This window comes from Flavobacterium denitrificans DSM 15936, from assembly GCF_000425445.1.
GTDB lineage: Bacteria > Bacteroidota > Bacteroidia > Flavobacteriales > Flavobacteriaceae > Flavobacterium > Flavobacterium denitrificans.
Genome location: NZ_AUDL01000012.1, coordinates 173,014 through 288,356, shown reverse-complemented (window position 1 = coordinate 288,356; position 115,343 = coordinate 173,014). Strand labels below are relative to the sequence as shown.

Sequence of the window (115,343 nt, the reverse complement as noted above, 5' to 3'; positions counted from 1 at the left end):
AACCGGTGATATTTAATTGCGAATCATCAATTGTAAATGGTGAATTCGTACTTAATTTTAAATTCATTTTTTTAATTGTAAGTTGTGAGTTTTGAATTACGAATGATAGAAACATAATTCAGCCCCGCAATTTACCACTCCCCATTCATAATTCAAAATTCAAAACTCATAATTCAAAACTTATGAGTGATATTTCACAATTATTTCAATTTATCGTTGTTTTTGTGACGATCTTTATCTCTAACCGATTTTAAATCCATTTTTTTGTCAAAAGCGGCTTGCAAATCGATTCCTGTTTGATTCGCCAAACATAAAACTACGAAAACAACATCTGCCAATTCTTCGCCAAGATCTTTGTTTTTATCACTTTCTTTTTCGGATTGTTCTCCGTAACGACGGGCAATAATTCGGGCAACTTCTCCAACTTCTTCTGTAAGTTGCGCCATATTGGTCAATTCGTTAAAATAACGAACACCGTGTTCTTTTATCCAAGTATCAACATCAAGTTGTGCATTTTTCAAATCCATCGCTATATTTTTTTAAGGACAATTTTTTCATTTTGACTGGCAATTACTTTCTGGAAAAGATCTTTTAATCCATTATAATCATCCGCTGCAAAAATACTATTGTTTATTTCTTTGATACAGCTAATCTGAATTTTATTTTCTTGTTTTGAAATATTTAATGTGTAAACGATTGCTTTATTTTCAGACGAGATTCGGATTGGATTTGGCATTGATTCTACTTGATATCCATCTGGAATTTGAAAATTCATGTTTATTTTTTCTTGACTAGGATATCCAAAATAAATTCCCATTTGCCTTTTTTCTTGAGTAAAAGGGTTTTTAGAACTGGTAAAAAACAATAATGGATTAATGAATAACTGTCCTCCAATACGCTCAACAACGTTTTCTGATACAAAATCAAAAGTCTCTGTTACAGGCTCAGAAAAATTAGCTTTTGCATTTTCAATTTTATAATTAGCGATTTTCAAATCTCCCAGTTCTTCCTCATATTTTTCAAGATAATTTTCTTGATTTTGATTGGAGTGTTTTGTTCTGAAACTGTAAGCATCATAATCTGTTCTTTGAATTCTCATTTTACCTTCCATTTTTCCAGTCTCACCTATTTTTCCAAAAACTGTCGAATTTTCCTTTGACAGCGCAGTTGGATCTAAATTGATTTCCTGCGAAGTTCCATCTGCTTTAATCAATCGTCCCTTCCAATTTAAAACATTCAATGGCAAAATGCTTGGACATGTATATTTATGCGTTGCATCCAGCAAAATTAATTTTCCGTCTACAAGTGCGCCTGCAATTACATAATTAAATCCAGTTCGTGTTGGATATACTGGAACTCCATTTTCAATAGTACTCACCAAAACCGGATTTGCATCGATACCTCCTAACTTCAGCATATTGATCAAAATAAAATTAATTTCAGCAACATTACCGATTTGATCACTATATGCTTTTACAATTCCTTTATCGGTATAATAATCATTGACTTCATTCCAATTCATTTTATTCTGAACAAATTTGAAAATAATATTCATTCGATCATTAGGAGATTCAACGCCAGTCAATAATCTTTTAACATCCTCAACAAGAAAATTCTTTTCGTTAAGTTCTTTTCCAAAATGTTCATCTTTGAAAATATTCGTTGCAACACCTTCCCAAGTAATCGCATAATCTTTGACTGGCGTATCAGGATAGCGTAGTCGTTCGATCTCAAACTGCATAGCACCTCTGTAATTATCCACATTATTCACATACGGTTCTTCTGTCAAAGCTGGAACATCTTTTCCCTTGTAAAAAGTATTGATCTGCTTGTACGAAAGGACCCCTGACTGATTATGCTCATTCTCATAACTTTGGCTTTTTGTAACCAATTTGGCTTCCGATTCTATTGGATAATTTCCAATTGAGATTGGTTTATAAATAAAGTATTCCGGAATTTCTGTTTTGTATTCAAAATAATTTACTGGAATGTCATACTGGAATTCAAAATCGGGCAATTTTAGAAGATTCTCCGATTTCAAAACGTATTTGTATTCGATAACAGAACCCACTTTTACATTGGGAAGTGTAATCATTTTTTCGCTCCAAAATTTATTGACTTTTTTCTTGAAAGTTCCTTGGCTCTCTAGTTTGGTTTTTACGATGGCTCCATTTTCCAAATTGTATGTAATGGCATTTGAAAACTCTAAACGATCTTCGTTTAAATTTTCATAACCTATATAAAAGCGCACCTTTTGATCGGCCCATGCAAGGCCTTCTTTTTTGTAGATCTTGATTTTAAATTCGTAGACATGAATTGCTGAAAAGCCTTTTCCATTTGTATAATTGAAAAATGATTTTCCTTTTTTAAATAAAATTGTTGCCGGAGCAGTAGTATCTTTTGGGTTTGCTTTTTCCTGTAGCTCAGCAATTGTAACCTTGCCTAATTCGTAGTTTTGAGATTGTGCTTTTACTGCAAAAACTGTAAATAAAATTATAATTAATAAATTCTTCATTTTTTTATATTCTTTTTAAAACAATTTTTTCAGTTTCTTTTGCAATCATTGTTTTATAGTATTCTTTCAGCATTTCATATTTCCCAATTGGAACAATAGCTTCATTAATTTGATGTATTATCGAAAGCTGAATTCTATCGTCACTCGCCGCTATATCAAATTTAAAAACGCCCAAATTATCCAGCATAACTACCGCAGTTGATTGAGGCAGATTTTCGATGACAAATTTTTCGGGAACTTTAATTGTGATGGTATAGCGTTGTGAAAAAGGAAATCCAAAATCAACTGGATATTCTCTTTTGTCTTGTTTGAAAGGATTTTTTTCGCTTAAGAAAAACAACATCGGATTGAGATAGATTTTTCCTCCAATTACTTCTGTAAGATCTGAACCTTTGAACGAAAATGATTCTGAAATTGGCAATGCCAATTCTTTTTCATTAACTCTTTTATATTCGCTTAGCTCAATATTTCTGTTTTCATTCTCAAATTTTTCGATATAAGCCCCTTCATCATCCTTACTTATTTTGTCTCTAAAATTGAAAGCATTATAATCTGAATATTGTCTTCTTGCTTTTCCTTCAATACTTCCTGATTCCGAAACTTCAAAACTCAATGTAACAATATCTGTTGAATTTTTTTTCGGCATTAAATCAACAATTTTAGAAGCTCCATCTTTACGAATTGATCTTCCAACCCAGTTTAAATCTCTTAAAGGCAAAATATTTACAGCTGAATAATCTTCGGTTGCGTCTAACAAAACCATTCCTTGCGGTGTTTCTACTCCAGCAATCACATAATTGAATCCGCCTACGCTTGGAAAAAATGAAATTCCGTTAGAACGTGTACTTACTAAAATCGGATTTGCATCTAAATCTGCATGACGAAGCATTGCCGTAAGCATTAAATTAATATCGGCACAATTTCCTGATTTTTCTTTGTATGCTTTTCTGACTCCATTTTCACAGCCGTAGCCAAGATGTTTGTTCCATTGTATGTTTGACTTCACATAATCGAATATTGTCGCTATTTTATCTTCGGGCTTTATTTTATTGGCTAATAATAATTTCAGATCATCTTCAAAATATCCTGTTTTTCTTAATTCTGGACCAAAATCTTCAAACTCATAAATTGTTTTGGCAACAGATGGCCAATTTGTCGAAAATGATTTGTAAAGTTGCCCTGGAAAAGCAATCGCTTCGAGTTCATGAGAAATAGAAGCGCGGTAATTATCCATATTATTCACAAAATCTTCTTCTCTCATTGCTGGCACATTTTGAAGAGAATAAATGCTTTCCATTGCGACATACCCATATGAATTTGCCATTTTTGAATTTGATTTCGGAGTAAAAAAACCTTTCATGTTTTTTTTGAACGAAAACACATCTGGAATGATTGTTTTAAATTCTGAAAAGTTCACCGGAATGCTTTTTTGAAAATCCCAATCTGGAATGTTTAATGATCCGCCAATAATTTTAACCTGAAATTCTAAAATTGAACCCTCTTTGACATCTGGAAATGCGAATTTTTTAGCCCAAATATCTTTGGTGATTTTATCTAAAAATTCTCCTTCAGCCTTTAATTTCGATTTCACAATTTTTCCGTCAACCAAATTATAAGTATAAACATCGGTAATACTTATTGCGCTTAATTTTCCTGATGGAAATCTAAATTGCATATTGGACCATTGATAACCCTCTTTTTTATAAATTTTAATTCGCGTTTGGGTTATCCTTTCTGTATATCCTTTATTATCAATTTTGACTAATCCTTTTGTAAACAAAATAGCCGCAGGAGCTGCCGAATCTAAAGGATGCATTTTTTCTTCAAGCTCGGCAATAGTTACTTTTCCCAATGAAAAATTTTGAGCATTGATTTTTGAAAAACTAACGCATAAAAAAAGGACTATTGCCAGGCTTCGGAATTTCATATTAAATTCGTTTTAAAACAACTTTTTCGGTTTCTTTCGCGATCATTCCTTTGTAGTATTCTTTCAGCATTTCATACTTTTCTGCAGAAAAAATTGCATCATTAATTTGGCTTGCAATAGAAAACTGAACAGTGTTGCCGTTTTGAGCCACTACAAATTTAAAAGTTCCTCCATTGTCTTCCATATTTATCACTGCTGAAGCAGGCAGGGTTTCAACTGCAAATCCATCTGGAATTTGGATATTGATATTATATTTATCCATTTGTGGAAATCCAAAATCTACTGGGTATTCACGAACTTCTTGTTTAAAAGGGTTTTTATCATTTGTAAAAAACAGCATTGGACTAATATAGATTTTTCCTCCAATAATTTCACACAAATCATTTCCTGTGAAGGCGTATGATTCTATAGTAGGCAATAAAATGTCTTTTTCGTTTGTTCTGCTGTAATCGCTGATTTCGATTTTTCCGTTTTTATTTTCTAATTTCTCAAGATAATCTTCTTGTTTAACACCGTCAATTCTTTCTCGAGTTATCATTGCCATATGATCTGTGCATTGTCTTCTCGCTTTTCCAGACACTTTTCCATCGGCCTCGACTTTATAATTTAAAAAGACAACGTCATTTGAAAGTTTTTTTGGTGTCAATTCAATTTCTTCAGAAGTTCCATCTTTACGGATTAATCTTCCTGACCAATTCAATGTTCTGAAAGGAAGAATATTTGGCGTTGAAAATTTATCTGAAGCATCTAATAATAAATAACCTGTTGGAGTTTCAACTGCAGCAATTACATAATCAAAAGCCGTTCTGTTAGGAAATAATGCAATTCCGTTTTCACGTGTACTCACCAAAACTGGATTTGCAGTCAAACCAGCATAACGAAGCATTGATGTCAACATTAAATTAATATCACCAATGTTTCCTGTTTTTTCTTTGTAAGCTTTTTTAACTCCGTTGTCACAGTCATAACCCGTATAGCCATTCCATCTTACACTAGCTTTTACATGATTTAAAATAACCCAAATTTTTTCTTCAAGTGTATTTTTCCCGGCAAGAAGCGCCTTTAAATCATCTTCATAATAACCGGTTTTATTTAATTCTGCTCCAAAAGATTCGTAATCGTATATTGTTTTCACTACCGAATTCCAATCTGTAGAATATGTTCTCATTTGCGAATTTGGAAACTTTGTCATCGATAATTCATGTTGAATGCTAGAAACATAGTTATCCATGTTGTTCACAAAAGCTTCCTCTTTCATAGCCGGAAAGTCCTGTGCAGTATACGTTGTTCTTGTTTCTATATAATCAATTTTATCTGTACTAAAGGTTGTCGTAGTAACACGTCCTTCTGATCTTTCCTTGCTTGTAAAAATTATAGATTTTGGACTTTTATCTACAGTCATTTTAGGAAACACATAACCTTTTTGCCTAGAATTAAAAACGTAATATTCAGGAATACAAGTCGTGAATTCTGAATAATTTACAGGAATAGTTTCTTGAAAGTTCCATTCTCTGATCGATCGGTCACTTGGGCTTTTGATTGTATATTTATATTCAATTACAGAACCTTCTTTTACACCAGGCATTGTAATCTTTTTTTGCCCTCTGAACTTATTTACTGTTTCATCAAAAATCCCTTCCGATTTTAGTTTCGATTTTTCGATTTTTCCATTAACTAAATTATAAGTATATGCATCTGAAAAAGATACTTTTTCAACAAAACCAGATGTCTTATAATACCAAACCGCCTGATTTGCCCACTCATAACCTTCTTTTTTGTACACTTTTATTCTAACTTCAACATCAGTCAAAGTCACAAAGTCTCCGTCGCTTTGGTCAAATTCAATTCTTGATTTTCCTTTTTTATACAAAATCGCAGCGGGTGCAGCCGAGTCTTTTGGATGTATCTTTTGCTCCAATTCAGCAACAGATACTTTTCCTAATTTAAATTCTTGTGCTGTTGTTTTGGAAGCAATTAACAATACAAGCGAAATACTGAAGATTTTAATTAATTTCATTTGGTGGGGTTAGTTCTTGGTTTATTATTTGTTAGTTTTTGGTTAAAATGATTTTGGCATTATCGTTTTTTGAAATCTGTTCCATAAACAGACGATATTCATCATATTCTTTATTTGAATATTTTCCTTTATTCAAAAACATGCTTCTTTTGTAAATAAGCTTGTTATTGTCTTTTTTAATGATTTCAGTTTTATATTCACCAAATTTCCCTTTCAGTTCATAATTCTCAGGAAGAAATTCGATTGTAAAACCTGCCGGAAGATTCACTTCGATTTCATCAGAATCTAAATAGCCACGTTGAATTTGGAATGGATTTTTTCTATTTCTGATGCGTTTCACACTATGATTATTTTGATTGAAAACATCAATGGCGAAAATCATTTTATTTGCAGAAATCGAAGCATAATTTATCGCGCTTAACTGTACGTCTTCTGTAAAACGAATATTTTCCTTATCGTTTGCAAAAGCAATTTTTCCTAATTTCAAATTATTGATATTGTCCCAATACTCTTTGTAATGTGATTCTTTTTCTGTTGGCTGATACGCCTCGATTCTAAATTTCTCATTGTATTGAGAACCTTCAGACACAATTGAAATTGAACCAGAAAAATTTCCATTTTCATCAATTGCATAAATCCCTTTATCTTTTTGGGTATTGCCTTTGTCGTCATATACTTTTGTTCGAACAATTTGACCACCTTCTGGTTTTACGACCAAAACATCACGGTCATCCGTAAAAGTTCCTTGATACCCAAACGGATCATCTTGGCTTGTACATTCCAGCCAAGTATAATTATCTCCATTCGGAATTGCTAATATCATATGATTTCCTTGCATCGAAACAAAATCAGATTGAATATTAGATTTGTAACGGTCACCATATAAAATTGTATTATAAGAAGGCACGTCCACTGCCTGCAATAGCGCTTTAGTGTAATTTGACAATGCTTTGCAATCGCCATATCCTAAACGATCAACGTCGCTTGCCTGCATTGGTTTCCAACCGCCAATACCGATTGCAATGTTTACATAACGTGATTTTTTTTGGACATAATCATAAATGATTTTTGCTTTTTTGATTGGATCTTTTTCATCACCTACAAGCGCTTTCATTTTAGCTTTGGTTTCTTCTGGCAAAGTAGTAGTTCCAGTAAGAATTTTATCTCCATACCATTTGCCAAATGCTTCCCAAGTTGTTGCCGTTCCGTCAACACCTTCTAAATGAAATTTTTCTAAACCCATTATAATTTTTGGAAACAAATCACCTGGAGACGGACTCAAATCTTCTGCTTTTTGCGCTAAAATATTCTGTGCTACATAACTTAGTTTCGTAGTAGTTTCTTCTGTCTTTTTTATATTAAATCCTGCAAACTGAAATTCTTTTTTCTTGAAACCTAAATCGCTTGGAAAAGCAACATTCAGAACACATTTTTCGATACTTACATTGTAACCGCCCAAAAAATACCATGTTGGTATAAAAGCAGTATTTGAAGTTTGGGTTTCACAAGTATAAGCAATCGTAAAAGGATATGAGATTGGTGTGTAATTTAAATAAACTACTCTGCTGTCTGAGAAAAGTGTACTGCCGCTTACTGCGCTTTGATCCCTAAAATCTTTTCGCTTTATTTTTTTGATTTCATTACCGGCCGCATCATAAACAATAGCTTCAATGCTGTTTATCAAAGTTGTTTTGTCATAATGTTCAAAAGCCTCAATATCACTAAGACCTTTATCATTTAAAACGGTTATGACTCTTTGTTTCTTGACATTCATGCTTCGTTGTGAAGCAATTGTGATATCCATTTGATCCAACCGAACAACTGCATTTGCATTTTGTTTTAAACTGTCAGGAATTGAAGTAATGGTATAATTCGCCTTTTGGGCAAAAGAATTAAAGGTAATTAAGAATAAAAATAACGCAAAAAAGGTGGTTTTCATTAGTAAGTAATTTCTCCAAATATATATTATTTTCAGAAATTCTTAACATTTGTTTATATTTTTTTACTCTCTGTTTTTGCTGTCCATAACAATTGTTACAGGTCCGTCATTTAATAAGCTGACTTTCATATCGGCGCCAAAAATTCCGGTTTGAATTTTTTTTCCAAATTCTTTTTCTAACGTTTTTACGAAATTTTCATACATCGGAATAGCAAAATCTGGTTTGGCAGCTTTTATGTACGAAGGACGGTTTCCTTTTTTTGTAGAGGCGTGAAGTGTAAACTGGCTGACAGCAATGATATCACCATCAATATCCTGAACCGAGCAGTTCATGACATCATTTTCGTCTCCAAAAATTCTCATTTTTACGATTTTCCCAGATAGCCAGTCAATATCTTCCTGTGTATCTGCATCTTCTATCCCTACTAATATTAATAAACCTTTTTTAATATCTGCAGTTTTTTGACCATCCACAGCTACTGATGCTTCGGAAACTCTTTGAATAACAATTCTCATTTATTTAAGTCTAAAAGTTGAAAGTCAAAAGTCGAAAGTCTCGTAAGTTTCTAAAAACTTTATGACATTCGACTTTTGACTTTTGACTAATTTTTATTTCCTCGTTTCATCACTCGCGGCGCGATCTTCGCCATACGTGTCTGTACGGTAATGTTCTTCATCGCCTTCAAGGATTTTTAGATAACTGTTGTAGCGTGACCAAGCAATTTCATCTTTTTCCAAAGCCGCTTTTATGGCACAATGCGGTTCTTCTTTATGTAAACAGTTGTTAAACTTGCATTGATCTTTTAATTTAAAGAATTCCGGAAAATAACCGCTGATTTCTGTTGGCTCCATATCCACAATTCCAAAACCTTTGATTCCAGGAGTATCAATAATTCGGGCATCAAAAGACAAATCATACATTTCGGCAAAAGTAGTCGTATGCTGACCTTGCTTGCTTTGTTCTGAAATTACGGTAGTTTTTAAATGAAGACTTGGTTCCATCGCATTGACCAAAGTTGATTTTCCAACACCAGAATGTCCAGAAAACATACTGACTTTGCCAATCATCATTTCTTTGAGTTTATCAACTCCTTTATTTTCTGTCGATGAAATTCGGAGACATTTATATCCAATTTCCTGATAAATGTGCTGCAGATAAAGCTGATCATCTAAAGTCTGATCATTCAGCGTATCGATTTTATTAAAAATCAGAATCGCTTCAATTCCGTATGCTTCGGCGGTTACCAAAAAACGGTCAATAAAACTGGTTGTTGTTGGCGGATTATCGATTGTGACCAATAAAAATACCTGATCGATATTTGAAGCAATAATATGAATCTGCTTAGACAAATTAACCGATTTACGAACGATATAGTTTTTTCTTTCGTGAATATTATGAATCATTCCGGTAACAGCATCTGAAGTTTCCTCCAATTCATAATCGACAATATCGCCTACAGCAATAGGGTTGGTACTTTTGATACCTTTAATTCTAAATTTCCCTTTCATACGGCATTCAATAAAATCTCCTTTTTCAGATTTTACGGTATACCAGCTTCCTGTAGATTTGTAAACGGTTCCTGTCATTCTTATACTTTAGATTTCTGATTTTAGATTTTAGATTATTCTAAAAAATAAAAGGCAAAATTACGTTTTTAGAATGGAACAACGCAATTTCGCCTTTTAAATTTGAAATCTAAGCTTTGGAATTCCCGAATATTACCAAATAATTTCAGCTAAAACATCATTTTCTTTTACTTTTCCCAACTGAATTGTTTTCAAAGTTCTGGAAGTTTTTCCAGCCTTTGTTGTATAAATCTCAACCATTAAAGTTGCTGGACCATTTTCAGTTAATTCAGTTTCTCCAAAATAATTGGTTTTAATTTGATATTTCCCTTTCACCGCATTTCGAATTATATATTGCTCTGGTCCATAACCTTCTGTAAAATCTTTAGAAAATCTACCGCCAATTTTTGCCGAAGTATCGGCAACTGTAACTAAAAAAATCTTCTCCGGTTTTTTTTGGGAGAAACTAACTTTTGACGGTTTTAAAATAAGAATGTCATCAAAAAGAACAACTTTAATCTGAATTCAACATATCCATTTATCTTTAGTAACCTGGTAAATCATATCAAATTATTTCATTATATTCAACGAGTAAATAAAAGTAAAATGTTAAATGATGGATTTAAAAATCTGCATCATTTTTCTATTACATCTCAAAAAAAGAATAAAATGATATTGAAAACAAAATGTGCTGTAACAGCTTTATTAGCCATCTTTCTTATTTCTAACGGATTGAAAGCACAGACAAAAGCAATTAATATAGAAAGCAATTATATTGCAGATCCACCTGCGACGACAAACAGCCACGCATCAACTTTAGTAGAATACAAGCCAAATGAGATTTTAGCTGCTTGGTTTGGAGGAAAATATGAAGGTTCAAAAGATGTCGGAATTTATATTTCAGCTTATAAAGATAAAAAATGGTCAGCTCCAAAAGAATTGATTCATCCCCTAATAAAAGGTGCTGATACACTCCCTTGCTGGAATCCGGTTCTTTTTAAAGCTAAAAGCCAGAATTTATATTTGTTTTACAAAGTAGGAAAAAATCCAAGAGAATGGTTTGGCGCTATGATTGTTTCCAAAGATAACGGAACAACTTGGGGAGAACCAAAATACCTTCCAGAAGGAATTTACGGCCCAATTCGCAATAAACCAATTGAAACTACTCCAGGCGTAATTTTATGCGGGAGTAGTACAGAAAGCGTTACTACTGACGAATGGAGAATTCATGTTGAAGAATACACAGAAGCAACTGATTCTTGGAAGAAAATAGCGGTAGAAAACAATCAGAACTTTAATGCTATTCAGCCGACATTTTTAATTCATAATGCGACGGATATTCAGATGTTATCCCGAAGCAAACACAATAAAATAGTTTCAAGCTGGTCTGGAGATAATGGGAAAAGCTGGATTAGAACCAATACAATCAATGTGATCAATTCCAATTCAGGTATAGATGCTTTAACCATAAATAAAAACCTTTTTTTATTGGTGAATAATCCATTACCGCAAGGAAAAGACTGGTTTAACGGAAGAAATATTTTGGACGTAGAATATTCGAAAGATGGTCTGAACTGGAAAAAATTATTTGATCTGGAAAAACAGGAAAAAGGCGAATTCAGTTACCCAGCTATCATTCAGACTACTGATAAAAAAGTACATGTTTTATATACTTATGATAGAAAGTACATCAAACATACTACATTCAATTTAAATTAATCAGCACAATATCAAAGCTCATAAATTGTGTACAGCTTAATACACAGCGTAAAATCTGCGGGCAAAAATTTTCTCGCAGATTTTGCAGATCAGCAGATTTGTTTTCTATCTGAAATTAGCACAAAAAAATCCCCAAAGCCCGAAAGCACTGGGGATTTAATATAAAAAAACAATCTACTTTTAAATTCGTGATATAATAAAACTTAAAAACAACTTTAAGGTCAATCTTAAATTATCTTATATCACTTATGTATTTTAAAGAAAATTATGCGTTGAAAATTTTCTCTTGGTGACCAATACTTTCTTGGTGAATTGCTTTGAACATTCTCAAAACAAACTCTTCAGTAAGACCTTTTTTCTCACCTTCTAAAATCATTTTTCCTAAGATTTCGTTCCAACGGTTGTTTTGAAGAATCGCAACGTTAGCGTCTTTTTTAACTTGACCAATTTCATCAGCTACTTTCATACGTTTTCCTAACAATTCTAATAAGTTAGCGTCAAGAACATCGATGTTAGCTCTTAGCTTTTTCATTTTTTGGCTGTACTCATCTGTAGTATCATCCGTTTTTCTGATCGTCAAATCTTTGATGATTTGTTTCAAAGCATCTGGAGTTACTTGTTGCGCTGCATCAGACCAAGCGTTGTCTGGATCGATGTGCGTTTCGATAATCATACCATCGTAATTCAAGTCTAAAGCTTCTTGCGTTACTTCGAAAATCATTTTACGATCTCCTGTAATATGAGATGGATCAATGATTAATGGTAAATCAGGGAATTTATTTTGCAATTCAATAGCAATTTGCCATTCTGGAATGTTTCTGTATTTTGTTTTTTCGTAAGTAGAGAAACCTCTGTGGATAACTCCTAATTTCTCGATTCCAGCCATGTGTAAACGCTCAACACCACCTAACCATAAAGCTAAATCTGGGTTTACAGGGTTTTTAACCAAAACGATTTTATCAGTTCCTTTCAACGTATCCGCAATTTCTTGAACTGCGAAAGGGTTTGCCGTTGTACGTGCTCCAACCCATAATACGTCGATATCGTGTTCTAAAGCTAGTTTACAGTGAGCCGCAGTTGCAACTTCAGTTCCCATTAATAAACCAGTTTCAGCTTTAGCTTTTTGCAACCATTTTAATCCAATTTCACCAACACCCTCAAATCCTCCCGGACGAGTTCTTGGTTTCCAGATTCCAGCTCTGAATACGCTTACTTTTGAATCTTTTAATTCGTGAGCAATTTTCAAAACCTGATCTTCAGTTTCTGCACTACAAGGTCCAGCTATCACAAGTGGGTGATTTAAATTGAAATCCTCTAACCACTTTCTCATTTCTTTCTTATTTTCCATCGTTTTTATAGTTTACTTTTTTATAGTTATTCCGTTTAATATTTCTCTAATTTTATTTACGCTTTCCATTTCCTCAAAAATGGCGTTGTAATTGTCGTCTGCCAGCAAATCTCTAAACTGAGTTAAATTTGCAATATACCCTTCTAAGGTTTCCAGAACGTATTCTTTGTTTTGTTTAAAAATCGGTGTCCACATTGCAGGTGAACTTTTTGCCAGACGAACGGTACTTTCAAATCCACTTCCCGCCATATCAAAAATATCTTGTTCGTCTTTTTCTTTGATCATTACTGTTTTCCCGAGCATAAACGAACTAATGTGCGATAAATGCGAAACATAAGCAATGTGTTTGTCGTGCGAAACCGGATCCATATATCGAATCCTCATTCCTATTTCGCTGAAAAGTTGTAACGCTTTTTCCTGCAATTTGAAAGCGGTTTTTTCCACTTCACAAATAATGTTTGTTTTTCCGTTAAACAAACCTTTTATTGCTGCCGAAGGCCCAGAAAACTCCGTTCCTGCTATCGGATGAGTGGCAATAAAATTTCTTCTTTTCGGGTGATTGGCTACTACATCACAAATTGGTTTTTTAGTAGATCCAACTTCAAAAACAATTGTTTTATCTCCGACTGCATCCAGAACTTTAGGCAAAACCGTCAGCGCTACATCCACCGGAACCGAAACGATTACAAAATCGGCTTCAGCCAAATCTTCAAAACTTCCTGCTTCGTCGATAACTCCTAAATCAATGGCTTCCTGCAAATGTTTTTCGTTGCTGTCGATTCCAAAAATCGTCGAATCCGGATGTTGGTCTTTGATGTCCAGCACCATCGAACCACCTATTAATCCTATTCCTATTACGTATACTTTCATATTTCTTTTTATTAGAAGCTGTTTCCTGCTATCCGTTTCAATCTTTTCCGCCTCGTTAAAAAACGAGACAAAAAAGGATTTCCACTTCTATCAGGGCTAGGGCTTCTCGTTTTCATAAGAACTTTACATCTCCTGCAAGGTTTCCAAAACCTTGTAGGTTTATATAATTAAGGCCTTTAATCCCATACCTACAAGGTTTTGAAAACCTTGCAGGAAATCTTAATACTTAAAACCTATCGATTGCTTCTTGTACTTTTTCCTCTTTCACACACAATGAGAATCTGATATAACCTTCGCCGTTGCTCCCGAAAATGGTTCCCGGCGTGATGAAAATATGTTTCTCATACAATATTTCGTCAATGAACTTTTCTGCTGATTCGATTCCTTCCGGAAGTTTTGCCCAAACAAAAAGCCCAACTCCTTCTTTATATACTTTACAGTTTAGCTTTTCTGCTAATTTCTCTGTTAATTCTCTACGGCGTCTGTAAACTTTGTTTTGATCTTCGAACCAAGATTTGTCACATTTTAAAGCTGCGATGGCACCTTTTTGAATTCCGTAATACATGCCGCTGTCCATGTTGCTTTTTACTTTTAGGACTGCATCGATAATTTCAGGATTTCCTAAAACCATTCCGACTCTCCAGCCAGCCATATTGAATGTTTTACTTAAAGAATTCAATTCTAAAGCTACATCCTTAGCTCCTTCAACCTGCAACAAACTCATCGGATTATCATTCAAAACAAAACTATACGGATTGTCGTTGATCAATAAGATATTGTGTTTTTTAGCAAATGCTACCAATTTTTCAAATAACGCTAAACTTCCTCTCGCTCCTGTTGGCATGTGCGGATATCCCAGCCACATAATTTTTACTTTCGAAAGGTCTAATTTTTCTAAAGCTTCAAAATCCGGTTCCCATCCTTTTTCTTCTTTCAAATCATAATAAACCGGAACTGCCTGAACCAAATTGGTTACCGAAGTATAAGTTGGATAACCTGGATTCGGAATTAAAACATGATCGCCTTCATTTAAAAATGCTAACGAAATGTGCATAATTCCTTCTTTTGAACCCATAAGAGGTAAAATCTCATTATTCGGATTCACTTCAACACCAAATTGATCACGATAAAAATCGGCCATCGCTTGTCTCATTTCTGGTAATCCCTGATAGCTTTGATAACCATGTCCGTTTTCGTCTTGAATTGCCGCAGCGACTGCTTCAATTACTGCTTTTGACGGACTCAAATCAGGGCTTCCAATTCCCATATTGATGATCGATTTTCCTTCAGACATCAACTGACGAACTTCTCTTAATTTTGATGAGAAGTAGTATTCTTCAACTGTGTCTAATCGTTTTGCTGTTGTAATCATTTTTTTATTGCTTTAGGCCGTAAGCTTTAGGCTTTAGGCTCTTTTAAACTCTTTAATTTATTTTTTTAGACTTTAAGACTTTCGACTTTCCAACTTTATGACTCAGTCAAAGGTTTCGTGTTTTTATATTCTCCCAATACTTTGAAATACTCTGCCATGATGTTTAATAACGATTTGGCTTTTGCAAAATCTTCATATTTCTCGAATGTTACGTCTACGAAAAATGAATATTTCCAAGGTGTTTCAATTTTTGGAAGCGACTGGATTTTTGTCAAATTCAGTTTGCAGTCGCTCATTACATTCAAAACCGCTGCTAAGCTTCCTCTTTTATGATCTAATTCAAATTTTACAGAGGCTCTGTTGATTTCGCTTTCCGGCAAAAATGAATTTTGCTTTTTGATGATTACGAAACGTGTCATATTGTTTTTGATCGTTTGAATCGATGACGCGATAATATCCAAATCATACATTTCAGAAGCTGTTACACTTGCAATTGCTGCAATTCCGGTTAGCTGTTTTTCCTGAATTCTTCTCGCTGTTTCAGCCGTATCTTTATCCTCAACCAATTTGATATTTGGATATTGTTTCAGGAAATCCATACACTGTAAAAGTGCCATTGGGTGTGAATGAACTTCTTTTATATCTTCAATTTTCTGACCTTTTAAAGCCATTAAATTCTGCTGAATGTTTAAATAATGCTCCCCAATAATGTGTAAATTGTTCTTGTCAATCAATGCATAATTCGGAATAATTGGCCCTGCAATTGAATTTTCGATCGCCATAACCGCCTGATCAGATTTTCCGGCAATAAGGCTGTCGATCAATTCTTCAAAAGACAAACATTCATCAATATCCACATTTTCAGAGAAATACTCTTTCACAACCTGATGATGAAATGATCCTTTTATACCTTGTATTGCAATTTTCGTTGTCATATAGTCAAAAAAAAATCCTGATTTGCATCAGGATTGTATATTAGTTTTATTTGTCTTAAATTTTATCTCAAATAACCATAGCACAATCCTGACTTCTACTAAAGAAGAAATAAAAATTGTTGCTAAAATAAAAACGGTTACTTGCCATTTTGTTTGTGTTTTGTTTTAAATTCTCTGCGAATGTATAAATTATTTTTAGCGCACCAAAAAAAAGATTGCATTTTATGAAACAAAAAAGGATTTCTTAACAAATTTAGCAGGTTTTGTATGATAATATAAAAAAATGGGCTTAAAATGAGAATATTAAAATGAGGTTCTAAGGTTTTGAGATGCTATCCCGAAGCCTCGGGACTAAGGTTTTTTCGCCACGAATTCACGAATTAGCGCAAATGATTGTGGTTATTTAATTCAATTTCTCGAATTTCATGTTTTTAATTTTAACATAATCATTGTTCAAATTATTTTAAAATACGAGTAATTTCATTTTTTATTTTAAATAAAACCTCCTTTTGTTTTTCAGGATTCAGTTCATCACAAATAAAACTACATAATTTAGTTTTATCTAACTCTCTTAAAACACTTTCGGCACCATAATTATCAGTCTTTATTCGTTCTTTATAAAAAGCCTTAAAATCAAAATCTTCATTAATCACTAAAAGATTTTCAACCCCAATCTTAAAGATCTTATTATCATCATTGACATTCATCTTCCTTATTAAAAGATTTTGAATATCTTCTTCAGGTTTATTAGTGTCACTATCATAGAACAGAACTACTTTATTTTTTATTTGCTCCATATTTGCTGTAAAAAATACTTTAGCTTGGTTTAACGCCGTATCTCCAGTATTTTCAACATTTCCTTTTTCATTAATTCTCCCAATCCATTTAAATTCTATTGCTAAATCTATTTCATCAAATATTTCAAGGCATTTATTGTAATATTTTTCATCAGTTTCACCTTCTAGAAACACCGTTACCTTATTCTCCGTTACAAACTTGTTAAGATCGAATGCTTCTTGAATTATTTTTTCATTAGACCAACCATAAAATTTAGATTCATTTGGGACAAATACTTGTCCATTTGCATCTTTTTGTAAAATTATTACTTTATCATCATTACGATTTGCATTGTGAATGACAAAAGGTGAATGGGTTGAAATAATTATTTGTGAAGTCTGTCTCCCCGATTCATTTGTGAAGAGTTTTTTAAAAAAGCTTAAAACCTTCAATTGCCAACTGGGATGAAGACTGATTTCTGGCTCGTCAATTAATATTAGCGCTTCCTTAGAGCTCTCCTTATCTTTTAAAAGAAAACTACCTCTAAAAACTATTTGCTTTTCTCCTGAACTTAATTTAGCAATCGACATCTCCTTCCCATCTTCTTCAAATATTATTTCCTTTCTTCCTTCTAAATTCTCAATCCGTTTATATTTCTTTCTAGGAAACATAAAATCAAATGCCGAAGTAAATCTCTTAATCCTAACATCAATTTTTTTTTCATCAATTGGTTGACCAGAATTATTCCTTGCCCATTCTGTAAACTCTAAAGCATCTAAACTTTGTACATCAATTAAAAGTTGAGTTATTTCCGTTGCTAAATTTGAATTACTTCGTTGACTTAAAATATTATTACGATCTATATTCGATGATGTGACAGTTTTAATCTCCTTAGGAGTAAAATTAATCTCTACATCAGAAAAAATTGTTTTTAAAATCTGCCTAGTATCATCTTGAGAAAACAAAGTACCTATTAGACGAGGCATACCTTTTACTCTTACATCGATTTGATCCCAACTATTAATTATACTGTAGTCAATTGAAACTATAAAAATATTTTTTTTATAATCACTTGTAAAATATTGTTTTGAATATTGTCCTTCTTTTAAAATCTCCATCTCTTTATTTGACAATTCGATTTCAAAAATTCGCTTTTCATCCCTCTTATTATTTCTTAAGGTCAAACTAGAAAACTCAAAAATATTATTAAGCAAATAAGATTTACCTACTCCATTTTCTCCCGCAATAATTATTGTATCAACCGTTTTTCCATTACTATCTGTAAAATCAAATTCTAAATCTCCAAACAATGGGTTGTTATGATATTTTATTTTTCTAATTTTCATATTACTTTTTTAAAAATTTGCTACAGCTGACTAAATTCAAATTAAGTCGCCAATTGCAACAAGACATTAATAAAACAAAAGCAGCTATCATTACAATAACTGCTTTCTATAAATTAAGAATAAATCTTTCTTCTTTACTCTATTTTCTTTCTTCTAAAAAAAATTAAGACCCACACATCTCACAATCCTCAGGACCTGCCGCTTGCGCTTTCAAAAGCATCGCTTTGTAATCCTCAACGCTGATTGCTTCACTTTCCTGAACTAAAGATGGAGTTTCCTCTTTTTTATCGTTGTTTAATGTGAATTTAATTGCATCTACAGCCGCTTTTGTTCTTAGGTAATACATTCCTGTTTTCAAACCTGATTGCCAAGCGTAAAAGTGCATTGACGTCAATTTAGAATAGTTTGCATCCTGCATGAACAAGTTTAACGATTGAGATTGGTCAATAAAGTATCCTCTTTGACGAGACATATCGATAATATCTTTCATCGACATTTCCCAAACTGTTTTGTAAAGGTCTTTTAAGTCTTGTGGAATAATATCAATATTTTGAACAGATCCGTTATGACGCATAATTTCTTGTTTCAATGACTCGTTCCATAAACCTAATTTTACTAAATCTTCTAGTAAATGTTTGTTTACTACGATGAACTCTCCAGACAATACACGACGTGTGTAAATATTTGAAGTATATGGCTCGAAAGCTTCGTTGTTTCCAAGAATCTGAGAAGTTGAAGCTGTTGGCATTGGCGCCACTAACAATGAGTTACGAACTCCGTGTTCCATCACTTCTTTTCTTAATGAAGCCCAGTCCCAACGACCTGATAATTCTTCATCTTTCATTCCCCACATATTGTGTTGGAATTCTCCTTGTGACATTGGCGAACCTTCGAAAGTTGAATATGGTCCTTCTTCTTTTGCCATTTCCATAGAAGCGGTCACAGCTGCGAAGTATAATGTTTCGAAAATTTCTTGGTTCAACGCTTTTGCTTCGTCACTTGTAAACGGCATACGCAACATAATGAAAGCATCAGCCAAACCTTGTACACCCAAACCAACCGGACGGTGACGCATATTTGAGTTTTCAGCTTCTTTTACTGGGTAATAGTTTCTGTCGATTACTTTGTTCAAGTTACGCGTTACACGTTTTGTAACATTGTAAAGCGCTTGGTGATCGAATTTTCCGTTTTCGATGAACATTGGCAACGAAATAGAAGCCAAGTTACAAACCGCAATTTCATCTTTAGATGTAAACTCCATAATCTCTGTACACAAGTTTGAAGAACGGATTGTTCCTAAATTCTTGTGGTTCGACTTACGGTTTGCTGCATCTTTGTACAACATATATGGCGTTCCTGTCTCGATTTGTGATTCTAGGATTTTCTCCCATAATTCACGAGCACGGATTGTTTTTCTTCCTTTTCCTCTAAATTCGTAATCTGTATATAATGCTTCGAATTCATCTCCGTAAACATCATATAATCCTGGACATTCATTTGGACACATTAAAGTCCAAGTTGAATCTTCCTGAACACGTTTCATGAATAAATCTGAAGTCCACATTGCGAAGAATAAATCTCTCGCACGCATTTCTTCTTTTCCTGTATTTTTCTTTAAATCCAAGAAATCAAAGATATCAGCATGCCAAGTTTCGATGTAAATCGCAAAACTTCCTTTACGTTTTCCACCGCCTTGATCTACGTAACGAGCGGTATCGTTGAAAACTCTCAACATCGGAACAATTCCGTTTGAAGTTCCGTTTGTACCACGAATGTAAGATCCAGTTGCACGAACGTTATGAATAGAAAGTCCGATTCCTCCCGCAGATTGCGAGATTTTTGCTGTTTGTTTTAATGTATCGTAAATACCATCAATACTATCATCCTGCATAGCCAAAAGGAAACAAGAAGACATTTGAGGTTTTGGAGTTCCTGCATTGAACAACGTTGGCGTTGCATGCGTAAAGAACTTTTTAGACATTAAATCGTAAGTTTCAATTACCGATTTTAAATCATCTAAGTGAATACCAACAGAAACACGCATTAACATGTGCTGCGGACGCTCCACGATTTTTCCGTTTATTTTAAGAAGATAAGAACGCTCTAAAGTTTTGAAACCAAAGTAATCGTAATTAAAATCTCTTGTATAAATGATATGAGAATCTAAAAAAGCAGCATTTTCTTGAATTACTTTGTACACGTCATCAGCAATTAATGGTGCATCTTGACCATTTCTTGGATTTACGTAATTGTACATATCTTTCATCGTTTCAGAGAAAGATTTTTTAGTATTTGAATGTAGATTTGAAATTGCCACACGCGCTGCCAATTGTGCATAATCAGGATGCGCAATAGTCATAGAAGCCGCCGTTTCTGCTGCAAGATTATCTAGTTCAGAAGTAGAAACCCCATCATACAATCCTTCGATAACTCTCATGGCTACCTTTACTGGATCTACGAGCTCATTCAAGCCGTAACACAATTTTTTGATTCGTTCTGTAATCTTATCAAACATTACGGGCTCTCTGTGGCCATCTCTTTTTACTACATACATAAGCTTACCTTTTATAGTTATTGAAAAAATGAAAGTACATAGAGAACGGACTCCAGCACTTAAACATTGCGTGTTTTAAAATTAATTTTAGAGAATTGTCAAATTCTCAATAGTTACCCGTTTCAAATTCGAAAACCGAACTTAAAAACGTCAAAAATTGCTATTGAATCTGCGATTTGGGAAAGAGATTCAACCTTAAAATATTCTGTAATCTTTTTTTAGCACCTCTTGAAGAAGAGCAAACACTAAAAGTATTTTTGTTGTCTAAAAATCTGCATCAAATGAAATTTTCTGAGCATCACTATCAGTGTTCATCACACCAGATTTTTGATACTCTGCAACACGTTTTTCAAAGAAATTGGTTTTTCCTTGAAGAGAGATCATGTCCATGAAATCAAACGGATTCGCAGATCCATAAACACGCTCACAACCTAATTCTACTAATAATCTATCAGCAACAAATTCTAAATATTGCGTCATTAAAGTAGCGTTCATACCTATTAAACTCACCGGAAGCGATTCTGTAACAAATTGTCTTTCGATATCTAAGGCATCAACAATGATTTCTTTAATTCTATCTTTTGGCACTTTGTTAACCAAGTGATGATTATGCAAATGAACTGCAAAATCACAGTGTACGCCTTCGTCACGAGAAATCAACTCATTAGAGAAAGTCAAACCTGGCATCAAACCACGTTTTTTCAACCAATAAATTGAACAGAAAGCTCCTGAGAAGAAAATGCCTTCAACCGCAGCAAAAGCAATAAGTCTTTCAGCAAATGAATCTGACTCGATCCATTTTAAAGCCCATTCTCCTTTTTTAGCAATTGCAGGGAATACCTCTAAAGCATTAAACAATTCTGTTTTTTCTGCTTCGTCTTTAACGTAAGTATCAATTAATAAAGAATATGTTTCACTATGAATGTTTTCCATCATGATCTGGAAACCATAGAAAAATTTAGCTTCAGCGTATTGCACTTCGTTTACAAAGTTCTCAGCCAAATTCTCATTTACGATTCCGTCAGAAGCCGCAAAGAATGCTAAAATATGCTTAATGAAATATCTTTCGTCATCATTAAGTTTATTATTCCAATCTGTCAAGTCTTGGTGCAAATCGATTTCTTCAGCAGTCCAGAAACTAGCTTCCATTTTTTTATACCATTCCCAAATATCATGATGTTTGATAGGAAAAATAACGAAACGATTTTTATTTTCTTGTAAGATTGGCTCTATTTGCGACATGACAATTTTGTTTATTTTTTTACCGATTTTTTTGCTATTTCAGTACACTACAAAGATTGTTAATTGCTACCAAAAAAGAAAGTCAAACTTATTCACAATTCGATGTAGTTTTTAACAACGGGCAAAAAATGAGATATTTTTCAGACAATATTTAATTTATTGCTAATGAACATATTAAACCCTCAAAACACCTTGTTAAAGCCCGTAGAATATAGACTTTTTAATATAAAAAGCAAGAAAATTTAAATAACTTTAAAAAGTTTTTTTTGAGTTAAAACTTAATTTTTATGAGTTAAAAAAAGTCTTTGCAAAAAAGGTATTTTACACACTTTATTTCTTACGAATTTTTAAGTTCTTCAGCAACTTTTTCAAGCTCCAAATACCAGTCTTCGCCAAAGCGGCGAATCAATGCTTCTTTTACGAATTTGTAAACTGGAACTTCTAATTCTTTACCTAAAGAGCAGGCATCATCACAAATATCCCATTTATCATAATTCACAGCAGCAAATTCGGTAAAATCTTTTACACGAATTGGATACAAATGACAAGAAACTGGTTTTTTCCAATCAACGATTCCTTGGTTGTACGCTTGCTCGATGCCGCAAAGCGCAGTTTTTCCATCAAAAATTACGTAAGCGCAATCTTTATTGTCAATAAGCGGCGTTTCAAGATCGCCGTCGGTCCCTTTTACCCAAGTTCCTTGCGCTTCAATAGCAGCAATTCCTTCTTTTCTTAAAAAAGGCTTTACTTTCGGATAAATTTCCTCCAATATTTTAGTTTCAGCTTCATTCAAAGGCGCGCCGGCATCTCCATCGACACAACAAGCCCCTTTGCAAGCTGATAAATTACAAACAAATTCTTTTTCGAGGATATCCTCTGATACTATGGTTTTTCCTAATTGAAACATTTTGCAAAGGTAACTAAAGATTCAGGAAATAAAAACCACACGCCAATATATGTTTACAAACCCAACTTATTTAGAATGTTACCATTTTATCTACATAAATTTATAATCGGATTTATTAAACGTGTATGCACTTTTTTCTAAACTAAGACATTTCATAGTGGTTACTTTTCTGCTTTTTAAATCTTTCATCGTCATATCCATCAGCAAAGTTCTTTCTTCAGGTTTGAAATAAGACGCCAATTCTTCGGGCATTTTCCAGTTTTTTTGATTCTTGAACATATCACCAAAACTCACTTTTGCCTCACTGGTGTAATAACAAATAATATCATATTGTTCATTTGTCATTTGCACGCCCTTGCAGTTATATCCAAGAAAGGTTTTATTTGGCAATGTTTTTATAGTGAATTTAGATTTCTCGCTTTCTTTCTTCGCCAAGTCAGTATAGTCTGGCATTTTTGAAGCGGTGGCCATTTTCTGGTTTCCGTCTCCGAAACACGTTACTGTAATGTTATTTCCAGAATCCATGATCATCAGCATATTTTGCCCTTTTCCTTGCGCCATGTTCATTGCCACATAAGATTTATTGGGCTCTAAAAGATATTCTGCATTCATTGGCTTTCCTTCATTTGCCGTAATTTCCATGATATATTTCCAACTAAATGCATATGAATTCGGCACAACCGAAGGATCAACTTTGTTTTTACCAAAACCCATCATAGCATTTTCCATATTCACATTTTGTCCAGTTGCTTTATCAGCACCAGCCTCATCCTTTTTTGAAAACTTCTCCATTGCTTTTTTCAAAATCTGAGCTTGCGAACTATTGAATGAAAACAACAGAACCAAGAACATCCCCACAAACCAAATCTTTTTCATAGCCTACTTCATTTAAAATCAAATACAAATTTAATAATTGATTTTCAGTAAGTTATAATTTTTAACGTTTGATTTCAAAAGTTCTTTTTCAAAGAAGAAGCAAATAAATTAAGTCTGAAATTAAACGGCACTTTTTTCTCCAAATTGACAATCCAAATCCTTAAATGTTATAAATATCACTTTTTTAACCATGAAAACATATTTTTATAACAAAAATACACTCTAACGAAAAAACACCTAATTTTATTAACTACTTTTGCAGCAATTTTTTAAAACCTAAAAATCAAAGCGATATGCTAGAAATCAATTTCAAAGAAATCATTACCGTTAGTATGGTTCTTTTTGCAGTAATAGATATTGTTGGCTCAATTCCGATTATTGTAAATTTAAGAGCAAAAGTGGGACATATTGATTCTGAAAAAGCTTCTATTGTTGCCGGCGCTATTATGATTGTTTTTCTTTTTGTTGGAGAAGGCTTACTAAACTTAATTGGTATCGACGTGCATTCATTTGCCGTTGCCGGTTCATTCGTGCTATTTTTCCTTGCTTTAGAAATGATTTTAGGAATCCGAATCTATCGTGATGAAGAACCTGGATCAGCTTCTATTGTTCCTTTAGCTTTCCCACTGATTGCCGGAGCAGGAACTATGACTACTTTATTGTCGCTACGATCACAGTTTCATACCATCAATATTATTATCGCTATTCTATTGAATATCATCTTGGTTTACATCGTTTTAAAATCATCTAAGAAAATTGAAAATCTTTTGGGCGAAAACGGTCTTGGAGTAGTCCGCAAGACATTTGGCGTCATACTTTTAGCAATTGCTGTTAAATTATTCGCCGCTAATGTTAAAGGTTTGTTCGTCTAACATTTATTTTTATACTTTTACCCCATAAAATTTCTAAAAGCAAAACTTTAAGCTCTTTTTTAAGGTTTTACTTTGATTATTTTAAACAAAAAACAACCAGATGAAAATTTTTACTTCAATTTTAGTGCTTTTGGCATTAGCTTTAATTGTTTTTAATATTACGCTATTAGACTTTAAAAACCCATTTCAAGGGGATAGTATGGTAGCTTTTATTGGAATTGCAGCTTCTTTCTGCGCCGTATTGATTCTTTTGATTTTTAGAATTTCGAAAAGAATTGAAGAAAAAACAAACGGCAGATAATGTTTGACGTTTTGATCATTGGCGGAGGTGTATCGGGCATATCTTGTGCTTTAGTATTAGGCTCTGCAAAAAATAAAGCTTTTGTCACCGATAAAAAAATCGGGATTTTTACCCATCAAAAGAATTCTTCGTTACAAGAAGCAATTTTCTACAATGCTTATGGCATTACTCCAGGAAAATTAGGCTCAGAATTACTTACAGAAAGTACGCAGGATTTAGAAACGTCTTATCCGCACATTACGCAAATCGCAAATGAAAAAGTAATTAAAGTCGAGGGACAATTTCCCGAATTTACTGTAGTTACAAATAAAAACTCCTATCAAACAAAAAGTATCGTTGTCGGAATTGGTTCTGCCAATACTTTTGACATTGAAGGCTTGATGCAATTTGTTGAACCGCATAAGAAAGCGCTACCAGAAAAACAACGAATTCAACTTAAAAACGATGATCATAAAGTTGCTGACGGCATTTATGTTATTGGAACTTTAGCCGGTTGGAGAAGCCAATTGGCCATTGCTGCCGGAAGCGGCGCCGCTGTTGCTACAGATATTCTTACTTTATGGAATAATGGCGTACAAACACATGCGCACGATAGCATTCGATAAAGCTGAAAAACAACAAGAATAAAATATTTAAACCATATAAGTCATTTAAGTTCACATCAAACTATGCGGAAAGCATTAAATGAACTTAAATGACTTATATGGTTTATTTTTTTTTTAAGTTATTTCACCGAGATAATCTGCGTAACCTTGATATGGTTTTCGTCATCATTTTTCCAGAATTCTCCTTTTACTGAAATGACATCACCAATTTTTACTTGTTTGTAATTTTGAGGCCCGCCCACATTTACAATACTGATTGTCGCAAAATAGACTTCTTTTTGATCAGTATTTATTTTTGCGGTGTAACCATCTTTTCCTCCTTCAATAGACTCGACTTTTCCTGTAACTGTTCTAGCAGTATCTTTCGCGCCAGCGCAAGAAATTATAAACGTCATTAAAAGTACAAGGAAACCTATTTTTTTTAAATTTTTCATATATCAATTTTAACCCGCAAAATACAGGACAATCATGCCAAATTTGCAAGGTTGTATTTTAAATTAGTATTAATTTTCTTTTCAAGATTTATGTCAATTGCACACAACTTCCTGCAATCACCTTCGGCACTCTGTCAAATTGTTTCCAGACTCTGATGTAACGGTAAGCACCGTCAATTGGGAATTCACCAAAAGCCCCTTTTAATGAAACTGTCACAGCAACTACAGCCGAATCGTCAATAATATTAACAATTTGATCTGAAGCTTCTAAAGAATCTATTTTCATCTTTCCGGAACGATAAGAATCTAAATCCACTTCTTTTGTGACCGTGTTTCCATCTGGCAAATTGAAAAGCAAATCGTCGTGGAGCATTTTTTCTAAAGTTAAAATATCCGCTTTTTTAATCGCGGTTAAAAGTTCAATTTCGGCATTTACAACGTCTTGTATTTTCATTTTTTGAAAGTTTAAGATTGTTTCTTTGGGCTCAAAATCGACTTAATCATGGCGTCTTCTTTCAAAACGACATTGTAATAATAAACTTCACCAAATAGCTGTCTTGCAAACTCAGCTGTTATATAACGATTTACCAAAGCTTTAGTTTTATCCAATTTTAAATCTAAACCTGTTATTGCAACATAATTTTTAAACTTTTTGAAATAAACATCGGACGTTTTCATTTCGGCTAAAAACTCGTTAAAATGAAGTCCGGCAAAGGCTTTTCTGTTTTTATCCAATTCTTCAAAAACAAAATGACCTACAATTCCGGTTTGCAACAAATACGCTACATTTTCATTTCCGTGTTCTGCTTCCATCGGAACAAAAACATCAGGAACGATTCCGCCGCCACCGTAAACAATTTTACCTTTTGGCGTTTTAAACTTCAAAGAATCGGCTACTTTAATACTGTCTTTTGCATAAAGTTCCCCAGATTTTATTCTGGCTTCTGATTCTTTAAAATACTCCTCATTACCTTTTTTATAAGGTTTTTGAATCGATCTTCCTGTTGGAGTATAATAGCGCGCAACGGTCAATCTTACCGCCGATCCATCGTTGAAATCCATTTCACGTTGTACCAAACCTTTTCCGAAAGAACGGCGTCCCACAATAATGCCGCGATCGTTATCCTGAATTGCACCAGCGAGAATTTCGCTCGCTGAAGCACTATTTTCATTAATTAAAACATATACTTTTCCTGTTTCAAAACTTCCCGCTTTTGTAGCATATGTTTTTTCAGTTGCACCATTTTTATTTTTTGTAAAAACAATCAATTGCTTGTCTTTCAAAAATTCATCGGCGATTGCTACAGCTTCTTCCATATAACCGCCACCATTATCACGAAGATCAATCACAAGCGATTGAATGCCGTTTTGCTTTAATCTCGCCAGACCGGTTTTAAATTCATTATAAGTTGTTTCGGCAAAACGATTGATTTTGATGTAACCCGTATTGTTTCCAAGCAAAACTGAAGCATCAACACTTTTTATCGGAATAATATCCCTGCGCACCTTAAATTTCAGTTTCTTTTGTTCTGATTTTCTAAAAACTGTCAATTCGATTTCTGAACCTTGAAGCCCTTTGAGTTGTGAAAATAAACTGTCTGATGGCAATTTTCGTCCAAACAATTTTGTTTTTCCTGCAAATAGAATTCGATCGCCCGATTTTAATCCTGCTTTTGCTGAAGGCCCGTTTTCAATTGGTCTTATAATCGCGACTGAATCTTTATACATATAAAAATTAATTCCGATTCCAACGAAATCACCTTTCATGCTTTCGGCAACTTCGGCTTGTTCGCTTGGCGGAATATAAACAGAATGTGGATCTAATTTGGAAAGAATATTATCAACCGTAAGATTTACAATTGAATCTGTATTGATGCTGTCAACATATTCATTATTGATAAAGTCGATCAGTTTATTTAATTTGGTTTTAGAGTAATTTTTAGCCAAAAGCTGATCATCTGCGGGAGCATTCATCAAGCTTCCGAGCACCGTTCCAAGAGCAAAAGTTGCTCCAATGACAATTGGCAAATATTTTGGATTAAATTTCATTTACTCTTCTAAAACAGGAATATGTTCAACTTCAATTCCAGCTTTTAACAAAAACTGAAGTCCAGAATCATCACGATATCCATTTTGATAAACCACTCTTTTTATTCCCGATTGATGTATCAATTTACTACATTCTTTACAAGGAGAAAGTGTAATATACAGCGTTGCACCTTCGCAGGATTGTGTTGACCTTGCTACTTTCAGGATTGCATTTGCTTCAGCATGAAGAACATCCCAGCGGGTTAATCCTTCTTCATCTTCGCAGCAATTTTCAAATCCGGACGGTGTACCATTGTAACCATCAGAAATAATCATTCTATCTTTTACGATAATGGCGCCTACCTGTTTGCGTTTGCAGTAGGAAAGCAAACTCCATTCTTTTGCAATTCGCAAATACGCTTTATCGTATTTGTTTAATTTTTTTATCTCCATTTATTTTATCTGTTCCAAATTGGGCTTTCAATAATCATCGGAATTACAACTCCAACTATAAAAGCCGACATTACAAGTGCCCAATCGCGTTTTGAAAAACGAAATACGGTTTGCACTATATATGATAGTATCAACACTACGAAAACCACAACTAACTGTGCTGCTTCGATACCTAACGCAAATTCCCCTAAAGGTAATAATTTTGACGTTGCAGTACCTCCTAAAATTGTTTTAAAATAATTTGAGAATCCAAGTCCGTGTATTAATCCAAAAAACAGCGTCACAATGAAGATCAAATTGACACCTTCATTTTTGGTGGCTTTTCCTGCCGTGAACAAATGATACAGGGCAGTTATCAAAATGGTAATGGGAATCAGGAATTCTACCAAATTTACTTTTACCGCAATTATACCGTAAACCGAAAGTATCAAGGCTACAGTATGTCCAATTGTGAAAACCGAAACCAACAGCAAAATACGCTTCCAATCTTTAAAAGCATACGGAACTGTTAATGCAATTAAAAAAAGAACGTGATCATAGGCATTGATATCTAAAACGTGTTTTAATCCTATTTGAAAATAAATCCAAAATTCTGACATAAGGGTATTTCTATTAAATGATTAGGGGATGTAAACTTACGACTTATTTTGAAAATTTCGTGAAGCCCATCTGTAAAACAACGTAAAAAGTTGCGTTAAATTTTATGAGAAATTTAAAATCGTTAAATTAAAATAAGGTTTATATTTGTGTTAATAAAACTTTTCAATTATGTCATTTTCAGAATTATTTGATAGCGAATTCAAACAAAGAAACAAAGGGCACTTTTCAGCTATTGTACGTGTAGCGTTAGCAGACGGAGTTGTGTATCCAGAAGAAAAAGAGTTCTTAGATAAGTTGGCTTCTCGTTTAGAAATAACAGAGTCAGAATATGAAGAAATTCTTAGTGATCCTTTAAAATATCCTATTAATCCGCCATACTCTTATGTACAGCGTTTGGAGCGTTTGTATGACCTAACACGTATGGTACATGTTGACCATCATCTAGAAGACAAACAAGAAGTACTTCTAAAAAAGATAAGTGTTGCTCTTGGCTTCACACCAAGCAACGTAGATTATATTATTGCAAAAGCATTATCATTAGTTGACAAAAAAGTTGACGGCGATACTTTTATCTACGAAATGCAACATATGCATAAATAATAGTTTTTCAGCTTTCGGCAGCAGTTTACAGTTACTCTCGATGCCGAAAATTTGAAATGCATTTTAAATTATTAACCCGACAGGTTTTTGAAACCTGTCGGGTTAATTTTTTGTGTTTTATACATTCAACCACAAACCGGACTGAAGTCCGGCCCTACAACATAGGCCGAGCTAAAGCTCTTTTCTAGTTCCGAAGGAACAAATTATATTGTAGAGCTGGACTTCAGTCCAGTTTAAACAAAGTAAATTTTATTTGTCGTCAAAAGCAAACTTGAAACTTGAAACTTGAAACAAAATTATTAATTCACTTCGGCCATAAATTCCTCGGCTTTTTCGACCATATTTTTGCTTCCGCAGAAAAACGGAACTCTTTGATGCAACTCCGTTGGTTGGATTTCCATAATCCTTCCAAAACCATCTGTAGCTTTTCCGCCAGCTTGTTCTGCAATAAACGCGATTGGATTACATTCATACAATAAGCGCAATTTCCCTTTTGGCGCTTTTGAACTTGTCGGATAAATATAAACACCACCTTTAATCATATTTCGATGAAAATCGGCCACTAGACTTCCTATATATCTAGAAGTATACGGTCTGTCATCTTCTTCACGTTGACAATATTTGATGTAGTTTTTTACTCCTTGCGGAAAATGGACATAATTTCCTTCGTTTACCGAATAGATATTTCCGTTTTCAGGAAACTTCATATTTGGGTGTGAAAGATAAAATGTACCAATTGCAGGATTTAGTGTAAATCCGTTTACGCCATGTCCTGTAGTATAAACCAACATAGTCGAAGTTCCATAAATTACGTAGCCTGCTGCAACTTGATTGATTCCCGGTTGTAAAAAATCCTCGCTTGTTACCGGCGTTCCTATTGGGGTAATTCTTCTGAAAACAGAAAAAATAGTTCCCACAGAAACATTCACATCAATGTTTGAAGATCCGTCAAGCGGATCCATTAAGATCACGTACTTATTATTATGACTGTTGTCGCTCCCCTGAACAGTTATAAAATCGTCGTTTTCTTCAGAAGCAATACCACAGACAATCTCACGGTTTATTAACGTCTGGATAAATACTTCGTTTGCATAGACATCTAATTTTTGCTGGTCTTCTCCTTGAACATTCTGTTCGCCTGCGGCGCCGATGATGTCCACTAGTCCGGCTTGATTTACTTTATAGTTGACAACTTTTGCCGCCAAACGTATAGAGTTGATAATACGGGAAAGCTCTCCCGACGAATACTGAAATGCTTTTTGGTTCTCAATAATAAACTCTCCCAGTGTTTTATTGCGTTCTTCCATTACTATATCGTTGTAGTTTTATTTTTAAGTCACAAATATCGTTTATTTTGTGAGAATGACTTAAAAATTATGTTGTTAGTTTACTACTATTGTATATTTGCTAATTATCAGCAAAAAGTAGCTAGTAAAAAAACGCTTTTTTAGCTAATAAACACTTAATAATACGAATATATGAATATTAGAAAAGGAAATCCTGAAGACATGAAATCGGTGTTAGGGCTTATTCAGGAGCTGGCTATATTCGAAAAAGAACCCGAAGCGGTCGTTGTTACAGAAGAAGATTTAATTCGTGACGGTTTTGGCGAAAAACCATTATTTCATGTTTTTGTAGCAGAAATTGAAAACGAAGAAAGACAAAAAGAAATTGTTGGAATCGCGTTGTATTATTATCGTTATTCAACTTGGAAAGGAAAAACAATTCATCTTGAAGATTTGATTGTGAAAGAAAAAATGCGAGGTACAGGATTAGGCTCTGCACTTTACGCTGAAATAATGAAGCAAGGAAAAAGAGATAATGTAAGAAGAATAGAATGGAATGTCCTGGATTGGAATACACCTGCAGTTAAATTTTACGAGAATTCTGGCGCAAGAATTCTTGATGAATGGAGAGTCGTTCAAATGGATGAAGCAGGAATTAATTCGTTCTTAGAAAAATTATAAAAGAAATATTTTGCCACGAATTAGCACGAATTAATTAGTGAAAATTTGCGCAATTCGTGGCAAACCGACACAGATTATAAAATCATTTTAATCCTTATAATCTGTGGCAATATAACAAAATACTAGGTTTCGATTTGAATCTGAAATCTATCCCGATAGCTATCGGGGCTAAAATCTATAAATTAATATAATGAGAGTATTTAAATTTGGTGGAGCATCAGTAAAAGATGCAGATGGAATTAAAAACGTTTATGACGTTTTACAAAAAGTAGGTTATGAAGATGTGATTCTGGTAGTTTCGGCTATGGGAAAAACAACAAATGCTCTTGAAGTGGTAATCAAGAATTATTTTGACAAATCGGCTGAGTTGAATTCTTCGGTACAAGAAATTAAAAAATACCACAATCAAATATTATTGGATTTATTTGAAGATGAAAATCATCAAGTTTTCGCTGCCGTGAACGAGCAATTTGCTGAACTTGAGTATTTTTTAGCGCACAATAAATCCCCAAATTACAACTTTGTTTACGATCAAATTGTAAGTTTTGGAGAATTGATTTCGACAAACATCCTGAGCCACTACATGAATTTCAGAGGAATTCAAACACAATGGCTTGATGTTCGTAATTTCATTAAAACAAATGCCAACTATAGAGATGCCGAAGTAGATTGGGAAACTACACAACAAAACATCAGCAAAAATGTTCCTAGAAAACAACTAAATATCACACAAGGATTTTTAGGTGCAGATGACAATAACTTTACTACAACTCTTGGACGTGAAGGTTCTGATTATACTGCCGGAATTTTTGCTTACTGCTTAAATGCAGAAAGTGTAACAATCTGGAAAGACGTTCCTGGAGTTATGAATGCAGATCCGCGTTATTTTGAAAATGCAAGTCTGTTAAACCAAATTTCATATCGTGAAGCTATCGAATTGGCATTTTACGGAGCAACGGTTATTCACCCAAAAACATTACAGCCTTTACAGAAAAAAGAAATTCCGTTATACGTAAAATCATTTGTAAACCCTTTATTAAAAGGAACTTGCGTTTCTAAGGGAGTTGATTTGGAACCACAATATCCATGTTTTATCGTAAAAAGAGAACAGCTTTTGATTTCACTTTCGTCAATTGATTTTTCTTTCATTATGGAAGAAAACATCAGCGAGATTTTTGGTTTATTCCACGAATTTAAAATCAAAGTAAACTTGATTCAGAATTCGGCGATCAGTTTCTCTGTTTGTGTGGAAGATAAATTTGGAAATTTCCCAGAATTGAATGCTATTCTTTCTAAAAAATTCAAAGTAGAATACAGCGAAAATGTAACACTTTACACCATTCGTCACTTTACCGAACAAGCTGCCGAAACGGTTGAAAAAGATAAAGAAGTTTTATTGAAACAAGTAAGCCGCGAAACAATGCAAATTGTGACAAAAGAGCTAAACTAATATTGCTTTATAAAAGGTAATTATTTCAATTCAAATATATTTCAGAAAGGCTTCGCTTAATTGCGAGGCCTTTTTTATTATAAGAATTTTCTTTTATTTTAAAATTTTACTTACCTTTCATTTTGCTTTTTAAGCCACTATATATTTTGGATTATGAATCACAACGAGCCCTCCGAAAAAGAAAAAGACAAATGGATTAATGACCCGAATAATTGGATTTGGGGAATTTTTTATTATAACCCAAAAGACAAAAGACTTTTTCCGCCCAAGAAAATAAAAGAATTTGGCTATACGACAAATTTTGCAAATCCTAATTCTGTTTTTGCGATCATTATTTTAATATTAATTCTTACTGTACTAGGAAGACATATGCATTAATTATACTTTTTAATAACAAAACAACAAAAATTATGGTCGAAATTTTTAGCGGTACATATCTTGATACAATAAATATTAAAAACTTATTAGAAAACGAAAATATCTCTGTTTTTACTGCAAATGAATATATGTCAAGTATCCAGCCTTGGACAGTTTCTGCTGGTGGCCAAAACTCTAGTATCTTAAAAGTTCAGCAAGCAGATTATGACAGGGCTGAAGAAATAATTAATAAATATATCAGTGGAGAATTTAGCTTAGAATTATAACAATTCAAATCATTGAGAAAGACTTCACTTAATCGTGAGAACTTTTTTAAGTCAAGAAATTTCTTAATTAATTTGACTAAATTTACTTTTGAAGAAAAACATTCTTGTTTAATTCAAGTGCCTTTAAGAAAGCTCCATGTTAAAAAAACATCGTTTACTAATTATTTTTATCCTAACAGAAATTATAATTGCCTTTTTTGGTTCAAACAATTCCATTAAACATAATCCTGATGTAGCATCTCTATTAACAGGTTTATTTCTTATCGCTATACCTTTACTATATTATTTGCTCACAAGAAAAAAACAAACAGAATTCACTTTTTGGTTTGTTTTTTATTCAATATTTAAATTAACGCCTTATATATTTTCGATGGAAAATAATTTTTTCGAAAGATTGTTTCAGTTAAAAATATATTTAAACATCGCTTTTTTACTATTCTTAATTTGGAAAGCCGTTTTGTTTCTAAAAGATTTTAAAAATACCGCAAAGCAGAAAGAAAATCCTGAGCTAGATGCCCATTCAATTATCACAAACTCCTTAAAAAAGTCAGTACGTTTTCAAAAATTGGGAAAGATAATTGCCTTTGAAATTTGCTCCTTTTATTATTGTTTTATAAAATGGCAAGGTGATAAAAAGACTAAAAACGATTTTTCAGGATATCACAACAGCGGTGTTAGCGGACTTTACTTTGGATTAATGCTTGTTTCTGTTTTCGAAGCGTTTGGTTTTCATGCGCTTTTAATTTCCCGAAATAAACCTTTAGCCATTTTGCTTCTTGTACTTCATGTTTATCTGTTAATCAATTTAGTTGGTCATCTCAAAGCCATTTTTTTCAGGACTCATCTTGTACTTTCTCAAAAAATTGTTCTTCGGTATGGACTTTTTGAAACTATAGAAATCCCTATCCATTCCATTCTTTCCATCAATAAATTTGAAGGCGATTATGAAAAAAGCCCAGAACTTTTGAAATGCGCTTTATTAGGCAAACTGGAACCACACAATATTTCTTTAGAATTAAAGAACAACCAAAATTTTAGACTTCCTTTTGGAATAACAAAAAACTCAAAAAAGGTATTATTCTACATTGATAATGCAAATGATTTTATAAATGAAACGAGACTCAAAATTAAAGAAAACCAAAATCTTAAAAATACATAAATACAAAAGCAGTTGTCATTACCTCAAGGCTCATCGGTAACTCCTTATAAACAAAATAAGCAACCAAACATTTCCCAATTATAAATACTATTTTTGGCTTTTTTAGAGTTAAAGTATTTATGCTGAAAAAATTACTGTTTTTAACGGTTTTCATCTGGTTTTCTGGGCTTCATGCGCAGGAAACAGAATCACCGTACAAAACAAAAAAAGTAATTGCAACGCGCGATACCATTCATCTGGAAAAAGTCAGCTTAAATCCGAATTATTTTCAACTTTTGAATACTAAAAATGAAGCTATTGATTCGAGTTTTTATAAAATCGATTTTCAAAAAGGAACGCTTCTTTTAAACGAAAAATTCACTTCAATTTCTGACACTTTAATTGTCAATTATTTAAAATATCCTGATTTTATCACAAAAGAGTACAGTCTTTACAAATCAGATCAAGTGGTTAGCAATGAAGCCGGATCTGAAAAGTTGTATAAAATTGATAATGCCAATACTAAAAAAGTTGTGCCATTTGATGGCTTAAATACCTCCGGAAGTATCACACGTGGTGTTACTGTCGGGAACAATCAAAATACGGTTTTAAACTCCAATTTAGATCTGCAGATTACCGGAAAAATATCTGACAAAGTCAGTCTTCGTGCTTCGCTTCAAGACAATAATATTCCGTTGCAAGATGGTGGTTATTCGCAAAAACTGGATCAGTTTGATAATATTTTCATGGAACTTTTCAGTGACGATTGGAACATTCGCGCAGGCGATGTCTTTCTAGAAAATCATAAAACTCAATTTCTTAATTTCAATAAAAAAGTTCAAGGGCTATCCGCTAGTTTTGATTTCGACACAGAAGAAAGCAAAACCAATATTTTTGCTTCGGTCGCTTTTGTAAAAGGACAATACGCAAAAAGTACTTTTATAGGTCAGGAAGGAAATCAAGGTCCGTATAAATTAAAAGGCCAAAATGGCGAATTGTATGTTTTGGTCATTTCAGGTTCAGAACGTGTTTATGTAAATGGTGTTTTGCTGAAACGTGGCGAAAACAATGATTATGTGATCGATTATAATGCTGGCGAAATTGTGTTTACATCGCTTTTTACGATTACTTCTGAAATGCGTATCAATATCGAATACCAATATTCAGAACGAAATTACAACCGACTTGTGACTTACGCCGGCGGTACACATGAAAACAAAAATTGGAGTTTTGGTGGTTACGTTTATTCTGAAAATGACATGAAAAATCAGCCTTTGCAACAAAATCTTTCTGCCGATCAGGTTCAAATTTTGAAAGATGCGGGAGATAATCCTGATTTAATGAAAGCGCCTTCGGCATATGAAGATAAATATTCGGACAATAAAATTTTGTATAAAAAGACATTGATCAACTCCGTTGAAGTTTATGAATATTCGAATAATCCTGCCGATGTTTTATACAATGTAAAATTCAGTTTGGTTGGAAATAATGCCGGAAATTATATCATTCAGAACAATAATTCAGTTGAAAGAATTTACGAATATGCTCCGCCAGTAAATGGAGTTCTCCAAGGAAATTACGAGCCAATTGTACAATTGGTTCCGCCAATAAAACTTCAGGTGGCCACATTTTTAGGAAAATATAATCCGAATGAAAAAACATTGGCCGATTTTGAACTTGCCGTAAGCAACAATGACAAAAATTTATTCTCGGGAATTGATGATGGAAATAACGAAGGAATTGCGTTTAAAACCAATCTAAAAAAACGACTTTTTACCAAAACTTGGACATTGGATGCATTTGCAAATTATCAATATGTTGCGGAAAATTTTAAATCTGTTGAGCGTTTGTATAATATTGAATTTAATCGAGATTGGAATTTAAACACTACTCTTTTGGGCAATCAGAGTTTGCTGGCGACTGGGTTCAACTTTGATTTATTTGCCAAAAAGAAAACTTCAAATGTTGGATTATTGACCTATCAATTTGAAAAATTAGATTTTAGCGAAAGTTATGCTGGAACGCGTCACACAACTTCAGCTTTTTTCAAAATAAAAAAATGGACTTTTGAGAATCAAGGAAGTTTTTTGAATTCTGATGCAACGACTTCGACATCAAAATTTATCAGAAATCAAACCCGAACAAAATATCATTTTGGCAAAAACTGGATTGGTGCCAGTATGCAGCTTGAAGACAATCAAGAAAAAGACAAAACGACCAATCAATTTTCGGCTTTGAGCCAAAGATTTTCAGAATACGGCGCTTTCATTGGTCGAGGCGACAGCACAAAAGTTTTTGCTGAAATAGGTTTTTTACAGCGCCGAAATGATAGTTTGCAAAACGGATTCTTGCAACATGTAAACAATTCTCAAACCTATTATTTGAAATCAAAATTGATTCAGAATAAAAAGACAAACTTGGCCGTTTACATGAGTTATCGAAATCTGGATTTTACCGATCCAAATCGAAGCAATGAGCCTTCTTTAAATTCGAGAATTTTATACAATGACCGATTTTTTAATCAGTTAATGCAAATAGGAACCACTTATGAAACCAGCTCAGGAACTATTGCACAGCAGGAATACACTTATATTGAAGTTCCAACCGGACAAGGAGTTTATACTTGGAACGATTACAATGGCAATGGAATTCAGGAATTGGAAGAATTTGAAATTGCTCAATTTTCAGATCAAGCACGATTCATTAGAATCTTTTTGCCGAATCAGATTTACATTAAAACCAATCAGAATAAGTTTTCGCAATCGCTGACATTAAATCCTGCGCAATGGCAAAATGAAAAAGGACTTAAAAAATTCGCTTCTTATTTCTACAATCAAACCTCCTTTATTATGGATAGGAAAGTGAAAAGTCAAGGCGAACGCTTGGAATTGAATCCGTTCGATTCTTCAGAAGAAAACATTTTGGGATTGAATTCGAGTTTACGAAACAGTTTGTACTTCAACCGAGGCAAGCAAAAACACTCCGTTATATATTCGTATTTAGCAAATAAAGGGAAAAATCTGCTATCGGTTGGCTCTCAAAATGTCACGAATAATTCGCATCAATTGCAGTATACACATTTGTATAAAAAAACTTGGCTTTTTAATTTTTTCACTAAAACCATAAAAAACAATTTAGTTTCAGAAGATTTTGCGGAGAAAAATTATGATTTGAAAGGCTATCAGCTTGCACCAAAAATCAGTTATTTGTTTTCAAAAAACACAAGTTTAGATTTATTTTATGAATTTCAAAACAAAGAAAATCAGATTGGGAATCTCGAAACTTTGGTTCAAAACAGACTCGGAACTTCGTTTTCATTTGCTGGAGAAAAGAAAGTAACCTTAAACGGCGAATTCTCATTTTATGAAAACAAATTTAGCGGAAATGAGTTTTCATCAGTTGGATATCAAATGCTTGAGGGACTTCAGGCAGGACAAAATTTAGTATGGAAATTACTTTTACAGAAAAACATCACTTCATTTTTAGATATCAATTTGAACTATCAAGGCCGTAAAAGCGAGACAGGAGCAACCGTACACACAGGAAATGTAAACCTTCGCGCTTATTTTTAAAAATTAAGAAAAAACCTACTTAATAGTATAAATAAATTGATTAATTTTAATTGAATTTAAACTCTTGACCTTATGAAAAAATTATTATTACTATGCTTTTTAGTGGTTTTCTCTTCAAATTTTTATGCTCAAGACGCTGTAACAGCAACTAAAGCAACTAAGAGTAAAACCGAAGCTTCTGCTAAAAAAGCAAAATCGGATGCAGACAAAGCAAGTGCTGATGCTAAAAAGCAAGCAGCAAAATCTAAAAAAGCAGCAGATGACGCTACAGCATCTGCTACAAAAGCTAAAAAAGAATCAGCTAGCGATGCTAAAAAAGCCGCAGACAAATCAAAAAAAGCGGCTGACGATGCAACCGCAGCGGCAGCAAAAGCTAAAAAAGAATCAGCTAGCACTGCTAAAAAAAGTGCCGACAATCAAGCTGCAAAAGCAAAAAGCGAAGCTGATAAAGCTAAAAAATCAGCATCAAAAGCGGAGACTGCAAGCAAAACTGCAAAGAAAGACGCTGACGCCGCTAAAAAATCGGCTACTAAAACTTTAAAAGAAACCAATGAAAAAGCGCCAAGAGTTCCGGATAAAGTGACTGGCGAGTACAATGGAAAAAAAGTGTATACTGGCCCAAAAGGTGGCAGATATTACATCAACAAAAATGGAAATAAAACTTATATTCAAGACTAGAGACTGAGACACTAAGGGACTGAGGTTCTAAGTAATTGAAATACGAGATCTAAAAGCCGAACCTACGTTCGGTTTTTTTATTTTTAAAGTATAAGAACCTTAGTCCCTCAGCACCTCAGTCCCGAGGCTTCGGGATAGAACCTCAAAAAAAATATTCCGTTAATAATTTAGTAATATGTCCGAAATATCATAAAAAACATATTTCTTTATCTTCGTTTTTCAAAAAGCGTTAACCTTATGAGCATTGACTATTCTGCGAACAAAACAATTTTAGTTGCTCCATTAAACTGGGGATTAGGCCATGCCACTAGATGTATCCCGATTATTAAAGCGCTTCAAGAGAATAATTTTATTCCGATTATTGCTTCTGATGGAGTTGCGCTTGCTTTACTGCGAAAAGAATTTCCGTATATACAAACTTTAGAATTGCCATCTTATCATATTGAATATGCTAAAAACGGCAAAAATTTCAAATGGAAGTTAATCAAGAATCTTCCAAAAATGATTACTGCTATTTTGGATGAGAAAAAAATCGTGAATTCTTGGATTAAAAAACATGGAATTGACGGCATTATTTCTGACAACCGATTGGGCGTTTTCAGTAGAAGAATCCCATCTGTTTTTATGACGCATCAATTGAATGTGATGACAGGAAACACAACTTGGTTTACAAGCAAATGCCATCAATATATCATAAAAAAATATACGGAATGCTGGGTACCAGATACGAACGGAGAAATTAACCTTACTGGAGATTTAGGACATTTAAAAGACAATAATCTAAACTTAAAATATATTGGCCCTTTGAGCAGAATGAAGAAGAAGGAAACGCCAATAGTTTATGATTTAATGATTATTTTATCAGGCCCTGAACCTCAACGCACCTTTTTAGATCAAAAACTGCAAAAAGAAGTCGCTAATTATAAAGGGAAAGTTGTTTTTGTGCAAGGTATTGTGGAAAAAGTGCAAAATAAATGGCAGGCTGGAAATGTTACCTATTATAATTTCATGAATTCAAAACAGTTGGAACAAACTTTCAACGAAAGTGAATTTGTTCTTTGCCGCTCTGGTTATACGACCGTTATGGATTTGGCAAAATTGGGTAAAAAAGCTTTTTTTATTCCAACTCCTGGGCAGTATGAACAAGAATATTTGGCTATAAAACTTCAAAATGAAAATTTAGTGCCATATGCAATGCAAAACGACTTCACCATTGAAGATCTTTCAAAAGTAAAGTCGTTTAAAGGATTATCCCAATTTAAAAATGATATTGACTGGGACGCTTTATTTTCTGTTTTTGAAGATTAATTTTCACCAATAAAAAAATCCGTATTAATCAACGCTTTTGCAAATGCAAATCCGTTTAATCTGCGTCTACATTGGAACACTGATTAAACGGATTCACTATGGTGAATACGCTGATAATACGGATTTTTTATTTATTTTTTTAGAAATTAAACTGTGCCTGCAAGCGCAATAGATTACCTTGTTGTCTGTTGATTGGGCGGGCACTGTCTACATAATTTCTATCGGCTACAACATATTCTGCTGTCAATTCTAATGCTTTGATTGGTTGCCATTCGATACCAAATTGATAATCTCTTACAACATAACTTCTTGCATCTTTTTCATATTTCTTGCCACCGTCATAATACTGAAATTGTGCATAAGGATAGATATGTTGTTTTTTGATATCCCATTTATAATTCAGCAAAATATATCCACCATTTAAACTTGATTCGTCAACAGTATTTGTTGCAGGATTATAACGTGGTCCCTTACCAATATTGTATTCAGTTTGGATCCCGAAAGGTTTTGGATACAAAACAAAAGTTGCCCCAATTCTTTCATCTTTCACATACTTTGGATCATTAACAATTACGCCTGTAGAAATTTCGTCTGTAAAAGCCCATTTACCATCATAAGCCTGAATTCCTGGTTCAATAATCTGGCTTCCAATTACAAAAGGATATGATACTCTGGCTACAACATTCAAATCTCTGTTTGCATCAATTTTGTTAGCAATTTGACCATTATAAACTCCGAATGCAAATACACCAAAATCTCCTGAGCCTTTGTAGCCATCTTTTACTAACATTTCAAAACGCTTTCTGATTTCGGCAGGCGCCCAATAAAAAATAATCCCTAAATCACGTTCATTTGCTATTGAGCTATTGATTGCATCTGCACGATCCAATGTTAAACGTTGTGAACTTGACTGCATGTTGATAAATCCATACGGGATTTTACTTTGTCCTACACGAACACGGTATTCTCTTTGCTTGTCAAAAGAAAGATCAAAGTACAAGTCGCGAATTTGAACGAAATTTTGAATTCCGGTAACTGGCGAGCTGGCAAAATCAGGTTGGAAATAAAAGAAAACATTTGGATGAACCTGGCCCGAAAATACTAAACGTGCACGACGAATAAAAAGTCCGTTGTTTGCTTTCGCATCAGGTGCTGTTGACGTTGTTCCCCAAGATCTGTCACACTGGTCGCAAGTAACTTTGTCATTTGTAGAAAACAAACCATTGTATCTAATTTGCGCATAACCTCTTAAAGAAATTTTGTCATACCAATGTTCTTCAATTCCTCCTCCAGATTTAGTTTCTGGAAGTTTTGCTTTATTGATCGAATCCAAAATACGAAGTACTTCGTTTTTTACCTCTTGCTTGTTTACATTTTGCTGATTTACATCTTGCGCATTCATTGCTACTGTAAGCAATATTGTCATCACAAGAACTATTTTTTTTATCATTTTTCTTTTACCCTTAGTTTCAGGATGCAAAGATGTATCACCTATGTTAACAAATCATTAACCAGATGTTACTATAATAAAAATTTAATATTAGGCACAGAAGCCTAATGTTTCTTTATTGTTAAAACACTTATTTTACGGCTTTTAGAGAAATCCAACTAACAATTATTTAACTTCAGTTTTAGTCGTTTTATTCGCTTTTTCGAGAGTAAAAGAAAATTCAGACCCTATTCCGAACTCACTTTCTACATAAACTTTCTCTTTATGAGCCTCAATAATATGTTTTACAATTGCCAATCCTAAACCAGAACCGCCTTCAGAACGAGTTCCGCTTTTGTCAACTCTATAAAAACGTTCAAAAAGTCTCGAAATGTTCTGCTTTTCAACTCCTTCCCCATTATCACTGATTCGGATCAAGACTTTTTTCTTGGTTAGATTTACAACGCCAACTTCAGTCAAACCGCCTTCTTTTCCATATTTAATTGAGTTCACAATCAAGTTTTCTAAAACCTGTTGAATTCTGTCTTGATCTCCACGAATAATAACCGATTGAACGTTTTTGCTTTCAAAAGCCAATTTGATTTTCTTTTTATCGGCTTTCATTTCTAATAAATCAAAAACATTTTGAATCAACTCAACAATATCAAAATCGGTCATATTCAAATCCAAATCACCCGATTCTAATTTGGTGATCATATCTAAATCTTCCACTATATAGATAAGACGCTCTACACCTTTTTCGGCTCGCTTTAAGTATTTTTTGCGAATGTGTTTGTCATCCATTGCTCCGTCAAGCAAAGTCGAAACATAACCTTGAACGGTAAATAAAGGCGTTTTTAATTCGTGCGAAACGTTTCCTAGAAACTCTCGTCGATATTGTTCTCGAATTTCGAGCATTTCGATTTCTAGCTTTTTATCAGTTGCAAACTTTTTTACTTCTCGTGAAAGCGTTTCCATATCTGTCGTAATAGGCTGATTGATAAGCGGTGTCGATTCTAATAACGAAACCTCATCGTAAATCTTTTTGACTCTTCTATATATAAAGCGTTCTACGCGATATTGGAGCACTAAAAACGAGAAAATATAAATTGAAATTATGAATACTATTCCAAAAGCAATTTGATGTTTCAGCTGGTTTTTATAAAACAAAGACATCAGCATCAACACAAATCCTGTTGAAAACAGACTTATATACAATGCCGACTTAATTGCAAATTTGTATGTTTTTTTAAAATTGATTTTCATTGAAAATATTAAACCATTAAAATATTATTTTTTTACCATATGAGTTATATAAGTTCATTTAAAGCTAAACTTAATCATATGGATTTACATAAGAACTTAAAAAAGAAATCTTTGTCAAAGTTCGGAACTTTGACAAAGATAAATTTTGATTGATATATTAGGTTACAATTTAAATGAACTTATATCACTTATATGGTTCAAATTTACACTTCGAATTTATAACCAACACCTTTTATGGTTTTAAAAAGGTCTTCACCGATTTTTTCGCGAAGTTTTCTAATGTGTACATCGATTGTTCTTCCGCCAACAACTACTTCGTTACCCCAAACTTTATCAAGGATTTCATCTCTTTTAAAAACTTTTCCAGGCTTAGAAGCCAACAAATAGAACAATTCGAATTCTTTTCTTGGCAAAGCAATTTCGACATTGCCTTTTATGATTTTGTATTCTTCACGGTTAATCTCGATTCCGCCAACATTTATAGTATCTGTAACGATTTCTTGTTCTTTTAACCTTCTTAACAAAGCCTTTACTTTGCTGACCAACAATTTTGGTTTTATTGGTTTTGTAATATAGTCATCAGCACCAGCATCGAAACCAGCTACTTGCGAATAATCTTCACTTCGTGCAGTTAAGAATGTTATGATAACATTATTTAGTTCTGGAATTTTTCTGATGTGTTCACAAGCTTCCATCCCGTCCATTTCGGCCATCATTACGTCCATAATGATTAATTCTGGCAATTCTTTCTGAGCCTTTGCTATAGCTTCTTTTCCATTAGAAGCTGTTACAATTTGATAGCCTTCTTGAGCAAGGTTATAGCCAACGATTTCTAAGATATCTGGTTCATCGTCAACTAATAAAATCTTGGTTTGTGTTTTTTTCATAAATAGCAAAAATTGAGATTTTTAACATCAAATTTCCTTAATATATATTCGATGTTTTTTATTTCACAGCGTAAATATAGTAATAAAACAACCGTTAAAAATTACGGTTAACGGTAATTTAATCTGGTAACAATTTGATAATCTTGACAACACAAAAACATAACAAGTGGCTAACATGAACTTTACAATGCGTGTCTTTCTTTGCACCAAAATAAATTAAACACAACACTGAAAATGAAATTCAATTTAAAATTTCTATTAATCACATTATTTATCTGTTCGATTTCGATCGCGCAAAACAAAGGTACGATTTCTGGTGTATTAACCGACAAAGAATCAAACAATGCTTCGCTTCCTTTTGCAAATGTTTTATTAAAAGGGACAAGTATTAGTGCCAACACTGACATTGACGGAAAATATTCGTTGAGTGTAAATCCTGGAACTTATACAATTATTTTTAGTTTCGTAGGATATGAATCTGTAGAAAAACCTGTAACGGTAAAAGCTGGCGAAACAGTTACTGTAAACCAAATACTTTCATCAGGAAGCTATACTCTTAAAGATGTTGTTGTAAAATCAGCCGCTGTAAACAAACAAAAAGAAACGGCTCTTTTATTGGAACAAAAAAATGCTGTTGATATCAAACAAGCAATTGGAGCACAAGAACTTTCTAAAAAAGGGGTTAGTGATGTTGCTAATGCAGTTGTAAAAACTACTGGTATTACAAAACAAGAAGGAACAAACAACATTTTTGTGAGAGGTTTGGGAGACCGTTACAACTCGACAACTATGAACGGACTTCCGATTCCTTCAAACGATCCTGAAAAGAAAAACATCAATCTAGATATTTTCTCAACGGACATTATTGAGTACGTTTCTATCGACAAAGTATACAACGGAAAATTCTTTGGAGATTTTGCTGGAGGAAATGTTGATATCGTTTCAAAAGACTACAAAGGAAACGGATTTTTGAAAATTGATTTTGAATCAAAAATAAATACGAACGCAATTACCGAAAACAATTTTACTTTGCAAAAAGGACCAAACGCTTTCGGATTCAGTAAAGCTGAAATCCCAAACAATCCTTTGACAGAATACAATTATGGTACTTTGCAATTTGACAAAAAAACACCAATTGGAGGTTCATTCGGAATTTCAGGTGGTGACTCTTACACTGTTGGTGAAGAAGGAAAAATCAACATCTTCGGTACAGCATCTTTCACAAATGAATATGCTTCAAGAACAGAAGGTATTGCAAGAGGAAGCGTTAATGCTGCTGGTGTTGCCGGAAAAGATCTAGACTACAACTATCTTTCATACAACACAAATACTACTGCAATGTTTAATGCTGCATACAAAATCAACAGCAACAACAAAATCAACTTCAACACTTTATTCATCAATACATCTACACAAAGAAAAGAAGAATCAAGAGGTTACATTGTTGACTTAGCAAACGAAGGAAACGGATACATCCGAAGAAATGAATATGAGAAATCTGCTTTATGGGTTAACCAATTATTAGGAGAACATAAATTAAGCGAAAGAAGCACATTCAACTGGGGAGGTTCTTTCAATACTGTAAAACAAGACATTCCAGACAGAACATATAACACTATGAATCTTTTGCCTGAAGGATATGTAATCAACTCTCAGTCAGCACCAAATAACCACCGTTATTTCCAAACTTTAAAGGAAAACGAATTGGCAGCAAATTTATCTGTAAACTACAAATTCAACAAAAACGAAGAAGGAGATTACAAAGGAAAATTCACTGTTGGTTACAATGGAAGATTTAAAAATAGAGATTTCGAGGCAACTCAATTCAACTTTAAAACCACAACATTCCCAGTTTCGCACACAGGTGATATCGTAGATCCAAACAACTTGGATTTATTCTACAACCAACAAAACCTGGACAACAACTTCTTTACGATTTCTACTTTCCGTGGAGGACCAGAAGTACCAAATGCACTTGATCCGCAAACTTACACAGGTGAATTGACAATCAATGGCGGTTACTTAAACACAGAATACAAATTCAATAGCAAATTAACGGCAGTTTTAGGATTAAGAGCTGAAGTTATTACACAAACAGTTGATTGGAGCACGCAGTTAGATCCAGCTGGAGGCAGTGATAATTTAGAAAAAACAGCTTTCTTGCCAAGTTTGGTACTGAAATATGAACTTAACGAAAAACAAAATTTACGTTTTGGATTCAGCAAAACATATACGCTTCCGCAGTTCAAAGAAAGATCTCCTTTTATCTACGAGGAATTTTTACAAGCTAAAATTGGTAACCCATTTTTATATGCTTCAGATGATTACAACTTTGACTTAAAATGGGAAATATTCCCTAACAGCGATGAAGTTCTTTCTATAACAGGTTTCGGAAAATACATCTTAAACCCTATCAACGAGGTGGTTATCAACTCTTCTACAAATGACATCTCTTACGTAAACTCTGGAGATTACGGTTATGTAGCAGGTGCTGAGTTAGAATACAAGAAAACACTTTTTACTTTTGACAGTGAAAATGCTAAAAAATTGACTGGAGGAATCAACGTATCGTATTTATATAGCGAACAAGAATTAAACGATGCTAAAGTTCAAGAAGAAACAGAAGGAACACGCCCAACTACTTTCACTAATACAAAAGGCAAATTTACAGGAGCATCTCCTTTGTTATTAAATGCTGATTTATCTTTCTACAACGAGTGGAATGACAAAAAAAGCAATTTGACTACAACTTTAGCCTACAATTATTTCTCTGACCGAGTAAACGCAATTGGTACATTAGAAAAAGGTGATTTAGTTGACAAAGCAGTTGGTTCATTAGACTTCATTGCAAAATCAAAATTGAACAAAAACTACAGCCTTGGTTTCTTAGTAAAAAACATTCTTGATCCAACTATAGACAGAGTTCAAGAAAACAAAACAGGAGACGTAAGTGTTTTGAGCTACAAAAAAGGATTAAACTTAAGCCTACAATTTAGCTACGAGTTTTAAGCTAAAAATATTTGAATTAGTAAAAAAGAGGCAGCTTTAAGCTGTCTCTTTTTTTTTGCTCTTTTCCCTAAAAATATTCTCTTAACAAGTTAACATTGAATTAATACAAAATATTCATTTTATTAAACTAACAATTACAGTGGCTTAACATCCAGAAAGGATTTCTGATCCATCTTTGCAACAGAAATTAAACACAAAAAAAATTATTAAAACGATTATGAAAAAATCAATTTTAAATTTCGTTACAGTTTTTGCTTTATCTGGAGTTTTGCTTACAAGCTGTTCTTCTAATGATGATGATAAAAAACCAACTTCTTCGTTTACAGCAGACCCTGCTAATTTTCAAGGAAAAATCACTGATGGTGAAGTAATACTTGATGCAACGAAAACATACAAGTTGACTGGAGCTATTAAAGTAGAAAATGGTGCTACTTTGACAATTCCTGCTGGAACAACAATTGAAGGAACAAGCGGAACTGCATCTTATATCGCAGTTGCTCAAGGTGGTAAAATCAACGTAAACGGTACAGCTGCTAAACCAGTTATCATGACTGCTACAACTAAAGCTGCTGGAAAATGGGGTGGATTAGTAATTTGTGGTAAAGCGCCAATCAACCGTGTAAGCGGAGGTGCAAGCACAGCTACATCTGAGGTTGCTGAATTGACTTACGGAGGAACTGTTGCTAATGATAATTCAGGTTCTATTAAATATTTAAGAATTGAGTACGCTGGTGCTGCTTTCAATACTGAAAAAGAATTCAACGGACTTTCATTCTTCGGAGTTGGTTCTGGTACAACTGTTGAAAACGTACAAGCTTATTACGGAGCTGACGACGGATTTGAATTCTTCGGAGGAACTGTAAACACAAGAAACTTGATTTCTATCGGTAACGAAGATGACCAATTTGACTGGACTGAAGGATGGAGCGGAACAAATGAAAACTGGTACGGTAAATTAGATTTCGGAAAAGGAAACAGAGGAATTGAAGCTGATAACTTCGAGTTTGGATACGGATTTACTCCAATCTCTAACCCAACTATCACAAATTTAACTCTTGTTGGTCCTGGAAGTACTGCAGCTGTTGCTAACTTCGCTGAAAACCAAGCTATCAAATTAAGAAGAGGTACTAAAGCAAAAATCACTAACGTAGTAGTAAGTGCTTGGGCAACTGGTGTTGATGTTGAAAACGATGAAACTATTGCTTTCGTTGGTACAGACTTAAAAGTGGCTAACATATTATTTGTTGCTGATGTACCTACAAAAACTAAAGGAAAGAAAACAGACGGAACTTCAACTAGTGTAGCAGGTGTTATTACTGAGTCTGCAACTGCAACTGGAGCTGGAAACGGTATTGCTCAACCAACATGGGCTGCTGGATGGTCAGTAGGTTTCTAATCTGTTAGAAAACATATAATTGTTAAAAACATCCTAAATATTTAGGATGTTTTTTTTTGGCGTAATTTTTGTAATTTTTTTTGTATATTTACTTATCCAAATAAATGCGATGGCAAAAAACTACTTTTATATTACATTCTTATTGGCTTTTTTCTTTACTGTAAGTGTCTCGGCGCAAGATAGTAAGCAATTACCAAAACCTCAAGAATCTACTTCTATTGAGGGTCTAAGCTTGTATCCTAACCCAGTCACTAACGGAAAAGTATATATTTCGACTAAAAATGATTTGGAAAAAGAAATCATCATCTTTGATCTTCTGGGTAAAAAAGTATTACAAACACATTTGACTTCACGAGAACTAAGCGTTGCAGATTTGGTGCCAGGCGTTTATATCATCAAAATAAGTGAAGAAAATGCCTCAGCAACTCGAAAACTCATTATAAGATAAAAAAGCTCCTACGGAGCTTTTTTTAGTTTACAGTCGCAGTCGCAGTCAGTTTGTGAACTTATGGAAATTAGCAACTGAAAACTGTGACCGAAAACTGTGACCGAAAACTGTGACCGAAAACTGTGACTGAAAACTGTGACTGAAAACTGTGACTGAAAACTGTGACTGAAAACTGTGACTGAAAACTAAAAACAATATCTTTGCAAAAAAAAGTTTTGATTACATCCAACGATATATTTACCATTTCGAATCAGAAACAATTTGAAAAAATAGCACTAAAAGTGTTTCGTTTTCAGCACGAAAACAATAAAGTATATCGTGATTTCTGTGACTTTTTGAACGTAAATCCGCAGCAGGTAAAAACCTTGAAACAAATTCCGTTTTTGCCAATCCAGTTTTTCAAAACTCATGAAGTAGTTACTAATTCAGATTTTCCACAAGTTACTTTTACAAGCAGTGGCACAACCGGAATGGTCACAAGCCGACATTTAGTTACCGATGTTTCCCTTTACGAAGAAAGTTATCGCCAAGGATTTTCTCAATTTTATGGCAATATTGAAGATTACGTTGTTTTAGCGCTTTTGCCATCATATTTGGAACGAGATGGATCTTCATTGATTTATATGGTAGAAGACCTTATAAAGCTTTCTAATCAACCTGAAAGTGGGTTTTATTTACACAACCACGAAGAACTTACCCAGAAACTAATCGAATTAGATAATGCCGGACAAAATGTACTCTTGATTGGCGTTACATACGCACTATTAGATTTAATCGAAAAACATCAGTTTCAGCTTCAAAATACCATTATAATGGAAACTGGCGGCATGAAAGGAAAACGCAAAGAAATGATTCGCGAAGAATTACACGAAATTTTATGCAAAGGTTTTGGTGTTTCTTCAATTCATTCTGAATATGGAATGACGGAACTTCTTGCACAAGCTTATTCATTAGGAGATGGTATTTTTGAATGTCCATCGTGGATGAACATTTTAGTTCGTGACCCTGAAGATGCGCTTACTTATGTAAATGACGGAAAAACAGGCGGAATCAATGTTATTGATTTGGCTAATATCAATTCATGTTCCTTTATCGCAACGCAGGATTTAGGCAAAAAATATCCCAACAACTCTTTCGAGGTATTGGGACGTTTTGATAATTCCGATATTCGTGGTTGTAACTTAATGGTTCTTTAAAGGTTTAATCATTGATTTGTTTATTCTTTTATCGGGCTTCAACCTCGATTAAACAATTAACCGATTAAACAGTTAAACAGTTCTAATCACAAAATAATTTTTCTTTCCACTTTGTAATAACACAAATTGATTGTTGATTAAATCATTTGCTGTCAAAACAAAATCTTCTTTGATTTTTTCTCTATTTACCGAAATTGAATTCGCCGTTAAAGCTCTTCTTGCTTCTCCGTTTGATTTAAAGAAACCTGTTTTTTCGTTTAAAACTGTAATTATATCTAATCCATTTTCTAAATCAGCTTTTGCAATTTCAGCTTGAGGAACACCATCAAAAACCTCTAAGAAAGTCGCTTCGTCTAATTTTTTCAAATCTTCAGAAGTCGAGTTTCCAAACAAAATATTTGAAGCCTGAATTGCTTTTTCCAACTCTTCTCTGCTATGAACAAAAACAGTTATTTCTTCAGCTAATTTTTTTTGCAAAACTCTCAAATGCGGTGCTGTTTGGTGCTCAGCAATCAAAGCATCAATGGTTTCTCTATCCAAGAAAGTAAAGATTTTGATGTATTTTTCAGCATCTGCATCTGTAGCATTTACCCAAAATTGGTAAAATTTGTAAACAGACGTTTTATCAGCATCCAACCAAACATTTCCGCCTTCCGATTTGCCAAATTTAGATCCGTCTGCTTTTGTGATTAATGGAGTAGTCAATGCAAAAGCTTTGGCATTTTCGCCTCCCATTCTGCGCACTAATTCCGTACCTGTGGTAATATTTCCCCATTGGTCAGAACCTCCCATTTGCAAAAGGCAGTTGTTGTTTTTATATAAATGATAAAAATCGTATCCTTGAATTAATTGATATGTAAATTCTGTAAAAGACATTCCTTCTCCTTCTCCGCTAAATCTCTTTTTAACAGAATCCTTCGCCATCATGTAATTCACAGTGATTCGTTTTCCAACTTCACGTGCAAAATCAATAAACGAGAATTCTTTCATCCAATCATAGTTATTTACCATAATTGGAGCATTTGGTTCTTTTGAATTAAAGTCTAAGAAGCGAGACAGAACACTTTTTATTCCGGCAACATTTTTGGCCAAAGTTTCCTCGTTCAACAGATTTCTTTCGTCAGATTTTCCAGAAGGATCACCAATCATTCCAGTCGCGCCGCCCACAAGAGCAATTGGCTGATGCCCAAAATTCTTTAAATGAACCAATAAAATAATCTGAACCATACTGCCAATATGCAGCGAATCTGCCGTTGGATCAAAACCAATATAAGCCGATGTAACCTCTTTTAGCAATTGTTCTTCCGTTCCTGGCATGCTATCATGGTACAAACCGCGCCACTTTAATTCTTCAACTAGATTCTTCATTTTTATAATATTTTGCGCAAATGTAATCAATGTCAATGGTAATGGCAAAAAAGTCTGCCACGAAGACACTAAGCCACAAAGTTTTTGTTTTTCACTGTGAAAGTATTGCACAAAATTTATTGAAATAAAAAACTTTGCGCCAGCGCCTTTGTGGCAAAATCCAAAAAACCTTTGCAACTTTGTAACTCTGTAACTTTGCACCTTAAAAGCAAAAACTTATATTTACAAAATGGTATTAGTAACTGGAGGAACAGGTTTAGTAGGCTCGCATTTATTGCTTCATTTAATTGAAAATGGAGAAAATGTTCGGGCAATTTACCGCAGTCAAAGCAATATTCAGAAAACAAAATCGGTTTTTGAATTGTATAAAAAAGGCGATTTATTTGAAAAAATAGAATGGCTTGAAGCCGATATTTTAGACATCCCTTCTCTCGAAATTGCTTTTAACAATATCGATTATGTTTATCATTGTGCCGCATTAATTTCGTTTGATCCAAAAGATGAAGATGCACTTCGAAAAACTAATATTGAAGGAACTGCCAATATGGTTAATTTCTCTATTGCCAGAGAAATTAAAAAATTCTGTTTTGTAAGCTCTATCGCAGCTTTAGGAGATTTGGCTTCACATGAAACGTACATCACCGAAGAAACCGACTGGAATCCTGAGAAACCACACAGCGATTACGCCATTTCAAAATATGGTGCCGAAATGGAAGTTTGGCGTGCTGTTCAAGAAGGCTTGGATATTGTAATCATAAATCCGGGGGTGATTTTAGGCCCAATTCCGAAAACTAAAGAAGCACAACAAGGAAGTGCCGAATTATATGTGAAAGTTGGAAACGGGCTTTCATTTTTCACCTTAGGAAGCACAGGTTTCATCACTGTCGATGATGTTGCAAAAACAGCATATCAATTAATGAAAAGCGAGATCAAAAACGAGCGTTTTACTTTAATTGCTGAAAATGTCATTTTTAAAGATATTCTAGACACTATTGCCTCCGTTTTGAAAGTCAAAAAACCGCACATCCATGCAAAACCGTTTTTAATGAATTTCCTTTGGATGGCCGATGCTGTGTTTTCGACCTTATTTTTCCAAAAAAGACGTCTGACTAGAGCAACAGCAAAATCTTCTTACACCAAAGATTTGTACGCTAACGAAAAAATAAAAACCGCTCTAGGAACGGTTTTTCAAGATGTACATCAGTACATTATAAATATTTCAAAACTTTAATTATTGATCTAAAAGCCTTTCTCGGCTATTCGGATTCGGATTTGCTTTTGCCGGGCTCGATGGACTTTTTATAGAATCTTTAGGCTTCTCAGTTGCTTTCTTTTTAGCATCTTTTGCTGCTTTTTTCTCTTCTAATTTGACAATTGAATCGGTCGCTCTTTGTTGAACAGCCAATCTTTTGCCTAATTCATCAAACATATCTTTATACTTTTCATAGTCAGCAGCATAATAAATATTGCTTTGCGCAAACTGCAAGCTATCTACTTTGTATTTTCTAAAAATAAACTTCTTTGGATCTGAATCAACTGAATCTAGCGATAACGGATTTTGATATTTCATTGCTTCCAAAAGAGACAAATCATACATAATATCAATCATTTTTCCTCTTTCAATAAGTCCTTTTGGCTCTTTCACAAGCTCTTTTTTACAACTTACAGAAAGAAACACAACCAATATTATAAACACAAAATTCTTCATTTCAGCTTTTTATCTGTCAAACAACAACCTCTTTCCTGCGCGCACATCTTTGACTTTGAAATTGTTGTACACCATTTCTCCATTTACAAAAGTATGCGTGATTCTCGATTTGAAAGCCATATTTTCAAAAGGAGACCAACCGCATTTATATAAAATATTACCTGAATTTACACTCCAAGGCAAGCTCGGATTTACAATTACCAAATCGGCATAATAACCTTCTTTGATAAATCCTCTTTTTTCAATTTTGAAAATTTTAGCTGGATTATGGCACATTTTCTCCACAATTTTCTCCACGCTGATTTTCCCTTGATGATGTGCTTCAAACATTGCCACAACAGCATGTTGTACAAGCGGACCTCCAGATGGTGCTTTCAAATATGATTGTTGTTTTTCTTCTTTGGTATGAGGCGCGTGATCTGTTGCAATAACATCAATTCGTCCGTCGTTCAAAGCTTTCCAAAGTTCAGCACGATCTTCAGCCGTTTTTACAGCAGGATTCCATTTTATGTAGTTTCCTTTTGTTTTGTAATCTTCATCGGTAAACCAAAGATGGTGCACACAAACCTCTGCAGTAATTTTTTTCTCTTCTAATGGAATTTTATTCGTAAACAATTCCATTTCTTTTGCAGTCGAAAGATGAAAAATATGAAGTCTTGCCCCTGTCTTTTTTGCCAGAGCAACAGCTTTTGAAGATGAAATATAACAAGCTTCAGCACTTCTAATCAAGTTGTGCGCTGTCACCGGAATATCCTCTCCGTATTGTTCTTTGAACGCAGCAAGATTATTTTGAATGGTAGTTTCGTCTTCGCAGTGAACCGCAATCAACATTGGTGTACTTGAAAAAATTTTCTCTAAAGTCTCTTCTCTGTCAACCAACATATTTCCTGTCGAAGAACCAAGGAAAATCTTAATTCCAGCAACATTCTTTGGATTTGTTTTTAAAACTTCTTCCAAATTATCATTAGTCGCTCCCATCATAAACGAATAATTCGCAAATGATTTTTGAGAAGCAATTTGGTATTTTTCTTCTAAAATTTCCTGAGTAACCGCATTCGGAACCGTGTTTGGTTGTTCAATAAACGAAGTTATTCCTCCCGCAACAGCCGCTCTAGATTCAGATTCGATATCGCCTTTGTGTGTTAATCCTGGCTCTCTAAAATGCACTTGATCATCAATAGCGCCTGGAATTAAATAATTACCTTCTGCATCGATCACTTTGCAGTCAGAAGTTTTTAGGCTGATGCTGTCTGAAACCTCAACAATCAAATCATTTTCGATCAGCACATCGCCTTCAAAAATGGATCCTTCGTTTACAATTTTAGCATTTTTGATTAAAATCCTGTTCATCGCCTTTTTTTTATAATGTATTGAATAATTTTTTTAATCGAAGAGAAATCACCCCAAGAATAGCTTCCTTAATAATGGCGTTGCTCATTTTAGAAACTCCTTTTGTTCTATCTGTAAAAATAATTGGAACTTCTGTTATCTCAAATTTACCACAATAAGTTCGATATTTCATCTCAATTTGAAACGCATATCCAACAAATTTGATTTTGTTCAGATTTATCTTCTCCAAAACCTGCCTTTTATAACAAACAAAACCCGCAGTAGCGTCGTGAATTTTCATTCCCGTAATAAACTTAACATATACCGAAGCAAAATACGACATCAAAACACGACTCAAAGGCCAGTTTACCACATTTACGCCTTTTACATAACGCGAACCAATAGCAAGATCGGCACCTCCAAAATGACAGGCATCGTATAATTTTTCTAAATCATTTGGGTTGTGTGAAAAATCGGCATCCATTTCGAAAATGAAATCATATTTGCGCTCCAACGCCCATTTAAAACCATGTACATACGCAGTTCCCAAACCTGATTTTTTTGCTCTTTTTTCCAAAAACAATCTTTCAGGAAATTCTTCCTGCAATGCAATCACTTTATTTGCGGTATGATCTGGAGAATTATCATCAATAATTAAAAGATGAAAAGACTTGTGTTGCGAAAGAACAGCTCTTACTATACTTTCTACGTTCTCAATTTCGTTATAAGTAGGAATTATGACAATACTATCACTCATTTTTTCTCGGTAATTTCACCGCAAAAGTAAACTTTTTATAGCATTTGCTTCATAATAAATACATAATAAAACTATTGATATAAAAAATTACTAATTTTGTGACGCTATGATTGAACACCTTCATCCACGAATTATTGAAAACAAAGACTGGGCAACTGCTTTATTTGTCCTGACTTTTGCTGTCGTTGCCATTACAAAATCGGCTTATGAAACCCGATTTTCGGAATTCAGCAAGCTAATTTTTTCTGACAAATATGCCAAAATCTACCGTGACAACAGCCACATGAAAAGCAGCTTTACAGTTGGATTATTTTTCGTGCAAATTATCTCGTTTGCCTTTTTTATTCAGCTGGCGATGCATATCTATTCTAAAAATTCAAAAGCCGCAGATATTGTATTAAAAACCGATTGGATTTTGTTTATCCAAATTGCAACATTCCTGCTTTATTTTATTTTGGCGAAATATTTAATCGAAAAAATTGTAGCGACTTCATTTAATATTGAAGAATTTGTCGACCTTTTTAATTTGCAAAAAGTCACTTATCGCACTTATATTGGCGTATTATTGCTTCCAATCAATGCCGTTTTATTTTATTATGACAATATTCCAACGATTGTACCGTTAGCAATCATAGGCATTTCGCTGTGTATTAGTATATACTCCTATTTTATTTCAATTAAAACGTATCAAAATGCAATAATCAGCAAGTTATTTTATTTTATTTTATATCTTTGCGCTCTTGAAATAGCCCCTTATTATTTTCTCTATTATTGGATAACAAAAGGGAGTGCTTAGAAAATATTTATAATATGAAAGTGAAAACAATTTTGGTGTCACAGCCTGAACCTAAAGTGGAGAATTCTCCTTACTTTGAGCTCCAACAAAAACACAAAATAAAAATTGATTTCAGACCATTTATTCATGTAGAAGGGGTTAGCGCAAAAGAGATTCGATTACAAAAAATCGATCTTAATCATTACACTGCGATCATTTTAACAAGTAGAAATGCGGTAGATCATTTTTTTAGAGTGGCTGATGAAATGCGTTACAAAGTTCCTGAAGGATTGAAATATTTTTGTCAATCTGAAGCTGTAGCATTCTATCTTCAAAAGTATGTTGTGTACAGAAAACGTAAAATTTACGTTGGAGCAAAAGATTTTGCAGACTTGTCTCCGCTAATCAAAAAGTACAAAGACGAGAAGTTTTTACTTCCTGCATCTGACCAATTAAATGCAGATGCACCTATCACATTAAACAATCTAAAAGTAGATTGGGCACAAGCTATTTTTTACAGAACTGTAATGAGCGACTTGTCTGATTTAGCCGATGTTTACTATGATGTTTTAGCATTTTTTAGTCCAACAGGAATTAAATCTTTGTTTAAAAACTTCCCTGATTTTAAGCAAAACAACACCAGAATCGCTGTATTTGGAAGCACGACTCAAAAGGAAGCTTTGGATCACGGATTAAGAATTGATATTCTTGCTCCAACTCCTGAAACGCCTTCGATGACAATGGCTTTAGAAAAATACATTGCCGAGGCAAACAAAGCAAAATAAATCGACAAACCGAAAAATATTTAAATTCCAAATTCCAACTTAATCACTTGGGATTTGGAATTTTTCTTTTTTATCATGATCCGTTTCGCAAGATTTCCCTAAATTTCTAAAGGTTGAAATCTTGAGCTATATTCAAAACATCAAAATTTGGGATTTCAGTATCAGAATTTTATTTCCCAAACAATTTAACTACATTTGATTTCTATCCTAAACCCAAATCATAAAAAATAGTTTCAAATTTTAAGTTATGAAAATCAATTCCCTCCTAATTGAAATTGACGGTATCGACAAAGAAATTCTGCGTTATTTAATGGATGATGCCCGAAAACCTATATTACAAATTGCCAACAAAATCGGAATTTCTGGCGCCGCAATTCATCAACGTTTAAAAAAACTGGAACAATCTGGCGTTATTTCAGGATCAAAATTTACTGTAAATCCAAAAGTCTTAGGTTATAACACCATGGCTTTTATTGGTGTTTATCTTGACAAAGCTTCTCGAAACTCAGAAGCCGTAAAAGAATTAAGAAAAATCCCCGAAGTCTTAGAATGTCATTATACCACCGGAAACTGGTCTGTACTGATTAAAATCATTTGTCGTGACAACGAACATTTAATGTCTCTTTTAAATAATAAAATCCAAGCAATTGAAGGTGTTTCAAGAACAGAAACTTTTATTTCGCTAGATCAACAGATTGATAGACAGATTCAGCTTTAGAATGTGCCAATTAGAAAATTTGATAATTAGATAATTTTAAAGCCAATTTTACGATCAATGGTTAACATAGCACGAAAAGAAATTAAAACATTAATTTTTTTTACCATCTACTCTATAATAGGATTCTTGGCAGAAAAGGCAGTTCCAAGCGGTGTATGCACTCCAGGTGCAGGTTTTTTGCTGTTTTTACTTTCAATTCCAACAAGCATTGTTTTGGCTCTTGTACTTCTTGTCAAATACTATAAATCAGAAAACATACAATATGTAAATTCATTTTACATTATACTCGGAATTTGGACAATTCTTTTTTTATTAATGTATTTGAACAATTAGAAATATTATATTCCGAACTTCAATTAACTTAAAAAACAAAACCCGACAGGTTTTAAAAACCTATCGGGTTTTGCTATAAATTATCTAATTGACTAATTATCTCAATTATCAAATTAGTTTCTCCTACTTCCTGAATAAATCGAAATGTAGTACAACAACGTTGCAATAGATCCAATCGCGGCAACCACATAAGTTCTCGCAGCCCATTTTAAGGCATCTTTTGCTCCTGCCTGCTCTTGTTGAGTTAGCATATGTTTGTTTTCAAGCCAAGCTAACGCTCTGTTGCTCGCATCATATTCAACTGGCAATGTAATAATCGAAAATAAAGTTGTTGCAGCAAAAAGAATAATTCCAACTAACAATAATTGCGGAAAAGCTTTTATCATTAAGATTCCAGCAAGCAATATCCATTGCATAAAATTTGAGGCAACGTTTACAATTGGAACTAACTTCGAACGCATTGTTAGCCATTCATATCCTATAGAATGCTGAACAGCGTGACCACATTCGTGCGCAGCAACTGCCGCTGCTGCTGCATTACGATGATTATAAACGGCTTCACTTAAATTTACTGTTTTGTCTGACGGATTATAATGATCGGTTAATTGTCCCGGAGTCGAAATCACACGAACATCTGTAATTCCGTTATCAGCCAACATTTTTTCCGCAATTTCTTTACCACTCATTCCGTTTCGCAATTGCAGTCTTGAATACAACTCGAACTTACTTTTTAGCTTTGAACTTACCAACCAGCTAAACAACATTATAGCTCCGGCAAGAATTAAATATCCACTTCCCATATTATTTTTTTTTGATTGATTTTTAAAGTTACAAAATCAATCACAATTTCTGAACCATTTTAACAAAATGACATTTTGACATTTTTTGGCACAAAAAAAGCTTCACAATACTGCAAAGCTTTCATGTTTAAGATTCTAATTGATGATTTACTGCTTCAAACTTTTCAATCAGACTATTTATTTTCGATTGTTGTTTTTTGATTTGTTTCGGGCGAACGTAGAACCAATTGAACAAAATCCACAACAAAGTAATTCCGTACGTCAAACTTGCACCGAGAATACTCATTCTGCTTGCATATTCATACATATACAAACAGATTCCCGTCGTCAACATCAAAAAATACAAACTCATCATATTTGTCTGCAAAAACTGCTGTTTCTTTTGAATAGAAACCAATTTTTGAAGATATTCATGATTGTCCTGTGTTGCATCAATATCTTTATAATTCCCAAATAATTTATTGGATACAAAAAGATAAACAACCATTCCAAGAACAACCAAAACGATTCCTATTTTAGTTGAAATAAATTGTGGCTGATAATAAATCCATATAAATATGATGAAAGCACTAGTAGCCAAAAGCATAATATTAGTTTTCCACAAACTGCGCAACGATGCTTTTTTAAATTGACTTACACGCTCAAGCAAATCCTCCATATTGGGCTGACTTACGGCTTGCTTTTTCCATAAATCTTTGAAGTCTATATTATTGTTTTCCATTTTCTTTAAATTTTTGAGTCAGTTTTTCTTTGATCCTGTGAATTTTCACTCTTACATTTGCCTCTGAAAGACCAACAATTTTGGCAATTTCAGCTTGCTTTACTTCTTCTAATTCCAGTGAAATTATAATACGATCGGTTTCCGGTAATTCGGCGATGCATTTATAAAGAAACTGAATCTGTGGTTCTATTGACTGTTGTTTTTCTTCAGAAAGATGAATTGGCAAATCAGATTTCGGAAAACGTTTTTGTTTTTCGATTTGTCTTAAACAATTATTAGAAGCAATCCTGAAAATCCAAGTTCCAATAGCCGATTCGTTTCTAAATGTATCGAGCTTTTGCCAGACAATTATAAATGTTTCCTGAGCGAGATCTTGCGCAATGTCATAATCATTGACAAAACCCATACAAAGCCTGAATATTCGATCCCAATACGTCTTGTAGATTTGTTCAAATTCCATTCTTATTATTTTAGAAAAGTGTTTAATTGTTCCAAATACCAAGCTGCATCATCATACATAATAAAATGAAGACCTTTGTTTGCATATTGAAAATTTGCTGTTTTTAAGTTTTTATATTGATCTTCAATTGCTGGTTTTAAATTTATAAAATAAGACTCTAATAAAATTAACGCTGGACATTTTATCTGTGCGATTTTCGTTCTTAAATCGGTATTTGAGAAATCACAATACATTTTCCCGAATGTTTTTCGGTCTGATTTTACACTCCAATCCACTACCATATCCATTTTTGAAGCATCGGCCAAAAGTCTCGGCATTGTTTTTTTCTGCATATCAAGAAACTGAGCATCTGTCATTCCAGTCATCTGATTCACCATTGCTGTACAATCATTATTTTCTTTTGATTTAAAAGTAGGATCACTCAAAGCGGCCAAGCAAGGAAGCGCATCAACCACCACAATTTTCCCAATTAGCTCCGGATAATCAGCTGCAATTGCCAAAGCCAATCCACCGCCCATACTATGCCCAACAAGAATTGGTTTTAAGATTTTATTTTCTTTTATATAATTGGCAATTTCTGTTTTCCAATTTTCGAATGAAGGATTTGGTTGCGGTTTTACTCCAGCAAAACCTGGCATTGTAAGTGTATAACAAGTGAAATCTTTTTCGAAGGCAGTTTTGGTTTCGTTCCAAACTTCTCCAGAAGAAGCAAATCCGGGAATGAAAATTATTGATTGTTTTCCTTTTCCAGTTTTAAGAACTTCAAACGGATATGATTTTGTTTGTGCAAAAACATTTAGACATAATGCTGAGAATAAGAATGCGATAATTAAGATGATATACTTTTTCATTTTTAATAGTTTTAAGTTGTTAATTAAATCGGATCCGTCGTTTGGATACGAGAGCTATTAAAATGTTACAAAAGTTTTTAAAATTTTAATTATTAAATTGCGAATCCCAATGTTGGCGCGGGTTTTTAACCGCAAAGTGCGCGAAGGTTTGCGCAAAGAACGCTATGTTTTCCGCCACGAATTACGCGAATTTTCACTAATTTTTATTTCGAAAACACATAGTTTGTCATTTCGACGAAGGAGAAATCTCCACGAGAAACTCGACAAAGATTGACTTATTGGAACGGAGTTGCTTGCGAAGATTTCTCCTTCGTCGAAATGACAAACTTTACGCAATATCAATCTGAGCGAAGTAGAAGGACATAAAGATTGAAATAAAAATTCGTGTAAATTCGTGTAATTCGTGGCAAAAAAACAAGACATAAAAAAAAATCCCAAACCCCAATCGTAAAATTGGAATTTGGAATTTTTAATATTGGAATTTATTTGGTTAACCAACCAAATTGATGATTTTCCCAGGAACAATAATCACTTTATTTGGCGTTCTGCCATCTAATTGTTTTTGTGTTCTTTCGTCTTTCATTACGATTTCTTCGATTTGTTCTTTGGTTAAATCCAAAGGCAATTCGATTGTGAAACGCATTTTTCCGTTGAAAGAAACTGGATATTCTTTATTCGTTTCAACCAAATGACTTGCCTCAAAAACTGGGAACGCCACTTCAGAAATTGAAGTTGTATGTCCTAACTGTGCCCATAATTCTTCTGCAATGTGAGGCGCATAAGGCGAAACCAAAATCGCTAATGGTTCTAAGATCGCTCTTGAATGACAGTTTTGAGAAGACAATTCGTTTACACAAATCATAAACTGAGAAACCGAAGTATTGAAAGAGAAATTCTCGATATCTTCTGCTACTTTTTTGATCGTTTTATGCAATGATTTTAGGTTGTCTTTTGTTGGTTCGTCGTTGTTTACGATTAAGCCGTTATCGTCAAAATACAATCTCCATAATTTTTTCAAGAAACCAAAAACTCCTGAAATTCCAGCAGTATTCCAAGGTTTTGCTTGCTCTAACGGACCTAAGAACATTTCGTATAAACGCAATGTATCAGCTCCATATTCTGCGCAGATATCATCTGGAGTTACAACATTGTAATATGATTTCGACATTTTTTCGACTTCACGACCAACAATGTATTTTCCGTTTTCATCCAAAATAAATTCTGCTGTATTGAAATCTTCTCTCCAAGCTTTGAATTTTTCGATATTCAATTCATCTGAAGAATTCACAAAATGAACGTCAACTCGAATTGGCTGTACATTTTGACCTTCAATTTTATTTTTAGAAACAAAAGTGTTTGTTCCTTCTAATCTGTAAACATAAGCCGTTGTTCCCAAAATCATCCCCTGATTAATCAGTTTTTTGAATGGTTCTTCAGTTGGAGCAAAACCTTTGTCTTTTAAGAATTTGTTCCAGAAACGAGAATATAATAAGTGACCTGTTGCGTGTTCGCTACCGCCAATATACAAATCTACATTTTCCCAGTAAGCCAAAGCTTCTTTACTTGCAAATTCATTTTCATTGTGCGCATCCATATAACGCATCCAATACCATGAACTTCCCGCCCAACCTGGCATAGTGTTCAATTCTAAAGGAAAAATGGAAACATTATCAACTAAGTCTGTATTGACAACTTTGTTTTGTTTTGTATCCCAAGCCCAAACAGCTGCATTCCCTAATGGTGGTAAACCGTCTTCTGTTGGCAAATATTTCTCTACTTCTGGCAAAATAATTGGCAAATGCTGTGTGTCAATCATTTTTGGCAATCCGTTCACATAATAAACTGGAAACGGCTCTCCCCAATAACGCTGACGAGAGAAAACTGCATCACGCAAACGGTAATTTGTTTTACCTTTTCCTTGACCAATTTCTTCTAATTTTTCAATCGCTTTTTGAGTTCCTTTTTTATAATTTAATCCGTTTAAGAAATCAGAATTTGCGATTTCAACGTTATCTTTTGATCCGTATGCAGCTTCAGAAATATCAACATTTGCGAAGATATTTTTGATTTCCGGCATTCCTACAGTTCCTTTAAAGAAATTAGCAAAAGCGTAATCTCTTTCGTCTCCACAAGGAACCGCCATTACAGCGCCTGTTCCGTAACCCGCCAAAACGTAATCACCAATCCAAACCGGAATAGCTTCTTTTGTAAAAGGATGTTCAGCATAAGCACCTGTAAATACTCCAGAAATCGTTTTTACATCGGCCATACGCTCACGCTCTGAACGTTTTGCTGTTTTTTCGATATAAGCTTCAACAGCTTCTTTTTGTTCTGGAGTTGTAATTTTAGCCACCAAATCATGCTCAGGTGCCAAAGTCATGAAAGTAACTCCAAAAATTGTATCAGGTCTCGTTGTGAAAACGGAAATAGTTTCTGGTTGCTGGTTGTTGGTTGTTGGTATTACGTTGAACGTTACCATCGCGCCAACGCTTTTCCCAATCCAGTTTCTTTGAGATTCTTTGATTGACTCGCTCCAATCGATATCATTTAGACCTTGAAGCAAGCGTTCGGCATAAGCAGAAATTCGCATACTCCATTGTGTCATTTTTTTTCTTATAACAGGAAAGCCTCCACGCTCCGAAACTCCGTTTACAATTTCGTCATTTGCCAAAACAGTTCCTAAGCCTGGACACCAGTTTACTTCGGTTTCTGCCAAATACGTCATTCTGTATTGCAACAAAATTTTCTCTTTTTGATCTTCAGAATAAGAGTTCCATTCTTCAGCAGTAAAAATCGCAACATTGTCGTCGCAAACTGCTTCAACTAATTTATTTCCTTCTTCTTCAAAAACTTTTACAAGCTCAGCAATATCAAATGCTTTTCCTTGTTTTCTGCAATACCAAGAATTGAACAATTGGATAAAAATCCACTGTGTATGTTTGTAATAATCAGGATTTGACGTACGGACTTCACGCGCCCAATCAAATGAAAATCCGATTTTGTCTAATTGTTTTCTGTATCCGGCAATTTGTTTTCCTTCTTTGTCAACACCTCCGTCAATATTTACGCGAGTTGTATCTTCTGGACGCTGTCCTGTCTGAATCGCATATTGCTCTGCCGGCAATCCGAAACTGTCGTAACCCATTGGGTGCAAAACATTGAAACCTTGATGTCTTTTAAAACGAGAATAAACATCTGAAGCTATATAACCCAGCGGGTGCCCAACGTGTAATCCTGCTCCAGATGGATAAGGGAACATATCGAGTACATAATGTTTCGGTTTTTCAGAGTTGTTTTTTGCTGCAAAAGTTTGATTTTCTGCCCAATATTTTTGCCATTTGGCGTCAATTTCGTTTGGATTGTATTTCATTTTTTAAAGGTTCAAAGTTGCAAAGTGACAAAGATTCAAAGTTTTTCTCACTTAATGAATTATCGCGCAAATTTACATTTATTGTGGCTTGTTCCAAAGCTATTTCGTTGACAAACAAATAAAATAACAAAATACTTATTTTTAATTACGTAAAAATACTTATGTTTGCATTTTAATACTTAGAAAATATATGGCGAAGACAGAATATTTTTACCAGAAAAGAATTATTTTTGAGTAGCATTTAAAAAACTAAAATGGCTGACAGTAAAAAATACAGTGTCGAGGTACGTGTTTGGATTGAAGAAACAGAAGGCGCTTTTCTTGGAATTGGCAAAATCTGGCTTTTAGAGAATATTCAGAAAACGGGTTCTATTACAAATGCCGCTAAGGAAATGAAAATGGCATATCGACAAGCTTGGCAATTAGTTGAAGAAATGAATCAACGTGCTGAAAAACCTTTAGTCGAAAAACTTCTTGGCGGAAAAGGCGGCGGCGGTGCAAAATTGACTGAAGCTGGTGAAAAAGCGATTGCTGTTTTTTATGAAGTTGAAAAACGTATAAAAGAGTTTGCTCAGAAAGAAACTCAAAATTTGAAATTTTAATTTAAAGAAAATAATTCGCAAAGCTTATGTTTTTAATCTCGCAATCCCGATAGCTATCGGGATTGCGAGATTAATAAAACCCAGAGTAGATTAAGCATTTTAACCAAAATCTTTTTTTTAACTATCAGTATTCATTTTAAAACATACTGAAACAAAACCAAAAACATGAACCAAAAATTATATCTACTATTTCTTTTTATAAGCCTGAAAAGTTTTTCTCAAACTGACAATTCCAAAACAAAACAAGACAGCATTAAAAAAGAAGAATTGAGTGAAGTGGTCATTACAGCTTCTCGTCGTTCTGAAAATATCATGCGTTCTCCTATAAGTATTGAACAATTAAAATCGGCGGAAGCCAAAAAAATGGGATCGCCAAGTATTTATGAAGCACTCGAAAATGTAAAAGGCGTTCAGATTATTACACCAAGTTTGGGTTTTAAAGTTATTAATACAAGAGGTTTTGCCAATTCTACAAATGTTCGATTTGCACAATTAGTTGACGGAATCGATAATCAGGCACCACATTTGGGCGCGCCAATTGCAAATGCTTTAGGCGCAAATGATCTTGATATTGACAAAATCGAAATTATTCCTGGAACCGCTTCGGCTTTGTACGGAATGAACGCGATTAATGGTTTGGCAAATATTCAGACTAAAAATCCTTTTGAATACCAAGGAGTCAGCATTCAGCAATTAACGGGCGTGAATCATGTGGGGAATATTGACCGATTTTCACCGAAAGTTTATTCGCAGTTTAATTTAAGATTTGCAAAAGCTTTTAATGAAAAATTCGTTTTTAAAGTTAATGCTTCGACAACCGGAGGAACAGATTGGGTTGCAGATGATCGAACAGATTTGGCTCCAAATGCAAATGCTTCGACAGGTTTATTTGGTGCCGATAATCCGGCTTATGATGAAGTAAACGGTTACGGAAATGAATCGGCAAACCGAAAAACTTTAAACCTAAACTGCAAAAATTATGTCGTGGCCAGAACGGGTTATCGCGAAACGGATATTTCAGATTACGGAATCAAAAATTACAAAGCCGATGTGGGATTTTATTTTCGTCCAAAACCAGAAAACGAGCTTTCTGTGACTTACAAAACGGCTTTAATCAATACAATTTACCAACGTTCAAACCGTTTCAGACTTGACAATTATACGCTGAATCAATTTGCGGTTGATTTTCACAATCCCATTTTTCAGGTAAAAGCCTACGCGACAACTGAAAATACTGGAGATTCATACAATATGCGTTCGCTTGCTGAGAATATGGATCGCGCTTATAAATCTGACGACAAATGGTTTGCCGATTATACAACTGCCTACAAAAATGCCGTTACTGGTGGTGCAACAGTTGCAGACGCACACAGAATTGCCAGAACGCAATCGGATCAAGGAAGATTTATTCCCGGAACTGAAGCTTATGAAAAGAAAAAAGAAGAATTAATCGACATTAACAATTGGGATATTGGCGCCGCTTTGCGTGTAAAATCAACTTTGGTTCATGGCGAAGGATTGATTAATTGGGACAAAGCTTTTACTTCTTTCTTCGAAAAAATTGACGCTAAATTATTAAGCGGAGTTGACTATAGAAATTACATTATTGTTCCAGACGGAAACTATTTTATTAATCCTGTTCATGCTGATGAAAATCTGACGTATCAAAAAACTGGCGCTTTCACGCAAGTGACAAAAGATTTTTTCTCTGACAAATTGAGATTAGGCGCAACAATAAGAATGGACAAAGCAGATTATTTTGATGCCAAATTCACGCCTCAATTTACAGCAGTTTATTCACCAAAAGAAAGTCTTAATTTTAGAGCTTCTTATCAAACAGGTTATCGTTTTCCGAGTATTTTTGAAGGTTTTTCAAATGTGAATTCCGGCGGCGTAAAACGTGTTGGCGGATTGCGAATTATGTCGGATGGAATTTTTGAGAATTCGTATACAAAAGCTTCAATTGATAAATTTCAGGCGCAAGTGAATACGGATGTCAATACAAATGGTTTGACCCAGGCACAGGCAATCGAAAAGAATAAAAATACGATTCAGAAAAATCCGTACACCTATTTAGAACCTGAATTTGTAAAATCATTTGAAATTGGTTTTAGAGGAATAACATTAAACCGAAACCTTTTTATTGATGCCGATTTCTATTACAACTCTTATAAAAATTTCATCGCGCAAGTCGAAGCTAGTATTCCAAATACAACAGATCCAAATTTAATTCCGACTTCTTTGTATTCAAGAACAACGCAAAGCCGTTACAGACTCTGGACAAATTCTAAAAGTAAAATCTACAATTACGGCGGAAGTTTAGGTCTGAAATATCGATTTGATGAAATGTTTACTGCTTTAACCAATCTTACTTACACCAAACTCGACAGAACAGATGATAAAGACGGACTTGAAGACGGTTTCAATACTCCGGAATTCAACGTCAACGGAACACTGATTGCTCAAAATATCTGGAAAAATCTTGGCGCAAGTGTGACGGCGCGTTACCAAAATAACTTTGATTATGTATCATTTTTAGTCAGCGGGACCGTTCCAGCTTATTGGTCAATGGATGCTCAGGTTAATTATTACTTCAAAAAATCAGGTATTACAACAAAATTGGGTAGTACAAATATTCTCAATAAACAATACACTTCAATTCTCGGCGGACCATCAATTGGCGGATTGTATTATTTATCATTAGTGTGGGAAACTAACAAAATCTAAACTGCAAATTCTATGAAAACTAAAAACTACATTCTAATTTTCTTCATTGCATTTTCTTGTGCGATGTGCAATTCCTCTAAAAAAGAAGAAAAAGTTTCAACCGAAAAAACTTCAGAAACTAAAAAACATGATCACAATCTACTTTCTGCTGAAGACAGTTTAAAATTAGTAAATCATCAAATTGAAGTGAAAGGCGATGTCGAATTTCAACTTCAATTAACAGTTGATTCTTTGAGAAAAATGAAAGTTGCAACGATTGACAATTTAAAAATAACGGGTAAAAATGGAGAAGTCAAAAGAGAAATTAAAGTTTGCAAAGGTGTTCTTTTAAGAGACATTCTTGAAAAAGCAAAAATCAAACAAAACGGGCACAAAGACAGAAACTTCTATATCGTAGCCCGAGCTTCAGACGATTATAAAGCCACTTTTTCGTGGGCAGAAATTTTCAACAATCCTACTGGAGAAAACACTTATATTCTTTTTGAAGAAAATGGAAAACCGGTAAAAAACGGCGAAATGATCGCGATTTGCAAAAACGATATCAAAACGGGACCACGTCATGTTTATTGGTTAAAAAGCATTGAAGTTTATAAAGTTAAATAAAGATGCTAAGGTTCTGAGATTCTAAGCTACTAAGTTTTTTTAGTTTTTTGAGCGCTAAAGCACTTCGTTACTTTTTTTGCTCGCAAAGTCGCAGAGTCGCAAAGTTTTTCTTCAATCGATTATGAAAACTTTGCGACTCTGCGACTTTGCGAGATTAAATCAACTTTGTTTGGAAACTTTGATAAAAATTTGCGCACTTTACGGTTAAACCAATATTTTATTCAATAGGGAATTGTACATTTATAGTATAAAAGTTCGTTAATAACTTTAAATAAAGAAATTCTTTATTATTTTTACCACATAATTAAGCAAACTATGAGTTCTAACTTTGATAAATTTCAAAAGCGCAGGTTAATTTCCTCTTATTTTTCGGTAGTTTTAAGTGTATTTCTGGTTTTATTCCTTTTGGGAGTACTGGGATTATTCATTATTAATTCTAAAAAACTGGCTAACGATTTTAAAGAAAAAATCGCGATGACTGTTTTCTTCAAAAATGAGGCTAATGATAGTGTTGTCAAAGCATTTGATGCCGAATTAAAAAGAGCGCCTTTTGCAAAATCGTATGCTTATGTTTCGAAAGAAAAAGCAGCAAAAGAACATACCGATATCATTGGAGAAGATTTCTTGACTTTCTTAGGAGAAAACCCATTGTTGAATTCATACGACATTCACCTAAAAGCTGATTATGTTGAAAGAGACAGCATCTCTAAAATTGAAAGCAAATTGCGTCAAAATACTATGATTGAAGATATTGTTTACGACAAACAATTGATAAACCTAGTAAATGACAATATCAAAAAAGTAAGTATGTGGATTTTAATTATCAGCGGTTTCCTTGCTGTAATTGCGGTTTTACTAATCAATAGTTCGCTACGACTTTCTATACATTCAAATCGTTTTATTATCAAAACGATGCAAATGGTTGGGGCTACAAAAGCCTTTATCCGTAAACCTTTTGTAATGCGCAGCGTAAAATTAGGAATGCTTGGCGCAGTTTTAGCAATTATTGCATTGATTGCACTTTTAATTTATGTCGAAACGAACTTCCCTGGATTAGGAATTTTAGAAGACAAAGCTTTGATCGGCTTGGTATTATTAGCCGTTTTCGGATTTGGAGTTTTGATTACTTGGGTAAGTACGCACTTTGCAACACAACGTTTCTTGAATTTAAGAACAGACGATCTTTATTAGTATTCAGTCGCAGCATTAAGTTTTCAGTATTAAATAATTGCCTTCGAGTTTGCTCAGGCTGACAAATAAATAAAACATCTTGGGTTTGCTCAAGACAGCAAAAGAAATAAAATGAAAAACAACAATATTAAAGAAGGAAAACAAGATAATCACGAATTCCTTTTTGACGGAATCAATTACAAAATCTTATTGATTGGAATTGGCGTTATCGCATTAGGATTCATATTGATGTCTGGCGGAGGAAGTACTGATCCAAATGTTTTTAACGAAGACATTTTCAGCTTTAGACGTATTCGTTTGGCTCCAACAACTGTTTTGATCGGTTTTGGAATCACGATCTATTCCATCTTCAAAAAATCAAAATAATTAGACTTACAGATATTGGCTAGCCCTTCGACTAAACTCAGGGTGACAATCTGAAATCAATCCCGAGGCTTCGGGACTAAATCTAAAATTATAAATGAATACATTACAAGCTATCGTTCTTGCCATTATTGAAGGAATTACAGAGTTTTTGCCTGTTTCTTCAACAGGCCATATGATTATTGCTTCTTCTTTTTTCGGAATAGCAAAAGATGATTTTACCAAACTTTTCACCATTGTAATTCAACTTGGCGCGATACTTTCGGTTGTAATTTTATATTTCAAACGTTTCTTTCAAACATTTGACTTTTACTTTAAACTTTTAGTGGCTTTTATTCCTGCTGTGGTTTTAGGACTGCTATTAAGCGATATTATTGATGGCTTATTAGAAAACCCAATAACTGTTGCGATTTCACTTTTATTAGGTGGCATCATTTTGTTGAAAGTTGACGAATGGTTCAACAAGCCAAACGATCCAGAAGTTTCAACTGAAATCACATATGCAAAAGCTTTAAAAATTGGGCTATTCCAATGCCTTGCAATGATTCCAGGCGTTTCACGAAGTGGCGCAAGTATCGTTGGTGGTATGGCTCAAAAACTGACTAGAACTTCGGCTGCTGAATTTTCATTTTTCTTAGCCGTTCCAACAATGTTGGGCGCAACTGCAAAAAAATGCTACGATTATTATAAAGCTGGATTTGAATTATCTCATGACCAAGTAAACATGCTGATTATTGGAAATATTGTTGCTTTTGCCGTAGCGCTTTTGGCAATCAAAACCTTCATCGGATTTTTGACTAAAAACGGATTTAAAGTTTTTGGCTATTACCGAATTGCTGCAGGAATCATTTTATTAGTGATTCACTTTTTTATTCACCCGCTTACGATAATATAATGACACCTGAGGAATATTTAAACGGACAAGTTTTATTGATTGACAAACCATTAAAATGGAGTTCGTTTCAAGCTGTCAATAAATTAAAATATCTTTTGATTAATAAAGTTGGACTGCCAAAAAAGTTCAAAATTGGTCACGCTGGTACTTTAGATCCTTTAGCGACTGGACTCTTATTAATTTGTACTGGAAAATTCACAAAAAAGATTTCTGAACTTCAGGGTCAGGCAAAAGAATATACCGGAACATTTTATATTGGAGCCACTACTCCATCGTACGATTTAGAAACCGAAATCGACCAAACTTTCCCAACCAATCATATCAACGAATCTTTGATTCATGAAACGGTAAAGCAGTTTTTAGGTGAAATTGATCAAAAACCACCTATTTTTTCAGCCATAAAAAAAGACGGCGTCCGCTTGTACGAACACGCTCGTGCTGGAGAATCTATCGAAATTGAAAGCAGAAAAACTACAATTCATGAGTTCGAAATCACTAGAGTTGAATTGCCGGAAGTAGATTTCAGAGTAGTTTGTTCTAAAGGAACATACATTCGTTCGCTAGCTTATGATTTTGGAAAAGCAATGAATTCAGGTTCGCACTTAACTGTTTTACGCCGTACTAAAATTGGTGATTACGACGTAAGAAATGCAATTGATATTACTTTGTTTGAAGAAAGCTTAAAATAAAAAAGCACATTACTTTTTTATTCAGTAATGTGCCAGGCTCTTTTGTAAACAAGTAATCTTATCTCATACTTATTTAAAGTTAATAGTGAGGAACATTCTTCCCTCCAAATAAAAATGTAGAAAAGAAATCATAAAATCTTTCGAATAACTTTTTCATAATAGTGCATTTTTTAATAGTTGAACATTAAATAAACACCAATAAAAAGAGTAAATCAGAAAATTAATAATAGAAGTGGGATAGTTTTACTAAGATACGAAATTTTAAACAATGCGAAAATTTCAAACGCATTATTTAACATCTTATTTAGTTTATTATCAACACGTTATCAACAGCAATTTCATCAATTTATTTCAAAAAAAAGACTACTACAAGCGGTTATATTTGATGTTTTCCATAATCGCTACAAGTTCTTCCTGAACCGAAATTCCTTTATCTGTCAAATACCATAATTGTAAATCAGTTTTGATTTTTTCATCGATTGGGCCAACTTCTCGCTTGTGTTTTGCCATTAATTCGGTTGCGCCTTTTGGTCTTGGACCCCAATCTGCTCTCACAATTCCGGCTTCTTTACAAATTACAATTACTTTTGGAATTGCTCTTCCGCCATTTGTCAAATAATGTTCCATCAAATCATCATTTTCATCACGGAACACAATTCTCAAATCTATTTTTTTATCAGAAATGAGCGCCATTTTATTTAATATTGGAAGAATCTGTGCCGCATCACCACACCAACCTTCAGAAATTACAAGCCAGATATAATGATTGTCTAAATGTTGTAATTTTGATTGTATATCTTCAGAAACTTGAATCGTCTTTTCCAGCCGATTCATTCGGGCTTCATTCAATTTTGAATAATTGGTCAAACTGTCAGATTGCTCATTTCCAGTTGATTTTCCTTCAGACAATAAATCGGTTACTATTTTTCGATATTCAATATAAGAGTGGCTATTGAACAACGCTTTGGCGACAATGCTTTTCATAGATAATTATTTTGCTTAGCATAAAATTACGGATTTTCTCTAGACCGAGATATGACTTTTATCAGATTTGATATAAAAAGCCAATAAAATTCTTTATAAATTTAAATTTACTTCCCAATTATTTTTTTGTAAACATTATTTTTAAAAATCAGAATATGTCTATATTTGCACAAATTAACGCAACACAAACATGAAATATAAAAGAATTCTTCTGAAACTTAGCGGCGAGGCCTTAATGGGTGATTTACAATACGGAATTGACCCGAAAAGATTAGGCGAATATGCAGATGAAATCAAGCAGATTCACGATAAAGGAGTAGAAATTGCTATTGTTATTGGAGGAGGAAATATTTTTAGAGGCGTTGCCGGAGCAAGTTCTGGAATGGACAGAGTGCAAGGTGATTATATGGGAATGCTTGCAACTGTTATTAACGGAATGGCTTTACAAGGCGCACTTGAAGACAAAGGAATGAAAACGCGTTTGCAGACTGCTTTAAAAATGGAATCTATCGCAGAACCATATATCAAAAGAAGAGCAGATCGTCACCTTGAAAAAGGAAGAATCGTAATTTTTGGTGCTGGAACTGGAAACCCATATTTTACAACAGATACTGCAGCAGTTTTAAGAGGAATCGAAATCAATGCTGATGTTATCTTAAAAGGAACACGTGTTGATGGAGTGTACGATTCTGATCCAGAAAAAAATGCTTCAGCTGTAAAATTTGATTTCATTTCGTTTGACGATGTAATCAAAAAAGGATTAAATGTAATGGATACTACTGCTTTTACATTAAGCCAAGAAAACAAATTGCCAATCGTTGTTTTTGATATGAACAAAATTGGAAATCTGTTGAAAATCTGCGAAGGCGAAAATATTGGAACTGTAGTTAATATATAGTCTCAGTCACAGTTTACAGTCACAAGACTAAATTGAAAACTGAGAATAAAACTGAAAATCAAAAAAAATGAGTGAAGAAATAGATTTCATATTAGAAAGTACGGAAGAATCAATGAATGGTTCTATTGCGCATTTAGAAAAAGAATTTCTAAATATTCGTGCAGGAAAAGCTTCTCCAGCAATGCTTGGAGGTGTTTTTGTTGATTACTACGGAGCTGCTACACCACTTTCTCAAGTATCTAAAATCAGTGTTCCAGATGCGAGAACAATTACTTTGCAGCCGTTTGAAAAAAACATGTTGTCAGCAATTGAAAAAGCAATTATGGTTGCCAACATTGGTTTCAACCCAATGAACAACGGAGACGTAATCATCATTAGCGTACCGCCTTTGACAGAAGAACGTCGTCGTGATTTGGCAAAACAAGCAAAATCTGAGGCTGAAGATGCTAAAATTGGTATCCGTAATTCTCGTAAAGATGCCAACACTGACATCAAAAAATTAGAAAAAGAAGGAACTTCTGAAGACATCTGCAAATCTGCTGAAGAAGAAGTTCAAAACTTAACAAATGCTTACACAAAAAAAATTGATGAGTTATTGGCTGCAAAAGAAGCTGAAATCATGAAAGTGTAATTACATTTGGCACAAAATACAAAAATCCGTTTGGTGTAATCTTGCCAAACGGATTTTTTTATTCTTATTTTTGCATACCAAAAGTAAAATCTTTTCGTTTTTGAAACTATAACCCTCTGTATGAAGCTATTTTGTTTATTGACTTTGTTTTTTACGCTTACTATCCAAGCGCAATTTCAAATAAACGGAATTGTTACAGATTCAAACAACAAACCACTCCCTTTTGCGACCATAACCACGACAGACAACAACAATACAATAACCGATGTTGATGGGAAATTTGAGCTTAAAATCAATTCAAAAACGACGACTTTTGCGGTTTCTTATATTGGTTTTCAAACAAAATTAGTTCCTGTTGTAGAGAAGAAAAAATTTTATCCGATTTCGCTTTCTCAAAAAACAGATGACTTAAAAGAGGTTGTTGTTTCAAATGAAAATCCTGCTTTAACAATCATTAAAAAAGTTATTGCAAATAAGAACAAAAACAATCCCCAGAAGAGACTAAGCAGTTTTGAATATAAAACATACAACAAGTTGATTGTTACTGCAAATCCGGACTCTATCGACGGCAGAATTGATACTTCTGCAGCTTATAAAGATTTCAATAAAAAAGAAATTAATATTGATTCTTCTGATTATAAGTTTAAAGAAATTATAACCAAACAACATTTATTTCAAACAGAGAAAGTTTCGCAATATCAATTTGGAAACAAGAAATTAAAAGAAACAATTCTCGGAACAAAAATGGCAGGTTTTAAACAACCTGTTTACGAAATCATTGCCTTCAACTTGCAGTCTATTTCGATTTATGATTCGAAATATGAATTGTTTGAAACCAAACACCAAAGTCCAATTGCTGACAACGCTTTTTCTGATTACAATTACAAGCTTTTAGACACTGTACCAATCAAAGGTCGCAATACCTTTATGATTTACTTTAAAAACAAGAAAAGAAAAACAAATGCATTAGAAGGTGTTTTGTATATCGATCAGGAAAATTTTGCTGTTGCGAAAGCGGTTATGCGAATAAAAGCCGTTTTGGATATTAGTGGCATTCACGAATTTGAATATGTTCCTGAAGAGAAAATTTGGTTCCAAAGCAACACTACTTTCAAAATTGTAAAAGGGAAAAATGATGATGATATTAAGATTTTAGGCGGAACGATTCAATTTGATGGTGATGTTGAAGACAATTACGAACGAAGAAAAAAAGTGGCTTCCGATTTTACGTATTTAATTTCTGAAAGCAATAATTTTGACATTCATTACAACACTAATCCTTCAATAAAAAATCCGTCGCTTTATATTGAAATTAAAGATGATGCAAATAAAAAGCCAGAAGAATTCTGGAATCAATATCGTAAAGAAAGTTTAGATCTTAAAGGCCAAAGAACTTATCAATTAATAGACAGTTTATCGCTTAGCAAAAGAATTGAAAAACGTCTTGGTTTAGGCCGAAAAATCATCAATGGTTATCTTCCGCTTGGTCCAATTGATTTGGATCTGAAAAAAGTCATCAGTTATAACAATTACGAAGGTTTCCGTTTAGGACTTGGAGGTGTTACGAATGATCGTTTTTCTAAACATTTCAGAATTGAAGGTTATGGCGCATACGGAACAAAAGATGGTGTTTTTAAATACAATTTAGGAGCTGGTGTTTTATTAGACAAAAACACCAATACCTGGCTGAACGGATCCTACACAGATGATGTGCGAGAGATTGCGAGTACCGTTTTTGCCGTTGACAAACGTGTTTTCAAGATTTATGATCCAAGGCCAATTAACATTAGTACTTTTTATCATTACACGAGCTGGAAAGCGAATATTCAGACCAAATTTATTCCGAAAACAGAAGCTGTTTTTGAGCTTGCACGAACTTATGTCGAGCCAAAATTTGATTATCTTTTCAACTATAATGGGCAATTGTATTCGAATTATATTATGACTACGGCAATGGCTTCGATTGTTTGGGCGCCTTTCAGTGAATTCATGCAGACTCCGACCGGAAGAACAGAAACAGACAAAAGATTTCCGAGATTTACTTTTCAATATACACAATCGTTACCAAATGTTTTAGAAAACGATTTTACATTCAGCAAAATTGATTTCAAAACCGAATATGAAAAAAAATACCTGAACGGACAAAAAACAAGTTTGCTTTTACAAGGCGGTGTTGCAATGGGCGATGTTCCAATTACGCATTTATACAACACAATGCCAAACAACCTTACTAAAGAAACTATAATTCAGCGTATTACTTTTGCCGGAAGAAACAGCTTTGAGACCATGTTTTTTAATGAGTTTTTCTCCAGCCAATATTTATTCTTTCAAATAAAACATGGTTTTGACCGAATTAAGATCATGAAAAAAGTTCGACCTTCATTGGTTTTAGTAACCCGAATGGCTTGGGGAAATATGGAAAAACCGGAACAACATGTTGGACCTGCATATAAAACTTTAGATAAAGGATATTTCGAGTCTGGAATTGAGTTAAATCGAATTTTCAAAGGTTTTGGTTTAGGGGGATTCTATCGCTACGGACCGAATCAATTGCCAAGGTTTGACGATAATATCGCAGTTAAGATTTCTTATGTTATTGATTTGGGGCTTTAATTTAAAATTCCAAATTTTTCAGCCACGAATTAACGAATTTCACTGCTTAATTTTGTGAAAATTTTTCCGCTTAATTTCACAAATTGTAACAAAATAAATTTGTGAAATTTATGATTAACAAACCGTGCAAAGAAATCCGATAAATTCGTGAATTGGTGGCTATAAAAAAATCCCAAACTCCAATATTAAAATTGGAATTTGAGATTTAACATATTGAAATTTTAAAAACTTTATGGCTTAAGAATCAAAACTGATGGCGTATTATTCAGCCAAGTGCTTTGCGACTCGATAAGTTTTTTCCAGCTGTCTAAACTAATAATCATTAAGTTCTGACTTTCTAAAAACTCTTTCTTAATTGTTCTGTCATGCATAATCATAATGTGATTTGGTGCAATTTGTTCAATTGAGCGAATTGTTTCTTGAATATCTCTTGTATTTTTCACCTCACCGCTGGCATCTAAAACTGTTATTTGAGAACCATTATTATTGATCAGTTTTTTAGCGTATTCAATTAAATAAGCATCTTCTTTGCTAAAAACCGGCATAAAAACCTGATCAACTTCTTCTAAATCCTTATCAATAAAAATTCCGACTGGCATTTTACTTTTTGTAATAATATGACGCGTTCTTTCATCAAAAGGATTATTCTCAAACAAACCTTCTTTTCCGGTAAACTTATCAATCAAACGATCCGGATTTACAATTCTGGTTGTAAATCCAAGTATTTTACCGAGTAAAGTACCGTCAAAAATAGATTGTCCCAAACCAACAAGCAATAAATCATATTCCCCCTGATTCGCTGTATCAATAATATCAGCATCGATATCATTTGTTACTTTAAAAAAGCTGTTAATATTTTGATTCAATTGTTTTGATTCCTCAATAATCGGAACCAGCATTTTTCGCTCGTGATCTTTAACGTCAAATGAATGTATTTCTGTACTTAAAGACAAATGCATTGCCGTTACAACCGAGTTGTCGCCCTGTTTTTTAACTAAGCTATTTGCAATTTTAAGCAGTTTCTTTCCCCTTTCAGGTGTTGCAAACGAAAGCAGAATCTTGTATTTGCTTTTGGTTCCAATTTCCTCCGGAACGGCAGTCGCTTTATCTTTAAAAATAAAATTGATGAAATCTAAAGCCGGTCCAGTCATAAAAGTTGTTATCAAAGCCATGATTACCATCATAGTAAAAATCTCTGTCGATAATACTCCTAGATCATAACCAATATTCAAAACAACCAATTCCATCAATCCACGAGTGTTCATCAAAGCACCAATGGCTAAACTGTCTTTCCAGTTTTGACCTACAAATTTTGCTGCTAAAGCACTTCCAAAGAATTTCCCAACAACTGCTACAACAATAATAATTCCGGTGATTTTCCACAAAGCAGGATCGTTCAATAATCCGATTTGTGTACGTAAACCAGTAAAAACAAAGAACAAAGGCAGAAGTACAATAATTGCAACGTCTTCTACTTTTTCGATAAAAATATTTCTGAATTTATTGTTTTCCGGCATAATTGCTCCAGCTAAAAAAGCGCCAAACAAAGCGTGAATTCCGATTAATTCAGCTGCATATGCTGAGAATAAAAGTGTCAAGAAAAAAATTGCAACAACCGGCTTATTCAAACTTTCGCGAGTTGAATTTAAGTCGCCAACACGTTTTAAGAAAGGACGAACAATTTTGAGCATGATAATTACATACAAAATCGCCAAACCAATTACATAAAGCGAACTTGTTAATGAACCTGCTTTTACGATTGCAATTACAACCGCCAAAATACACCAAGCCGTAATATCATCAGCCGCAGCACAAGTAATCGCAATGGTCCCAAGTTTGGTTTTTTGAAGACCTCGTTCCTGCACTATTCTTGCTAATACCGGAAATGCCGTAATACTCATGGCGATTCCCATAAATAATCCGAAGGAAGAAAAAGCAACTCCATCAGGAGCAAGAGTTCCATAAATAAAATAAGCCAAGACTAATCCTAAAGCAAACGGAATAACGATACTTGCGTGACTAATTACAACGGCATCGTGCGCTTTATTTTTCAATACTTTCAAATCCAATTCCATTCCGATTACGAACATGAAAAGGATTAAACCAATCTGACTTAAAAACTGAAGATTTCCTAAAGATTCCTTTGGAAACAAAGCCGCTGAAAACTCCGGAAAATACATTCCAACTAAAGATGGCCCGAGAACAATTCCCGCAATCATTTCCCCGATTACAGATGGTTGTCCGATTTTTCTAAAAAACCACCCAAACAAACGCGCAACCAAAATAATAGTTACAATTTGTGCTAATAATATGGCAAGAGGATGCTGTAAGTTTTCAACCATTGAATGCAAGAAATCGTTCCAATGATTGCTTTCTATTTTTTTTTCTAAAACATTTCGTCCAGCTTCAAGAGATGCTCCCTGAGAAATTATCCAATAAATTAGAGTAGTAAAACCACCAATAACTGTAATGTAAAATAAGGAGTTTTTAAAGTTATTCATAACTCGTTTTTTAAAATTATGAAACAAATATCAGAAGTCGATTTTATGTACAAAAGCAATTTGAAAGCTAATTTTCAATCTATGTAATAAGTCCGAAAAACTTTGTAATAAGTTCTAAAACGGGCTTCTCCCGAAGCCTCGGGATCGCTCAGCCCGACATGATTTTGACTTATTTCTCCCTTTATATTTTCACCTTTTTCAAAAAGTCTGCGCGATAGGTTTCGCTCAAAATCATGCTTGCATTTTTGTTGTTTTCTTCCAAATGATGCAATACAATTTCGTTATGATTAAAAAATTTCACGGCTTTTACAGCAACAATTTCTTTTTTGTTAACACGACAAAAATCGGCGTCAGGCAATTCATTTAAAAGCGTATCAAATTTAATGTTTTTCAAATTCAAAAAACTGCCATCAGTCAATAAAACTGTTTTATCCCGACTATCACTAAGAGCTGTTTTTATATATTGAATTTGATTAAAATAAAGTAACGTTTTGCCTTTGTCTGTATTGAGCTGAATGAATTTTTTCTTTGTGTCAGGTTTTTCAAAACGTTCAACGGCTTTGGCAATCGCTTTTTGCAAACGCTCCAATTTTACCGGTTTTGTAATATAATCTATAGCATCAATATTAAAAGCATCGGCAGCGTATTCTTTATAAGCGGTGCAAAAAATCACCAACTTATTTTGGAGCATTTCAGCCAAATGAAGTCCGTCGATTCCAGGCATTTCGATATCCGAAATCAGCAAATCAAAATCTAGATCGGCGAAATCAGACAAAAGTTTTTCAGGGTTATTATATGTCTTTACAATTTCCAGTTCTGGAATTTGTTCGCAAAGCATTTTCAGGTACGTTAATCCCGGAAGCTCATCGTCCAGAAGCAAGCATTTCAGTTTTGTATCCAAGTAAATCTATTTTTAGATGCGCAATATAAACATCGTTTTCTACAAACTTATCGAGTTTGAAATTATTCTTGTAAATGATGCGAAGGCGGTGTTCTAAAGTGGCATGTCCAAAACCACTTCGTTCCTTTTTCAATACTTTTTTATCCGAAATTTTATTCGAAACCGTCATAAAAAAGGCATTGTCTTTAAACTCAAAAACAACCGAAATAAAAGCATCTGCACTTTGCAAATCAGCATGTTTAAAGGCATTCTCAATTAAATCAATCGAAATTAGCGGTGCCAATAAAGGCTGATCATAAAGTTTGTCTTCCTTGTTGATGTTCGTTTTAATCTTTAATTCAAAAAGCGGACTTATTTTAATCTTATTGATTTCAATCAAATTCAGCGCAAAATCAATTTCTTCTTTGGCAGTGACAAATTTCTTTTTGCTTTCGTATAAAATATAATCCAGCACATTTGCCAGTTTATCTAAAGCGAAATAAGTTTGGTAAGCATGCGACTGAATGGAATTCAAAATATTCTTAAACAAATGCGGATTCAGTTTTGACTCGAGAGTTTCCAACTGCAAATCATTAACTTTTACTTCAAGTGCATAAAAGCTCTTTTCGGCATTATCTTTTGCTTTTTTGGCTTGTACCAATTGGTAAATCATAAAACAAATGATAATGACAAGCAATAAAAGAATTGCCAGAAAAATAAAAGTTGCGGTATTATTTTGTTGCATTTATCAAGTAAAGTTTAAAAGTTCATTTGGTATGAATTTGCCAGTAATTTTTCATTTTCAATACAAATATGAGAAAAGCTCGCGACTAAATAACAAAAAACAAGAAAATTATTACAACATAAAAACTTGCAAATTTGTGTTAACATTGCGTAAAATACAATCGATTATTTATGATTTTGAGCACTTTTCACTACATTTGCAACCATTTTTAAAGATTTTATGAAAAACTCAATTCAAGTTGGATTTTGGGAAAAACTCGCCCGAATTATACTTAAAAACAGAATCACAATTCTGGTTTTGCTTTCTGCATTAACCATTTTTCTTGGTTTTCAGTGGAAAAACCTTTCTATGACTTATACTGAAGCAAACTTGCTTCCGAAGGATCATAAAGCAAACAAAGATTACCAAAAATTTCTAGACAAGTTTGGTGAAGAAGGAAATCTTGTTGTGATTGGTTTTAACGATCCTAAATTCTTCACGCCAAAAAACTATGCGGCTTGGAATGAATTGATGACAGGTTTAAAAAAATCAAAAGAAGTTGATTTAGTGGTTTCTTTAAATGATTTGAAAAAACTTGAAAAAGATACGATTAACGAAAAATTCGTTTTAACGCCTTTTATCGATCAAAGCAAAGCGTTAGATCCCGCTTATTTGAAAAGCATTCAACACGATTTATTCAACAATTTGCCTTTTTACGAAGGTCTTTTATTTAACAAAGAAAGCGGAAGTGTTCGTTCGGCGATTTACATCAATAAGGCTTTAGTAAATACACCGGAAAGAAAGACTTTTATACTTGAAAATTTAGTTCCGAAAATCAATAAATTCGAAAAAACAACTGGAATTGATTTGAAAGTTTCCGGAATGCCTTATATCAGAACCATCAATGCTGATGATATGAAAGGCGAAATTGGATTGTTCATTGGAGCGGCTTTATTGACGGTTTCATTGATTTTCTTTTTCTTTTTCCGTTCGTTCAGAGCAACATTTATTTCGATTTGTATTTTAATTGTTGGTGTAATCTGGTCATTCGGAACACTGGGATTATTTGGTTATAAAATCACGATTTTAACCGCTATTATTCCGCCACTGATTATCGTAATCGGGATTACAAACTGTATTTTCCTGATCAATAAATACCAGCAGGAAATCAAATTGCATAACAATCAGGCAAAAGCATTGCAACGCGTTATTTCTAAAATTGGAGTTTCGACTTTAATGACGAATTTGACAACGGCGATTGGTTTTGCCACGTTTATGATTACTGGAAATGATTTGCTTTTTGAGTTTGGTTTAGTGACCTCGATCAACGTGATTTCGGTTTATTTATTGACGCTTTTTATCGTGCCAATTATTTACAGTTTCATGCCACTTCCAAAAGAAAAGCATTTATATCACTTGACTAAAACCTACATTTCGACTTTATTGAATGTTGTTGAAGACTTGGTAAAAACAAAACGTAAAATCGTTTATATTGTTTACGGCTTACTTTTGGTTTTCAGCGTAATTGGAGTTGCTCAAATGAAAGTTTCAGGAAGTTTGATTGGCGAAATGCCAAAAAGCGCTTCTTTCTTTAAAGATATTTTGTTTTACGAAAAAGAGTTCAACGGCGTAATGCCATTGGAAATTATGATTGACACCAAAAAGAAAAAAGGTGTTATGAAAGCTTCGACGATTCGTAAAATGGACGAATTGCAAAATACAATTGCAGAAATTCCAGAATTGGCAAAACCAGTTTCGATTGTGAATTTGGTCAAATATTCGAAACAAGCTTTTTATAATGGAAATCCGGAATATTACCAATTACCGACTTCCCAAGAACAAGCTTTTATTTTGAGTTATGCCAAAAATGCGACCAAAAACAGCAAAGAAAATTTAATGAAAGCTTATGTAGATTCTACCGGACAATATGCCCGAATCACGACTTTCATGAAAGATATTGGAACGGACGAAATGGCGAAAGTGGAGAAAAAATTAAACAACAAAATTGCCGAAATTTTCCCAAAAGACCGTTACGAAGTTACCGTTACCGGAAAAGCATTGGTTTTCCAAAAAGGGACATCGTATTTAGTTGACAATTTAATTGAATCGTTAATTTTTGCAATTGCGGTTATTGCAATATTGATGCTGTATTTATTCCGTTCTTTCAAAATGGTAATGGCGTCTGTAATTACAAATATTTTACCACTTTGTATTACATCTGGATTAATGGGTTATTTCGGAATTCCGTTGAAACCTTCTACGATTTTGGTATTTAGTATTGCGTTTGGAATTTCAGTAGACAATGCGATTCAGTTTATGGCGAAATACAAACATGATTTAATTCAAAGTGGCGGAAAAGTGAAGAAATCAGTTTTCAGTGCTTTAAGAGAAACTGGAATCAGTACTTTTTATACATCAGTAGTTTTGATTTTAGGTTTTGCGACTTTTACATTATCAAGCTTTAGCGGAACGATTGCTCTTGGAGGATTAATTTCTTGTACTTTGGCTTTTGCGATGTTTGCGAATTTGGTTGTATTGCCTTCATTGGTTTTGACTTTTGAGAAGAAGAAAACTAAGAAAGAGGAATTATTGGAGAATTTGGAGGAGTAATTTTTTTTCGCCACGAATTCACGAATTAAAACACCTAAATCTTTGTCAAAGTTTTCAACTTTGGCAAAGATTGACACCCAGTTTGTCATTTCGACGAAGGAGAAATCTTCGCAAGTAGCTCCGCACTGCAATTCCAAACTTTGTCGAGTTTCTTGCGAAGATTTCTCCTTCGTCGAAATGACAAAAATGAGAGAAAAACTAAATTTACAAAACGGTTCTCCTGAAAACGAGTGCCCTAGCCCTGATCGAAGCGGCATCCTTTCTATTTTTTCTTTAAAAATAGAAAGATACAGCGGAGAGCAGGAAACAGCTTCAAAAATTAATTATTATCGTTTATATTTGCAATTCGATATAAAAACACTGATTTTATTTTAATCTAAAATCAGCAATCTATAAATCTAAAATAAAAATGAAACACACAAAGGTTAAAGACTTATTAAACAGTACGACGACGCTACAGGAAGTGAATGCAAAAGGATGGGTGAGAACTTTTAGAAATAATCAGTTCATCGCGCTTAATGACGGTTCTACAATTAATAATATTCAATGTGTTGTTGATTTTGAAAATACACCGGAAGAGACTTTAAAAAGAATCACGACTGGAGCTTCGGTTTCTGTAATTGGAACTTTGGTGGAGAGCAAAGGTGCGGGTCAGAAATACGAAATTCAGGTTACAAAACTGGAGATCCTTGGAGATTCTGATGCGGAGAAATTCCCAATGCAACCTAAAAAACACTCTTTAGAATTTTTACGTGAAAACGCTCACTTGCGTGTACGTACAAATGCTTTTGGTGCGATTATGCGTGTGCGTTCGGTATTGTCATTTGCGGTTCACAAATATTTTCAGGAAAAAGGTTTTGTGTATGTGAACACGCCAATTATCACTGGAGCTGATGCTGAAGGTGCTGGAGAAATGTTTCAGGTAACTTCATTGCCTTTGGATAATCTTCCAAAAAATGAAGAAGGAAACATTGATTTCAAAAAAGATTTCTTTGGAAAACATACCAACTTAACGGTTTCTGGACAGTTAGAAGGTGAAACTTTCGCAATGGCTTTGGGTCAAATTTATACTTTTGGGCCAACTTTTAGAGCAGAGAATTCAAACACTTCTCGTCACTTGGCAGAATTCTGGATGATCGAGCCAGAAGTTGCTTTCAACGATTTGGATGACAACATGGATTTGGCTGAAGATTTTATTCAGTATGTAATTAAATATGCTTTAGATAATTGTGGAGACGATTTGAAATTCTTAGAAGGAAGACTTCTTGAGGAAGAAAAATCTAAACCACAAGCTGAAAGAAGCGAAATGGCTTTGTTAGAGAAATTGAACTTCGTATTGGACAACAACTTCAAACGTGTTTCTTATACAGAAGCAATTGACATTTTAAGAGATTCAACTCCAAATAAAAAGAAGAAATTCCAATATTTAATCAACGAATGGGGAGCTGATTTACAGTCAGAACACGAGCGTTTCTTGGTTGAAAAGCACTTTAAATGTCCGGTAATTTTATACGATTACCCAGCAAACATCAAAGCGTTTTACATGCGTTTGAATGACAATACAGAACCAGGAAGAGAAACTGTTCGTGCAATGGATATCCTTTTCCCTGGAATTGGAGAAATCGTTGGTGGTTCTGAAAGAGAAGAGCGTTACGATGTTTTGGTTGAGAAAATGGAAAAACTTGGAATTGACAAAGAAGAATTATACTGGTATTTAGACACCAGAAGATTTGGTTCTGCAACGCACGCAGGTTTTGGTTTAGGATTTGAACGTTTGGTATTGTTTGTTACAGGTATGACAAACATTAGAGACGTAATTCCTTTCCCAAGAACTCCTGGAAGTGCAGAGTTTTAATCTAAGATTCTAAGTCGCTAAGACACTAAGATTCTAAGTTTTTAAAATATAAATAAAATAATTTTACGCGAATTCAATTCGTCAACATAAGATACTTAGCCTCTTAGGAGCTTAGTATTTTAGCAACTTTTTTTATGCTAAAGCAATTTTTAAATTTAAAATTATCACAAAAATTATCTCCACAGCAAATACAGCTGATGAAGTTAATTCAATTGCCTACGCAAGCTTTTGAACAGCGTTTATTAGAAGAAATGAACGAAAATCCGGCTCTGGAAGCTGGAAAAGAAGACGATTACGAAGCTGATGAATACGCTAATGAAGACTACGACGATTATGATGATGCAGAATCAGACAGAATCGAAGCAGACGACATTAATATTGACGAATATCTAAGCGACGACGATACGCCTGATTACAAAACTCAGGTAAACAATTACAGTGACGATGAGGAACGCGAAACACCTTTTGCGGCTCCGATTAGTTTCCATCAGGATTTAATCAATCAGCTGAATACTTTTATTTTGAACGATGAAGAACGCGAAATCGCGGAATTCCTAGTTGGAAGTATTGATGATATGGGATACATCCGCAGAAGCATTCCGGACATTGTAGACGACATGGCTTTTACTCAGGGAATTTACACTGATGAAGCAATGGTCGAAAAAATGATGACAGTGATTCATGAGCTGGAACCTTCGGGAGTTGGAGCGCGTGATTTGCAGGAATGCCTACTTCTTCAGTTAAAACATAAAACACCCACCGAATATGTTGATTTAGCCATTGACATTATCGAAAATCAGTTTGATGCTTTTACGAAGAAACATTACGATAAATTATTGCAAAAATACAGCGTTTCGAACGAACAGCTTAAAAAAGCGATTCACGAAATTGAAAGACTGAACCCAAAACCAGGCGGTTCTTTTACAGGCAATAATAAAGTTACAGAAAATATAGTTCCGGATTTTGCGATCAGAATTGTAGATGGCGAATTAGAACTGACTTTAAACGGAAGAAATGCTCCTTCCCTGCACGTTTCGAAAGATTATCAGGAAATGATGCAAACGTATAAAGATTCTCGTGATAAATCTTCGGCACAGAAAGATGCGGTTCAGTTTATCAAACAAAAACTGGATTCGGCCAAATGGTTTATCGACGCCATCAGACAACGTCAGGAAACACTTTTTGTAACCATGAATGCGATTATGCATTATCAGGAAGAATATTTCTTAGACGGCGACGAAACCAAACTAAAACCAATGATCTTAAAAGATATTGCCGATATGGTTGGTTTGGATATTTCTACAATTTCTCGTGTGGCAAACAGCAAATATGTTGAAACACCATACGGAACAAAACTGATCAAGGAATTTTTCTCTGAAGCGATGAAAAACGATCAAGGAGAAGATGTCTCAACTCTTGAAATCAAAAAAATCCTTCAAAATACGATAGAAGAAGAGGATAAAAGAAAACCGCTTCCAGACGATCAATTGGCCGAAATCTTAAAAGAAAAAGGCTATCCAATTGCTAGAAGAACGATTGCAAAATACCGTGAACAATTGGATATTCCGGTTGCGAGAATGAGAAAGAAGATTTAATTCTTTTTAACTAATCATATAAGAGATATAAGTTTATTTAAAATAGCAAACCCGACAAATTTTAAAATTTGTCGGGTTTCTTTTTTCCCGTTCGCATATTAAACTGGACTGAAGTCCAGCCCTACAATATGGATCGAGCCGAAGGCTCTTTTAGTTCCGGAGGAACGAATTATTTTGTAGAGCTGGACTTCAGTCCAGTTTACATATCGTATTTTGATTTTATATAAAAAATAAGCCCGACAGGTTTTAAAAACCTGTCGGGCTTACCAACGTCTATTTTTTTTTATTATTTATACTGATCAGGAATTATTTTCACATCAAACAAAAATTCCTTCTTTTTGTCACTGTAACTATAAATCAAAGTATAATCATTATCTCTAAAAACCTGAAGTCCTGGATTTGCTTTGGCTGTACTCAAAAGGCTTTTTTCAATTTCTTTCTGAATAACATCACTTTCAGCGTTAATTTTCTCAACCTTTGTCAAAGTCAAATGATATTGAGCAACTTTCTCACTTCCTAAACTGACACTATCTAAACGAATTCCTTCCTGAATAGTCAATGGACAATTTTTATTATATTTTTCTACAAGCTCCGTTATTTCTATATTCACTTCCTCTTCTTTTTCTGAAAGGAAAAATTGAAAATAAATCACTGCAGCAATCGCAATTCCTATAATAATCAATAGTAAGATATTCGACTTTCTCATATTTTATTTACTTGACCAAATTAAAACAGCAACTTACTTTTCCTGAATTTTCTTCATCGCATTAAAATACGCAGCACGACTAAGTGGCTCGTATTCTTCTGTTTCTCCAAGCATTACTAATTTATCATTATCTGTTTTTCTGAAACTATAATTAGCGAGATTTCCTGTTCTGGTACAAACAGCATGGACTTTGGTAACATATTCAGCAGTTGCCATAAGAGCTGGCATTGGCCCAAAAGGATTTCCTTTAAAATCCATATCAAGACCTGCTACAATTACACGAATTCCCTGATTAGCTAAGTCATTGCAAACCCTAACAATTTCATCATCAAAAAACTGCGCTTCATCTATACCAATTACGTCACAACCTTGAGCCAATATCAAAATATTTGCTGCCGCTGGAACAGGTGTTGAACGGATTTCGTTAGCGTCATGAGACACTACCATTTCGTCATGATAACGAGTATCAATAGCAGGTTTGAAGATTTCGACTCTTTGTTTGGCAAATTGGGCACGTTTTAATCTGCGGATTAATTCTTCGGTTTTACCCGAAAACATTGATCCACAAATAACTTCAATCCACCCAAATTGTTCTTTGTGATTTACTGTATTTTCGAGAAACATTTTGTATTTTTCTGCCTTTAAAAATGAATAGTTTTTATTACTTTGTACTGGTAATAAATCGACGTAAAAAATGTGCTGTTTTACATTTTTTCAAAAGTAGAAAATTTTTATCAAATCGGAGATTGGTAAATGTTTATTAACAGAAATAAAAAACATCTTTAAAATATCTTTCGGTTTTATTCAGGATTAAAGACATTCAGACATCAAATACGCTAAAATACCTTATTCACTATAATTTCAACAATTATGAAAAAAAAATTGGAAGCCGATTTAATCAGCATTGCACATCGAATTTTAAAACTTAAAAACAAATCCGATATCAATCAATTATATCTTGAAACACAGAAATTATATGAAAAACTAGCTATTTTAAAATTTGTTGATGAAAATTTCGACGAAGCAAAACCAACAATCAGCCACAGCGAAATCAGCGCTGAAATCGAAACTATTTTTGATAAAGAAGAAGAAATAGCTCCAGCTGAAAGTACTAATACTACATCTGTTCCTGCTGAAGAAAGTAAAGCAGAAAAAACTCCAGAACCTGAAATTGTTGAAGAAATAGTTGCTGAAATTCCGGAAGAAACAACTCCAGAACCAATTGAAGAAGAAGCTCAGGAATCTATTGAAGAACCTATCGTTGAAAAAGTGGAAGAAGCTGAAGCAGTAGAAGAAACTGAAACTGTGGAAAATGCTAAAGATCCAATTATTGAAAAAATCCAAGAAGCTGTTTCTGAAGCTAAAAAAACAATCGAAGCAAATGATCTTTCATTTAAAACGGTCAACGATTCAAATCCGATTCCAGATTTCAAACCTCTTTTCGAATTGGAAAAACCTGAAGAGAAAATCGAAGAAAAAGAAGAGCCAAAAATTGAAACTTCATCAAAACCTACAATTGCATTTGAAGATTTTGGCGTGAACTATGCTGATGCTCAATTTGTAAAAGTAGATAGTTTTGAAGCTGTTCCTTCAACTCCTTTTCCATCACTTAACGAACCTCAAGAAACAATAATTGAAACTGCCGTTTTAGAAACACCAGCAGAACCAAAAGCAGTTACTTTAAACGAAAAACTGGCAAAAGGTTTCCATGTTGACTTAAACGACAGAATTGCTTTTACCAAAAATCTTTTTGGAAACAGCACAGAAGATTATAGTCGTGTTTTAAATCAATTACTGACTTTTGATTCTTATAGCGAAGCAAAAGAATTTATTGAAAACATGGTAAAACCAGATTACAACAATTGGGAAGGAAAAGACGATTACGCTGAACGTTTTCTAGGAATTATTGAGAAAAAATTCGCATAACATCTCACATTTTAAAGCTTACATTTCAGATAAAAAACTATGTCAAAATTATACATCGTTCCGACGCCAATTGGCAATCTTGAAGACATGACTTTCAGAGCCATTCGGGTTTTGAAAGAAGTCGATTTGATTTTGGCGGAAGATACCCGAACAAGCGGAAAACTCTTGAAGCATTTTGAAATTGGCACGCACATGCACAGCCATCATATGCACAACGAGCACAAAACCACCGAAAATTTAATTGCACGTTTGAAAGCTGGCGAAACCATCGCTTTGATTTCAGATGCAGGAACTCCAGCGATTTCTGATCCCGGATTTTTATTGACCCGCGCTTGTGTCGAAAACAAAATCGAAGTTGAATGTCTTCCGGGCGCAACAGCTTTTGTTCCCGCGCTTGTAAACAGCGGACTACCAAATGACAAATTTGTTTTTGAAGGTTTCTTGCCAGATAAAAAAGGACGCCAGACTCGTTTTTTGGCTTTAGCCGAAGAAACACGAACGATGATTTTATACGTTTCTCCGCATAAACTCGTTAAAACTTTAGCTGAATTTGTGCAATATTTTGGAGAAGACCGACAAGTTTGCGTTTCAAGAGAATTATCAAAATTACACGAAGAAAATGTACGCGGAACAGCAAAAGAAGTTTTAGCACATTTTGAAAAAACAGCTCCGCGCGGTGAAATTGTCGTTGTAGTTGCAGGGAAAACAATAGAAAAAGAAGTTAAGAAAAGTAAGTATTCTAAGGACGAAGAAGAATAATTTTTTCGCAATTACAGTTTTATAACTATATGAGAAATGCAGAAATTTTATCTTGGATTTTTTTAGCTTTAGCAATTTCATCTAAAGATTCCCCAGTAGGGTTTGCTTCAATTTCACAAATTGCAGACGGTATAAATCATTCCGTTCCAAATGAAAAAGAAATACAAAATTCTTTGACTTGGCTTAAAAACCATGGACTAGTTTTAAAACTAAAAAATAAATATTCTTTAACTGAAATTGGAAAAGAGATGTTTTCGGACGCCCAAAATACAACGGAAACTCTTTTAAAAATGTGGGAACATTTAGAAAAGAAAATTCAACTTAAACTTCAAGAATAAAATAATAAACTATAATCATGAGCATTCAAGCCTTTTTAGAAAAAGTAAAACAAACACCAACACAAATCACATTTCCTGAAACTATTGCAGTAATTGAGGAAAATTACAACTTTACGCCAACTGCTTTTCAAAACGGAACACAGCACAATGCTGCCGGAGAAAATTCAGGTTCTTGTAAATTATTTTCTTTCGCAAAATTGCAAAACTTAAGCAAAGAAGAAACTTTGGCATGTTTTGGAGCATTTTATTTTGAAGAAGTTTTAGGAGATCCAAATGGAACCAATCACCAAAACATTAGAAATTTCATCAACTTAGGTTGGGACGGAATTCAATTTGAAGGAAATGCTTTAGAAGAAAAGTAAAACGAAAATTCTGCCACGAATTACACAAATTAGCACGAATTTAATTGGTGTAAATTCGTGTAATTCGTGGCAAAAAAAATTACCAATCAGATTAAACGATTTTAGAAATCTACAATCTAAAATCAGTAATCTAAAATCTAAAATCAACCCATGCGTTGGACCTTAAAACCAAAACCTTCTGAAGATAAAATCAAACATTTGGCGCAAGCCTTAAATGTAGAAGATTTTGTAGCAACACTTTTGATTCAGCGTGGCATTGAAACTTTTGAAGATGCGAAGAATTTCTTTCGTCCGTCACTAGAACATCTTCATGATCCGTATTTAATGAAAGATATGGACAAAGCCGTTGCAAGAATAGAACTTGCCATTGAAAATCAGGAAAACATTCTGGTTTTTGGCGATTATGATGTCGACGGAACAACTGCAGTTTCTTTGGTTTCATCTTATTTAAAATCACATTATCCAAATATTGCCACTTATATTCCGGATCGTTATGATGAAGGTTACGGAATCTCTTATAAAGGAATTGACTATGCAGATGATAACGGAATTTCCTTAATTATTGCACTCGACTGCGGAATAAAATCAATTGATCATATCGCCTACGCGAAAGCAAAAAACATCGATTTTATTGTTTGTGATCACCACCGCCCTGGAGAAATTCTTCCGGATGCTGTTGCGGTTTTAGATCCAAAAAGAGAAGATTGCTCCTACCCTTACGATGAATTATGCGGTTGCGGAGTTGGTTTTAAATTGATTCAGGCATTAGGCCAAAATAGAAATGAAACTACAGAAGATTTAATTCCGTATCTGGATTTAGTTGCCACTGCAATTGCTGCCGATATTGTTCCGATTACGGGAGAAAATCGTGTTTTAGCCTATTTCGGATTGAAAGTAATCAACAGCGAACCAAGGCCAGGAATTAAGGCCTTAGTACATCAAGTAAAAAAGAAAGTTTTAGATATTACCGATGTTGTTTTTATCATTTCACCAAGAATCAATGCCGCTGGAAGAATCAAACACGGAAATCACGCCGTAGAATTGTTGACGGAATTCGACTTTGAGCAAGCGCAGCAATTTGCTTCAGAAATTGAACAATACAACGCTGACCGAAAAGATTTGGACAAAAAAATTACCAAAGAAGCTTTCCAGCAAATCCAAGACAATAATGAAGTGGAACGTTTTTCAACTGTAGTTTTTCAAGAAGACTGGCACAAAGGCGTAATCGGAATTGTAGCTTCAAGATTGATCGAAACGTATTATCGTCCAACTTTGGTTTTCACTAAAAGTGGCGACAAATATGCTGCTTCGGCAAGATCAGTAAAAGGATTTGATGTTTATAATGCATTAGATGCCTGCGCAGAACATTTGGAACAATTTGGAGGCCATATGTATGCGGCCGGAATGACTTTAAAAGCCGAAAATTATCAAACTTTCAAAGATGCTTTTGAGAAACAGGTTTCAGAAACCATTTTACCAGAAATGCTGACTCCAGAAATTGAGATCGATGCCGAAATCAATTTCTCAGACATAACTCCAAAACTCATTCGGATTTTAAAACAATTTGAGCCTTTTGGTCCACAAAATATGACACCGGTTTTTATGACATCCGATGTTAAAGATACAGGGTATGCAAAAACACTAGGTTCAGAAGACGAACACTTAAGGCTTTTTGCCAAACAATTTAATTCAGATGGCATTGCGGCAATTGGCTTCGGACTCGGAAAAAAATTAAACATAGCACAAAATCAAAATACATTTCAGCTTGCCTATACAATTGCTGAAAATGAATGGAACGGAAACATTTCAACACAGCTTATGCTGAAAGATATTAGAACAAATGAAAGATAATTCAAATAAGCCAGATCCTTATCAGGCACTTCGTTATAGAGAATTCAATGTGTATTTATTACTTCGTTTCTGCATGGTTTTTGCCTGGGCAATGCAATTTATTGTAATCGAATGGGAAGTTTACAGTTTAACTAAAAACCCGCTTTCGTTAGGAATTATTGGTTTAATGGAAGTAATTCCAGCTGTTGGAATGGCATTATTTGCAGGGCATATTGTCGATCAAAGTGAAAAGAAAGGATTATTGGTAAAATGTATTTTGGGGTTTTCTGTAATTAGTTTTGGATTATTTTTACTGACTTGGCCAAAAGTTGTTGGCGATTTATCTCAAACTGTTGTTTTATATTCCATTTATGCTTTAGTCTTTTTGGGTGGATTGGTTAGAGCATTTTTAGGCCCAACTACTTTCTCTCTTCAATCGCTTATTATTCCAAAAAAAGTATATCCAAATGCTTCTACTTGGAGCAGTTCAGTTTGGCAGATTGGAGCCGTAATGGGTCCGGCTTTGGCTGGATTTTCAATTAACTGGATTGGTGTCCACTGGTCAATGTGTATGGTTTTCGGATTCTCGATTCTCGCCTTAATTGCCTTATCACAAATCAGCAAAAAACCAATCGTAAATCCGAAGATTGGAGAATCAATAAAAGACAGCCTTACAGAAGGATTGACTTTTGTATTCAAAAATCAAGTTGTTTTAGGTGCATTATCACTAGACATGATTGCAGTGCTTTTTGGAGGCGCAGTTGCTTTATTGCCTATTTTTGCTCAGGACATCTTAAAAGTCGGTTCTGAAGGATTCGGAATTTTAAGAGCCGCCCCTGCCGTTGGATCTTTTATTACTATGATCATTTCTGCCTATGTACCTTTATACAAAAATGCCGGAAAAAAACTTCTGGCAGCCATATTTGTTTTTGGATTATCTATCATCTTGTTTGGCCTTTCAACTTATTTCTGGCTTTCTGTTTTTGCCTTATTTTTAAGCGGATTGGCTGATGGAATTTCAGTAGTAATTCGCCAAACGATTTTACAACTTAAAACTCCAGATCATATGCGCGGACGTGTTGGCGCAGTAAATTCGATTTTTGTTGGATCTTCAAATGAATTAGGCGCTTTTGAAAGCGGTGCAACAGCTAAATTGATGGGAACTGTTACTTCGGTTGTTTTTGGAGGAAGCATTACACTTTTGACCGTTTTAGGTTTCGGATTTATATCGCCTACTTTTAGAAATTTAGATCTGAAAAGAGATATGGAAGAGCATCACAAATTGGATTAGAAAGAATCTATTTACGAATGATATTTCAACCTTCGCATTTTACGTAACCAATTAAAAATCAATTATTAGTAAGATTTTTTAGCATTTTTTTATGCTTTTCTTAGTCAAGTGTTAATACAAAGATAATGTACCTTTGCAGCGTAAAAAAAAATTGCCATGAAGGACATCGAACAGATATACCGCAACGATTTTGGAATTTCATTTTATTGGAAAGAAGGCAACGAAATTGTATCAGATAAAATTCAGCTTCTTTTTAAACAAATGGGATTTTATTTTTCAGTTCAGGAATTAAATGAATTTCACGATTTAATCGAAGACTGCGTAATGGATCAAAATACTGACGATATGTATAGTACAAAACGCGTCTTTGATAAGTTTTTATTGAAAACACCTTACGTTGCATTAGATTTAGAAATATCACCTATGGAATTAGATTCTATAAAAGACTTGGTTGATGGTTCATTGTTTCGACTTCATCTTAACGAATATGTTTTTGGTTCTGGAATGAATTAGAATTTAACTTTATAATTACATAGCCTTCAGTTTTAATAGGAGGTTTTTTTGCCAAAAATTTCACTAAAACTTAGATTATACACATCATAAGTACTCTTTTTCAATATTTTATAATTTATTTTAAATGTTAAAATTTGAATAAAAGAGAATTCAATTTTAATCTTATTTCATTTCTTTATTTAAAAAATAACTGCAAATGAGATATAATACTACTCTATTTTTCATCTTTTTATCTTTCGGAATTTTTGCTCAGGAATCAACAATTTCAGGAAAACTAAAAAGTACACGAAACAACGAAGAACTCGATTATGTAAATATCGGAATTGCAAATAAAAATGTGGGAACGGTCTCAAATTCCAAAGGGGTCTTCAAATTAAAATTAAATGAAAAAGTAATTCCAAACGATACTATCGTATTTTCTCATATTGGTTTTGAAACAAAAAAAATACTCGTTAGCCAACTAAAAGATTCAAATAACACTATTGAAATGACTCCTTCTGAAAACACATTGAAAGAAGTTGTTGTTTCGTTTAAAAAACCGAAACCCAAACAATATGGAAGAAGTTCAAAAGGTTTAGGGCTAATGCATTCTAATTTTTTCTATGCTTTTGATAAAACTGTCGATGATTATTTGAGCCGCGAAAGAGGAATGCAATTTAGAATCAAAAAAGACTGTATAGTAGAGAATTTAAATTTCAACATTACTACAAACGAATTTAAATCGGTAAAATTCAGATTGAACTTTTATAAGGTTGAAAATGATCTACCTACTAAAATCTTAATTGAAAAAGACATTATTTTTGAAGTAAAAGACAACAAACTTGGTTTATTTACAGTTGATTTAAAACCCTTTGATATTTATCTTGATAAAGAAATGGGAGATATTGCAGTTACAATTCAATGGATTGAAAGTATAAAAACCGATGCAAAAAGTAAATTCTTTTCCATTTCAACCGCGGCATCAGCAACTGAAAAGAGTTTTTACAGAGAACGAAACATGGCCAATTGGAGCAAAAGTGGACAAAGTTTGACATTTTACCTCAACACAATGTGCCAGTGAAATGAAAAAATTTATTCTTTTTTATGATTTTTTTATTTAGAATTAATATAAATAATATTTATATTTGTTGAAATAAAAGGATTTACGATGAGAGAAATAGAACAAATTTATCATAACAATTTTGGAATAGCTTTTTACTGGAAACAAAACAGTCAGACTATTCATGACAAAGTGCAATTGGTTTTTAAAGAAACTGGTTTCTATTTTACCATACCAGAATTGAATCATTTTTGTGATTTAATCGAAGATAGCTTAATCGAAAATGCTTGTTGCGAAGCTTGTGAAATGAAATATTCTTGCCATAAATTTTTATTGAAAACACCATGTAATTCAATAGATTTAGCAGTAAATATGACCGAATTGAAGTCAATAAAAGATTTGGTTGAAGGTTCATTGTTCAAAATTGAATTAGATGAGTATATTTACGGATCAGGCATGAATTAAGAATTATTCTAAATTTTTTAACATCATTTTTTCATTATTGAAATATATTTTGATTTGATTCAAAAAAAAGTATATTTACGGCAATGAAAAAAATGCGTTTACTTTTTGCCCTTATACTTTTGGCGGTATGTTTTACAAACTGCAAAAATTCGTCTGATGACTATATTGACCCACGCGGAACTGATTATGCTGGATCTGAAAGCTGTATTCAGTGTCATCAAACGCAATATAATATGGCTTTGAAAAGCTCTCACTTTAAAGCCACAGCACCTGCAAGCGAAGGAAATGTTTTAGGAGATTTTGACAAAGGTGACCACACTTTTATCTATGACAAAAACACCAAGTTAGTCATGGAAAAACGTGGCGACAATCTTTTTCAGGTTTTATACAAAAACGGAAAAGAGGTCGATGCACACCGATTTGATATTGTTTTTGGAATCAAACACGCGCAGACTTCCGTTTATTGGAAAAACAACAACACTTACGAACTTCCTCTTTCCTACTATAGTTCCATTCACAATTGGGCAACAAGTCCAGGATTTCCTGCTGACAAGCCTTATTTTGACCGAATGGTTGTTAAAGATTGTTATTCTTGTCATGCGTCAAATGCGAGCAGCAGAATGGTAAATCAAAACTCTCAGGAAAGAAATATGATGTCAATGGATGTTGAGGACATTATTGACAAAAGAACAATCGTTTACGGAATTGATTGCGAACGCTGCCATGGTCCAGCAAAAAAACACGTTGAATTTCATTTAAAAAACCCAAATATAAAAGTGGCTAACAGCATAACAAGCATTAAAGGGCTAAACAGACAACAACGATTAGACGCTTGTGCGTTATGTCACGCCGGTAATGACGGAATGAAAATGAAATCGCGTTTTGATTTTAAACCAGGTGATAATTTATCCGATTTTTACAGAAACACAAGAAGCATTACTGATACAGCAAAATTTGATGTTCACGGAAATCAATTCCGCTTGATGGCACAAAGCAAATGCTTCATTAAAAGCGAAAAAATGGATTGCATTACGTGCCATAATCCACATGAAAATGCATCAAATAACATGGCTTCATACTCGAAAATCTGCATGAGCTGTCATCAAGGGCTGAAGCACGATGAAAAGACTCAAAAAATAATGCCTGAAAAACTAATGGCATCTAATTGTGTAGAATGCCATATGCCGAAAAAATCATCAAATTATATTAAATTTCAGCTTTCAGACAGCAAACAGCTTTCAGAATATATTTTGCGAACGCATAAAATTGGAATATATCCAGCAAATGCAAAATAAAAGTTTTGTTTATTTTTTTGACAAATAAGTAGTATTCGCCTTTCCAGCTTTTGCCTTCGACTTTTGACTTTTGACTTTCGACTTTTGACTTTCGACTAACTTATTTTTCGAATTTTTTAAGCTCAAAATTCTCGCCGTCAAATACACCGTAAGTAAAATAACCAATCCAGTCGCCAAGATTCACATAGTTAGAATCTTCTCCAACCGGAATAATCATTGGCAAATGACGATGTCCAAAAATAAAGTAATTATAATGTTTGGTTTCGAGTTTTCGCTTAGCGTATAAAACAAGCCATTCGTTTTCTTCACCTAGAAACTTTACATCTTCGTCACCAGAAATCAGTTTGTTTTTAACTGACAAATATTGTGCTAAACTAACTCCAACATCAGGATGAAGCCAGCGGAAAAGCCATTTTGAAAACGGATTTGTAAATACCTTTTTCATTCTTTTATAGCCTTTGTCTCCCGGCCCTTTCCCATCGCCGTGGCCAATTAAAAAGGTTTTTCCGTTAAAAGTAAATTCTTTGTTATCATGATAAACCGGAATATTCAATTCGGTTTCAAAATAATCATTCATCCACAAATCATGGTTTCCAACGAAAAAGTAAATCGGAATACCGCTGTCGCGAATTTCTGCTAATTTTCCTAAAATACGCACAAATCCTTTTGGAACAACCGTCTTATATTCGAACCAAAAATCAAATAAATCACCAAGTAAAAAAATAGCTTCAGCATCTTCTTTAACCTCATCAAGCCAAGCCACGAATTTTTTTTCACGTGGCAAACTCAATTCAGGAGTTGGCGCACCAAAATGCTGATCTGAGGCAAAATATATTTTTTTCATGAGAGAAGTTAAGAGTTATTTGTTAGGCGTTATGGGTTGTAAATTGGCAGCTAGAAGTTATCCGTTTCGACGTCTAACTCTTAACATTTAATTTATAATCTTTTTACTAATTATCAGAAGCGTACCATTCAGCAAATGAAGATTCTGTTTCTTGAAGTTTTAAAGAAAATAAAGAAATTCCGGCTGGAAGTCTTGCGATAATTCGTTCTGCAAAATCAACTACCATATTTTCGCTTGTTGGCTGATAATCTACCAATATAACGTGATGTCCGCGATTTTTTAATTCTGCTGCCAATTCAACGTGAGGAGTTGTTTGGTTAAAAACAGTCGCGTGGTCAAATTGATCGACGATTTCTTCTTTTACAATTTTCTTTAGATCAGAAAAATCAATTACCATTCCGAATTTCACATTCGATCGATCCGTAATTGGCGAACCAATAACGGTTACCGACAATTTATAACTGTGTCCGTGAACGTTTTTGCATTTTCCGTCATAACCGTACAAAGCATGGCCGGTTTCGAAACTAAATTGTTTTGTAATTCTGATATTACTCATCGATGTTTAATTTTAAGCTTGCAAATTTACAAATTAATAACCGTTTTCGTCTCTTTTTTTAGCACGCTTATACATCCACAATGCAATTCCGCCCAAAACTAAGAACGGAATAAAAGATCCAATCACAACACCAATCTGATAACCGCTGTCTGGCGCGTTTTTAATTTTCTCTGCAACATCAACTTTTTGCAGTAAGGAAATAATATGCATATTCAAAAATTTGATTTAAACACATAGAAACATAGGTTTTTCTTTCTGGAAAGACACTTGAAAGAAACTAGTTTCTAACACATAGTCCCGAAGCTTCGGGATTTTTTAATGCAAGTGAAACGCCTTTTTTTGCAGTTTCAAAAGCTATGTCTCTATGTGTTTAAAATTATTAATATTTCTTATTTTTTGAACTGAAGCAAAGCATTTCGGCTAAAATCAGATAAAACCAGTTTTCCGGTAATTTTAGCGCGCTCAATTAATATCGATTCCCATTGCTCCGTTCCTTCCCAAATGATTTTTTTCATTTCAAACAAAGCTTCTGGATTATACGAACTTAGTTTTTGAGCAAAACTTGAAACTTCTGCATCCAATTCTTCCAAATTATGAAGCGATGCATAAAGTCCGTTTTGAAGTGCCCATACTGCCGATTTCCATTCATGCGCTGCCAAAGTCATTTCGGTCATCGCTCTTTTTCCAATTTTACGCGAAACAGCCGGTTCAATCACAAACGGCCCAATTCCGATAGCCAATTCCGATAATTTTACAGCACTTTCCGGTGTTGCAAAAACATAATCACAGGCCGAAATAATCCCGACACCTCCCCCAACAGCTTTTCCTTGAACGCGACCAATAATTAATTTATTGCAATTTCGCATCGCATTCAGCAAATGAGCAAAACCAGAGAAAAACTCCGTTCCCTGCTCTTCATTTTCAACCTGTAAAAGTTCGTCGAACGAAGCTCCTGAACAAAAAACTCTGTTACCCTCACTTTTTAAAATAATAACCGAAACATTTTCATTTCGGCTTAACAAATTAATTTCAGCCGTAAGGTGATCCAGCAATTGACGTGGAAAAGAATTACTCGCAGGATGACCAAATTGAACGGTGGCAATAGTATTTTGAAAAGAAGTTTCTAAACTTCCGTTTGCATTTTCTAAACTCATAAAAACAGATTTAAAAGTAAAGTTACGCTTTTGAAAAATAATACTCCAGAAACTCGCCGAAATTTGTTTTTTGAAAATTATTTGACTTTATTTGTTAACTCTTTGGGGGATTAGCTCATTTGGCTAGAGTACTTGCCTGGCAGGCAAGGGGTGACCGGTTCGAATCCGGTATTCTCCACAATATTAAAAACCCTTGTAAAACTAAATTTACAAGGGTTTTGTTTTTCTTTAAATTTCGTAATCTTGTCATTTCGAGGAACGAGAAATCACACTAGAAATTCCGCTCAGTATATTGCCAATCTTTGTCGATTCACTAGTGTGATTTCTCGTTCCTCGAAATGACAAAAAAATCATTATTTCTCATTTGCCGAATCTTCAGCATCAACTCTCTTCTTTTCTGCTTTCTTAAAATCGTTATTCAGCAAGTTTTCTAATTTCTTTTTTTCCTTCAAATTTTTTCTGATTGTCAACACAACCAAAACAACAACCAAGATTGCTACAATGCCTATTATGTTCCAATTAACATCCATAATTTTAAATTTTATACTAAATATAAGCATTTAAACTAAATCACATATTACCAGAATGTTAAGCATTATATCACCTTATAATAATACAAGTTTGCCTTATGATGGTTATTGAGCATTTCAAATAATTACATTTTTACATCCTCACTAAATTCAACAACCATGAAAAAATTAATTTTATTATTTAGTTTTATTATTATAACTGCATGTTCATCTTCAAGTGATGATGACTCTGGAAAAACAAATACAACAGGAGACAGTTTCAATCCGCCAGCGTGGCTTATTGGAACTTGGAAAGATTCAGGTGCGACAACTTATAACTTTACAAAAGATGATATCATTTGTACCGTTAGTGGTAGCAGACTTTCGTTCAAAGATCAAGCAACAAACTTAAAAGATGCAAAAGTTACTTATAGCATCAAGGAAACAAAAACTGACAATACTTACGTAGCAGAGTTTAAATTTTCAGCCGGTACTACAATTTTTAGTTTCACAAAAACAGCTGATAACAAAATGACATCAGATGGATATTTAAGCGGGAATTATACCAAACAATAGTCTTTCTAAATTAAAATTAAAAGCCATATTCCTTAACTGAAATATGGCTTTTATTGTTTTTAAGAAGCAGAAATTTCGTTTTCAAAACACCTTTTGTCCCGCTGTCCACTATATCTTTTCCCTGCTAAAGAAGCAGGAAAAAGGATGCCGTTTCCATCGGGGCTAGACTAGATCTTTTTGTTTTTAGTAGATGTTTTTTTGATTTGGATTAGCGAATTACTTTGTCGGCACGAATTACAAATCCGCGGTATTACCATCCTTACTAATTTTTTAACCTATCAATATAGAAAAAAACTGATGCCCCAAGTAAACTTACAAAAAGAATAAATATTCGAATCGCAACAAGTTTTACATCAGCATACCCTCTGAAAGCTCTAATTTCAAAAGCATCGGTACTGATAAACTGTATCATGCAATAAATAAAAAAAAGTGCAAAAATTAGGGACAATATTTTATATATGTATCGACTCATTTTTTAGTTTATAAATTTTATCTAATTAAAAACCCCATCCTAATAGAACCACAAAAATACCTGTTATTTAAAATAAGTAAGAATCTTTATGTTTTTTTATAAAAAACAATTTGAAGGTATTAATTCAAAAGTTTTTTCGCACTAAATTAATTATTAAGCAATTTCACTACTGTTTTTGAATACTATTTTAAATAAAAAACAAAAATTTAACCTTAAATTGACAATTAATCAATTTTCTGTTTGTACTTTTGCAAAAAATTTGAGCACAATATGAGTTCAAGAAGACCAAAGCACACTCAAATCTTTAAAGAAAAAATAAATATCTGTTTGTTGGATTAAGTATCATTTTTAAATATTTCTGAATTAGTACCCCGAAATTATAAGATAGATAATTCATATTATAGATAAATACCAAAAGAGCCATAACTTTTGTTATGGCCTTTTTTATTAAAAAATCTACTTCAATAAACCCCATCCTGATAGCTCGCTGTCCAATATATTTTTTCTGCTAAAGAAGCAGGAAAAAGGATGCCGTTTCTATCGGGGCTAGATTAGAGAGTTTTTTGTTTCTTTTTAAAAAGAAGTCTACTTAACATCACACCTCTTCTTTTATATATTTTCTATAATACTTAAAAAAGTACACAGGGAAAAATGCCAAAAAAACAGGCACATACATAGAGCCAAAAGATTCATCAAAGTCTAATGGATCTATAATTATAAAAATCAAATAGGCAAAAATTGGAAATATATAATACATTCTTTTTTCATTCTCTTTATCAAAATAAATAAACAAAGAAGAAATAAAAACAATGGCGTAAAAAAACAGATTAACCATAAACACAATCATTTCTTCTTTATATCGTGTATTTCCCTGAAAATGAAAATTGGTAAAGAACACCAATAAAATAAAACCAGTAATTAAATCTGAAATTAAAAACGTTCCCCATTTAGTGGCTCCATAAATAAAGCCGATTAAAAAAGTAAACTCAAAAAAGTATGTTAAAATATTCAATTTATTATAAAATTTATCAATTCTTAAAGAAACAAAACTTTGTCGAGCTTCTTGCAAAGATTTCTCCTTCGTCGAAATGACAATATTATGAAAATCCCTTTATAAAACTCCGTGTATTAATGACTTAGCGACAAAAAATGGTTACCTAATCAAAAACCCCATTCGAATACTTCCATAAAAATACCCAGAATTCGTATCAATTCCAGGATCTTTCAATTCTCTGCCTCGATAAAGAAACGAATATGAAATATTAAATTTATTATGGCGATATTTCAAACCAAATTCGGCGTTGAAACGAAGCGGCTCCAAATCAAAAGTTATTGGACTTGTATTACTGAACATACTTCCTTCAATTGTCGCATCATAAAATTGATAATTCACACTCGGCATGGCGTAAAAATAAAATTCCCGGATTTCGTACTGCGGTTCTGAACTAACAGAAGCGTCATGCAAATTGGAATCATAAATAGGAAGCAATTTTTTGAATCCAATTCGGGTTAGAAATCCTGTGGAAACTCCGTCAAAAATGGTTCCCAAATTAGCTTCGGACTGAAAATGAAGATCTATAAAATCATTGTGTTTACTCGAAAATAATTTCTTCGAATACATAACATGCGCTTGTACCGCAAGAGCATTATGCAACTGATTTTCCCAGCCAAAAACTTTTTTATAACCAATAAGATGATGAAAACTTTCCTGAGTTTCGCGACCAAAAGCATTTGGCCCCATATAACCCAATTGAAAATCTGTTTTTAAAACCGATTCGCTTTGGTAGAAAAAACTGCGTCCGGCTTCTGCAAAAAGATAACCTGTAAATGGTCGATCATTGATGTCGGTCGCTGTTTCGTTGATAAATCTCGGATTATAAATATATTGTCCTAGACGAAATTCGGTTATTTTTTTATTGATTTTTGCGTTTTCGTTTTTAGATAAATAACGAAAAAAAAGTTCCAAACCATTGGTATAATACATGTCATTTTTTGACGATGTATATAAGTCGTTATCCGAAATAAAACCGAATTCTTTTGTATTTCCCTGTCCGAAAACAAAAGTTGTTGCGAGCAGAAAAACCGCAAGAAAAACGTTTTTATTTACCATCGTAATTTAGTTTGCCAACATAACGCATTTCGCGAACAATTCGCTCTTTTCGCCTGTTGATATAACTTGAAGAACCTGTAGCTTTAAATTTTCTCGGATTAGGAAGAATTGCGGCAATTCCCGCAGCTTGCATCGGCGTTAAGCTTGAGGCATCACGTCTGTACCAATGTTCCGTTGCCGCATAAGCGCCATAAACACCATCGCCCATTTCGATACTGTTCAAATACACTTCCATAATTCTTTCCTTGCCCCAAATTATTTCGATCAAAACGGTAAAATAAGCTTCTAAGCCTTTACGCAAATAACTTTTTCCTTGCCATAAAAAAACGTTTTTGGCAGTTTGTTGCGAAATCGTACTTCCACCTCGAATTCGGCGTCCGCGTTCATTGCTTTTATAGGCTTTTTGAAGTGCTTTAAAATCGAAACCATTGTGCGTCAAGAATGTTCCATCTTCACTAGCGATTACCGCTTTTTGAAGATTCTTTGAAATTTTATCAATCGGTTCCCAGTCATGATCGAAATACACTTCTTTTCCTGCCATTTTATTTTCAATGGCACGAATCAGCATCAAAGGTGTAAAGGGTACTGGAACGTATTTAAAGAAAATAACCGACCCAATCGACAAACCAAAAAACCACAACATTGCTTTGATAAAAAACCATTTGACTTTTTCGCCAAACGTACGATTGCTTTTCTTTTTTGCTGCTGGTTTTGTTTTACTTGTTGCCGGCTTTTTTGGTGCTGGTTTTTTGGTTGCTGCCATTATACTAAATCTGCTAATTCTGTTCCTATTAAACTGCCAATCGCCACTCCCATTCCGCCTAAACGCACTCCACAAAACACGTTTTCAGAAAGTTGTGACACGACAGGATTCTTGCTGTTTCCCATTCCCATGATACCGCTCCAACGATGCGCTATCTGAAAATCCTGATTTGGTAAAATTACATTTTTCAGCAAATCTTCCAATTTATTTTGAATAATTTTCGTGTTACCAAATTCGGTTGTAGTTTCTCCTTCAAAATCTAAATTTCGGCCTCCGCCAAATAAAATTCGATCGCCAATATTTCTGAAATAATAATAACCACGATCTAAATGAAACGTGCCTTTGATATCTAAATTGTGAATCGGTTCTGTAATTAAGACCTGCGCTCTAGCCGGTTTTACAGCACCATTTGTCAAAGAACCAGCAAAACCGTTTGTAGCAAAAAGCAGTTTTTTAGTTTTAAAACTGAAATCGTTCAAAACCACTTCGACATGATTTCCTGAATCTTGGTAAGAAGTTACCGTTTGCTGGTTTAAAATTAAAATATCCGCCGAAATTGCTTGCTTTAGTAATTCCTGCATCATATTTCCAGTATCAATCTGTGCTTCAAACGGATTAAAAATCAAATATTCCTGAATGTTTTCGAAACCAAAACGATCCATTTCTTGAGAAAAAACATCGGCCTTGAAAAGCGGTTTTAAAACTTCATTTATAAAAGGAATTTTTGAAATGCATTCATTAAATCCGAGTTCGTCTTCTTTTAAAAATAATTCATATCCGCCGTGAGGCTTGAAATCAATGGCTGAATCTCCTAACCTTTTTCGAAGCAACTGCAAACCTTTCCAACGTTTTTCGATCAAATTCAACACATCATCTTCTGAATGCGTTTTTAAGTCATCCATAATTTCAGAGAGACTCCCAAAACAAGCAAAACCTGCATTTTTTGTACTTGCTCCTTGTGGCAGCATTCCTCTTTCCAAAACCAAAATTTTAGCAACAGGAAATCTTTCGCGCAAGCGCAACGCTGCATGAAGGCCAACTATTCCGCTGCCAACAATGGTGTAATCAACATTTGTAAACCAATTTTTGAGTTCCCAATAACTTAGTTCCATCGATCAAATTTTTATAAAAATAATGATTTTTGTTTCACCATATTAGATATATAAGTTCAGTTAAAAAAATAATTGTGTATTGCATGTCGATGTCAGGCTGAGCGTTCCGTGACTTCGGGAGAAGCCCTGTCGCCGCGCGCCCTTCTCCCGAAGCCTCGGAATCGCACAGGGCGACAATCTCGTAAATCATCTAAAAACTTTAACAGAATTTGGGGTTTGGAATTTAACTAATTGGCCCCGATGCATCGGGATAAATGTTGTATTTTTAGCGCCACAAAAAAATAGAATTTTTATTATGAAAAAAGTATTATTAACAACCTTAATAATGATGAGTTTAAACGCTATCGGGCAGAATGTGATGTCGCCAGAATTGTTATGGAAATTAGGCCGAGTTTCGCCACTTGGACTTTCAAAAGATGAAAAAAATATTGTTTTTAAAGTTTCGACGCCATCTGTAGCAGATAACAAATCGACTTCAAAATTGTACATTATTCCCGTAAACGGAGGTACAGCAACTGAAATTAAAGACACAAAAGATGTTTTGAAAGACAAAAATGTTTCGCCTGACGGAAAATTTATTGTTTACAATGAAGAAGTAAAAATCGAAAAAGTTCATGGAAAAGATTTTTATCCAAGCCTTGACAAATCAGACGCTCAAATTTATGATGGATTAGATTATCGTCATTGGGATACTTGGAATGAAGGCAAATTCAACCACGTTTTTTATAAAGAAAACAAAGACGGCGCTAAAGGAATTGACATTTTAAAAGGCGAGACTTTTGATTCTCCGCAAAAGCCTTTTGGGGGCGACGAAGATTACATTTGGTCTCCTGACGGAAAAAGCATTTTGTACGTATGCAAGAAAAAAGCTGGAACGGACTATGCAATTTCTACCAACACAAATATTTATGAGTACAATTTAGAGACTCAAAAAACAACAAACAGAACTGAAGATAATCTTGGTTACGATACAGCTCCGCAATTTTCTCCAACTGGAAATTTGACTTGGCTGCAAATGAAACGTGACGGTTATGAAGCGGACAAAAATGACATTATTGTTGAGTTCAAAGGAATCAAAACCAATTTGACTGCAAACTGGGACGGAACTGTAGATCATTTTATTTGGAGCAAAGACGGAAAAAATGTATTTTTTGTTGCTGCGGTTGACGGAACAAAACAACTTTTTACAGTTAATTTTCCTGGTTTGACTAAAATGGCAATTAACGTTCGCCAGATTACAAACGGAGATTTTGATGTTAACGACTTAGTTGGTTTTTCTGGTGATGATATCATTGTCACGAGAACAGACATGAATCATGCAGCTGAGATTTATTCTTATAATTTGAAGAAAAACACTTGGAAACAAATTTCAAATGTAAATACTGATATTTATAAAACATTGACGCCAAGCAAAACTGAAAGACGTTACGTTACTACAACTGATGGCAAAAAAATGTTGGTTTGGGTTATTCTTCCACCAAATTTTGATGCCTCAAAAAAATATCCAACCTTATTATATTGCCAAGGTGGGCCACAAAGCGCATTGACACAATCGTATTCTTATCGTTGGAATTTCTCATTAATGGCTGCTAAAGGTTATGTAGTGGTTGCGCCAAATCGTCGTGGAATGCCTGGACATGGTGTTGCGTGGAACGAACAAATCAGTAAAGATTGGGGCGGACAAGTTATGGACGATTACCTTTCTGCGATTGATGATGTAGCGAAAGAAAGCTATGTTGACAAAAGCCGTTTAGGATGTGTTGGTGCAAGTTACGGAGGATATTCAGTATTTTATTTAGCTGGAATCCACAAAAACCGTTTCAAGACTTTTATCGCGCACGACGGAGTTTTCAATACTGTTTCAATGTTAGGAACAACAGAAGAGGTTTTCTTCAATAATTGGGATTTCGGCGGAGCTTATTGGGAAAAAGACAATGCAGTTGCTCAAAAATCGTATACGACTTTTAACCCTGCAACTTTGGTACAAAACTGGAACAAACCAATTTTGATTTTCCAAGGAGGAAAAGATTACCGTGTGCCAATCGGGCAAGGACAAGAAGCTTTTCAAGCAGCTCAGTTAAGAGGAATAAAAAGCCGATTTGTTTATTTCCCAGATGAAAATCACTGGGTTTTAAAACCTCAAAATGCTCAAGTTTGGCAAAATGAATTTTTTAAATGGTTAAACGAAACGCTTTAATTTAATCATAAAAATCAAAAACAGCCTCAGAATTATTTACATAATCTGAGGCTGTTTTCATTTTGCAAGATTTGAATTATGTAACACTTTCGGCCGAATTTCCCTTTTAAAAACAGATTTTTTTAAATAAATTGCAGTGAATTCCAATTTTTAAAAACCAAATCTCAACAACATTATTTTCATGGAGAGCAAAAAAAGTTACACCGCCATTAAAGTGCTTTTTAGCTATGTTGCCTTATTGGCATTGGTCGTAACGGTAGGTTGGTTTTTATATTCTGAAAATGTTGTTTACAACAAATTGGAAGACAAAATTGCATTTGAAAAAACCAAAATCCTGAGAGTCAGCAAACTTTTCTCGAATGTTTATAAAACTGAAAGTTTGGCGCGAAAAACAATTCAAACAAACTCAGATAAAGACTTTAAAAGCTATGTAATTGAAAGTGATTCTTTGCGTGCACGAATCGACACCTTAAAACAAATTGTTACTACTGACTATCAAAAAGTCCTTCTTGATAGTGTGACATATTTATTGGCAGAAAAAACCAAAAACATTCAGCAACTTAAAACCATCAAAAACAAAGCTGATGATGAAGTTTCGGTAAACACGGCAATTGATGAAATTACCAAAATGGAGTTCAAGCTTCGAAAATTAGAACTTCAGGATTTCACTAAAAATCCAAATCAGCTTGGTGCGTATCAAAAAAATGTACTTCAAAAATATGTTGATTATCTTAATCAAAATATTCCGGATGACAGTACCAATACGTTGAGCAAACAAGCTTCGGATTCGATTTTGGCCAATTCTAAAAAACTACTGAGCTCTGTAAAATTAAGAGCCGAAAAGAAAAAAGAATCATTGAATTTTGAGGAGAATAAATTACTGAAAAATGAGATTGCAATATCAGAACAACTCCGAAAAGTACTTCGAATTATTGAGCGCGAAATCATCATCAACTCGATAAAAAACAATTCATTAAAAGAAAAATCGCTTAAAAAAGTCAATGAAATCGTAACGGCTTCGGCGATTATTGGTTTGGTGTTAACTATTTTCTTTTCCATTTTGATTGTTAGCGATTATTCAAAATCACAGTTATATAAAAAGCAGCTTGAAATAGCGAATTTCAAAACAAAGAATCTCTTAAAAAGTCGGGAACAACTAATTTCGACCGTAAGTCATGATTTGAAAACGCCGTTGAGTACGATTGTGGGTTATTCTGAGCTTTTAGGCAATTCGGATGTCAACACTAAGCAGTCATATTTCATCAAAAACATCAAAAATTCATCGGAATATATTACGCAATTAGTTCAGGATTTATTAGACTTTTCGCAAATCGAAGCTGGGAAAATTACGATTGAAAAAGTTCCGTTTTTGTTACCTCAAATTATTGACGAAGTTGCAAAAAGCATTCAAACGGTTTACAAACAAAAAAACATTGATTTAATAATTAATGTTGATGAAAAACTAAACGCAAAAATTGTCGGCGATCCTTTTCGCCTAAAACAAATTTTGACCAACATAATTGGAAATGCTTATAAATTTACTGAAGAAGGCTATATCAGAATCAGTGCGTTTTTAACCGAAAAAGATGGTTTTTTCACCATTACGATTGAAGATACCGGAATTGGAATTGAAAAAGGAAATCAAAAATTAGTCTTTGAAGAATTTGCGCAAGCGAATGAAAACATTGAAAAAAAATATGGTGGAACAGGTTTAGGTCTTTCTATTTGTCAAAAAATCATTTCAATTCTTGGTGGAAGTTTGCAACTCGAAAGTGTTTTTGGACAAGGAAGTACTTTTGAAATTCAACTCCCATTATTATTTGATACTAGCGTAAATACAATTGAAGAAATCAAAAAACCTGTAACTCAAAACCAAAATAGCAGACCACAAACTTTTATCGTTATTGATGACGACATCAATTTGCTGAATTTGACAAGCGGTGTTTTAAGACAGGAAAAACATCAGGTTTTATCTTTCAACAGTGCTGGCAAAGCTTTAGAATCAATTGAGAAAACTGATTTTGATTTTGTAATTACCGACATTCAAATGCCAGAAATGGACGGTTTTATGTTTTTGAAAAAACTTAAAAACACATCATTCTATAAAGATCAGCCCGTAATTGCTTTGACTGGAAGAACAGATTTAGAAGCTTCCGTTTATACAGATGCCGGTTTTACAACGGTAGTTAAAAAACCATACTCTCCGAGAATATTGCTGGAAACAATCAGAATAATTTCCGAAAATGATATTTTGCCAAAAGACATTGCGAATGAAAAAGCAGAAAAACCGATTTCTCGATTATATTCTTTAGATATGCTAAAGGAATTTTTAGCCAATGATAAAAATGCCTTAAATGATGTTTTAAAATCTTTTATAGAAAGTACGAATGAAAATTTAGCGTATTTAAAAAATGCAATCAAAGATGAAAACAATGCTGAAATAAATACAATAGCACATCGTATTGCGCCAATGTTCAAGCAAATTGAAGCAAATGAGATTGCGAGAATCTTAGTGGATTTAGAAAAAAACGATTATGAAATTGCTGAAGTGAAAAATATTTATCTTGATTTAGAATCAAAAATTACTATGCTTTTTAAAATCCTACAGCAAGAAATAGCTTAATCAATATTGTATTGCTTCAATTTATTGTAAAGTGTCTTTCTTGTAATCTTAAGCAATTTTGCAGCCTCAGACTTATTGTTTTGAGTTTTTGACAAGGCATGAATGATGGTTTCTTTTTCATTTTCAGACAAAGAAAAACTTTCCATTGTTTCTGCTGGATTTTGCTTTTGAATCTGAAAAAATTCGGCCGGCAACACTTCGCTTTCAATATAATTTCCACGAGTTAAAAGCGTAGCTCTTTTTACGCAGTTTTGAAGTTCACGCAAGTTTCCAGGCCAATTGTAACTTTGAAAAATAGTCACAACTTCTGGTGAAAATCCAATAATATCTTTATTAAGCTGTTGATTGGCTTTTTCTAGAAAATAATCTGCAAAAACCATCAAATCTTCTGCTCTATCTTTTAACGAAGGAGACAGAATCGAAAACTCATTGATTCTATGGTATAAATCTTCTCTAAAATCGCCGTTTTTAACTGCTTCGCGCAAATCTTCATTTGTTGCAGTAATAATTCGGATATCGACGTTTATTTCCTTATTGCTTCCAACAGGTTTTATTTTTCGCTCCTGAAGCGCTCTCAAAAGCTGGATTTGATTTTCATAAGAAAGATTTCCGATTTCATCTAAGAAAAGCGTCCCGCCATTTGCCGCTTCAAAATACCCCATTTTATCGCTTATTGCACCGGTAAAAGATCCTTTTAAATGTCCAAAGAATTCGCTAGCCGCCAATTCTTTTGGAATTGCGCCACAATCAACAGCAATAAAATTATTCTTTTGACGCGTGCTTTGTTGATGAATGCTTTTGGCTATAATTTCTTTTCCCGTTCCACTTTCGCCAATAATCAAAACCGACATATCTGTTGGGCTTACCAATTGAATATGATCTAACAATTTTCTTGAAGCGACAGAAATTCCTTTTACAAATTCATTTTCAGAAGAAACTTGTTTTTTAGCCGGTTTCTTATCTTTAGAAACAATTTCTTCAGCTTCGTTATTATTTTGCAGGGCATTTGTAATTACCAACAAAACCTCATCAGGATTGAATGGTTTCGAAATATAATCAGCTGCACCATTTTTGATCGCTTTTACGGCTGTGTTGACATCAGAGTAGCCTGTCATCATAATAACAGGAATGTGTGGATGAGAGCTTTTAAACTCTGTCATTAGCCCAATGCCATCAGAATCTGGCAAACGAAGATCTGTCAAAATCAAATCAAACGATTCGTTTTTGATTGCTGATCTTGCTTCTGCTGCAGAGAAAGCTATAGTTACATCGTATGCTTTTTTTATTAGAAACTTCTCTAATAATTTACAAAACGAAATATCATCTTCTATCAATAATATTTTTGACATCTGTTTTTAAGGACTTTTTTTGCTAAAATAATACTATTAAAGTTGTATTTTCACAAAATTATGCAAAAAAAAAGAGACTGCTATAAGCAATCTCTTTTTCACCAAAAACATAAATCTAATTCACCTAATTATATTTATAATATATTTATTATATTTTCAGCCAATTGCCATTGACATCTGAATAAACAGTAGCCTTTTGGTCCTTAACTGATATTTCTAATTTGTATTCTTTTTTCTCGTTTACATAAGCTTTTTCCAATTTTGCATTTGGATAAGCCGTTTGTAGAGCAGTTTTGACAGCCGCCGGAACAGCGTCTGTAGCTACTTCTGTATATTCTGTTTGAACTGAAACTGACATTGCTGTTTTATTTGGAGTAGTTGTAGCATTTGCAGGAACAGACAAACTTGCTAGAATAACAACTGCTGCTAGGGCTAACTTTTTCATATTGCTCAAGATTTAGAATTATTTTTTAATGATGTTTCCAGAAGCATCTGTAAAAACAGTATACTTTTTATCGCCACTAGAAATTTCTAGTTTGTATTCATTCTTTTCATTTTTATATGCCTTTTCAAGCTTTGTATTTGGAAAAGATTTCTCAATCGTTGATTTTACAGCAGCAGGAACAGCGTCTGCGCCAATTTCAGTAAATTCATTTTGAACATTAACTGATTGTACCATTTCATTTGTTACTGCAACATTTGTTGCCTGCATTGACAAAGCTCCCAAAAGAACTGCTGCCGATAAGATTAACTTTTTCATAGTGGGGATAATTTATTAGTTACTTTTTAAGAATGTTTCCTTGGGCATCTGTGTAAACTATTGATTTTACATCACGAACGATAATTTCGATTTTGTACTCTTTTTTATCGTTTACGTAAGCTTTTTCAAGTTTTACACCAGGATAAGCATTATCCAAAGCCGTTTTAATAGCTGCCGGAACAGCATCAACTTCTTTATACTCATCTTGAAATTTTACTAATTCTGTTGTTGATCCAACAACAATTGGCGCGGCTTGTATTGACAGTCCTCCTAAAAGGATAGCTGCCGATAATAATATCTTTTTCATAATGAAAGTTTTTTAGTTAGTGATTATTTTTTAACCCAAGATCCATCAGCGTTAGCATACAAAGAACCAACTTTGTCACCTACTGTAATCTCCAATTTATATTGAGAAGCAGCATTTTTGTATGCTTTATTTAAAACTGCATCTGGATACGCTTTTTTAAGTGCATTTGTTACAGCAGTTGGAACTTCTTCGTTTTTAATTTCTGTAAATTCATCTTGGATAGAAACTGATTTTACGGTTGTATTCACGATTGGTGAAGTTGAAGCGAATGATGTTAAACTTCCCAAAACGATTGCGGCTGATATAAATAATTTTTTCATGATAGTAGTTTTAAATAGTATTAATAATTTGATTGGAACAAAAAGGGATTATTTTTTAATCCAAGTTCCGTCTGCATTAGCATAAAGAGATCCTACTTTATCTCCTACTGCTACTTCTAGTTTATATTGTGATGCAGTATTTTTGTAGGCTTTGTTCAAAACTGCATCTGGATATGCTTTTTTAAGAGCATCTGTAACTGCAGAAGGAACTTCTTCTAATTTAATTTCTGTATATTCATCTTGAATAGAAATTGTTTTTACGATTGTATTTTCGATTGGCGAAGTTGAAGCAAATGATGTTAAACTTCCCAAAACGATTGCGGCTGATAAGAATAAATTTTTCATAGTGTGTATATTTAAGAGTTAATTAATTTTATTTAGCGTTGTTCAAACTTATTTTTGAATCCAGCTACCGTCAGCGTTAGCAAAAAGATTTCCTGTTTTTTCACCAACAGTAACATCTAATTTGTATTCAGATTTTGCATTTTTGTATGCTTTTGTAAGCACTGCATTTGGAAATGTTTTTTTTAACGCCTCTGTTATTGGAGCTGGTAATTCTTCTAATTTGATTTCGGTATATTCATCTTGAATAGAAATCGTTTTTATAATAGAATCTTCAAGTGAAGAATTTGCTGCGAATGAAGTTAAACCTCCCAAAACAATAGCGGCTGATAAGAATAGCTTTTTCATAAATGTATATTTTAATTTTGTTTGTAGTTGTTTACGCTTTAGATAATGAAATTATTATGCCGTAAACCACAAATCGCACTCTGCACCACTCAAACCCTTAAAAACAAAGGAATTATGACCATTATGCCAAAAAATAGCATTTCTAAAAAAGTGTGTAATTTATTTAATTAGTGTGTAATTTTTATACACTTTTAGTGTTTCCTAATGCATTAAAACAACAAAACCCAACAAGACACAAAACTTGTTGGGTTGCGATAATACAAAAAAGGCTGCCGAAATCGGCAGCCTTTAAAATTATTCTGGACTATTCATTTTGAATGTTTCCATAAAAGCAGTTGTATAATCTCCTTCTATGTATTTCGGATCATCCATTAATTGTCTGTGGAAAGGTATTGTAGTTTTCACACCTTCAATCACGAATTCATCAAGAGCTCTTCTCATTTTACTGATAGCTTCTTCACGAGATTGTGCAGTTGTAATCAACTTAGCAATCATAGAATCGTAGTTTGGCGGAATACTGTAACCAGAATAAACGTGAGTATCTAAACGAACTCCGTGTCCTCCTGGCATATGAAGTGTAGTGATTTTTCCTGGTGAAGGACGAAAATCGTTATAAGGATCTTCAGCATTAATACGAACCTCGATAGCGTGCAATTGTGGCAAGTAATTTTTTCCTGAGATCGGAATACCAGCCGCTACCATAATTTGCTCGCGAATCAAATCGTAATCAATTACTTGTTCTGTAATTGGGTGCTCAACTTGAATACGAGTATTCATTTCCATGAAGTAGAAATTTCTGTGTTTATCAACCAAGAATTCTACAGTTCCAGCTCCTTCGTATTTAATGAATTCAGCCGCTTTTACAGCAGCCTCTCCCATTCTTGTACGAAGTTCGTCTGTCATGAAAGGTGAAGGTGTTTCTTCAGTAAGTTTTTGGTGACGACGTTGAACTGAACAATCTCTTTCAGAAAGGTGACATGCTTTTCCGTAAGAATCTCCAACAACTTGAATTTCGATATGACGTGGCTCTTCAATAAGTTTCTCCATGTACATTCCGTCATTTCCAAATGCCGCAGCAGCTTCTTGACGTGCGCTTTCCCAAGCTTTTAAAAGATCTTCTTCTTTCCAGATGGCACGCATTCCTTTTCCACCACCACCAGCAGTAGCTTTCATCATCACTGGATAGCCAATTTCTTTGGCAATTTTTTGTGCATGCTCATAAGATTCTAACAATCCGTCTGAACCTGGCACACAAGGAACTCCTGCCGCTTTCATTGTAGCTTTTGCAGAAGCTTTATCTCCCATTCTATCGATCATTTCAGGAGCAGCACCAATAAATTTGATTCCGTGCTCTTGACAAATTTTTGAGAATTTAGCATTCTCAGAAAGGAAACCGTATCCTGGGTGTATTGCATCTGCATTTGTAATTTCTGCAGCGGCAATGATATTTGACATTTTTAAGTACGATAAATTACTTGGCGGGGGACCAATACAAACCGCTTCATCAGCAAACTTAACATGCAAGCTTTCTGCATCGGCAGTAGAGTAAACGGCAACCGTCTTAATTCCCATTTCCTTACATGTACGAATTACACGAAGTGCAATTTCTCCTCTATTCGCAATTAATATTTTTTTAAACATCTTATTTTAATTAGATAATTAGACAATTTGATAATTAGATAATTTTAGATGATTTAAAAAAAATTGAACCATTCTAAAATCTAAAATCTAAAATCTAAATTTATTTATGATGGATCTACTAAGAATAAAGGTTGATCAAATTCAACTGGAGACATGTCGTCAACAAGAATTTTAACAATTTTTCCTGACACTTCAGATTCGATTTCGTTGAATAATTTCATTGCTTCAATTACACAAAGAACATCTCCTTTAGATACTGTGCTTCCTACTTCAGTGAAAACTGGTTTGTCTGGAGATGGTTTTCTATAG

Annotated in this window: 109 protein-coding genes and 1 tRNA gene (2 of these 110 only partly in view); 50 read left to right on the top strand and 60 right to left on the bottom strand. The window is 33.9% G+C overall.

Translation table 11 applies throughout. The features are described 5' to 3' along the window. The 9 genes from aroA to H600_RS22695 all read right to left on the bottom strand — a co-directional run. Nucleotides 1-67: the start of a 3-phosphoshikimate 1-carboxyvinyltransferase gene (gene aroA / locus H600_RS0108760; RefSeq protein WP_026728429.1), read on the bottom strand. 1,163 nt of this gene lie to the left of the window's left edge; 67 of the gene's 1,230 nt are visible here — the first part of the coding sequence; it begins with the start codon at nucleotides 65-67; its stop codon lies beyond the left edge, outside the window. Between the two features lie 133 nt (nucleotides 68-200). Then, nucleotides 201-527, bottom strand: coding sequence for a nucleotide pyrophosphohydrolase (locus H600_RS0108755; protein ID WP_012022600.1), 327 nt, complete (start codon nucleotides 525-527; stop codon nucleotides 201-203). Between the two features lie 2 nt (nucleotides 528-529). Further along, nucleotides 530-2,515, bottom strand: a complete 1,986-nt coding sequence (locus H600_RS0108750) for a DUF3857 domain-containing protein (protein ID WP_035108507.1) — start codon at nucleotides 2,513-2,515, stop codon at nucleotides 530-532. Nucleotides 2,516-2,519: 4 nt separating this feature from the next. After that, a complete protein-coding gene (locus tag H600_RS0108745) occupies nucleotides 2,520-4,442 on the bottom strand; it encodes a transglutaminase domain-containing protein (protein ID WP_026728427.1) in 1,923 nt (640 codons plus the stop codon). 1 nt (nucleotide 4,443) lies between these two features. Continuing rightward, entirely contained in the window at nucleotides 4,444-6,459 is a 2,016-nt protein-coding gene (locus H600_RS0108740; RefSeq protein ID WP_026728426.1) for a DUF3857 domain-containing protein, read from the bottom strand. A 31-nt stretch (nucleotides 6,460-6,490) separates the two neighbouring features. Continuing rightward, nucleotides 6,491-8,398: a DUF3857 domain-containing protein gene (locus H600_RS0108735; RefSeq protein WP_026728425.1), complete on the bottom strand. Its 1,908-nt coding sequence runs from the start codon at nucleotides 8,396-8,398 to the stop codon at nucleotides 6,491-6,493. A gap of 63 nt (nucleotides 8,399-8,461) precedes the next feature. Beyond that, nucleotides 8,462-8,914: a D-aminoacyl-tRNA deacylase gene (gene dtd / locus H600_RS0108730; RefSeq protein WP_026728424.1), complete on the bottom strand. Its 453-nt coding sequence runs from the start codon at nucleotides 8,912-8,914 to the stop codon at nucleotides 8,462-8,464. 93 nt (nucleotides 8,915-9,007) lie between these two features. Further along, the gene (gene rsgA / locus H600_RS0108725; RefSeq protein ID WP_026728423.1) at nucleotides 9,008-9,985 is read right to left on the bottom strand and encodes a ribosome small subunit-dependent GTPase A; all 978 of its coding nucleotides are present in this window, start codon (nucleotides 9,983-9,985) and stop codon (nucleotides 9,008-9,010) included. A gap of 132 nt (nucleotides 9,986-10,117) precedes the next feature. Continuing rightward, nucleotides 10,118-10,300 (bottom strand): DUF2135 domain-containing protein, encoded by a 183-nt coding sequence (locus H600_RS22695; protein ID WP_026728422.1) that lies wholly within the window; start codon nucleotides 10,298-10,300, stop codon nucleotides 10,118-10,120. A gap of 333 nt (nucleotides 10,301-10,633) precedes the next feature. On the opposite strand from H600_RS22695, the gene H600_RS0108715 reads away from it, so the two are divergent. After that, on the top strand, nucleotides 10,634-11,683 hold the full coding sequence (locus H600_RS0108715) for a sialidase family protein (protein WP_026728421.1): 1,050 nt from the start codon (nucleotides 10,634-10,636) through the stop codon (nucleotides 11,681-11,683). Nucleotides 11,684-11,948: 265 nt separating this feature from the next. On the opposite strand, the gene H600_RS0108710 is transcribed toward H600_RS0108715, so the two are convergent. The 9 genes from H600_RS0108710 to H600_RS0108660 all read right to left on the bottom strand — a co-directional run bounded on the left by H600_RS0108710 (nucleotide 11,949) and on the right by H600_RS0108660 (nucleotide 23,910). Then, nucleotides 11,949-13,031 (bottom strand): bifunctional 3-deoxy-7-phosphoheptulonate synthase/chorismate mutase type II, encoded by a 1,083-nt coding sequence (locus H600_RS0108710; protein WP_026728420.1) that lies wholly within the window; start codon nucleotides 13,029-13,031, stop codon nucleotides 11,949-11,951. Nucleotides 13,032-13,043: 12 nt separating this feature from the next. After that, nucleotides 13,044-13,901, bottom strand: coding sequence for a prephenate dehydrogenase (locus H600_RS0108705; RefSeq protein ID WP_026728419.1), 858 nt, complete (start codon nucleotides 13,899-13,901; stop codon nucleotides 13,044-13,046). 226 nt (nucleotides 13,902-14,127) lie between these two features. Then, nucleotides 14,128-15,273 (bottom strand): pyridoxal phosphate-dependent aminotransferase, encoded by a 1,146-nt coding sequence (locus tag H600_RS0108700; RefSeq protein ID WP_026728418.1) that lies wholly within the window; start codon nucleotides 15,271-15,273, stop codon nucleotides 14,128-14,130. A 95-nt stretch (nucleotides 15,274-15,368) separates the two neighbouring features. After that, nucleotides 15,369-16,208 carry a prephenate dehydratase gene (locus tag H600_RS0108695; protein ID WP_026728417.1) on the bottom strand — a complete coding sequence of 280 codons (840 nt, stop codon included), beginning with the start codon at nucleotides 16,206-16,208 and terminating at the stop codon, nucleotides 15,369-15,371. A 458-nt stretch (nucleotides 16,209-16,666) separates the two neighbouring features. Next, entirely contained in the window at nucleotides 16,667-18,331 is a 1,665-nt protein-coding gene (locus H600_RS0108690; protein WP_026728416.1) for an AAA family ATPase, read from the bottom strand. Between the two features lie 163 nt (nucleotides 18,332-18,494). Continuing rightward, entirely contained in the window at nucleotides 18,495-20,885 is a 2,391-nt protein-coding gene (locus H600_RS0108680) for a ribonucleoside-diphosphate reductase subunit alpha (protein WP_026728415.1), read from the bottom strand. Nucleotides 20,886-21,149: 264 nt separating this feature from the next. Beyond that, nucleotides 21,150-22,127, bottom strand: a complete 978-nt coding sequence (locus H600_RS0108675) for a ribonucleotide-diphosphate reductase subunit beta (protein WP_026728414.1) — start codon at nucleotides 22,125-22,127, stop codon at nucleotides 21,150-21,152. A 337-nt stretch (nucleotides 22,128-22,464) separates the two neighbouring features. Further along, on the bottom strand, nucleotides 22,465-23,034 hold the full coding sequence (locus H600_RS0108665) for a DUF3109 family protein (RefSeq protein WP_026728413.1): 570 nt from the start codon (nucleotides 23,032-23,034) through the stop codon (nucleotides 22,465-22,467). Nucleotides 23,035-23,124: 90 nt separating this feature from the next. Continuing rightward, nucleotides 23,125-23,910, bottom strand: coding sequence for a DUF4412 domain-containing protein (locus H600_RS0108660; RefSeq protein WP_026728412.1), 786 nt, complete (start codon nucleotides 23,908-23,910; stop codon nucleotides 23,125-23,127). 293 nt (nucleotides 23,911-24,203) lie between these two features. On the opposite strand from H600_RS0108660, the gene H600_RS0108655 reads away from it, so the two are divergent. From H600_RS0108655 to H600_RS0108645, 3 genes are all read left to right on the top strand, one after another. Continuing rightward, complete coding sequence (locus H600_RS0108655) at nucleotides 24,204-24,782, top strand: MarC family protein (RefSeq protein ID WP_026728411.1); 579 nt, start codon at nucleotides 24,204-24,206, stop codon at nucleotides 24,780-24,782. A 100-nt stretch (nucleotides 24,783-24,882) separates the two neighbouring features. Further along, entirely contained in the window at nucleotides 24,883-25,083 is a 201-nt protein-coding gene (locus H600_RS0108650; RefSeq protein WP_026728410.1) for a hypothetical protein, read from the top strand. Continuing rightward, entirely contained in the window at nucleotides 25,083-25,688 is a 606-nt protein-coding gene (locus tag H600_RS0108645; RefSeq protein WP_026728409.1) for an FAD-dependent oxidoreductase, read from the top strand. The genes H600_RS0108650 and H600_RS0108645 overlap by 1 nt, the downstream gene beginning before the upstream one ends. 119 nt (nucleotides 25,689-25,807) lie before the next feature. On the opposite strand, the gene H600_RS0108640 is transcribed toward H600_RS0108645, so the two are convergent. From H600_RS0108640 to H600_RS0108620, 5 genes are all read right to left on the bottom strand, one after another. Continuing rightward, nucleotides 25,808-26,122, bottom strand: a complete 315-nt coding sequence (locus H600_RS0108640; RefSeq protein ID WP_026728408.1) for a hypothetical protein — start codon at nucleotides 26,120-26,122, stop codon at nucleotides 25,808-25,810. An 88-nt stretch (nucleotides 26,123-26,210) separates the two neighbouring features. Next, entirely contained in the window at nucleotides 26,211-26,576 is a 366-nt protein-coding gene (locus H600_RS0108635; protein ID WP_026728407.1) for a nuclear transport factor 2 family protein, read from the bottom strand. Nucleotides 26,577-26,587: 11 nt separating this feature from the next. Then, nucleotides 26,588-28,171: a S41 family peptidase gene (locus H600_RS0108630; protein WP_026728406.1), complete on the bottom strand. Its 1,584-nt coding sequence runs from the start codon at nucleotides 28,169-28,171 to the stop codon at nucleotides 26,588-26,590. Then, nucleotides 28,172-28,603 carry a deoxycytidylate deaminase gene (locus H600_RS0108625; RefSeq protein WP_026728405.1) on the bottom strand — a complete coding sequence of 144 codons (432 nt, stop codon included), beginning with the start codon at nucleotides 28,601-28,603 and terminating at the stop codon, nucleotides 28,172-28,174. Between the two features lie 5 nt (nucleotides 28,604-28,608). Beyond that, nucleotides 28,609-29,202: a HupE/UreJ family protein gene (locus H600_RS0108620; protein ID WP_026728404.1), complete on the bottom strand. Its 594-nt coding sequence runs from the start codon at nucleotides 29,200-29,202 to the stop codon at nucleotides 28,609-28,611. Between the two features lie 169 nt (nucleotides 29,203-29,371). On the opposite strand from H600_RS0108620, the gene H600_RS0108615 reads away from it, so the two are divergent. Next, nucleotides 29,372-29,803 carry a TerB family tellurite resistance protein gene (locus H600_RS0108615; RefSeq protein ID WP_026728403.1) on the top strand — a complete coding sequence of 144 codons (432 nt, stop codon included), beginning with the start codon at nucleotides 29,372-29,374 and terminating at the stop codon, nucleotides 29,801-29,803. 299 nt (nucleotides 29,804-30,102) lie between these two features. Here H600_RS0108615 and fbp read toward each other — a convergent pair whose 3' ends face one another. Then, nucleotides 30,103-31,110: a class 1 fructose-bisphosphatase gene (gene fbp, locus H600_RS0108610; protein ID WP_026728402.1), complete on the bottom strand. Its 1,008-nt coding sequence runs from the start codon at nucleotides 31,108-31,110 to the stop codon at nucleotides 30,103-30,105. A 171-nt stretch (nucleotides 31,111-31,281) separates the two neighbouring features. On the opposite strand from fbp, the gene H600_RS0108605 reads away from it, so the two are divergent. From H600_RS0108605 to H600_RS0108565, 8 genes are all read left to right on the top strand, one after another. Continuing rightward, nucleotides 31,282-31,770 carry a GNAT family N-acetyltransferase gene (locus tag H600_RS0108605; RefSeq protein ID WP_026728401.1) on the top strand — a complete coding sequence of 163 codons (489 nt, stop codon included), beginning with the start codon at nucleotides 31,282-31,284 and terminating at the stop codon, nucleotides 31,768-31,770. Between the two features lie 190 nt (nucleotides 31,771-31,960). Beyond that, nucleotides 31,961-33,220 (top strand): aspartate kinase, encoded by a 1,260-nt coding sequence (locus H600_RS0108600; protein ID WP_026728400.1) that lies wholly within the window; start codon nucleotides 31,961-31,963, stop codon nucleotides 33,218-33,220. Between the two features lie 153 nt (nucleotides 33,221-33,373). Beyond that, complete coding sequence (locus H600_RS0108595) at nucleotides 33,374-33,598, top strand: DUF5808 domain-containing protein (protein WP_026728399.1); 225 nt, start codon at nucleotides 33,374-33,376, stop codon at nucleotides 33,596-33,598. 32 nt (nucleotides 33,599-33,630) lie between these two features. Further along, entirely contained in the window at nucleotides 33,631-33,864 is a 234-nt protein-coding gene (locus tag H600_RS21985; RefSeq protein WP_051234398.1) for a putative signal transducing protein, read from the top strand. 370 nt (nucleotides 33,865-34,234) lie between these two features. Beyond that, nucleotides 34,235-35,023, top strand: coding sequence for a hypothetical protein (locus H600_RS22860; protein WP_209320119.1), 789 nt, complete (start codon nucleotides 34,235-34,237; stop codon nucleotides 35,021-35,023). Between the two features lie 119 nt (nucleotides 35,024-35,142). Beyond that, a complete protein-coding gene (locus H600_RS0108575) occupies nucleotides 35,143-38,574 on the top strand; it encodes a hypothetical protein (RefSeq protein WP_026728397.1) in 3,432 nt (1,143 codons plus the stop codon). 72 nt (nucleotides 38,575-38,646) lie between these two features. Next, nucleotides 38,647-39,252: a hypothetical protein gene (locus tag H600_RS0108570; protein WP_026728396.1), complete on the top strand. Its 606-nt coding sequence runs from the start codon at nucleotides 38,647-38,649 to the stop codon at nucleotides 39,250-39,252. 237 nt (nucleotides 39,253-39,489) lie between these two features. Next, nucleotides 39,490-40,560 carry a glycosyltransferase gene (locus H600_RS0108565; protein ID WP_026728395.1) on the top strand — a complete coding sequence of 357 codons (1,071 nt, stop codon included), beginning with the start codon at nucleotides 39,490-39,492 and terminating at the stop codon, nucleotides 40,558-40,560. 139 nt (nucleotides 40,561-40,699) lie between these two features. Here the strand turns inward: H600_RS0108565 and H600_RS0108560 are convergent, their stop codons facing one another. The 3 genes from H600_RS0108560 to H600_RS0108550 all read right to left on the bottom strand — a co-directional run bounded on the left by H600_RS0108560 (nucleotide 40,700) and on the right by H600_RS0108550 (nucleotide 44,142). Next, nucleotides 40,700-42,010 (bottom strand): porin, encoded by a 1,311-nt coding sequence (locus tag H600_RS0108560; protein ID WP_026728394.1) that lies wholly within the window; start codon nucleotides 42,008-42,010, stop codon nucleotides 40,700-40,702. Between the two features lie 165 nt (nucleotides 42,011-42,175). Continuing rightward, nucleotides 42,176-43,255, bottom strand: coding sequence for a sensor histidine kinase (locus H600_RS0108555; RefSeq protein WP_026728393.1), 1,080 nt, complete (start codon nucleotides 43,253-43,255; stop codon nucleotides 42,176-42,178). Between the two features lie 203 nt (nucleotides 43,256-43,458). Then, nucleotides 43,459-44,142 (bottom strand): response regulator transcription factor, encoded by a 684-nt coding sequence (locus H600_RS0108550; RefSeq protein ID WP_026728392.1) that lies wholly within the window; start codon nucleotides 44,140-44,142, stop codon nucleotides 43,459-43,461. Between the two features lie 234 nt (nucleotides 44,143-44,376). Between H600_RS0108550 and H600_RS0108545 the strand changes: the two genes are divergently transcribed. The 4 genes from H600_RS0108545 (at nucleotide 44,377) to H600_RS0108530 (ending at nucleotide 50,191) form a co-directional block, all read left to right on the top strand. Continuing rightward, complete coding sequence (locus tag H600_RS0108545; protein ID WP_026728391.1) at nucleotides 44,377-47,151, top strand: TonB-dependent receptor; 2,775 nt, start codon at nucleotides 44,377-44,379, stop codon at nucleotides 47,149-47,151. Between the two features lie 217 nt (nucleotides 47,152-47,368). Beyond that, nucleotides 47,369-48,547, top strand: a complete 1,179-nt coding sequence (locus tag H600_RS0108540) for a hypothetical protein (RefSeq protein WP_026728390.1) — start codon at nucleotides 47,369-47,371, stop codon at nucleotides 48,545-48,547. Nucleotides 48,548-48,656: 109 nt separating this feature from the next. After that, on the top strand, nucleotides 48,657-48,995 hold the full coding sequence (locus H600_RS0108535) for a T9SS type A sorting domain-containing protein (protein ID WP_026728389.1): 339 nt from the start codon (nucleotides 48,657-48,659) through the stop codon (nucleotides 48,993-48,995). Nucleotides 48,996-49,210: 215 nt separating this feature from the next. Beyond that, the gene (locus H600_RS0108530; RefSeq protein ID WP_026728388.1) at nucleotides 49,211-50,191 is read left to right on the top strand and encodes a LuxE/PaaK family acyltransferase; all 981 of its coding nucleotides are present in this window, start codon (nucleotides 49,211-49,213) and stop codon (nucleotides 50,189-50,191) included. A gap of 72 nt (nucleotides 50,192-50,263) precedes the next feature. Here the strand turns inward: H600_RS0108530 and tyrS are convergent, their stop codons facing one another. Then, nucleotides 50,264-51,559 (bottom strand): tyrosine--tRNA ligase, encoded by a 1,296-nt coding sequence (gene tyrS, locus H600_RS0108525; protein WP_026728387.1) that lies wholly within the window; start codon nucleotides 51,557-51,559, stop codon nucleotides 50,264-50,266. Between the two features lie 229 nt (nucleotides 51,560-51,788). On the opposite strand from tyrS, the gene H600_RS0108520 reads away from it, so the two are divergent. Beyond that, the gene (locus H600_RS0108520) at nucleotides 51,789-52,790 is read left to right on the top strand and encodes an NAD-dependent epimerase/dehydratase family protein (RefSeq protein WP_026728386.1); all 1,002 of its coding nucleotides are present in this window, start codon (nucleotides 51,789-51,791) and stop codon (nucleotides 52,788-52,790) included. On the opposite strand, the gene H600_RS0108515 is transcribed toward H600_RS0108520, so the two are convergent. The 3 genes from H600_RS0108515 to H600_RS0108505 are packed head-to-tail and all read right to left on the bottom strand — an operon-like array spanning nucleotide 52,791 to nucleotide 55,353. Further along, complete coding sequence (locus H600_RS0108515; RefSeq protein WP_026728385.1) at nucleotides 52,791-53,267, bottom strand: DUF4296 domain-containing protein; 477 nt, start codon at nucleotides 53,265-53,267, stop codon at nucleotides 52,791-52,793. It abuts the gene before it with no gap. Nucleotides 53,268-53,276: 9 nt separating this feature from the next. Continuing rightward, nucleotides 53,277-54,617 (bottom strand): dihydroorotase, encoded by a 1,341-nt coding sequence (locus H600_RS0108510; protein WP_026728384.1) that lies wholly within the window; start codon nucleotides 54,615-54,617, stop codon nucleotides 53,277-53,279. Nucleotides 54,618-54,627: 10 nt separating this feature from the next. After that, nucleotides 54,628-55,353: a polyprenol monophosphomannose synthase gene (locus tag H600_RS0108505; RefSeq protein ID WP_026728383.1), complete on the bottom strand. Its 726-nt coding sequence runs from the start codon at nucleotides 55,351-55,353 to the stop codon at nucleotides 54,628-54,630. Between the two features lie 106 nt (nucleotides 55,354-55,459). Here H600_RS0108505 and H600_RS0108500 point away from each other — a divergent pair, with 106 nt between their 5' ends. The 4 genes from H600_RS0108500 (at nucleotide 55,460) to H600_RS0108485 (ending at nucleotide 57,964) form a co-directional block, all read left to right on the top strand. Then, a complete protein-coding gene (locus H600_RS0108500) occupies nucleotides 55,460-56,149 on the top strand; it encodes a DUF4271 domain-containing protein (RefSeq protein WP_026728382.1) in 690 nt (229 codons plus the stop codon). Between the two features lie 14 nt (nucleotides 56,150-56,163). Then, nucleotides 56,164-56,913 (top strand): uroporphyrinogen-III synthase, encoded by a 750-nt coding sequence (locus tag H600_RS0108495; protein ID WP_026728381.1) that lies wholly within the window; start codon nucleotides 56,164-56,166, stop codon nucleotides 56,911-56,913. Between the two features lie 247 nt (nucleotides 56,914-57,160). Next, nucleotides 57,161-57,631 carry an Lrp/AsnC family transcriptional regulator gene (locus tag H600_RS0108490; protein ID WP_026728380.1) on the top strand — a complete coding sequence of 157 codons (471 nt, stop codon included), beginning with the start codon at nucleotides 57,161-57,163 and terminating at the stop codon, nucleotides 57,629-57,631. 57 nt (nucleotides 57,632-57,688) lie between these two features. Continuing rightward, the gene (locus H600_RS0108485) at nucleotides 57,689-57,964 is read left to right on the top strand and encodes a hypothetical protein (protein ID WP_026728379.1); all 276 of its coding nucleotides are present in this window, start codon (nucleotides 57,689-57,691) and stop codon (nucleotides 57,962-57,964) included. Between the two features lie 113 nt (nucleotides 57,965-58,077). Here H600_RS0108485 and H600_RS0108480 read toward each other — a convergent pair whose 3' ends face one another. The 5 genes from H600_RS0108480 to leuS form a co-directional block, all read right to left on the bottom strand. Then, complete coding sequence (locus H600_RS0108480) at nucleotides 58,078-58,764, bottom strand: zinc metallopeptidase (protein ID WP_026728378.1); 687 nt, start codon at nucleotides 58,762-58,764, stop codon at nucleotides 58,078-58,080. A gap of 127 nt (nucleotides 58,765-58,891) precedes the next feature. Continuing rightward, entirely contained in the window at nucleotides 58,892-59,485 is a 594-nt protein-coding gene (locus H600_RS0108475) for a hypothetical protein (protein WP_026728377.1), read from the bottom strand. Continuing rightward, entirely contained in the window at nucleotides 59,472-59,945 is a 474-nt protein-coding gene (locus tag H600_RS0108470) for an RNA polymerase sigma factor (RefSeq protein WP_026728376.1), read from the bottom strand. The genes H600_RS0108475 and H600_RS0108470 overlap by 14 nt, the downstream gene beginning before the upstream one ends. Before the next feature lie 5 nt (nucleotides 59,946-59,950). Beyond that, nucleotides 59,951-60,796, bottom strand: coding sequence for an alpha/beta fold hydrolase (locus H600_RS0108465; RefSeq protein WP_026728375.1), 846 nt, complete (start codon nucleotides 60,794-60,796; stop codon nucleotides 59,951-59,953). 490 nt (nucleotides 60,797-61,286) lie between these two features. Beyond that, nucleotides 61,287-64,166 (bottom strand): leucine--tRNA ligase, encoded by a 2,880-nt coding sequence (gene leuS, locus H600_RS0108460; protein ID WP_026728374.1) that lies wholly within the window; start codon nucleotides 64,164-64,166, stop codon nucleotides 61,287-61,289. A 254-nt stretch (nucleotides 64,167-64,420) separates the two neighbouring features. Between leuS and H600_RS0108455 the strand changes: the two genes are divergently transcribed. The 7 genes from H600_RS0108455 (at nucleotide 64,421) to truB (ending at nucleotide 71,236) form a co-directional block, all read left to right on the top strand. Then, nucleotides 64,421-64,768, top strand: coding sequence for a winged helix-turn-helix domain-containing protein (locus H600_RS0108455; protein ID WP_026728373.1), 348 nt, complete (start codon nucleotides 64,421-64,423; stop codon nucleotides 64,766-64,768). 165 nt (nucleotides 64,769-64,933) lie between these two features. Next, nucleotides 64,934-67,495, top strand: coding sequence for a TonB-dependent receptor (locus H600_RS0108450; protein WP_026728372.1), 2,562 nt, complete (start codon nucleotides 64,934-64,936; stop codon nucleotides 67,493-67,495). Between the two features lie 12 nt (nucleotides 67,496-67,507). Then, on the top strand, nucleotides 67,508-68,098 hold the full coding sequence (locus tag H600_RS0108445) for a molybdopterin-dependent oxidoreductase (RefSeq protein WP_026728371.1): 591 nt from the start codon (nucleotides 67,508-67,510) through the stop codon (nucleotides 68,096-68,098). Nucleotides 68,099-68,413: 315 nt separating this feature from the next. Further along, the gene (locus H600_RS0108440; RefSeq protein ID WP_026728370.1) at nucleotides 68,414-69,289 is read left to right on the top strand and encodes a cell division protein FtsX; all 876 of its coding nucleotides are present in this window, start codon (nucleotides 68,414-68,416) and stop codon (nucleotides 69,287-69,289) included. A gap of 111 nt (nucleotides 69,290-69,400) precedes the next feature. Beyond that, entirely contained in the window at nucleotides 69,401-69,655 is a 255-nt protein-coding gene (locus tag H600_RS0108435) for a DUF3098 domain-containing protein (RefSeq protein ID WP_026728369.1), read from the top strand. A gap of 94 nt (nucleotides 69,656-69,749) precedes the next feature. Next, complete coding sequence (locus H600_RS0108430) at nucleotides 69,750-70,547, top strand: undecaprenyl-diphosphate phosphatase (protein ID WP_026728368.1); 798 nt, start codon at nucleotides 69,750-69,752, stop codon at nucleotides 70,545-70,547. Continuing rightward, nucleotides 70,547-71,236 carry a tRNA pseudouridine(55) synthase TruB gene (gene truB, locus H600_RS0108425; RefSeq protein ID WP_026728367.1) on the top strand — a complete coding sequence of 230 codons (690 nt, stop codon included), beginning with the start codon at nucleotides 70,547-70,549 and terminating at the stop codon, nucleotides 71,234-71,236. Before H600_RS0108430 ends, truB begins: the two co-directional genes overlap by 1 nt. Nucleotides 71,237-71,602: 366 nt before the next feature. Here truB and H600_RS0108420 read toward each other — a convergent pair whose 3' ends face one another. Beyond that, nucleotides 71,603-72,220 (bottom strand): thioredoxin family protein, encoded by a 618-nt coding sequence (locus H600_RS0108420; RefSeq protein WP_026728366.1) that lies wholly within the window; start codon nucleotides 72,218-72,220, stop codon nucleotides 71,603-71,605. A gap of 190 nt (nucleotides 72,221-72,410) precedes the next feature. Between H600_RS0108420 and pyrH the strand changes: the two genes are divergently transcribed. The 3 genes from pyrH to H600_RS0108405 all read left to right on the top strand — a co-directional run bounded on the left by pyrH (nucleotide 72,411) and on the right by H600_RS0108405 (nucleotide 76,362). Further along, entirely contained in the window at nucleotides 72,411-73,118 is a 708-nt protein-coding gene (pyrH, locus tag H600_RS0108415; RefSeq protein WP_008465141.1) for a UMP kinase, read from the top strand. Nucleotides 73,119-73,185: 67 nt separating this feature from the next. After that, on the top strand, nucleotides 73,186-73,749 hold the full coding sequence (gene frr, locus H600_RS0108410; RefSeq protein WP_026728365.1) for a ribosome recycling factor: 564 nt from the start codon (nucleotides 73,186-73,188) through the stop codon (nucleotides 73,747-73,749). Nucleotides 73,750-73,869: 120 nt separating this feature from the next. Then, nucleotides 73,870-76,362 carry a DUF5686 family protein gene (locus H600_RS0108405; RefSeq protein WP_026728364.1) on the top strand — a complete coding sequence of 831 codons (2,493 nt, stop codon included), beginning with the start codon at nucleotides 73,870-73,872 and terminating at the stop codon, nucleotides 76,360-76,362. A 230-nt stretch (nucleotides 76,363-76,592) separates the two neighbouring features. On the opposite strand, the gene H600_RS0108400 is transcribed toward H600_RS0108405, so the two are convergent. The 3 genes from H600_RS0108400 to H600_RS0108390 all read right to left on the bottom strand — a co-directional run bounded on the left by H600_RS0108400 (nucleotide 76,593) and on the right by H600_RS0108390 (nucleotide 80,488). Beyond that, the gene (locus H600_RS0108400) at nucleotides 76,593-78,863 is read right to left on the bottom strand and encodes a cation:proton antiporter (RefSeq protein WP_026728363.1); all 2,271 of its coding nucleotides are present in this window, start codon (nucleotides 78,861-78,863) and stop codon (nucleotides 76,593-76,595) included. A 181-nt stretch (nucleotides 78,864-79,044) separates the two neighbouring features. Continuing rightward, nucleotides 79,045-79,764 (bottom strand): LytR/AlgR family response regulator transcription factor, encoded by a 720-nt coding sequence (locus H600_RS0108395; RefSeq protein WP_026728362.1) that lies wholly within the window; start codon nucleotides 79,762-79,764, stop codon nucleotides 79,045-79,047. Beyond that, complete coding sequence (locus H600_RS0108390; protein WP_026728361.1) at nucleotides 79,727-80,488, bottom strand: sensor histidine kinase; 762 nt, start codon at nucleotides 80,486-80,488, stop codon at nucleotides 79,727-79,729. The genes H600_RS0108395 and H600_RS0108390 overlap by 38 nt, the downstream gene beginning before the upstream one ends. Nucleotides 80,489-80,707: 219 nt before the next feature. Between H600_RS0108390 and H600_RS0108380 the strand changes: the two genes are divergently transcribed. The 4 genes from H600_RS0108380 to rpoN all read left to right on the top strand — a co-directional run bounded on the left by H600_RS0108380 (nucleotide 80,708) and on the right by rpoN (nucleotide 86,527). Beyond that, nucleotides 80,708-83,077 (top strand): efflux RND transporter permease subunit, encoded by a 2,370-nt coding sequence (locus tag H600_RS0108380; protein WP_026728359.1) that lies wholly within the window; start codon nucleotides 80,708-80,710, stop codon nucleotides 83,075-83,077. 186 nt (nucleotides 83,078-83,263) lie between these two features. Next, nucleotides 83,264-83,452: a hypothetical protein gene (locus tag H600_RS0108375; protein WP_157509889.1), complete on the top strand. Its 189-nt coding sequence runs from the start codon at nucleotides 83,264-83,266 to the stop codon at nucleotides 83,450-83,452. Between the two features lie 34 nt (nucleotides 83,453-83,486). Then, nucleotides 83,487-84,932, top strand: a complete 1,446-nt coding sequence (gene asnS, locus H600_RS0108370; protein ID WP_026728357.1) for an asparagine--tRNA ligase — start codon at nucleotides 83,487-83,489, stop codon at nucleotides 84,930-84,932. Nucleotides 84,933-85,066: 134 nt separating this feature from the next. After that, nucleotides 85,067-86,527, top strand: coding sequence for an RNA polymerase factor sigma-54 (gene rpoN, locus H600_RS0108365; protein ID WP_026728356.1), 1,461 nt, complete (start codon nucleotides 85,067-85,069; stop codon nucleotides 86,525-86,527). Nucleotides 86,528-86,813: 286 nt separating this feature from the next. On the opposite strand, the gene H600_RS0108360 is transcribed toward rpoN, so the two are convergent. Further along, nucleotides 86,814-87,233, bottom strand: coding sequence for a hypothetical protein (locus H600_RS0108360; protein WP_026728355.1), 420 nt, complete (start codon nucleotides 87,231-87,233; stop codon nucleotides 86,814-86,816). Between the two features lie 33 nt (nucleotides 87,234-87,266). Continuing rightward, on the bottom strand, nucleotides 87,267-87,857 hold the full coding sequence (locus tag H600_RS0108355; protein ID WP_026728354.1) for a thymidine kinase: 591 nt from the start codon (nucleotides 87,855-87,857) through the stop codon (nucleotides 87,267-87,269). 246 nt (nucleotides 87,858-88,103) lie between these two features. Here H600_RS0108355 and H600_RS0108350 point away from each other — a divergent pair, with 246 nt between their 5' ends. From H600_RS0108350 to H600_RS0108305, 10 genes are all read left to right on the top strand, one after another. After that, complete coding sequence (locus H600_RS0108350; protein WP_026728353.1) at nucleotides 88,104-89,159, top strand: hypothetical protein; 1,056 nt, start codon at nucleotides 88,104-88,106, stop codon at nucleotides 89,157-89,159. Nucleotides 89,160-89,198: 39 nt separating this feature from the next. Next, nucleotides 89,199-89,918, top strand: a complete 720-nt coding sequence (rsmI, locus tag H600_RS0108345) for a 16S rRNA (cytidine(1402)-2'-O)-methyltransferase (RefSeq protein WP_026728352.1) — start codon at nucleotides 89,199-89,201, stop codon at nucleotides 89,916-89,918. Between the two features lie 29 nt (nucleotides 89,919-89,947). Beyond that, complete coding sequence (locus H600_RS0108340; RefSeq protein ID WP_026728351.1) at nucleotides 89,948-90,256, top strand: hypothetical protein; 309 nt, start codon at nucleotides 89,948-89,950, stop codon at nucleotides 90,254-90,256. A 17-nt stretch (nucleotides 90,257-90,273) separates the two neighbouring features. After that, nucleotides 90,274-90,618 (top strand): HopJ type III effector protein, encoded by a 345-nt coding sequence (locus H600_RS0108335; RefSeq protein ID WP_026728350.1) that lies wholly within the window; start codon nucleotides 90,274-90,276, stop codon nucleotides 90,616-90,618. 150 nt (nucleotides 90,619-90,768) lie between these two features. Then, nucleotides 90,769-92,469 carry a single-stranded-DNA-specific exonuclease RecJ gene (gene recJ, locus H600_RS0108330; protein WP_026728349.1) on the top strand — a complete coding sequence of 567 codons (1,701 nt, stop codon included), beginning with the start codon at nucleotides 90,769-90,771 and terminating at the stop codon, nucleotides 92,467-92,469. Then, on the top strand, nucleotides 92,459-93,739 hold the full coding sequence (locus H600_RS0108325) for an MFS transporter (RefSeq protein WP_026728348.1): 1,281 nt from the start codon (nucleotides 92,459-92,461) through the stop codon (nucleotides 93,737-93,739). Before recJ ends, H600_RS0108325 begins: the two co-directional genes overlap by 11 nt. Before the next feature lie 156 nt (nucleotides 93,740-93,895). After that, nucleotides 93,896-94,252, top strand: coding sequence for a hypothetical protein (locus H600_RS0108320; protein ID WP_026728347.1), 357 nt, complete (start codon nucleotides 93,896-93,898; stop codon nucleotides 94,250-94,252). Between the two features lie 196 nt (nucleotides 94,253-94,448). Continuing rightward, nucleotides 94,449-95,312 carry a carboxypeptidase-like regulatory domain-containing protein gene (locus H600_RS0108315; RefSeq protein ID WP_026728346.1) on the top strand — a complete coding sequence of 288 codons (864 nt, stop codon included), beginning with the start codon at nucleotides 94,449-94,451 and terminating at the stop codon, nucleotides 95,310-95,312. 87 nt (nucleotides 95,313-95,399) lie between these two features. Then, the gene (locus tag H600_RS0108310) at nucleotides 95,400-95,756 is read left to right on the top strand and encodes a hypothetical protein (protein ID WP_026728345.1); all 357 of its coding nucleotides are present in this window, start codon (nucleotides 95,400-95,402) and stop codon (nucleotides 95,754-95,756) included. Between the two features lie 83 nt (nucleotides 95,757-95,839). Continuing rightward, nucleotides 95,840-97,051 carry a cytochrome c3 family protein gene (locus H600_RS0108305; RefSeq protein ID WP_026728344.1) on the top strand — a complete coding sequence of 404 codons (1,212 nt, stop codon included), beginning with the start codon at nucleotides 95,840-95,842 and terminating at the stop codon, nucleotides 97,049-97,051. A gap of 100 nt (nucleotides 97,052-97,151) precedes the next feature. Here the strand turns inward: H600_RS0108305 and H600_RS0108300 are convergent, their stop codons facing one another. The 4 genes from H600_RS0108300 to H600_RS0108285 all read right to left on the bottom strand — a co-directional run bounded on the left by H600_RS0108300 (nucleotide 97,152) and on the right by H600_RS0108285 (nucleotide 99,605). Then, nucleotides 97,152-97,895, bottom strand: a complete 744-nt coding sequence (locus tag H600_RS0108300) for a UDP-2,3-diacylglucosamine diphosphatase (RefSeq protein ID WP_026728343.1) — start codon at nucleotides 97,893-97,895, stop codon at nucleotides 97,152-97,154. 106 nt (nucleotides 97,896-98,001) lie between these two features. Further along, nucleotides 98,002-98,451, bottom strand: coding sequence for a 6-pyruvoyl trahydropterin synthase family protein (locus tag H600_RS0108295; protein ID WP_026728342.1), 450 nt, complete (start codon nucleotides 98,449-98,451; stop codon nucleotides 98,002-98,004). A gap of 33 nt (nucleotides 98,452-98,484) precedes the next feature. Further along, nucleotides 98,485-98,661: a hypothetical protein gene (locus H600_RS23035; RefSeq protein WP_167330297.1), complete on the bottom strand. Its 177-nt coding sequence runs from the start codon at nucleotides 98,659-98,661 to the stop codon at nucleotides 98,485-98,487. 179 nt (nucleotides 98,662-98,840) lie between these two features. Continuing rightward, nucleotides 98,841-99,605 carry an enoyl-CoA hydratase/isomerase family protein gene (locus tag H600_RS0108285; protein WP_026728340.1) on the bottom strand — a complete coding sequence of 255 codons (765 nt, stop codon included), beginning with the start codon at nucleotides 99,603-99,605 and terminating at the stop codon, nucleotides 98,841-98,843. 104 nt (nucleotides 99,606-99,709) lie between these two features. On the opposite strand from H600_RS0108285, the gene H600_RS0108280 reads away from it, so the two are divergent. Then, nucleotides 99,710-99,783 (top strand) — tRNA-Ala (locus tag H600_RS0108280). Between the two features lie 175 nt (nucleotides 99,784-99,958). Here the strand turns inward: H600_RS0108280 and H600_RS23030 are convergent. Next, nucleotides 99,959-100,135 (bottom strand): hypothetical protein, encoded by a 177-nt coding sequence (locus tag H600_RS23030; RefSeq protein WP_167330300.1) that lies wholly within the window; start codon nucleotides 100,133-100,135, stop codon nucleotides 99,959-99,961. A 159-nt stretch (nucleotides 100,136-100,294) separates the two neighbouring features. On the opposite strand from H600_RS23030, the gene H600_RS0108270 reads away from it, so the two are divergent. Continuing rightward, nucleotides 100,295-100,690 carry a hypothetical protein gene (locus H600_RS0108270; protein ID WP_026728339.1) on the top strand — a complete coding sequence of 132 codons (396 nt, stop codon included), beginning with the start codon at nucleotides 100,295-100,297 and terminating at the stop codon, nucleotides 100,688-100,690. Nucleotides 100,691-101,757: 1,067 nt separating this feature from the next. On the opposite strand, the gene H600_RS0108255 is transcribed toward H600_RS0108270, so the two are convergent. The 4 genes from H600_RS0108255 to H600_RS0108240 form a co-directional block, all read right to left on the bottom strand. Further along, nucleotides 101,758-102,174, bottom strand: a complete 417-nt coding sequence (locus H600_RS0108255) for a hypothetical protein (RefSeq protein ID WP_157509888.1) — start codon at nucleotides 102,172-102,174, stop codon at nucleotides 101,758-101,760. Between the two features lie 141 nt (nucleotides 102,175-102,315). Beyond that, complete coding sequence (locus tag H600_RS0108250; RefSeq protein ID WP_026728337.1) at nucleotides 102,316-103,272, bottom strand: lipid A deacylase LpxR family protein; 957 nt, start codon at nucleotides 103,270-103,272, stop codon at nucleotides 102,316-102,318. After that, nucleotides 103,262-104,035: a monofunctional biosynthetic peptidoglycan transglycosylase gene (mtgA, locus tag H600_RS0108245; RefSeq protein WP_026728336.1), complete on the bottom strand. Its 774-nt coding sequence runs from the start codon at nucleotides 104,033-104,035 to the stop codon at nucleotides 103,262-103,264. Before mtgA ends, H600_RS0108250 begins: the two co-directional genes overlap by 11 nt. Further along, nucleotides 104,035-105,147 carry an NAD(P)/FAD-dependent oxidoreductase gene (locus H600_RS0108240; protein WP_026728335.1) on the bottom strand — a complete coding sequence of 371 codons (1,113 nt, stop codon included), beginning with the start codon at nucleotides 105,145-105,147 and terminating at the stop codon, nucleotides 104,035-104,037. Before H600_RS0108240 ends, mtgA begins: the two co-directional genes overlap by 1 nt. Nucleotides 105,148-105,442: 295 nt before the next feature. On the opposite strand from H600_RS0108240, the gene H600_RS0108235 reads away from it, so the two are divergent. Next, nucleotides 105,443-107,344 (top strand): S9 family peptidase, encoded by a 1,902-nt coding sequence (locus H600_RS0108235; RefSeq protein ID WP_026728334.1) that lies wholly within the window; start codon nucleotides 105,443-105,445, stop codon nucleotides 107,342-107,344. A gap of 181 nt (nucleotides 107,345-107,525) precedes the next feature. Then, nucleotides 107,526-109,967 carry an ATP-binding response regulator gene (locus H600_RS0108230; protein ID WP_026728333.1) on the top strand — a complete coding sequence of 814 codons (2,442 nt, stop codon included), beginning with the start codon at nucleotides 107,526-107,528 and terminating at the stop codon, nucleotides 109,965-109,967. On the opposite strand, the gene H600_RS0108225 is transcribed toward H600_RS0108230, so the two are convergent. From H600_RS0108225 to accB, 9 genes are all read right to left on the bottom strand, one after another. After that, the gene (locus tag H600_RS0108225; RefSeq protein WP_026728332.1) at nucleotides 109,964-111,316 is read right to left on the bottom strand and encodes a sigma-54-dependent transcriptional regulator; all 1,353 of its coding nucleotides are present in this window, start codon (nucleotides 111,314-111,316) and stop codon (nucleotides 109,964-109,966) included. The genes H600_RS0108230 and H600_RS0108225 overlap by 4 nt on opposite strands. Nucleotides 111,317-111,464: 148 nt before the next feature. Next, on the bottom strand, nucleotides 111,465-111,761 hold the full coding sequence (locus H600_RS0108220) for a PepSY-like domain-containing protein (protein WP_026728331.1): 297 nt from the start codon (nucleotides 111,759-111,761) through the stop codon (nucleotides 111,465-111,467). An 18-nt stretch (nucleotides 111,762-111,779) separates the two neighbouring features. Beyond that, nucleotides 111,780-112,076: a PepSY-like domain-containing protein gene (locus H600_RS0108215; protein ID WP_026728330.1), complete on the bottom strand. Its 297-nt coding sequence runs from the start codon at nucleotides 112,074-112,076 to the stop codon at nucleotides 111,780-111,782. Between the two features lie 19 nt (nucleotides 112,077-112,095). Continuing rightward, the gene (locus H600_RS0108210; RefSeq protein WP_026728329.1) at nucleotides 112,096-112,383 is read right to left on the bottom strand and encodes a hypothetical protein; all 288 of its coding nucleotides are present in this window, start codon (nucleotides 112,381-112,383) and stop codon (nucleotides 112,096-112,098) included. A 23-nt stretch (nucleotides 112,384-112,406) separates the two neighbouring features. Continuing rightward, nucleotides 112,407-112,703 (bottom strand): hypothetical protein, encoded by a 297-nt coding sequence (locus H600_RS0108205; protein ID WP_026728328.1) that lies wholly within the window; start codon nucleotides 112,701-112,703, stop codon nucleotides 112,407-112,409. Nucleotides 112,704-112,751: 48 nt separating this feature from the next. After that, on the bottom strand, nucleotides 112,752-113,048 hold the full coding sequence (locus tag H600_RS0108200) for a hypothetical protein (RefSeq protein WP_026728327.1): 297 nt from the start codon (nucleotides 113,046-113,048) through the stop codon (nucleotides 112,752-112,754). 48 nt (nucleotides 113,049-113,096) lie between these two features. Then, nucleotides 113,097-113,393 (bottom strand): hypothetical protein, encoded by a 297-nt coding sequence (locus H600_RS0108195; protein ID WP_026728326.1) that lies wholly within the window; start codon nucleotides 113,391-113,393, stop codon nucleotides 113,097-113,099. Between the two features lie 294 nt (nucleotides 113,394-113,687). Next, on the bottom strand, nucleotides 113,688-115,034 hold the full coding sequence (accC, locus tag H600_RS0108190) for an acetyl-CoA carboxylase biotin carboxylase subunit (protein WP_026728325.1): 1,347 nt from the start codon (nucleotides 115,032-115,034) through the stop codon (nucleotides 113,688-113,690). 104 nt (nucleotides 115,035-115,138) lie between these two features. Then, nucleotides 115,139-115,343, bottom strand: the end of a protein-coding gene (accB, locus tag H600_RS0108185; RefSeq protein ID WP_026728324.1) for an acetyl-CoA carboxylase biotin carboxyl carrier protein. Its footprint extends 281 nt past the window's final position; only the last 205 of its 486 coding nucleotides appear in the window; its start codon lies off the right edge, out of view; the stop codon is at nucleotides 115,139-115,141.

What these genes read in the sequence shown, in the direction of transcription:
- truB (WP_026728367.1), top strand. Translation starts at nt 70,547, where the DNA reads ATGACACCTGAGGAATATTTAAACGGACAAGTTTTATTGATTGACAAA.
- H600_RS0108195 (WP_026728326.1), bottom strand. Translation starts at nt 113,393, where the DNA reads ATGAAAAAGCTATTCTTATCAGCCGCTATTGTTTTGGGAGGTTTAACT.
- H600_RS0108565 (WP_026728395.1), top strand. Translation starts at nt 39,490, where the DNA reads ATGAGCATTGACTATTCTGCGAACAAAACAATTTTAGTTGCTCCATTA.
- H600_RS0108230 (WP_026728333.1), top strand. Translation starts at nt 107,526, where the DNA reads ATGGAGAGCAAAAAAAGTTACACCGCCATTAAAGTGCTTTTTAGCTAT.
- H600_RS0108520 (WP_026728386.1), top strand. Translation starts at nt 51,789, where the DNA reads ATGGTATTAGTAACTGGAGGAACAGGTTTAGTAGGCTCGCATTTATTG.
- H600_RS0108295 (WP_026728342.1), bottom strand. Translation starts at nt 98,451, where the DNA reads ATGAGTAATATCAGAATTACAAAACAATTTAGTTTCGAAACCGGCCAT.
- H600_RS0108540 (WP_026728390.1), top strand. Translation starts at nt 47,369, where the DNA reads ATGAAAAAATCAATTTTAAATTTCGTTACAGTTTTTGCTTTATCTGGA.
- H600_RS0108325 (WP_026728348.1), top strand. Translation starts at nt 92,459, where the DNA reads ATGAAAGATAATTCAAATAAGCCAGATCCTTATCAGGCACTTCGTTAT.
- H600_RS0108650 (WP_026728410.1), top strand. Translation starts at nt 24,883, where the DNA reads ATGAAAATTTTTACTTCAATTTTAGTGCTTTTGGCATTAGCTTTAATT.
- H600_RS0108605 (WP_026728401.1), top strand. Translation starts at nt 31,282, where the DNA reads ATGAATATTAGAAAAGGAAATCCTGAAGACATGAAATCGGTGTTAGGG.
- H600_RS0108480 (WP_026728378.1), bottom strand. Translation starts at nt 58,764, where the DNA reads ATGGGAAGTGGATATTTAATTCTTGCCGGAGCTATAATGTTGTTTAGC.
- H600_RS0108575 (WP_026728397.1), top strand. Translation starts at nt 35,143, where the DNA reads ATGCTGAAAAAATTACTGTTTTTAACGGTTTTCATCTGGTTTTCTGGG.
- H600_RS0108645 (WP_026728409.1), top strand. Translation starts at nt 25,083, where the DNA reads ATGTTTGACGTTTTGATCATTGGCGGAGGTGTATCGGGCATATCTTGT.
- H600_RS0108405 (WP_026728364.1), top strand. Translation starts at nt 73,870, where the DNA reads ATGAAGCTATTTTGTTTATTGACTTTGTTTTTTACGCTTACTATCCAA.
- H600_RS0108680 (WP_026728415.1), bottom strand. Translation starts at nt 20,885, where the DNA reads ATGTATGTAGTAAAAAGAGATGGCCACAGAGAGCCCGTAATGTTTGAT.
- H600_RS0108535 (WP_026728389.1), top strand. Translation starts at nt 48,657, where the DNA reads ATGGCAAAAAACTACTTTTATATTACATTCTTATTGGCTTTTTTCTTT.
- H600_RS0108695 (WP_026728417.1), bottom strand. Translation starts at nt 16,208, where the DNA reads ATGACAACGAAAATTGCAATACAAGGTATAAAAGGATCATTTCATCAT.
- H600_RS0108655 (WP_026728411.1), top strand. Translation starts at nt 24,204, where the DNA reads ATGCTAGAAATCAATTTCAAAGAAATCATTACCGTTAGTATGGTTCTT.
- H600_RS0108665 (WP_026728413.1), bottom strand. Translation starts at nt 23,034, where the DNA reads ATGTTTCAATTAGGAAAAACCATAGTATCAGAGGATATCCTCGAAAAA.
- H600_RS0108335 (WP_026728350.1), top strand. Translation starts at nt 90,274, where the DNA reads ATGAGCATTCAAGCCTTTTTAGAAAAAGTAAAACAAACACCAACACAA.
- H600_RS0108235 (WP_026728334.1), top strand. Translation starts at nt 105,443, where the DNA reads ATGAAAAAAGTATTATTAACAACCTTAATAATGATGAGTTTAAACGCT.
- H600_RS0108690 (WP_026728416.1), bottom strand. Translation starts at nt 18,331, where the DNA reads ATGAAAATTAGAAAAATAAAATATCATAACAACCCATTGTTTGGAGAT.
- H600_RS0108755 (WP_012022600.1), bottom strand. Translation starts at nt 527, where the DNA reads ATGGATTTGAAAAATGCACAACTTGATGTTGATACTTGGATAAAAGAA.
- H600_RS0108555 (WP_026728393.1), bottom strand. Translation starts at nt 43,255, where the DNA reads ATGAAAATCAATTTTAAAAAAACATACAAATTTGCAATTAAGTCGGCA.
- H600_RS0108675 (WP_026728414.1), bottom strand. Translation starts at nt 22,127, where the DNA reads ATGTCGCAAATAGAGCCAATCTTACAAGAAAATAAAAATCGTTTCGTT.
- H600_RS0108350 (WP_026728353.1), top strand. Translation starts at nt 88,104, where the DNA reads ATGAAAAAAAAATTGGAAGCCGATTTAATCAGCATTGCACATCGAATT.
- dtd (WP_026728424.1), bottom strand. Translation starts at nt 8,914, where the DNA reads ATGAGAATTGTTATTCAAAGAGTTTCCGAAGCATCAGTAGCTGTGGAT.
- H600_RS0108300 (WP_026728343.1), bottom strand. Translation starts at nt 97,895, where the DNA reads ATGAAAAAAATATATTTTGCCTCAGATCAGCATTTTGGTGCGCCAACT.
- H600_RS0108250 (WP_026728337.1), bottom strand. Translation starts at nt 103,272, where the DNA reads ATGGTAAATAAAAACGTTTTTCTTGCGGTTTTTCTGCTCGCAACAACT.
- H600_RS0108545 (WP_026728391.1), top strand. Translation starts at nt 44,377, where the DNA reads ATGAAATTCAATTTAAAATTTCTATTAATCACATTATTTATCTGTTCG.
- H600_RS0108310 (WP_026728345.1), top strand. Translation starts at nt 95,400, where the DNA reads ATGAGAGAAATAGAACAAATTTATCATAACAATTTTGGAATAGCTTTT.
- H600_RS0108600 (WP_026728400.1), top strand. Translation starts at nt 31,961, where the DNA reads ATGAGAGTATTTAAATTTGGTGGAGCATCAGTAAAAGATGCAGATGGA.
- H600_RS0108450 (WP_026728372.1), top strand. Translation starts at nt 64,934, where the DNA reads ATGAACCAAAAATTATATCTACTATTTCTTTTTATAAGCCTGAAAAGT.
- H600_RS0108390 (WP_026728361.1), bottom strand. Translation starts at nt 80,488, where the DNA reads ATGCAACAAAATAATACCGCAACTTTTATTTTTCTGGCAATTCTTTTA.
- H600_RS0108515 (WP_026728385.1), bottom strand. Translation starts at nt 53,267, where the DNA reads ATGAAGAATTTTGTGTTTATAATATTGGTTGTGTTTCTTTCTGTAAGT.
- H600_RS0108570 (WP_026728396.1), top strand. Translation starts at nt 38,647, where the DNA reads ATGAAAAAATTATTATTACTATGCTTTTTAGTGGTTTTCTCTTCAAAT.
- H600_RS0108595 (WP_026728399.1), top strand. Translation starts at nt 33,374, where the DNA reads ATGAATCACAACGAGCCCTCCGAAAAAGAAAAAGACAAATGGATTAAT.
- H600_RS0108375 (WP_157509889.1), top strand. Translation starts at nt 83,264, where the DNA reads ATGAGAGAAAAACTAAATTTACAAAACGGTTCTCCTGAAAACGAGTGC.
- H600_RS0108270 (WP_026728339.1), top strand. Translation starts at nt 100,295, where the DNA reads ATGAAAAAATTAATTTTATTATTTAGTTTTATTATTATAACTGCATGT.
- H600_RS0108210 (WP_026728329.1), bottom strand. Translation starts at nt 112,383, where the DNA reads ATGAAAAAGATATTATTATCGGCAGCTATCCTTTTAGGAGGACTGTCA.
- H600_RS0108465 (WP_026728375.1), bottom strand. Translation starts at nt 60,796, where the DNA reads ATGAAAAAGTATATCATCTTAATTATCGCATTCTTATTCTCAGCATTA.
- recJ (WP_026728349.1), top strand. Translation starts at nt 90,769, where the DNA reads ATGCGTTGGACCTTAAAACCAAAACCTTCTGAAGATAAAATCAAACAT.
- H600_RS0108710 (WP_026728420.1), bottom strand. Translation starts at nt 13,031, where the DNA reads ATGGAAAATAAGAAAGAAATGAGAAAGTGGTTAGAGGATTTCAATTTA.
- H600_RS0108435 (WP_026728369.1), top strand. Translation starts at nt 69,401, where the DNA reads ATGAAAAACAACAATATTAAAGAAGGAAAACAAGATAATCACGAATTC.
- H600_RS0108445 (WP_026728371.1), top strand. Translation starts at nt 67,508, where the DNA reads ATGAAAACTAAAAACTACATTCTAATTTTCTTCATTGCATTTTCTTGT.
- H600_RS0108470 (WP_026728376.1), bottom strand. Translation starts at nt 59,945, where the DNA reads ATGGAATTTGAACAAATCTACAAGACGTATTGGGATCGAATATTCAGG.
- H600_RS0108455 (WP_026728373.1), top strand. Translation starts at nt 64,421, where the DNA reads ATGGCTGACAGTAAAAAATACAGTGTCGAGGTACGTGTTTGGATTGAA.
- H600_RS23030 (WP_167330300.1), bottom strand. Translation starts at nt 100,135, where the DNA reads ATGGATGTTAATTGGAACATAATAGGCATTGTAGCAATCTTGGTTGTT.
- H600_RS0108700 (WP_026728418.1), bottom strand. Translation starts at nt 15,273, where the DNA reads ATGATTACAACAGCAAAACGATTAGACACAGTTGAAGAATACTACTTC.
- H600_RS0108340 (WP_026728351.1), top strand. Translation starts at nt 89,948, where the DNA reads ATGAGAAATGCAGAAATTTTATCTTGGATTTTTTTAGCTTTAGCAATT.
- H600_RS0108420 (WP_026728366.1), bottom strand. Translation starts at nt 72,220, where the DNA reads ATGAAAAGCATTGTCGCCAAAGCGTTGTTCAATAGCCACTCTTATATT.
- H600_RS0108740 (WP_026728426.1), bottom strand. Translation starts at nt 6,459, where the DNA reads ATGAAATTAATTAAAATCTTCAGTATTTCGCTTGTATTGTTAATTGCT.
- H600_RS0108225 (WP_026728332.1), bottom strand. Translation starts at nt 111,316, where the DNA reads ATGTCAAAAATATTATTGATAGAAGATGATATTTCGTTTTGTAAATTA.
- H600_RS0108715 (WP_026728421.1), top strand. Translation starts at nt 10,634, where the DNA reads ATGATATTGAAAACAAAATGTGCTGTAACAGCTTTATTAGCCATCTTT.
- rsmI (WP_026728352.1), top strand. Translation starts at nt 89,199, where the DNA reads ATGTCAAAATTATACATCGTTCCGACGCCAATTGGCAATCTTGAAGAC.
- pyrH (WP_008465141.1), top strand. Translation starts at nt 72,411, where the DNA reads ATGAAATATAAAAGAATTCTTCTGAAACTTAGCGGCGAGGCCTTAATG.
- H600_RS0108285 (WP_026728340.1), bottom strand. Translation starts at nt 99,605, where the DNA reads ATGAGTTTAGAAAATGCAAACGGAAGTTTAGAAACTTCTTTTCAAAAT.
- H600_RS0108705 (WP_026728419.1), bottom strand. Translation starts at nt 13,901, where the DNA reads ATGAAAGTATACGTAATAGGAATAGGATTAATAGGTGGTTCGATGGTG.
- H600_RS0108220 (WP_026728331.1), bottom strand. Translation starts at nt 111,761, where the DNA reads ATGAAAAAGTTAGCCCTAGCAGCAGTTGTTATTCTAGCAAGTTTGTCT.
- H600_RS0108500 (WP_026728382.1), top strand. Translation starts at nt 55,460, where the DNA reads ATGATTGAACACCTTCATCCACGAATTATTGAAAACAAAGACTGGGCA.
- H600_RS0108200 (WP_026728327.1), bottom strand. Translation starts at nt 113,048, where the DNA reads ATGAAAAATTTATTCTTATCAGCCGCAATCGTTTTGGGAAGTTTAACA.
- H600_RS0108440 (WP_026728370.1), top strand. Translation starts at nt 68,414, where the DNA reads ATGAGTTCTAACTTTGATAAATTTCAAAAGCGCAGGTTAATTTCCTCT.
- H600_RS0108635 (WP_026728407.1), bottom strand. Translation starts at nt 26,576, where the DNA reads ATGAAAATACAAGACGTTGTAAATGCCGAAATTGAACTTTTAACCGCG.
- H600_RS0108550 (WP_026728392.1), bottom strand. Translation starts at nt 44,142, where the DNA reads ATGAAAAAAACACAAACCAAGATTTTATTAGTTGACGATGAACCAGAT.
- mtgA (WP_026728336.1), bottom strand. Translation starts at nt 104,035, where the DNA reads ATGGCAGCAACCAAAAAACCAGCACCAAAAAAGCCGGCAACAAGTAAA.
- asnS (WP_026728357.1), top strand. Translation starts at nt 83,487, where the DNA reads ATGAAACACACAAAGGTTAAAGACTTATTAAACAGTACGACGACGCTA.
- H600_RS0108745 (WP_026728427.1), bottom strand. Translation starts at nt 4,442, where the DNA reads ATGAAATTCCGAAGCCTGGCAATAGTCCTTTTTTTATGCGTTAGTTTT.
- H600_RS0108485 (WP_026728379.1), top strand. Translation starts at nt 57,689, where the DNA reads ATGGTTAACATAGCACGAAAAGAAATTAAAACATTAATTTTTTTTACC.
- H600_RS22860 (WP_209320119.1), top strand. Translation starts at nt 34,235, where the DNA reads ATGGAAAATAATTTTTTCGAAAGATTGTTTCAGTTAAAAATATATTTA.
- H600_RS0108505 (WP_026728383.1), bottom strand. Translation starts at nt 55,353, where the DNA reads ATGAGTGATAGTATTGTCATAATTCCTACTTATAACGAAATTGAGAAC.
- H600_RS0108475 (WP_026728377.1), bottom strand. Translation starts at nt 59,485, where the DNA reads ATGGAAAACAATAATATAGACTTCAAAGATTTATGGAAAAAGCAAGCC.
- H600_RS23035 (WP_167330297.1), bottom strand. Translation starts at nt 98,661, where the DNA reads ATGCATATTATTTCCTTACTGCAAAAAGTTGATGTTGCAGAGAAAATT.
- H600_RS0108360 (WP_026728355.1), bottom strand. Translation starts at nt 87,233, where the DNA reads ATGAGAAAGTCGAATATCTTACTATTGATTATTATAGGAATTGCGATT.
- H600_RS0108380 (WP_026728359.1), top strand. Translation starts at nt 80,708, where the DNA reads ATGAAAAACTCAATTCAAGTTGGATTTTGGGAAAAACTCGCCCGAATT.
- leuS (WP_026728374.1), bottom strand. Translation starts at nt 64,166, where the DNA reads ATGAAATACAATCCAAACGAAATTGACGCCAAATGGCAAAAATATTGG.
- H600_RS0108615 (WP_026728403.1), top strand. Translation starts at nt 29,372, where the DNA reads ATGTCATTTTCAGAATTATTTGATAGCGAATTCAAACAAAGAAACAAA.
- H600_RS0108625 (WP_026728405.1), bottom strand. Translation starts at nt 28,603, where the DNA reads ATGGAGATAAAAAAATTAAACAAATACGATAAAGCGTATTTGCGAATT.
- H600_RS21985 (WP_051234398.1), top strand. Translation starts at nt 33,631, where the DNA reads ATGGTCGAAATTTTTAGCGGTACATATCTTGATACAATAAATATTAAA.
- fbp (WP_026728402.1), bottom strand. Translation starts at nt 31,110, where the DNA reads ATGGAAGAACGCAATAAAACACTGGGAGAGTTTATTATTGAGAACCAA.
- rpoN (WP_026728356.1), top strand. Translation starts at nt 85,067, where the DNA reads ATGCTAAAGCAATTTTTAAATTTAAAATTATCACAAAAATTATCTCCA.
- H600_RS0108320 (WP_026728347.1), top strand. Translation starts at nt 93,896, where the DNA reads ATGAAGGACATCGAACAGATATACCGCAACGATTTTGGAATTTCATTT.
- rsgA (WP_026728423.1), bottom strand. Translation starts at nt 9,985, where the DNA reads ATGACAGGAACCGTTTACAAATCTACAGGAAGCTGGTATACCGTAAAA.
- tyrS (WP_026728387.1), bottom strand. Translation starts at nt 51,559, where the DNA reads ATGAAGAATCTAGTTGAAGAATTAAAGTGGCGCGGTTTGTACCATGAT.
- frr (WP_026728365.1), top strand. Translation starts at nt 73,186, where the DNA reads ATGAGTGAAGAAATAGATTTCATATTAGAAAGTACGGAAGAATCAATG.
- H600_RS0108490 (WP_026728380.1), top strand. Translation starts at nt 57,161, where the DNA reads ATGAAAATCAATTCCCTCCTAATTGAAATTGACGGTATCGACAAAGAA.
- H600_RS0108305 (WP_026728344.1), top strand. Translation starts at nt 95,840, where the DNA reads ATGAAAAAAATGCGTTTACTTTTTGCCCTTATACTTTTGGCGGTATGT.
- H600_RS0108355 (WP_026728354.1), bottom strand. Translation starts at nt 87,857, where the DNA reads ATGTTTCTCGAAAATACAGTAAATCACAAAGAACAATTTGGGTGGATT.
- H600_RS0108735 (WP_026728425.1), bottom strand. Translation starts at nt 8,398, where the DNA reads ATGAAAACCACCTTTTTTGCGTTATTTTTATTCTTAATTACCTTTAAT.
- H600_RS0108630 (WP_026728406.1), bottom strand. Translation starts at nt 28,171, where the DNA reads ATGAAATTTAATCCAAAATATTTGCCAATTGTCATTGGAGCAACTTTT.
- H600_RS0108400 (WP_026728363.1), bottom strand. Translation starts at nt 78,863, where the DNA reads ATGAATAACTTTAAAAACTCCTTATTTTACATTACAGTTATTGGTGGT.
- H600_RS0108660 (WP_026728412.1), bottom strand. Translation starts at nt 23,910, where the DNA reads ATGAAAAAGATTTGGTTTGTGGGGATGTTCTTGGTTCTGTTGTTTTCA.
- H600_RS0108560 (WP_026728394.1), bottom strand. Translation starts at nt 42,010, where the DNA reads ATGATAAAAAAAATAGTTCTTGTGATGACAATATTGCTTACAGTAGCA.
- H600_RS0108495 (WP_026728381.1), top strand. Translation starts at nt 56,164, where the DNA reads ATGAAAGTGAAAACAATTTTGGTGTCACAGCCTGAACCTAAAGTGGAG.
- H600_RS0108510 (WP_026728384.1), bottom strand. Translation starts at nt 54,617, where the DNA reads ATGAACAGGATTTTAATCAAAAATGCTAAAATTGTAAACGAAGGATCC.
- H600_RS0108315 (WP_026728346.1), top strand. Translation starts at nt 94,449, where the DNA reads ATGAGATATAATACTACTCTATTTTTCATCTTTTTATCTTTCGGAATT.
- H600_RS0108240 (WP_026728335.1), bottom strand. Translation starts at nt 105,147, where the DNA reads ATGGAACTAAGTTATTGGGAACTCAAAAATTGGTTTACAAATGTTGAT.
- H600_RS0108620 (WP_026728404.1), bottom strand. Translation starts at nt 29,202, where the DNA reads ATGTCAGAATTTTGGATTTATTTTCAAATAGGATTAAAACACGTTTTA.
- H600_RS0108640 (WP_026728408.1), bottom strand. Translation starts at nt 26,122, where the DNA reads ATGAAAAATTTAAAAAAAATAGGTTTCCTTGTACTTTTAATGACGTTT.
- H600_RS0108205 (WP_026728328.1), bottom strand. Translation starts at nt 112,703, where the DNA reads ATGAAAAAATTATTTATATCAGCCGCAATCGTTTTGGGAAGTTTAACA.
- H600_RS0108215 (WP_026728330.1), bottom strand. Translation starts at nt 112,076, where the DNA reads ATGAAAAAGTTAATCTTATCGGCAGCAGTTCTTTTGGGAGCTTTGTCA.
- accC (WP_026728325.1), bottom strand. Translation starts at nt 115,034, where the DNA reads ATGTTTAAAAAAATATTAATTGCGAATAGAGGAGAAATTGCACTTCGT.
- H600_RS0108430 (WP_026728368.1), top strand. Translation starts at nt 69,750, where the DNA reads ATGAATACATTACAAGCTATCGTTCTTGCCATTATTGAAGGAATTACA.
- H600_RS0108750 (WP_035108507.1), bottom strand. Translation starts at nt 2,515, where the DNA reads ATGAAGAATTTATTAATTATAATTTTATTTACAGTTTTTGCAGTAAAA.